Here is an 85,282-nt window from a genome sequence, read left to right as displayed (position 1 = left end):
TGGTATGCTCGCTATCGAAAATCCAAAATATGAAGCTTCTCCAAGCGCATCATTGGCTGTTGCTATGGCGAAAATGCTAAAGATTAGGGAATAAATAGTGGTGCGACCATAGCGCGCAGTTATCTCATTTTCAATTTCGCAAAGATTTTCAATATATTGATCGTTAACAAAATAAGGATTATTGTTAACCTCTGCATAAAAACCAAAAACTGCGCGACCCAGAACTGTCTTCCATATGTGACGAGGCGAAGACTCATGTTCCAAGCCTTTAGGTGGCGTGAGTTGTTCATTTTGGCCATTCATGGCATTTACCTCCCCCTCCTCTTCACATTCCCCCCACGCTGCCCCGCACGTCCCCCTGTGGAGCGGCCTCTTTTTCCCGCGGCATCCTCGCTCGCCTTCTCCACGGCCTGCTGGCGGGCCAGCGGGTCGTCGTGGACGGCGAGGTCCACCGCTTCCAGCCGCTTGACCTCGTCGCGCAGGCGCGCGGCTTCCTCGAACTCGAGGTTCTCGGCCGCCTTGCGCATGTCCTCGCGCAGCCCGTCGAGATGGGCCTGGAGGTTCGCGCCCGCCATCGGCTTTTCCACGGTCGCCGTGACCCGGTTCATGTCCACGTCGCCCTGGTAGAGGCCGGCAAGGATGTCCTCCACATTCTTCTTCACCGTGGCGGGGGTGATGCCGTGTTCCTCGTTGTAGGCGATCTGCTTGGCGCGGCGGCGCTCGGTCTCGGCCATGGCGCGCTCCATGCTGCCGGTCACGCGGTCGGCATACATGATGACGCGCCCGTCGACGTTGCGCGCCGCGCGCCCGACGGTCTGGATGAGCGAGGTCTCCGAGCGTAGGAAGCCCTCCTTGTCGGCGTCGAGGATCGCCACCAGCCCGCATTCGGGGATGTCGAGGCCCTCGCGCAGCAGGTTGATGCCCACCAGGACATCAAACGCCCCGAGCCGCAGGTCGCGCAAGATCTCGATCCGCTCGATCGTGTCGATGTCGGAATGCATGTAGCGCACGCGGATGCCCTGCTCGTGCAGGTATTCGGTGAGGTCCTCGGCCATGCGCTTGGTGAGCGTGGTGCAGAGCGTCCGGTAGCCCTTCGCCGCCACCTTGCGCACCTCGTCCAGAAGATCGTCCACCTGCATCTCGACAGGACGGATCTCGATCTGCGGGTCCAGAAGGCCGGTGGGCCGGATCACCTGCTCGGTGAAGATGCCGCCGGTCTGCTCCAGCTCCCACGGCCCGGGCGTCGCGCTCACGAAGACCGACTGGGGGCGCATGGCGTCCCATTCCTCGAACTTGAGCGGGCGGTTGTCCATGCAGGAGGGCAGGCGGAAGCCGTGCTCGGCCAGCGTGAACTTGCGCCGATAGTCGCCGCGATACATGCCCCCGATCTGGGGCACGGAGACGTGGCTTTCGTCGGCGAAGACGATGGCGTTGTCGGGGATGAACTCGAAGAGGGTGGGGGGCGGCTCGCCGGGCGCGCGCCCGGTCAGGTAGCGTGAGTAGTTCTCGATCCCGTTGCACACGCCCGTGGCTTCCAGCATCTCGAGATCGAAATTGGTGCGCTGCTCGAGCCGCTGCGCCTCCAGCAGCTTGCCATCGTTCACCAGCTGGTCGAGCCGCTGGCGCAACTCCTTGCGGATGCTCTGGATCGCCTGCTGAAGCGTGGGCTTCGGGGTGACGTAGTGCGAGTTGGCATAGATCCGCACCCGCTCGAAGCTGCCCGTGCGCGCGCCGGTCAGGGGGTCGAACTCGGTGATGCCTTCGAGTTCCTCGCCGAAGAAGGACAGCCGCCAGGCCCGGTCCTCCAGGTGCGCGGGCCAGACTTCCAGGACGTCGCCGCGCACCCGGAACGCGCCGCGCTGGAAGGCCTGATCGTTGCGGCGGTACTGCTGCGCGACGAGGTCCGCGATCACGGCGCGCTGATCGTAGCTTTCGCCGGCTTGCAGATCCTGGGTCATCGCGCCGTAGGTCTCGACCGAGCCGATGCCGTAGATGCAGGACACCGAGGCGATGATGATGACATCGTCGCGTTCCAGAAGCGCCCGTGTGGCCGAGTGGCGCATCCGGTCGATCTGTTCGTTGATCTGGCTTTCCTTCTCGATATAGGTGTCCGAGCGGGGCACATAGGCCTCGGGCTGGTAGTAATCGTAGTAGCTGACGAAATACTCTACCGCGTTGTCCGGGAAGAAGCCCTTGAATTCTCCGTAAAGCTGGGCGGCCAGCGTCTTGTTGGGCGCGAGGATGATCGCCGGGCGCTGGGTGCGTTCGATCACCTTGGCCATGGTGAAGGTCTTGCCCGTGCCCGTGGCGCCAAGCAGCACCTGGTCGCGCTCGCCCGACAACACGCCTTCGCTGAGTTCGGCGATGGCGGTGGGCTGGTCGCCCGCGGCCGCGAAGTCTGACTTCATCTCGAACGGCCTGCCGCCCTCGAGCTTCGGGCGCGCGCGCACGTCCGCCGCCGCGGCGTGCAGGATCGTGGCGGAGTTTTCGGGCGGGGACTTGTCGGAATGGGCGTAGGGCATGAGGCGTCTCCTTCCCCTTCAAGATCGCGCTTCCCCGCCCGGGTTCAACCCCGGCGGACGATCGCGCCGCCCGCCGATTGTGATTGCGAAAAGGGACATTCGTGACATATCATTTAACGGCAAGCAGCGCCTTGGCCTTTCGGCCGATCGCACATACCCACCCCTCGCTCCCCGCGAAAGTCCGGATGGTCAAGGTCTGCCTGCACCGCGGTCCGCGAGGGATCTTGTCGCCGGCTGCGGCATCCTTCATAACCGTCGCAAGACACGGAGGAAGTCATGCGCGCGCGCATCTACAAACCGTCCCGATCCGCGACCTCGTCTGGCACCGCGAAGACCCGGCAATGGGTGCTCGAATACGCGCCGGCGAGCCCGCGGGAGATCGATCCGCTGATGGGCTGGACCTCCTCGGCAGACATGGAATCGCAAGTCCGTCTGCGCTTTCCCACCAAGAAAGCCGCGCTGGCCTACGCCCGCGAACACGGGATCGAGGCGATCGTGTTCGAGCCCCACAAGCGCCGCACCAACATCCGCGCGCGCGGCTACGGCGAGAATTTCGCGACCGACCGGCGCGGCTCCTGGACGCACTGACGCGCTTGCGCATTTCCGCCCGATGGCCGAAAACGGCGCGAGCGGTCCCGTAGCTCAACTGGATAGAGCAGCCGACTTCTAATCGGCAGGCTGAGGGTTCGAGTCCTTCCGGGACCGCCAGACCGACCGAGGAGGCCGCGGCCCTGACCGAGCACCCTCCACGCCTTCGCCTGCGCGTCGTGGTCGGCGCCGACGCCATGCTGGGCCCAGGCAAGGCGGACCTGCTCGAACTGATCGAGCAGACCGGGTCCATCGCGGCGGCGGGCCGCGCCATGCGGATGAGCTACAAGCGCGCCTGGAGCCTCGTGGAGGAAATGAACGCCGCGTTCCGGGCACCGCTCGTGGCGCGCAGCCGAGGCGGCGCCCCTGGCGGCGGCGCGCATCTGACCGAGACGGGAGCGACGGTGCTGGCGCATTACCGCGCGCTCGAACGACGGGCGACCGACGCCGGAGAGGCGGAGATCGCTGCGCTGCGCGCCCTGCTCGCGGAGGCGGGCGCGTCCGACATGTCCGGCGGGAAATAACGCTTGCCATTGGCGGGGGTGCCGGGCGATATGTTTCGTGAAACATATCAACAGGAGAGAGACGCCCCGGTGTTCAAGCCAGCTTGCATTCGAGCGGCCGCCCGCACGACAGCGGCTGCGCTGGTCATCGCCATGTGCGTCCCCGTGCAGGCCAGCGCGGACCGGATCACGGTGTTCGCCGCGGCCAGCATGAGCGACGCGATGGCGGAGATCGAGCAGGGTTTCGAGGCCGCCACCGGCCACGACGTCGTTGTCTCCCTCGCCGGATCCTCCGCGCTCGCCCGCCAGATCCAGCAGGGCGCGCCGGCGGATGTCTTCATCTCCGCCAACCCGGGCTGGATGGACATGCTCGAGGCCGACGGCCTTGTCGAAGCGGCCACGCGCTTCGATCTCCTTGCGAATTCCCTCGTGCTGGTCGCGGCGGGTGGCGCCGCCGCGCCGGTCGAGATCGGTCCCGGAATGGACCTCGCGGGCCTCTTGGGCGACGGGCGGCTGGCCATGGCGCTGGTCGACGCGGTGCCCGCGGGCATCTACGGCAAGGCGGCGCTGGAAAGCCTCGGGCAGTGGGACAAGGTCGCGGCGCAAGTGGCGCAGGCCGACAATGTCCGTGCCGCGCTCGCCTTCGTGGCGACGGGCGAGGCGCCTTACGGCATCGTCTACGCCACCGACGCGGTGGCCGAGGATGATGTGACGGTCGCCGGCACCTTTCCCGCCGCGACCCATCCGCCCATCGTCTATCCGGCCGCCGCCCTCGCCGAGAGCCAGAGCGCCCTCAGCCGGACCTTCCTCGACTTCCTCCGCGGCCCGGACTCGCGCAAGGCGTTCGAGCGTCAGGGCTTCGTGGTCCTCGCCGAATAGCGCATGTTGGACTGGCTCGGCCCTGATGAATGGCGGGCGGTGGCGCTGTCGCTGCGCGTCTCCCTCTGGGCGACGCTGGTCAGCTTGCCGCTGGGTATCCTCACGGCTTATGCGCTGGCCCGCTGGTCCTTTCCCGGCAAGCAGCTTCTGAACGGCATCGTGCACCTGCCGCTCATCCTGCCGCCGGTGGTGACGGGCTACCTGTTGTTGCTGACGTTCGGCACGCGCGGGCCTGTCGGCAGCGTCCTGGCCGATTGGGGCATCGTCCTCGCCTTTCGCTGGACAGGCGCTGCGCTCGCGGCGGGCGTCATGGCCTTTCCGCTGATGGTGCGCGCGATCCGCCTGTCGATCGAGGCGGTGGACCCGAAGCTCGAGCAGGCGAGCGCGACGCTCGGCGCGCCGCCGCTCTGGGTCTTCCTGACGGTGACGTTGCCGATGGCACTGCCGGGCATCGTGGCGGGCGCCATCCTCGCCTTCGCCAAGGCGATGGGCGAGTTCGGCGCGACGATCACGTTTGTGTCGAACATCCCCGGTGAGACTCGCACGATATCGTCCGCCATCTACGCGTTCCTGCAGATCCCCGGCGGCGAAGGCCCGGCGATGAAGCTGGTGATCGTCTCGGTGGTCGTGGCGATGGGGGCGCTCTTATTGTCGGAAGTCGTGGGCCGCCGCGTCGCCGCGCGCGTCGGCGGCGCCTGATGCTCGAGGTCGAGGTCAGCCACGCGTTCCCGGGCTTCGAACTCGATGCACGCTTCGAGGCGCCGCCGGGTGTCACCGCGCTTTTCGGGCGCTCCGGGTCGGGAAAGACCACCGTGGTGAACGCGGTGGCGGGGCTTCTGCGCCCGGACAAGGGCCGGGTCGCGGTCAACGGGGAGGCGCTTTTCGATATCGAGGCCGGGCTCTGGACGCCGCCTCACCGCCGACGGGTCGGCTACGTGTTCCAGGAGGGGCGGCTCTTTCCCCATCTCACGGTGCGGCAGAACCTGCTTTACGGCCGATGGATGGCGCGTGCCGCTCGGGATGCGGCGGCCTTCGACCGGATCGTTGGGATGCTTGGATTGGAGCCGCTCCTGCCGCGCCGCCCGGGGGGCCTGTCGGGCGGCGAAAAGCAGCGCGTCGCGGTCGGGCGCGCGCTTCTCGCCGCGCCGCGCCTCATCCTGATGGACGAGCCGCTCGCCGCGCTCGACGAGGCGCGCAAGGCCGAGATACTGCCCTATCTCGAGCGTCTCCGCGACGAAACGGAAACGCCCGTCCTCTACGTCAGCCACTCGGTCGCGGAGGTGGCGCGGCTCGCCACTACGGTGGTCGCGCTGAAGGAGGGCCGCGTGCTGCGCGCGGGGCCTGCGGCCGAGGTCATGTCCGATCCGGCGGCTGTGCCCGCCTTCGGGCCGCGCGCGGCGGGCAGCGTGATCACCGCCCGCGTGGTCGCGCATCACCCCGACGGCCTGACCGAACTCGCCGCGCCGGGCGGGCGGCTTTTCCTGCCGCGCGTCGCCGCGTCGGAGGGCGCACCGCTGCGCGTGCGCGTGTCGGCTCAGGACGTGATGATTTCCACGACGCGTCCCGACGGCCTTTCGGCACTGAACCTTCTGGAGGGCCGGATCGCCGCGCTCCGTCCGGGCGAGGGGCCGGGCCTGCTGGTGCGGATCGATCTCGGGGCAGGGGAGATCCTGGCACGAATCACCCGCCGCTCGGCCAAGGCGTTGGCGCTTGCCGAGGGGCAGCAGGTGGTCGCGGTGGTCAAGGCGGTGTCGGTGGCGCCGGGCGACGTCGGCGGCGGCTGAGCCCCGCCGCGTCAGACGCTTTCGATCCGAAGCGCCACCACCTCGCCGGCCAGAACGCCGGTGCCCGGCATGGCCTCCAGCGCCGCATCGAGCGCGTCGCGCGCCGTCTTGTGGGTCACGATCAGCACCGGGGCGGTGTCGGCGGCGTGCTTGTACTGGCGCATCCGGTCGATGGAGATACCGGCCTCGCCCAGAACGGTGGCGATCTGCGCGAGCGCCCCGGGGCGATCCTTCAGTTCCATGCGCAGGTAGTAGGGCGCGGGCGTCGCCGTGCGCGCGGGCGTGGCGTGGGCCAGCCTTGCGGCGGGCACCCCGAAGGTGGAGACGCGCGTGCCCCGCGCGATGTCGAGCACGTCGGACATCACCGCGCTGGCCGTCGGGCCCTCGCCGGCCCCCGCGCCCCGCAGCACGATCTGGCCCACCGCGTCGCCTTCCAGGACGCACATGTTCGTGGGGCCCTCGAGCTGGCCTATGGGCGAGCTTGCCGGCACGAGGCAGGGCGACATGCGGGTTTCCAGCCCCCGCCCCGTCATCTGCGCTACGCCCAGAAGCTTGATGCGGAAGCCGAGGTCGCGCGCCCGGCGGATGTCGTCGATGGAGATGCGCTCGATTCCCTCGATCTCGACCCCGTCGAAATCCACCCGCGTGCCGAAGGCGATCGCGGCCAGCAGCGCGAGCTTGTGGGCCGCGTCGATGCCGCCCACGTCGAGGGTGGGGTCGGCCTCCAGGTAGCCAAGCTGGTTCGCCTCGTCGAAGACCGTGTCGTAGGACAGACCGGCGCTTTCCATCCGGGTCAGGATGTAGTTGCAGGTGCCGTTCATCACGCCCATCACGCGGGTCAGGTCGTTGCCGGCCAGCCCCTCGGTCAGCGACTTGATGACCGGGATGCCGCCGGCCACCGCCGCCTCGAAGCGCAGCACGCGCCCCGCGGCCTCGGCCGCCTCGGCAAGCGCCTGGCCGTGGATGGCGAGCATCGCCTTGTTGGCGGTGACCACGTCCTTGCCCGCGGCGAGCGCGGCCTCGGTCGCGGCCTTGGCGGGGCCGTCCGAGCCGCCCATCAGCTCCACGAACACGTCCACGTCGCCGCGCGTGGCCAGCGCGACGGGATCGTCCTCCCAGCTGTAGTCGGCAAGGCTCACGCCGCGGTCCTTGTCGCGGGTGCGCGCGGAGACGGCGGAGATCGTCACCGGCCGCCCGGTCCGCGCCTCCAGCAGTTCGGCCTTGCGGCGCACGATCTTGACGACGCCGGCGCCCACCGTGCCGAGACCGGCGATGCCGAGACGCAGGGGATCGGACATGGGCTGGCTCCTTTCGGGTGGGGACGTTCCTGGTAGGCTTCCGGCGCGATCTATCCCGATCGCCGCGGGCGTGCAACGCCAAGCCGCCGCGCGGCGCTTACGCCTACTCCGCGCGAAGCGCGCCGGCCCGCAGGCGCAGCGCGTCCGCCCGCGCCGAGAGCGCCGCGGCCTCGCTGCCCGTGGCGGTGCGCGCCCGGGCCTGCAACGCCGCCGCCTGCAGCGACAGACGCTCCGCCGCCTCCGGCGTGGCGCGGGGCGGGCGGTCCGGGCCGAGCACCTCCTCGATGGGCAGAAGCCGGGGGTAGGGCGCGTTCGCCACGTCCGGCGCGACCGCCGCGTCGAGGTCCGGGAACTGCGTGCAGGCGGCGAGCGCGGTCAGGGCGAGCATGAAGAGGCGGGGGCGCATCGGGCGGCTTTCCGGCTGGGTCTGTCACCCTCTTGCCTCAGGGCGCGCGGGGCTGGCAAGCGCGGCGGTTGATCTGAACGGGCGTTCAGTAAATCCTGCCGCCCATGGCACGCACGGCAGGATCGCATGCGGGGGTGACCGGCCCGAGGATGCGCGAGGCCGCGTTGAAGCTTTTCGCGCGCCACGGCTACGCGGCGGTCTCGATGCGCCGGATCGCCGCCGAGGTGGGTGTTCAGGCCGGGGCGCTCTACAGCTACACGCCCGACAAGCAGACGCTGCTCTTCTCGCTTCTCGAAAATCACATGGAAGAGTTGCTGGCGGCGCGCATGGCGCTGCCCGCCTCGGGCCCGGCGCTCGCGCGGCTCGAGGCGTTCACCCGGTTTCACATCCGGTTCCACCTCGAGCGCCCCAAGGCGGTCTTTATCTCCTACATGGAGCTTCGCAATCTCGAGCCGGAGAATTTCGCCGTGATCGAGAGGCTACGGCGGGATTACGAGACCTTTCTGGAAACCATTCTGCGCGATGGCGATGCCGAGGGCGTTTTCGCGGTGCCCGACACCAAGATCGCCGCGCTCGCCCTCATCGCCATGCTGAACGGCGTGAACACCTGGTATCGCGCGGGCGGCCGGCTCTCGCTCGCCGAGGTGGAGGCGATCCACTGGGACATGGTGCGCAAGGCGGTCGCGCCGGCCTGACCGATCCGGGGCCGGGCCGCGCCCCGGCCCGCTCCCGGCGCGCGGTCAGTCGGCCCGGATGAAGGTGCCGTTCCGCAACTCGGTCACGGCCTGCAGGATCTCCTCGCGGGTGTTCATCACGATCGGCCCATGCCAGGCGACGGGTTCGCGGATCGGCGCGCCCGAGATCAGCAGGAAGCGGATGCCCTCCGGCCCGGCCTGCACCGTCACCTCGTCGCCGGTGCCGAAGCGCACGAGAGTGCGGTCGCCCGACAGGTCGCGGATGTTCACTTCCTGGCCGGCGATCTCCTTCTCGAGCAGCACGCCCGCGGGCTGGCTCGCGTCGGCGAAGACGCCCGCGCCGTGGAACACGTAGGCGAAGGCGCGGCGGTAGGTGTCGATGCGGAAGGTCTTCTTCACGCCCGCGGGCACGAAGATGTCGAGATATTGCGGCTCCGCCGCGATGCCGTCCACCGGGCCGGTCCTGCCCCAGAACTCGCCCACGATCACCTTCACGCGCGTGCCGTCATCGTCGATCACCTCGGGAATGTCGGTGCCTTTCACGTCCTGATAGCGGGGCGCGGTCATCTTCAGCGACGACGGCAGGTTCGCCCAGAGCTGGAAGCCGTGCATCTGACCCGCCGCGTTTCCCTTCGGCATCTCCTGGTGCAGGATGCCCGACCCGGCGGTCATCCACTGCACGTCGCCCGCGCCGAGCGAGCCGACATTGCCGAGGCTGTCGCCGTGATCGACCGTGCCCTCGAGCACATAGGTGATCGTCTCGATGCCGCGGTGCGGGTGCCAGGGAAAGCCGCGCTGATAGTGCTCGGGCACGTCGTTGCGGAAGTCGTCGAAAAGCAGGAACGGGTCGAGCTCCGAGGGATCCTGGAAACCGAAGGCGCGGTGCAGGTGCACGCCCGCGCCTTCAAGCGTCGGCTGCGCGCGGCGGGTCTCGACGGTCGGTCTGAGTGACATGGCGCTCTCTCCGGATTCATGTGACATCACGGCAGATAAGGGGCGTCGCGTCCGCGAGCAACGCGGGGGGCGAGAGGGCAGGTGTGCGGCACCGCACAGTCGCCGGCCCCTCGCCATCGCCGCGTGCCCGCGCTAGAGCAGGCGTCGAACCAGCGGACGGGGCAGGCATGAGCGAGCGGGATGAGCGGCACGACAGTGTGGAGGTGCGGCTTGCGCCCTCGCCCGGGCGGCGATGGTTCGGGCTGGGCGTGACCTACGCTCTCGGCGCGCTTCTGCTTTACCTCGCGCTCGCGGCGCCGCCCGCGCCGGCCTGGCAGGTCTTTCTCGTCCTCGCGGCGGGAGCCGCGCTCTGGACCGGCGAGAAGATGCGCCGCGCGACGTCGGGCGCGGTGGAACTGACCGCCCAGGGGTTGCGTGATACGGACGGCACGCTGATCGCCCGCCTGGACGAGATCGAGGGACTGGATCGCGGGATGTTCGCCTTCAAGCCGTCCGGCGGCTTTCTTCTGCGCCTTGCCACGCCGCGAAGCCCCCGGGTCTGGCGCCCGGGCCTGTGGTGGCGCACCGGCCGCCGGGTCGGCGTGGGCGGCATGACCTCACGCGCAGAGGCCCGCGCGATGGCGGACCTCATTTCGCTCAGGCTGGCAAAGCGGGATCGCTGAGCCTGCTCAGCTGTCCGACCAAACGAGTTGCGGCGCGAAACGCGGGCGCGTGAAGACGAAGGTCTCGAACTGCTGCTGGCCGATACCGACCCTGAAGAGCGGATTGTAGTCGGCCCAGGTCTGCACCAGGATGATCTGCTCTTCATCGCCCATCGACGGCAGGACGCCGTCCCAATCCGCGACCTGATCCGGCGTCAGTTCGCCGGCCCCGCCGCGCGATTGGGACCAGCGCAGGTCGTAGCTTTGGGTGTCCTCGTCCCAGCGCACGACCGAGACGCGGACGCCCGGGTTTTCGAGCTCCCCGTCGGTCAGCATGTCGAAAAGCGTCAGCGTGTTGTCGAGGTAGGTCGGCGTGATCTCCAGCGTCTCGCGCGAGAGCATGTCGCCGATCGTGAAGGCGGCCTTGTGGGTGACGCTGTTCTGACGGAACATGTCGAAGAAGACGTAGGTGGCCGAGAATGCCCAGAGAATGATGGGCATCAGGATCACCGCTTCCACGGTCAGGCTGCCCCGCGTCTCGTCGAGGAAGCAGCGAAGGCGATCGCGCCAAAGTGTCATCATCCCGCCATACTCCTCAGGGTTCCTGCACGAAGGCAGAGCTCACGACGAGCGCGACATCGCCCGATGCGTCGGACGCCATGTTCTGGCCGAGCCAGCTTGCGGGTGTGAGCGGCGCGAATTTCAGGCAGGCGCGCAGCAGCATCAGCTCGTTCGACTTGCCGGGCGTCCACTCGCGCAGCGGGTTCACCTCTTCCGACCGGTCCACGCAGTCGGGCTTGTCGGGCAGGGATTGCCAGGCGCGCATGTCGTTGGGCACCATCTCGAGCTTCAGCGCGTTGGTGCAGTCCGGAATGATCGCCGCGTTGTCGCAGATGCTCTGCCGAAGATCCGAGTATTGCGGCGGCGCACCGGTGCTCAGCCGCAGATCGCGCACCGCCATGTCGAGACCGCGCTCGAGCATGGCGTGGCGCATCGTGATGATCCCCAGCTCGATCGTCGCGTAGAGGATCATCATGAACAGCGGCATCCAGATCGCGAACTCGATGGTCATGAACCCATCCTCGCGCCCGAGCCATCGCGCCAGCCGGGACTTGCCGCGTCTCATTGGGTAAGCCTCAGCTGGTTGATCTGGCTCGCGATCGCGACGAAGGCGTCGGAGATCTCAAGGCCGTCGACGTCGAAGTAGTGGCTGGGCGAGGAGGCGCAGTTCCGCATCTCCGTTCGGGCGTTGCTCGGCGCCTCGAACGAGATCGTGTAGACCGTCACGCCGTTGTCCTTGGCGAAGTTGCAGAGCGCGTAGAACCGCGAGAGGTTCGTCGAGCGCGAGGACAGTTGTTCGCGCTTGGAACTGGACTGGTTCTGAAGTTCGACGGTGGCGTTGTCGGGGTTCATCGGCTCGGTCGGGCGGTACTGGTCGGTGATCTGACCGTCGGTCATGAGGACGATCACCTTGCGCCAGCCTTCCGCGTTCCAGTCGGACGGACGATCCGTGAAGTCGGCCGGCACCTGCCCGTGGCCCGCGAGATGCGTGAAGGCCGGGCGCGTGGCCGGGTCGAGCAGCGAGAGACCCCACTTCAACGCATAGTGGGTCCCCGTGCCGTCATGCATCCGGATGTCCCGGATGAAGCCACGCAGAGAGCTCTCGTCGTTCTGCGCATACTGGATGCGGGTATCGTCCTCGGGGCACCAGCCCCAGTCCATCACGTTCGCGGCGATGTCCCAGTACATGAAGTGCGGCACCTGGCCCAGGCCGGTCTGCGGCAGGCCCGAATGCGTGAAGTCCGCCGATTCAAGTTCCAGGCAGGAGGAGACGTTCGGGAACTGGTTGGCGAAGAAGTCCGAGTAGCTGAGTTCTAGGTCCACGTCGCGGAAATCGGTCGGGCCGCTGTCGGGCGCGGCCGTGCCGCCCTCCTCGTAGGCGTAGTACTCGGTGGCCTGACGTCCGCCCTTGATAGAAACGCCGACGGTCATGCGGCTTTGATCCAGGTCCGGCGCCTGCGAGGCGATGTAGGACCGCGCGAGGTGGAAGAAATCGTCGAGGTCGTTGCTGATATGCGTTCCGGTGCCGCTGTCCGGGAAACCGTCGATCTTCACCGCGAAGTCGTCCTCGTCGACCGTTCCGAACGGCTCTTCCGTGTCGTAGTAGAACACGACGTTCGAGATGTCCTGCGCCCATTCCGGGAAGTGGTCCGCCCCGGTTTCGTGGTAACGGACGCCGTTCAGGTAATCGAACATCACCGGGCCGGGGTTCGTCTGCCCGGCATAGGGAACGACGTTGACCGAGGTCGTGTCCGCCGCGTTACCGCGCAGCACTGTGCTGATGAACTCCTCCGCCGCCGGCTTGAGGTTGTTCATGCGATTGTTGTAGCGCATGGAGCCCGAGATATCGAGAATGAGCGAGATCTCGATGTTGGGGATCTCCTCCTCCGCGGTGCCCACGGCCGGGGCGCTGAGGTAGTCGATGCCGAGCATGTCGATGAAGAGCGTCCTGGTCTGGCTCGACGCGTCTGCCGATACGGAGCGGAAATTCAGGCCATCCGTCACCGCAGTCTCGGCGAGGAAGTCGCCCATTCCGGACTTGTCGAAATAGCTTTGCACGACGCCCTTGGGCGAGAGCGTCTGATCGAGGTCGGCCGCGGCCAGCACGGCCCGGTCGAGCGTGGCCTGAAGGCGCGTGCGCTTCATCTCGTTGAGCATGAAGTCGACGCCGATCCCCGCGACCATGAGCATCATGAGGAACATGTAGATCGACCAGATCGCCATCCCGCCGCGTTCGTCCCGGCCGAAGCGGCCGAAGCACCGCGCGATCGCTGTTTCACTCTTGGACGACGCCTTGCGGCACGCGTCCAGGAAACGCTGCCCTCGTGCCAATTCCACCATGATCGCTACCCTTGCCAAGCCCCCAGCCCAGCGCGCAGACCTTTTTATTACTCTGAAAAGTGGCGGAAATTGGACGACACCGCGCCACTTCGGGCGTCATTGCGCTGCAATTGCGCTGCAAAGGTTAACAAATCCGGCGTTCCCGCTGGAAACTCCGGAGTGCGGAAACGATCCCGCCGGGCGACACCCGAATCGTTTCTGCCGGTCCGCGGGGCGAAGGCCGGCAAAAAATCCCTCGCATCTGGACGCGCGGGCATCCTACGGTCGGCGGAAAAGAGCGGCACGACTCGGGCGCGTTGCGCGGGGACTGCCAGGAACCGCCAGGGGAGGACAGTGAAAATGACGGCGCCGATTCGCGAACCGAGCTTCCGCGAGAGCGTGGACCTGATGTTCAACCGGGCGGTGGCGCTCATGGACCTGCCGCCCGGTCTCGAGGAGAAGATCCGCGTCTGCAACGCCACCTATACCGTGCGCTTCGGCGTGCGCCTGCGCGGGCAGATCCAGACCTTCACCGGGTACCGGTCGGTGCATTCGGAGCACATGGAGCCCGTGAAGGGCGGCATCCGCTATTCCCTGGCGGTGAACCAGGACGAGGTCGAGGCGCTGGCCGCGCTGATGACCTACAAATGCGCGCTGGTGGAGGCGCCGTTCGGCGGCTCGAAGGGCGGGCTCTGCATCGATCCGCGCGAATACGAGGAGGACGAGCTAGAGCGGATCACCCGCCGCTTCGCCTACGAACTCATCAAGCGCGACCTGATCAATCCCGCGCAGAACGTGCCGGCACCCGACATGGGAACCAGCGAGCGCGAGATGTCCTGGATCGCGGACCAGTACAACCGGATGAACACCACCGACATCAACGCGCGCGCCTGCGTCACCGGCAAGCCGCTCGACGGCGGGGGAATCGCCGGCCGGGTGGAGGCCACCGGACGCGGCGTGCAATACGCGCTGCGCGAGTTCTTCCGCCATCCCGAGGACGTCGCCGAGGCCGGTCTCGAGGGCGGGCTGGACGGCAAGCGCGTGATCGTGCAGGGCCTCGGCAACGTTGGCTACCACGCCGCCAGCTTCCTGTCCGGCGAGGACGGCTGCCGCATCACCGGGATCGTCGAGCGGGACGGCGCGCTCTACAATCCCGCCGGGCTCGACGTGGACGCGGTGCGGGCGTGGATCCTCAAGCATGGCGGCGTCACGGGGTTCCCGGACGCCACGCACACCGCCGAGGGCGCGACGCTGCTCGAGACGGAGTGCGACATCCTGATCCCCGCGGCGCTCGAGGGCGTGATCAACATGGGCAACGCCGAGCGGATCAAGGCACCGCTCATCATCGAGGCGGCGAACGGTCCCGTGACGGCGGGCGCGGACGACATCCTGCGCCAGAAGGGCTGCGTCATCATCCCCGACATGTACGCCAATGCCGGCGGCGTCACGGTCAGCTATTTCGAGTGGGTCAAGAACCTCAGCCACATCCGCTTCGGCCGGATGCAGCGCAGGCAGGAAGAGGCGCGTCACGAACTCATCGTGCGCGAGCTCGAGCGGCTCGACCACATGCTGGGCGACGCCTGGAACCTGTCGCCCGATTTCAAGAAACGGTATCTGCGCGGTGCCGACGAGCAGGAACTCGTCCGCTCGGGGCTCGACGACACGATGCGCACCGCCTACCAGAAGATGCGCGAGGTCTGGCACGCACGCGAGGACGTGCAGGACCTGCGGACCGCCGCCTACCTGGTGTCGATCGACCGCGTGGCCGCGAGCTATCGCGCCAAGGGGCTCTAGGCCGGCGGCGCGTCAGCCGGTCATGGTGTCGCAGAACGTGGCGATCTCGGTGGCTGCGGAACTCTTTCCGACGCGGCCCTCGGGAAGGTGAAGCGTCGCGGCCGGCCGCCGCCGGGCCTCGGCCGCCATTTGCCTGAAGGCGCCATCGGGGCGCTTCGCAGCACCGCTGGTGATCACGAGGCCGATCCGGTCGGGCAGGGCGGGCCGGGTGTCGAGCCAGCGCGACATTGGCAGCGCGGGCTTTCCGACCCAGAGCGGGGCCGCCAGCACGGCCCAGTCCGCGCTGCCGGGGTCGAGCGCGTCGGGCGCTTCCACGGGCGTGGCCGTTCCGAAGACGGTGCGCATGCTCCAGACCACGAAGGCCAGCGGGCCGGGCCCCGGTCCCGGCGCCGCAAGCTGGTGCAGCGGCGCTCCGGTGAGCTCCGCGATCCGCTCGCAGACCTTCCGCGTCGTCCCGCCAAGCGAGTAGCACACGACGATACCGCCCATGATCCCCCCGTCCCGGTTGCGATCCTGCCCAGAATGCAGGCACGAGACGGCGTGTGCATTGATGTCGCGCAACGCGCAGTCGCGGATCGGCCCCGATTTGTCGAAAAGCGATTGGGCAGACCTGTTGCCCCATTGCTATCACGGGGCCGAATTGGTTCAGTCGGGCCGGCCGGCGGTGCGGCGCGCGAAGGAGCGGATGATGCGGTTTTCGGGGTTCCGGGTTTTCCGGGAGGGCCTTGCAGGCAATCGGGGCGGGGCGCCGCACTGGCGCGACCCCGAACCGAAGCCGGAATACGATATCGTCATCGTCGGCGGGGGCGGCCATGGCCTGGCCACCGCGTACTACCTGGCCAAGGAGCATGGCCTGACCAACGTGGCGGTGCTCGAGAAGGGCTACATCGGCGGCGGGAACGTGGGCCGGAACACGACCATCGTGCGCGCCAACTACTTCCTGCCGGGAAACTCGGAATTCTACTCGCATTCCCTCAAGCTCTGGGAAGGGCTGGAGGACGAGTTGAACTACAACGTGATGCACTCGCAGCGCGGGCTCATCAATCTCTTCCACTCGGACGGCCAGCGCGCCGCCTTCGCCCGCCGCGGCAACGCGATGATCAACCAGGGCGACGACGCGATCCTGCTCGACCGCGAAGGCGTGCGCAAACACCTGCCCTACCTTGATTTCGACAACACCCGCTTTCCGATCTACGGCGGCCTGCTGCACCCGCGCGGCGGCACCGCGCGTCACGCCGCCGTGGCGTGGGGCTACGCCCGCGGCGCGGACCGGCGCGGTGTGGACCTGATCCAGAACTGCGAGGTGACGGGCATCGACATCGAGGGCGACCGCGTGACGGGCGTTCAGACCACCCGCGGGGCGATCCGCGCCAAGAAGCTGGGCATCGTCGTCGCCGGACGCTCGAGCCAGGTCGCCGCGATGGCCGGGCTGCGCCTGCCGATCGAAAGCCACATCCTGCAGGCCTTCGTCACCGAGGGGCTGAAGCCCGTGATCGACCACGTCGTGAGCTTCGGCATGGGGCACTTCTACATCAGCCAGTCCGACAAGGGCGGGCTGGTGTTCGGCGGCGACCTCGACTTCTACGCCTCCTACGCGGCGCGGGGGAACCTGCCCATGGTGGAGCACGTGATGGAGGCGGGCATGACGCTGATGCCGATGATCGGCAAGGCGCGGGTTCTGCGCAGCTGGGGCGGCATCATGGACATGACGCCCGACGGCTCGCCGATCATCGACAAGGCGCCGGTGGAGGGGCTCTACCTCAATTGCGGCTGGTGCTACGGCGGCTTCAAGGCGGTGCCGGGCTCGGGCTTCTCCTTCGCGCACCTGATGGCCACCGACCGGCACCACGCGCCGGCGGCGGGCTACCGCCTCGACCGGTTCCGGACCGGGCAGGGGCTGATGGACGAAGAGGGCACGGGCTCTCAGCACAATCTGCACTGAGGGGCGGACGATGCGGCATGCTGCGGGCGCGAGAGTTGCGGTGACGGGCGGGCGGACGGCGGTGCGGCCCGCGAACGGCGAAGGGATGACGGGCCGATGCGCATAGACTGCCCCCTCTGCGGCGCGCGCGACCTGCGCGAGTTCACCTACAAGGGCGCGGCGGTGGCGCTTGACCGGCCCGCGCCGGACGCGGGCGCGGAGGCATGGGACGACTACCTGCACAACCGCGAGAACCCGGCCGGGCGCACCCGCGACCTCTGGTATCACGAGGCGGGCTGCGCCGCGTGGCTCGTGGTCGAGCGGGACACGCGCACGCACGAGGTTTTCTCCGCCGCGCTCGCCCGCGACGTGACCGCCGGGGAGGGCGCGGCATGAGGGTCGCCGGGGCAGGACGCAACGCGGAGGCGCCCACGGTCTCCTTCCGCTTCGACGGGGTGGACTATCGCGGCCGCGCGGGCGAGCCGCTGTCGGCCGCGCTGCTCGGGAACGGGATCCGCCTGATCGGGCGCAGCTTCAAGTATCACCGCCCGCGCGGCGTGCTGACCGCCGGCTCGGAGGAGCCCAACGCGCTGGTGACGATCGGCCGGGGCGCCGCGGAGGAGCCCAACATCCGCGCCACCATGCAGGAGCTCTACGAGGGGCTCGAGGCGCGCAGCCAGAACCGCTGGCCGTCGCTTTCGTGGGATCTGCTGAGCGTCAACGACCTCTTCGCGCCCTTCCTGGGCGCGGGGTTCTACTACAAGACCTTCATGTGGCCCCGCAGCTTCTGGGAGAAGCTCTACGAGCCCGCGATCCGCCGCGCGGCCGGACTCGGCGCGCTCTCGCGCGCGCACAATCCCGACCGCTACGAGAAGGCCTTCGCGTTCTGCGATCTGCTGGTGATCGGGGCGGGGCCGGCAGGGCTGATGGCGGCGCTTGCCGCGGGGCGCGCGGGCGCGGACGTGATCCTCGCCGACGAGAACGCAGAGATGGGCGGCCGCCTTCTCGCCGAGACCGAAGAGGTCGGCGGCCAGCCTGCCCACGGCTGGGCGCGCGAGGTCCTGGCCGAGCTTGCCGGGATGGATAATGTGCGGCTGATGCCGCGCACCACCGTGACGGGCGCCTACGACCAGGGCACCTACGGCGCGCTCGAACGGCTGGCGAGCCACCGCGCCGACCCGCCCGCAACGCTGCCGCAGGAGTGTTTCTGGCGGATCGTGGCAAAGCGCGCGATCCTCGCGGCGGGCGCGCTCGAACGTCCGGTCGCCTTCGCGAACAACGACCGCCCCGGCATCATGACCGCCTCGGCGGTGCGCGCCTACCTCAACCGCTGGGGCGTCGCGGCGGGCCGCTCCGTCGTCGTCTTCGGCAACAACGACGACGCCCACCGAACCGTGCGCGACCTGCAGGCCGCGGGTGTGCACGTGGCCGCGCTGGTGGACAGCCGCACCGACGCGCGCGGCCCCGAGGGCGTGCGCGTCTTTCGCGGCGCGGTGGTCTGCGGCACCGAAGGCGACCGGGACGGGCTCGAGTCCGTCACGATCCGGCTGGAGAACGGCCGCATCGAGCGCATCCGGACGCAGTGCCTGGCCATGTCGGGGGGCTGGAACCCGTCGGTTCACCTGACCTGCCACATGAACGGCCGCCCGGCCTGGCGCGAGGACATCGCCGCCTTCGTGCCGGCCGAGGGCGCGGTGCCGGGGCTGATTCCCGCGGGCGCCTGCGCGGGCGATTTCTCCACCCACGGCTGTCTCGCGGGCGGGCTGCGGACTGCGGCCGGCGCGCTTGCCGATCTCGGACGGCAGCTTCCCGACATCCCGCTGCCCGAGGCCGAGGACGCGCCGTACCGGCTGCGGCCGCTCTGGGCGGTGCCGGGCAAGGGGCGCGCCTGGCTCGATTTCCAGAACGACGTGACGGTGAAGGACGTGAAGCTCGCGGCGCAGGAGAACTACCGCTCCGTCGAGCACATGAAGCGCTACACCACCCAGGGCATGGCGCCCGACCAGGGCAAGAACTCCAACGTCGCCGCGCTGGCCGTCCTTGCCGACGCGACCGGGCGCGGCATCCCCGAGACCGGCACCACGACGTTCCGCCCGCCCTTCGTGCCCGTCTCCATCGCCGCGATGGGCGCGGGCGCCCAGGGCAAGGGCTTCGCGCCCGAGCGGTTCACCACGAGCCACCGCGCGAGCCTCGAGCGCGGCGCCCCGATGATCGAGGCGGGTCTCTGGTACCGGCCGAGCTATTTCCCGCAGCCGGGCGAGACCGGCTGGCAGCCCGCCTGCGCGCGCGAGGTGACGATGGTGCGCGAGGCGGTGGGCGTGGCGGACGTCTCCACCCTGGGCAAGATCGACATCCAGGGGTCCGACGCCGCGGCCTTCCTCGACTTCGTCTACGCCAACACCTTCTCGACGCTGAAGGAGGGGCGGGTCCGCTACGGGCTCATGCTGCGCGAGGACGGCCACGTCATGGACGACGGTACCACCGCGCGGCTCGGAGAAACGCACTACCTGATGACCACCACCACCGCGGCGGCGGGGGAGGTGATGCGCCACCTCGAATTCGTGCACCAGGGTCTGCGGCCCGAGCTCGACGTGCGCTTCGTCTCGGTGACGGAGCAGTGGGCGCAGTTCGCCGTGGCCGGCCCGCGGGCGGCGGAACTCCTCGACGGGATCGTCGATGGCGGCCTCGACAGCGACGCCTTCCCCTTCATGGGATGCGGGCCGGTCTCCGTGCTGGGCGCGGCGGGGCGGCTCTTCCGCATCTCCTTCTCGGGCGAGCAGGGCTACGAGGTCGCGGGGCCCGCGCGATACGGCGACGCGCTCTTCCGCACGCTGGTGGCCCGTGCAGAGGCGCTGGGCGGCGGGCCCTACGGGATGGAGGCGCTCAACGTGCTCCGGATCGAGAAGGGCTTCATCACCCATGCCGAGATCCACGGGCGCACCACCGCCTTCGACATCGGCATGACGCGGATGGTGAGCGCGAAGAAGGACTGCGTGGGCAAGGCCGCCTCCGAGCGGCCGGGCCTCGTCGGCGATCACCGCGAACAACTCGTCGGGCTGCGCCCGCTCGACGCGGCGCGCCCGCTCGGGGCCGGTGCGCATCTTTTCGAGGAGGGCGCGGCGCCCGTGCGCGAGAATTCCCAAGGCTACGTCACCTCCGTGGGGCCGTCGCCCACCTTCGGCTGCTGGCTGGGGCTCGGCTTCCTGCGCAACGGCCGCGCGCGGCATGGCGAGACGGTGATGATGGTGGACCACCTGCGCGGGCGGCGCGTGGCCTGCCGGGTGCAGGACCCCGTCCAGTTCGACCCGGAAGGAGAGCGGATCCGTGGCTGAATTGCCTCCCCTCACGCCCTGCGACGGGCTTCTGCCGGTGGAAACGGGCGGCCTGCGGCTCACCGAGGTGACGCCGGGGCACCTCACCTCGCTCATGCCCGGGCCGGACGGCGCGGCGGCGCTGGGCAAAGCGCTCGAGACGGCGCATGGTCTCGGCTGGCCCGATCCGGGCCGCGCCGTTCTGGGGGCGGACGCCGCCGTGGTCTGGACGGGCCACGACCAGGCGATGCTCATGGGCCCTGTGCCCGACGCGTCGCTTGCCGAGCACGCCGCGCTCACCGACCAGTCCGACGCCTGGGCTGTGGTGACACTTTCCGGGGCGGACGGGCCGGAGGCGCTCGCGCGGCTCGTGCCGGTCGACCTGCGGCCCTCCGCCTTCCCGGAGGGCTTTGCCGCGCGCACGCTTCTCGGCCACATGAACGTGAGCCTCGTGCGGACCGGGCCCGAGGCGATCCGGATCATGGCGTTCCGCTCCATGGCGCAGACGCTCGTTCACGAGCTTCGCCAGGCGATGGAAGGCATCGCGGCCCGCCGCGCCGGGTGACAGGCGGGCGCCCGCGCGTTATGTCCTGACGGGACGCATCCCGAGGAGGTTCCATGACCCGCCTGACCCTGACTGTCGCCGCCGCGCTTTTCACCCCCCTGGCCGCCGCCGCGCAAACCGGTCCGGAGGACTGTGCCGCACAGGCGAGCATCGTCGCCGCGGCGGTGGAGCAGCGAAGCGCGGGAGAGGCGCCCGAGGCCGCCACGCAGGCCGTGGCCGGCGCGCTCGAAGGCCGGGCCGAGGCCTATGCAGAGGCGGTGCCGCTCATCGTGGAATGGGTCTGGTCGCTTCCCGAGGGGCAGCTCGGCGCCGACGTGGCCGACACCTACGAGGCCGCCTGCCTGAACCAGTGACCCCGACCGGCCGCGGCGCTGCCTGATCCTTTCACGGGCGACGCTGGACAGAGGCGCCCGTGCGGCCGATATTCGGGCCATGAGCCTGCCCCCCGGATTCCTCGACGAATTGCGCCCCCGCACCAGCCTCGCGCAGGTCGTGGGCCGCAAGGTTCTGTGGGACAACCGGAAATCGAACCAGGCCAAGGGCGACATGTGGGCGCCGTGCCCGTTCCACCAGGAAAAGACGGCCAGTTTCCACGTCGACGACCGCAAGGGCTTCTACTATTGCTTCGGCTGTCACGCGAAGGGCGATGCCATCTCCTTCGTCCGCGAGACGGAAAACGTCGATTTCATGGAGGCCGTCGAGATCCTCGCCCGCGAGGCGGGCTTGCCGATGCCCGCCCGTGACCCGCAGGCGAAGGAGAAGGCCGACCGCAACGCCGAGCTCGCCGACGTGATGGAGCAGGCGGTGCGGCATTTCCGGCTCCAGCTCTCCACCGGCGCGGCGGCCGAGGCGCGGGCCTATCTCGCCCGCCGCGGCCTCGACGACGCGGCGCTGTCGCGTTTCGAGATCGGCTTCGCGCCGGACGCGCGCCAAGGGCTTTACCGTCATCTCCGGGATAAGGGGGTGGCGGACGACCTGATCGTGGAGGCCGGGCTTTGCGCCAAGCCCGACGATGGCGGCGCGCCCTACGATCGCTTCCGCGACCGCATCGTCTTTCCGATCCGCGATCCGCGGGGACGTGCCATCGCCCTGGGCGGGCGGGCGATGTCCCCGCAAGCCCGCGCGAAATACCTCAACTCTCCCGCGACGCCCCTCTTCGACAAGTCGCGCAACCTCTACAACCACGCCCCCGCGCGCGAGGCGGCGGGCAAGGGGCAGCCGCTCGTCGTGGCCGAGGGCTACATGGACGTGATCGCACTCGTCACCCACGGGTTAGAGGCGGCGGTGGCGCCGCTCGGAACGGCGATCACGGAAACCCAGCTGGGGCTTTTGTGGCGGATCGCGGACGAACCGGTGGTCGCGCTCGACGGCGACCGCGCCGGGCTTCAGGCCGCCTATCGCCTGATCGATCTCGCGCTGCCGCTTCTGGAGGCGGGCAAGGGGCTGCGCTTCGCGTTGATGCCGCCGGGGCAGGATCCGGACGATCTGCTGCGCGCGCAGGGGCCGGCCGCGCTGCGCAAGCTCCTCGACGAGGCGCTGCCGATGGTGCGCCTGCTCTGGCGGCGCGAGACCGAGGGCCGCTCGCTCGACAGCCCCGAGCGCAGGGCCGCGCTCGACAAGGCGCTGCGCGCCGCGGTGGGCCGCATCCGGGATCCGTCGATCCGCACGCATTACGGCGAGGCCTTCCGGTCCCTGCGTTGGGAGCTTTTCCGCCCGGCGCGGCAAGGATTCGGCGGGCGCGTACGCCCTGGCAGCGGCCAGCGATCCCTGTCGCCGATGTCCAGCACGCGGCAGTCGCTGCTGGTCTCGGCCGGGGACGAGGTGACGGGGCATCTGCGCGAGGCGGTGATTCTGGCCACGCTGCTGGCCCATCCCGCGCTGATCGAGGAGGTGGCCGCACCGCTCGAGGCGCTGGAGTGCCGAGACCCCGATCACGACGCGCTGCGCACGGCGCTGCTTGCCCGCCCTGATGCCGACGCGGCGGAGTTGCGCGCGGCGATCGAGGCGACGCTCGGGACAGAGCCCCTTGAAAGGCTGGCCGCCACGGACCATGTGGCGGTAACGCCGTGTCTGCGCCGGCCGGGGGATGTGGAGCTGGCGCGCCAGACACTGTCGGAGGAGTTCGCAAAGCTCGACGCGATTCGCGGGCTGCAGATGGAGATCCGGGAAGCGGAAGAGGATCTGGCGCAGGTGGCCGACGAGACGCTGACATGGCGTCTTGGCCAGGCAGCAGAGGCCAACCACCGCGCCACGCGCATTGGACATGAGGACAAGGTCGAGTATGAAACTGGCCCAAACGGCGCCCGCGTCAGCCGAGCCGAACGAGACACGCTTCGGGCGCTGCTCGACAGTATTGCGGACAGCAAGGGCCGCAAGTGAGGTCGGGCCACGACAGCCCGCGAAAAACCGACCTGCGCGGGGTGTCCGAATCGCCGCGCCGCGCTATTGATTCGCGTTAACCGAATCGACCCTGTCAGCCGGGAGATCTGAATGGCCGCCAAGGATACCGACGACCGCAAGCCCGAGGACCAGGATCAGGAGGCCGCCCTGACGCTCGACATGAGCCAGGCAGCGGTCAAGAAGATGATCGGCGAGGCGCGCGAGCGCGGCTACATCACTTACGACCAGCTCAACCAGGTTCTGCCGCCCGACCAGGTCTCGTCCGAGCAGATCGAGGACGTGATGTCGATGCTCTCTGAGATGGGCATCAACATCATCGAGGAGGAAGAGGTCGAGGACGACGACGACAAGGGTTCGACCGATCTGGTCCAGGCGTCGACCTCCAAGGACGTGGCCGTGGCCGGGTCCGAAAGCGAGAAGCTCGATCGCACCGACGACCCGGTGCGCATGTATCTGCGCGAGATGGGGTCGGTCGAACTCCTGTCGCGCGAGGGCGAGATCGCCATCGCCAAGCGGATCGAGGCCGGCCGCAACACGATGATCGCGGGGCTGTGCGAGAGCCCGCTGACCTTCCAGGCCATCACGATCTGGCGGGACGAGCTTCTGTCCGAGGACATTCTGCTTCGCGACGTCATCGACCTCGAGACGACCTTCGGAAACCAGCTCGGTGACGAGGAGGCGGACGCCCCCGTGGTCGACAGCGGGACCGTGGCGGCCCAGCCTCAACCCCAGGCGCAGCGCGCGCAATCCGAGGAGCAGCCCGAACTCGACGCCGACGGCAACCCGATCGCGCGCGAGGACGAGGACGACGAGGAAGAGCAGGCCAACATGTCGCTGGCCGCGATGGAGGCGGCGCTGAAGCCCCGCGTGCTCGAGACGCTCGACCGCATCGCCGAGGATTTCGAGAAGCTGCGTCACATGCAGGACGCGCGCATCTCGGCGACGCTGAACGAGGACGGCGCCTTCAGCGACACCGAAGAGAGCGCCTATCAGACCCTTCGCGCCGAGATCGTGCAGCTGGTCAACTCGCTGCACCTGCACAACAACCGCATCGAGGCGCTGGTCGACCAGCTTTACGGCATCAACCGCCGGATCATGTCCATCGACAGCGCGATGGTGAAACTCGCCGACCAGGCGCGGATCAACCGGCGCGACTTCATCGACGCCTATCGCGGCTACGAACTCGATCCCACCTGGCTCGAGCGTATCTCTCAGAAACCCGGCCGTGGCTGGCAGTCCTTCCTCGAGCGCTCCGCCGACAAGGCGGCCGAGTTGCGCGCCGACATGGCGCAGGTGGGCCAGTATGTCGGCCTCGACATCTCGGAATTCCGCCGCATCGTGGCGCAGGTCCAGAAAGGCGAGAAGGAGGCCCGGCAGGCCAAGAAGGAGATGGTGGAGGCGAACCTGCGTCTCGTGATCTCCATCGCCAAGAAATACACCAACCGCGGCCTGCAGTTCCTCGACCTGATCCAGGAAGGCAACATCGGCCTGATGAAGGCCGTGGACAAGTTCGAATATCGCCGCGGCTACAAGTTCTCGACCTACGCGACCTGGTGGATCCGTCAGGCGATCACCCGCTCGATCGCGGACCAGGCACGCACCATCCGCATCCCCGTGCACATGATCGAGACGATCAACAAGCTGGTGCGCACCTCGCGCCAGATGCTGCACGAGATCGGCCGCGAGCCCACGCCGGAGGAGCTGGCGGAAAAGCTCCAGATGCCGCTCGAGAAGGTCCGCAAGGTGATGAAGATCGCCAAGGAGCCGATCTCCCTCGAAACGCCCATCGGCGACGAGGAGGACAGCCAGCTCGGCGATTTCATCGAGGACAAGAACGCGGTCCTGCCCCTCGACGCCGCGATTCAGGACAATCTCCGTGAGACGACGACGCGGGTGCTCTCCTCGCTCACCCCGCGCGAGGAACGGGTGCTGCGTATGCGCTTCGGCATCGGGATGAACACCGACCACACGCTCGAGGAGGTGGGCCAGCAGTTCTCGGTCACCCGAGAGCGCATCCGCCAGATCGAGGCCAAGGCGCTGCGCAAGCTCAAGCATCCGAGCCGCTCGCGCAAGCTGCGCTCGTTCCTCGATCAGTAGCATGTCCATCCTGTCGCGTCTCTTCGGCGGCGGCGGCGCGCCCGAGCCCCGGCCCGAAGCCGGGCCCGAGCCGGTGGAGCATGACGGCTTCCGCATCTTCGCGGATCCAGTGCGCGACGGCGCCGGGTGGCGCGTCGGCGCGCGCATCGAGACAGAGGTGGACGGCGCGGTGAAGGTGCACCGGATGATCCGGGCCGACACCATCGAGAACGAGGCCACCGCGCGCGACGCCTCGCTTCGTAAGGCCCGGCTGTTGATCGACCAGCAGGGCATGCGCATCTTCGACAGCTGAGACCGGCCCGCGCCGCCTCGTCTGAGCGAACGCCCGAACGGCGGATCTCCGCGCGTTGCGCCTCCTTGCGGCGGGCGGCGCACCGCCCTTCGATGTCACCGGCAAGGAGTTTCGCGGGCCCGCGGTGCCGTCATGTCCGGGCCGGCCCTGCTGTCCTCGCGCGCCAGATCGACGACGTGAACCGCGGGCGAGGCTTTGCGCGGCCGGTAACCCCGCGAAATCGTCAAAGGGCCGCGGGGCGTCCGGCGTGCGCTCGCCCCTGACGGCGGCGAAAAAGGTCGTGCGCTCGTGGGCGTCGCATGGCGGGACGCCGCCGGGAAAGGCCGCGCGCGACGTCGGCCCCGCGCCGGAGGGGCGCGATTGCAACGGCCCGGAAAGGAGATATGGCGCGTCCTGTTTTGGGCTACCCGCGATCTGGCGGCCTGCCTATAGTGATAGTGTCGAACTGGGGGAAACACCCCAGAGGCAGAGGCAGAGACAACCGAGGGGGATGGCCCATGCGCTGCCCGTTTTGTGGAAACATCGACACGCAGGTGAAGGACTCGCGGCCCGCGGAGGATCACGTCTCGATCCGGCGGCGACGGTTCTGCCCGGCCTGCGGGGGTCGGTTCACTACCTATGAGCGGGTGCAGCTTCGCGACCTGGTGGTCATCAAGTCGAACGGGCGGCGCGAGGATTTCGACCGCGACAAGCTCGAACGCTCGATCCGCATCGCCCTGCAGAAACGCCCGATCGATCCCGAGCGCGTGGACCAGATGATCAGCGGGATCGTCCGCCGCCTGGAGAGCATGGGCGAGACGGACATCCCCTCCAAGGTGATCGGTGAGATCGTGATGGAAACGCTGGCGCGGATCGACACCGTGGCCTATGTGCGCTTCGCTTCCGTCTACAAGAACTTCCAGGCGGTCGAGGACTTCGAGGACTTCATGTCCGAGCTGCGTCCGAAGATGGGCGCGGAGGTCGAAGACAAGTCATGACCGGGGGCGACGCCCGCTGGATGCGCGTGGCGCTCACGCTCGGGCGGCGCGGTCAGGGGCGCGTCTGGCCGAACCCGGCGGTGGGGTGCATCATCGTCCGAAACGGCCGCGTGGTGGGGCGCGGCTGGACCCGGCCCGGCGGCCGCCCCCATGCCGAGACCGAGGCGCTGGCAGAGGCCGGGGCCGCGGCGCAGGGTGCCACGGCCTACGTCACGCTGGAGCCTTGCGCCCATGAGGGCCGCACGCCGCCTTGCGCGCTTGCCCTTGCCGACGCGGGGGTGGCGCGCGTGGTCGCGCCCCTGACGGATCCCGATCCGCGCGTCGCGGGGCAGGGGTTCGAGGCGTTGCGCCGCCGCGGCGTGGAGGTCACGACGGGTGTCCTGGCCGAGGCCGCGGGCGCCGATCATGCGGGTTTCTTCCGCCGGGTGGAGCAGGGGCGCCCCCTCGTCACGCTGAAACTCGCCGCGTCCTTCGACGGGCGCATCGCCACCGCGACGGGCGAGAGCCGCTGGATCACCGGTGCCGCTGCGCGGCGCTGGGTGCACGGGATGCGCGCCCGCCACGACGCGGTGATGGTGGGGGCGGGCACGGCGCGGGCCGACGATCCCGCGCTGACGGTCCGGGGGCTTGGCGTCGCCCATCAGCCGGTGCGGGTCGTGGTGTCGCGCCGGCTCGATCTGCCGCTCATGGGCCAGCTTGCGCAGACCGCGCGGGACGTGCCGGTCTGGGTCTGTCATGGCGCGGATGCGGACGCCCAGCTCGTGCGCGCCTGGGGCGGGTTGGGCGCGCGGCTGCTGCCTTGCGCGGTGTCGGGCGGGCAGCTCGACCCCCAGGCCGTGCTGCAGGCCCTGGGGCGCGAGGGGATCACGCGCGTCTTCTGCGAAGGCGGCGGCGCGCTCGCGGCCTCGCTGCTCGCGGCCGATCTGGTGGACGTGCTGGCCGGGGTGACAGCGGGCGTCGCGCTCGGCGCGGAGGGTCAGCCGGTCTTCGGCGCACTGGGCGTGGAGCGGCTGGAGGACGCGCCGCGCTTTCGCCTCATGGAGACGCGCGCCCTCGGCGCCGATGTCCTGCATGTCTGGCAGAAACCCTGAGCCCGACGCCGCCGCCGCCGTCGGCCCGCCTGGCTAACCGCGCCAGAGGCGGGCCTGCCCCGCGAAGAGCCCCTGCAGCTTCGAGAGGGTCCGCAGGGCGGGGCCGGGACGCGGACCGGGCCCCCCGGACAGGCGGTCGAGCGCCACCTCCGGCGGGCAGGGCCGTCCGGTGACGGGATCGTGGTATCGCGGGTAGGCGATGAGCGCGGCGTGCACCAGCCCGTCGAGGGACACGCGCGCACGCCGCCGCGGCGGCACGGGCCCGAGATCCCGGGTCAGCCCCCAGCCCGCGTAGAACGGCGCGCCCAGCGTCACGACAGGCACGCGCCGCAGCAGCGCCTCGAATCCCAGGCCGGAGGTGAGCGTCCAGACCTCGTCCACCCCGGCCAGAAGCGCGGCGGGGTCGGCGTGCTCCAGCACCGCGTCGGCGATCTCGTGCACCGCCTCCGGCGCCAGCTCGCCCGGCCGAAGGCCCGCCTCCACGTCCGGGTGCGGCTTGTAGAGCAGGACCGCGTCCGGGTTCGCCTCCCGCGTGGCGCGAAGCAGCTCGAGGTTGGTGCACAGCGCTCCGGCCCCGGCCCTGACGGAGGCGTCGTCCTCGACCTGCCCGGGCACGAGGATGCGCCGGCCGTCCGGCAGCGCGGGGCGCGCCCCGCCGAGATTGTATTTCGTAAGGCCCGCGGCCACCAGCCGCCTGCGCAAGCGCTCGGCCCGGGCAAGCTCGTCGGGGCGAAGATCGGCCGAGGCCGCGATCAGCCGTTCGAGCCGGCTTTCGCGGCCGGGATCGTAGTAGATCCCCAGATCGTCGGTGACGAGCGACAGCGGCGGCACCAGCTCGGCCCCGAGCCCGCGCGAGCGCAGGAACCCGTCTTCCACCTGTACCGCATCTTCGGGAAGCACGTCCGCCCGGCTCGCCCACACCATGAGGCGGCGGCCGTCCTGTCGGGCCCGCGGCGCGGCGCGGCCCGGGTCGTCCTCGAAGACGACGCCGCGCGGCTCGCCGAAGAAGGCGCTCACCGCGGGACGTTTCCAAAGGCGGATGCCCGAGGCGACCCAGCCCCTGTGGTCCTCGCGCCACGCGCGCGCCGCCGCCTCGAACGCGTCGAGCGCCTCTTCGGGCGTCGCGCGGCGGTCGCGGAAGGGATCGAACCAGACCGGGTAGAGAACGAGCGCCGCCGCGGCGAGTTGGGCGCGGGTGAGCCTGCGCTCCCGGCGGGGTACCGGACGGTCGTCCTCGGTCAGGCCCCAGCCCGCGTAGAAGGGCTGTCCGAAGACGCGCGGGCGGTGGCCGGCGAAGATCGCCTCGAACCCCAGCTGCGAGGAGACCGTGTAGACCCCGACCGCGCCCTCCAGAAGGACCCAGGGCGAGATCGGTTCGTCGTGAAGCGTCACGCGCCCGCGCGCATCCTCGTCGAAGAAGTGGCCCGGCCGTCGTCCCTCCCGCGTTTCGGGATGGGTCTTGACGATCACCCGCGCGCCCGGGTGCTCTTCCTGCGCGAAGGCGAGCATCTCGAGGAACCGCCCGCGATCGGCCCCGCTTGCCCGCCCGGACGCGTCGCCGGCAACCTGGTCCACGACGAGCACGTAGCCGGGCGGGGGTGGCGCGATGCCGGGATCGACGGCGGCATATTTCGTGAGATGCGCGCCGCGCAGGCGGGCCACGATGTCCCGCGCCCGTGACAGAAGCGCCGCATCGTCCAGCGGATGCGTGGCGAGCAGCGTCTCGAGGTCGGACGGCACGGACGGGTCGAAATGCACGCCCGAACGGTCGAGCAGCAGCCCCAGCGGCGCCTCGCCGCCCGAGCGCCCCGGATGGAGCGAGCGCAGGAACGCGTCCTCGATCCGAAGAAGCCCCGCGCCCCGCCGCCGCGCCACGGCCTCGCCGCGCCGCGCGGTGGGGCTTTGCCCCCAGACGGCCACCAGATCGTCCGGCCCGGGAAGGCCCGTGGTGACGCGGTACCCGGCCGCCGCCAGGATGCGCCGGAGCGCGGGCCGGCGCAGGAAGCCGCCGTTATAAACGAAAAGGTGCCGGGGAGCAGTCTCCCCGGCGCCGGGCGTGTGCGCCTGCGGCATGTCGCCCGTCAATTTCCGGAGAAGGTCGACGCGGCGGTGTCCACTGTGTTCACCACGCCCAGCGATCCGGTGATCGCGGAGATCACCTTGCTCCACTGGGTGAAGGGAGCTTCCGTGACGTAGAGCGTATCGCCGTCGCGGATCAGGAAGTCGCGCGCCTCGAAGATGCCGTTGGGTTCCGCCAGGTCGAGGACGTAGACGAAGCGCTGGGCGCCGACGAGGTCGTCGCGGCCCAGCACGGCGTTCGCGATCTCGGCAGGCTCGTTTCGGAACACGAAGACGCCCGTGGGATCGGCCGAGTTGGTGGCCAGCCCGCCGACCCGGGCGAGCGCCTCAAGCGCCGAGAGCGTTTCGCTCTCGACCGTCACGCGCGCCTGCGAGCCGGAGGCGCCGAGCACGCTGAAGGATCGCGTGTCCCGTTCCACGAGGATGCGGTCGCCGTCGCGCAGGGCGATGTCGAACTCGGGGGTATCGTAGAGATCCTCGAACCAGACGGTTCCGCGGTGCCCGCCGCGGATCACGCTGATCAGCGCGACCTCGGGCGGGATCGCGATTCCGCCCGCCGCCGAGATCATCGCCGAGAGGGTGCGCGTTGGCCGCTCGATCGGGTAGATGCCCTGCGCGCCCACGGCCCCCGCCAGCGAGACCGCCGCCCCGTTTCCGGCGAGGCGGCGCACCTGGACCTGGGGGTCGGGGGTCTGGTCGGCCAGCTGGCGGGTGATGATCCGGCGCACGGCCTCGGGCGTGTTTCCGGCGGCCCGGATCCGCCCGGCATAGGGCACGAAGACGAACCCTTCGGCATCCACCTGCACTTCCTCGAGAACGGTGGAATTGCCCGTCTCGCCGGCCAGCAGCCCGTCCTCCACGTTCTCCCAGATGGTCAGGCCGAGCGTGTCGCCCGGCCGGATCACGTCCGAGCCGATGATGCCCGCGTTCACGAACCCTTGCTGGAATGCCAGCGCGGGCATTACAGAGGTCGCTCGCGTCACGCGATCGTTCACTTCGATCACGAAGGCGTCGCCCTGCCGCTGTTCGGAGCCGGCGAATATCTCGTTCTTGCTGGGGCCGGAGCGCGGCAATCCGCAGCCCGCCGCCAGCGACACGACGAGAAGCAGGGCGATGGCGCGCGCCCAGCGGAACGATGTCGATGTCACTGCCTCGTCTCCGGTTCTTCTGCCTTCTGCTTGTCCCGCGAAGCTACCGGCAACCGGGCGAAACGGCCAGCCTGCCCTCAGGCGGGATCAGATCACCGCGCGCAACTGTTGCCTCGGGGCCGCGGTGCCGCGTTCCAGCGCGTCGTAGGGATCCTCTGCCGCGAGCATCATGTCCACGACATGCCGCAGGAGCTGCCGTCGGCTCGCCGAGGCATAGAAGCCGCCCGGCACCTGGCTCGTTTCCAGAAGGTAGCGGCGATACTCCCGGTAGGCGCGCGTGTCGGGCCGGCGGGCCGACGCGAAGAAGGCGGCGAGCGGCTGATCCGACACGAATTCGGGCTTTGCGTAGACCGCCCGCCCGAAGGCTTTCACCGGAACGCCGCGCCAGAGCGCCTGCTGTCCGGCGGTGGAATTGACGGTGACGGCGCTGCGCGCCTCGGCCAGGAGCCGGGCAAGCTTGCCGCCGCGGACATAGTGCACCCGGTCGGCCACGCCATGCGCCGCGGCCGCGCGCGCGAGCGCGGCGCGAACGGCCGCGCGGCCGTCTTCGAGCGGGTGCGCCTTGACCACCAGGTGATGGTGGCGCGGGGCGCCCCGCGCGAAATCGCGCACGCAGAGCTCCACGAACTCGGTCAGGCTGGCGAAGGGCGAATGCGCCCGGAAGGAGCTGTCATGCTCGAGCTGAAGCAGCACGAGGTGATAGGGGAATGCGTCGCGCCGGATCCGCCATGTCGCCAGCGCACGTTCCAGCGCGTGGGCCGGCATCCAGAGAAGCCGCCGGAGATAGAGACGGAACTCCCGCGTCACCGGAAGATCGCGGTGGGGCCGGAAATGGCGGTAGCCGCCGTTCCGAAGCATGACGTGGGCATGGTAGAGCGCGCCGTAGAAGATGTGCTGGCGCATGTCGCCCCAGCGCGCGGGTGCCTGCGGTTGCTCCAGCTCGCCATGCGCGAGCGCCGCCCGCATCCGGGCGACCGTCATGTCCATCAGCCGCGAGTTGCCGTTCGACCCTCCGCGCTCGTAGGTCACCCAGTAGGGGCGAAGATAGCCCTCCTCGAAGACATGGACGCGCAGCCCCCGCTCCCGCGCCTGCGCCACCGCGACGGCGTGGACGGGTCGCGTGTCGCCGTAGAGCACGATGTCGGTGATCCCCTTTTCGGCCACGAGACGTTCGAGCGCCGCGGGCCATGCCTCGACGGGAGACCGGAACGGGATGTAGGAGGCGCGGTCGCGCCAGAACGCCCGGTCGCCCGCGTTGAAGCCGACGCGCCAGACGATGCCCCCCGCCTGGCGCAGCATCGCGCCGAGCGCGTCGAAGAACGGCCCGTGCGGTCCCTGCAAGAAGAGGAACACGCGCGAGGATGGCGGTGTCGCGATGGTGGTCATCCGGCCTCGAGCCCGCTAGATCGACGGCAGGCTACACCAGCTTTGGGACGGAAATAAGGTCCGTCGTGGCAGAAGGAGATGCGCGATGTTTACGGGGATCGTCACGGATGTGGGCACACTGCGCGCGCTGGAGCGGCGCGGCGATCTGCGCGCGCGGATCGCCACGGGATACGACACCTCCGGCATCGAGATCGGCGCCTCGATCGCCTGCGACGGTGTCTGCCTGACCGTCGTGTCGCTGGGCGAGGACTGGTTCGAGGTCGATGTGAGCGCCGAGACCGTGTCGAAGACCGGTCTGGGGAACTGGGCGCCGGGACGCCGCGTCAACCTGGAGCGCGCGCTCTGCGTGGGCGACGAGCTTGGCGGGCACATCGTGTCGGGCCATGTGGACGGCGTGGCCGAGGTGGTCGCGGTGTCCGACGACGGCGACAGCACCCGGGTGCGCCTGCGCGCGCCAGAGACGCTGGCCCGTTTCATCGCGCCGAAGGGATCGGTCGCCCTCAACGGGACATCGCTGACCGTGAACGAGGTGGAGGGGGCCGAGTTCGGCATCAACTTCATTCCCCACACCAAGGAGGTCACCACCTGGGGCGATGTGCGGGTGGGCGATCTGGTGAACCTCGAGGTCGACATGCTGGCGCGCTATGTCGCGCGACTGGCCGAGGCGGGGTAGGGCGCCCTTGCCGTAGCGCCGCGGGTCGCGGCGGTGTAGCCTAGCGGCGTCGCGTCTATGCCGGAGACCGTCCATGACGCCCAGAGCTTCCGCCGCGCCCTACCGTATCGCGGGCGTCGTCTACCTCGTCCTGATCGCGGCGGGCCTCTCCTCCGAGGCCGTGTTCCGTGCACCGCTCTCCGGGCTCGCCGACCTCTCGGCGCTGCCGGGCGGCGCGGATGGGGCGGTGGCCGCGTTGCGCGCCGCGCTTCTCCTCGACACGCTGATGGCGCTTTCGGACGTGGTGCTGGGCGCGCTTCTTCTCGTGATCCTGCGCCCGGCGGGCGAGGCGCTCGCGCTCATGGCGTTCAGCCTGCGCCTCGTGCAGGCGGCAGTTCTGGGCGCGGGGCTCGTGCTGCATCATGGTGCGGCGCTTGCGCTCGACGGGGGCGCGGCGGCCGGCCTCGCGCCCTTCCTTCTTTCGCTCCATGCCCATGCCTACGACATGGGGCTTGTCTTCTTCGGGGGGAGTTGCCTTGCGACGGGCGTGCTGCTCCTGCGGCATCCCGCCTTTCCGGCGGCGCTCGGCTGGGGGATCGGCGCGGCGGGGATCGTCTATCTGTCGGGGAGCGCGCTGCGCTTCCTCGCGCCGGGCCTCTCGGCGGGTTTCGCCCCGGCCTACATGGTGCCGCTGGTGGCCGAACTTGCGCTCGCGCTCTGGCTTGTCTTCGGGGCGCGGGGCCGGGTCGCGCGTGCGCGCCCGGCCGCCGCTTGATGCTTCAGAAGGACCAGACGGCGGCGCCGTCGTCCAGAAGCGCATCGGCCATCGCCGGGGGCTGCGCCACGCCGACGCCGTCCATCAGCACCTCGGGGCCTTCGCCGCGACCCGGCAGGTAGATCGCGCACACCTCTGCGGTGGCGCCGTTCGAGATCGCGGCCTTCAGCAGGCCCTGCGGGCTCATGTCTTTCGGCGGCTGGCCGGCGGTCGCGGTGTCGGGCGCCTCGTCGAGCGCGATGTCGCCGCCCGGGCCGCAAAGCAGGATGCGCACCTCCGCACCCTTTTGCAGCGCCTGCATGGTCAGCACCATGCTCATCAGCTGGGTCTGCGGGTTCTCCGAGGTGACGACGGTGACGAGTTTCTCTTCCATCTCGGCCCCTGCGGGGCCGGCGATGAAAGCGGCCGCGGTGGCGGCCTTCAAGCCTGTCTTGAGCATGAGGGTCCTCTCGGGACGTTGAAGTGCGTTTCCAGTCCCGACGGTAAAGATATATAATAAAAACGGAATACGATATTCTGTCGCAGGGGGCGTTGTGGACGCAGCCGGGGGCTCACTCGGCCGGCTGGAAGCCCTCGATGAGTGGGCGCAGCCCGAGCGCCGCGCCGGCCAGGATCGAAAGCAGCGTCACGGGCGCGCTGACCGCGAGAACCGAAAACGCCGAGACGCCCTGACCGACAGAGCAGCCCATGGCGACCACGGCGCCTCCGCCCATCAGCATCGCCCCGAAGATCTGGCGGCGAAGCTCACGCGGATCCTCGCAGGCTTCCCAGCGGAAATGTCCCTTGACGAGGGAGCCGATGAAAGCGCCGGCCCACACCCCGGCGATGGAACCAACCGCGAAGCTGACCGGCCGCGCGCTGCCGGTCATGGCGAAGAGGATCGATTCGCCGACCGGCGCGGAGAAGGAATGCGACTGGACCGGCAGCGCCTCGAAGCCCGTGGTGGCCACCCAGGTCGTGCCCGCCCAGCCCGCGACCACCGCCACGCCCACCATGCCAGCCCAGAAGACCGCAGAGGCGTCGCCGCGCAACTCCCGCGATGCGAGCGCCAGGGCGCAAAGCGCCAGCCCCGCGCCAAGTCCGATCGCCACGGCCGGAACCCCCGTCCACGCCTCGGCAAGCGCGGGGAGCGCGGGCGCGACGCCTGTCACGTCGCGTTGCGGGAAGAGCAGGTCACGCAACGGTGCGAGAGGGCCCATCAGCACCGCATAGGCTGAGACGCCCATCACCAGCACGATGACGAAGCTGCGAAGGTCGCCGCCGCCCAGCCGCGCGATGGCGCCGTAGCCGCAATTCCCGGCGAGTGCCATGCCATAGCCGAAGGCCAGGCCGCCCAGGATGGAGGCGAGCGGCATCCATTCGATCGCGTAGTAGAAGCTGAGCTCGGGGCGCACGATGCCCGCCGCCGTCAGCGCGAAAGTGCCGGTCACGGCCACGCCGATGGCGAGAAGCCACATGTGCATGCGTCGCGCGCTGCCGCCGTAGAGCAGATCCTCGATCGCGCCCAGCGTGCAAAAGCGTCCAAGTCGCGCCGCGAGGCCCAGAAGTATCCCGCCGCCCGCGCCGATCAGCGCGACCGCCCAGCTTTCGGGGATCATCTCAAGCATCCGCATCCTCCCGTCGGGGCAGTATGCAGGCGTGAAGACCGGCGCGCAACGGTCCGGCGGCCGGCCCGGCGCGCCGGGTCAGTCGCCGTCGGCGCAGAAGAGATCGTAGACCGTCTCCAGCATCTTGCGGGGACGGTCGTCGGCGAGACGGTAGTAGATCGCCTTTCCCTCCCGCCGCGGAACGACCAGGCCTTCGAGGCGCAGGCGCGACAGCTGCTGCGACACGGCCGCCTGCCGCGCCGACAGCAATGCCTCCAGCTCGGTCACCGACTTCTCGCCGGTGACCAGATGGCACAGGATCATCAGGCGGCCCTCATGGCTGATCGCCTTGAGGAACGTCGAGGCCGTCTCCGCCTTCTCGACGATGCGGTCGAGCTCGGCCTCGGACATGTCGGACTTGAGAACCGGAAGAGACAACGGGACCTCCTCGACCCTGGCGCGGTCGGCGCGTGGCGCTTTGTCAGAAAGCGATGTCCATCTCGATGGCCGCAATCCCGGCTTCGGCGCATTCGTCGTCGAGCGCGGGCGTCGGAGCGCCGGACACGCCGATGGCGGCCACCATGTCACCTTCGCCCGCGACCACCGTCAGCCCGCCCCCGAGGGCGAGCGCCTCGCTCAGCTGGCGGATGCCGAAGGTGGCCTCGCCGGGCTGGGTCACTTCGGACAGCTCCGTCGTGGGCGTCCCGAAACTCGCCGCCGTCCACGCCTTGCGGTAGGAGGTCTCGTGCACGTGGGCGCCGGCGAACCGGTCGCGCACGAAGACCTGGGGCACGCCGAAGCGGTCGGTCACGGTGACGCCGACCTGGAACCCTTCCGCGCGGCAGTGTTCCAGCGCGGCCGTCGCCATGCGCATGGCGAGTTCGGGCGTGATCGCGCGGAATTCGACGAATGCATCCTGCGCGGCGGCGGGCAGCCCCGTCCCCGCGGCGAGCGCGAGCGCGCATACCGTTCTTTTCATTGTCCGTCTCCTCCCTCGTTGAAATCCGTGTGATCTTCCAGCATCCGGCCGAGAAGCCCCCAGAAGAAATCCTCTCCCGGATAGCCCTCGATCCGGGCGAGCTCCTCGCCGTCTTCCACCAGGATGAAGGTCGGGGTGAAGACGGCGGGCCGGTCGAACGTCACGCCCTCCGGCGCGCCCTCGCGCAGTTGCACGCGCACCAGGGGCGCAAAACGGCCCTCGGCGGTCTTGGGATACTCCGGCGCGACCTGGTCATGCCACGCCTCGCAATAGCTGCATCCCGGCTGTTCGACCATGACAAGCTCTGCCGCGCGGCCGCCGTCGAAGCCGGGAAGGCAGGCGAGGGCCGCCGCAATGAGAAATCGCTGTACGCGCATGTATACCGTAGATTGACGCCAAGCTGTCACTCAACGTATTCTGAATATGTGAATGGATCAAGGAGCGGCGATGCTCGAGATTTCCTTTGCAGGCGCTGCGCTCGCCGGTCTGCTTTCGTTCTTCACGCCCTGCATCCTGCCCATGGTGCCGTTCTACCTGAGTTACATGGCGGGCATCTCCATGACCGAACTGCGCGGGAACGACGAGATCCCGCCGGGCGCGCAGCGGCGGCTCGTCCTCAGCGCCGTGATGTTCGCGCTGGGCGTCACGACCATCTTCGTGCTGCTGGGCATGGGCGCCACCGCGGTGGGAGAGGCGTTCGCGCAGTGGCGCCAGCCGCTTTCCTACGTGGCGGCGGCGATCCTGGCGGTGTTCGGCCTGCATTTCCTCGGCGTCATCCGAATCGGGTTTCTCTATCGCGAGGCGCGCCTGGAAAGTGGCGCGGAGCCCTCGACCATGCTGGGCGCCTATCTGATGGGTCTGGCCTTCGGCTTCGGCTGGACGCCCTGCGTGGGCCCGGCGCTCGCCTCGATCCTGATGATCGCGAGCGGCATGGGCGACATCTTCCGCGGCGGGCTGCTGCTTCTGGTCTACGGCCTTGCCATGACCGCGCCCTTCATCGTCGCGGCGCTTTTCGCGCGGCCCTTTCTCGCCTGGGTTCAGCGGCACAGGAACAAGATGCAATATGTCGAGAAGGCGATGGGCGGCATGCTGATCGTTTTCGCGGTACTCATCGCCACGAACACGGTAAACTGGATCGCGAACTGGATGATCGAGGCCTTTCCCGGCTTCACGAGCCTCGGGTGAGGTCCGCAGCGACGTCAACGATGACAGGGAGGAGATGCGGATGACGGGACTTGCGACACGGGCGATGGGTGCGCTGGCGGGGGTGCTGCTGGCGCTGCCGGCGGCGGCGGCCAATGTCGGCGACGACGGGCTGCACAAGACGGCGTGGATGCGCGACACCTTCAAGGACCTGCGCGAGGATCTGGAGGAGGCCAACGCCGAGGGCAAGCGCTTCGCGATCATCTTCGAGCAGCGTGGCTGCATCTACTGCACCAAGATGCACGAGGACGTCTTTCCGCGTCCCGAGATCGCCGAGTACATCGACGAGAACTTCTTCGTCGTGCAGCTCAACCTGCATGGCGCGGTCGAGGTGACCGACTTCGACGGCGAGACGCGGACGGAGCGCGAGATGGCGCGCAAGTGGGGGATTCTCTTCACGCCCACGCTGATGTTCCTGCCCGAGGAGGTTCCCGAGGACGCCACCGCCCCCGAAGCGGCGGTCGTCACCATGCCGGGGGCCTTCGCGGCGGGAACCACGCTCGACATGCTCACATGGGTCAACGAGAAGCGCTACGAGCTTGACGGGGATGAAGATTTTCAACGCTATCACGCGCGCCGCATCCAGGAACGCAACGACGGGAGCGCCGACTGACCGCGAACGTTGTTCCGAATAATTCACTTCTGTGAATTTGATATTGCGTCACAGGGTCGCGGTGGCCTACGGTATACAGTGCTATCGGCGTGACGCTGACGGGATAGCCATGGGAGGGAATATGAAACTTACGCAGAACTTGATGGCTGGGGTCGCTTTCGCCGCGCTTGCCGGGGCCGCCTCGGCGGCAGACGTCGTTGCGCCCGGGGAAGTGACTTTCGGCGAATACGGCGCGGTGGAAACTTCGCTGACGGGCACGAAGGGCGATCCCGCGCGCGGTGCCGAGATCATGGTCACCAAGTCGCAGGGCAACTGCATCTCCTGCCACATGGTCACGGCGCTGAATGAAGCGCCCTTCCATGGCGAGGTGGGCCCGCCGCTCGACGGCGTCGGCGACCGCTGGGGGCCGGCGGAGCTTCGCGGCCTGCTCGTGGATGCGAAGAAGACCTACGAGGGCACAATCATGCCGGGCTACTACAAGACGACCGGCTTCACCCGTCCGGGCCAGGGCTTCACCAAGAAGCCCGCCGAGGAACCGCTTCCGCCGCTCCTGAGCGCGCAGGAAGTCGAGGACGTGGTCGCATTCCTGTCGACGCTCAAGTACGAGTGATCGGGGCGACCGGGAACCATCAGAGGAGAATTAGGATGGACTTCACCAGACGTGAAACCCTGGCGCTCGGGGCGGGGGCCGCGGCCCTCACCGTGCTGCCGGCCAGCGCCTTCGCGGCGACCGTGGACGAGCTCATCGCGGAGTTCACCGGCGGCGCGGATGTCGCCGACGGCGGCGTGACGCTGAACGCCCCCGAGATCGCCGAGAACGGCAACACGGTTCCGATCGAGGTCGCGGCCGACGGTGCGGCATCGATCATGGTGCTGGCCGCGGGCAACCCGACCCCGCCCGTCGCCACCTTCCATTTCGGCCCGCTGGCCGGCGCGAGCCGCGCGAGCACGCGGATCCGCCTTGCGGGCACCCAGGACGTCGTTGCGGTGGCCAAGATGGCTGACGGTTCCTTCGCCCGCACCTCGAAGGAAGTGAAAGTTACCATCGGCGGCTGCGGCGGCTGAGAGATCAGGAGACAAGACAGATGGCAGAAAACGTCAAACCGCGTGTCCGCGTCCCGCGCTCGGCTTCGGCCGGCGAAGTGGCCACGATCAAGACTCTCATCAGCCACAAGATGGAGTCGGGCCAGCGCAAGGACAGCGAGGGCAACACGATCCCGCGCTCGATCATCAATCGCTTCACGTGCGACTTCAACGGCCAGAACGTGATCGACGTCACCATGGAGCCCGCGATCTCGACCAACCCCTATTTCGAGTTCGAGGCGACTATCCCGGAGACGGGCGAGTTCACCTTCACATGGTACGACGACGACGGCTCCGTCTACGAGGACGTGCAGTCCGTCGAGGTCAGCTGAAGCCGAAGTGCGAAAGGCTGCCCCGCGCGCGGCGCGGGGCGGAACCCAAGGGAGGAACAGGGATGAGATACAAGGCACTGACGGCTGCGGCGGCACTCGCGATCGCGTTTCCCACGCTGGGGGCGGCCGATCCCGACGCGAACCTGATCATCAACGGCGAGATTGAAATGGTCACCGAGACGGCCGCGCCGGACCATCTGAAGGGTCATCTGCGCTCGATCCGCTCGGGCTGGACATTCCGGACGGAAGAGACCCAGGCGCTCCAGATGGACGATTTCGACAACCCGGGGATGATCTTCGTCGACCAGGGACGCGACTCGTGGAACGCCGTCGAAGGCGACGCGGGCCAGTCCTGCGCCAGCTGCCACGAAGAGCCGGAATCGCTCCGCGGGCTTCGCGCATCGTTGCCGAAATGGAACGAGGAAAAGGGCAAGGTCTACACGGCCGAGATGTACATCAACGACTGCCGGACCGAGCGCATGGGCGCGGAAGCCTGGGGTTGGGACAGTCAGCCGATGAAGAACATGACAGCGCTGATCGCGTCGGTGTCCCGCGGCATGACGGTCGACGTCGCCATCGACGGGCCCGTCGAGGACACGTGGGAGCGTGGCAAGGAGATCTACTACACCCGCTACGGCCAGCTCGAACTTGCCTGCGCGAACTGCCACGAGGACAACTACGACAACTACATCCGCGCCGACCACCTCAGCCAGGGGCAGACCAACGGCTTCCCGGTCTACCGGCTGAAGCAGGCCAACCTCGTGTCGCAGCACAACCGTTTCAACGGCTGCATCCGCGACACGCGCGGCGTGCCCTACGACGTTGGCAGCGACGATTTCGTCGCACTGCAGCTATACGTCGCCTCGCGCGGCAACGGCCTTTCGGTCGAGGGACCGTCGGTCCGCAACTAAGCGTAAGCGGCAAGGCTTGAAAAACGCATATCCCCTCCCGTGCGCGGGAGGGGGCATGTCACCCTTTATCCCCGAGAACACCAACGGAGCGTCACCCAGATGATTTCCCGCCGCGACTTCCTGCAGGCCAGCATGGCCGCCTCGGCCCTTGTCGGCGCGTCCGGTTTCGGCAACTGGTCCAGGCTCGCCGCGCAGCAGGCGCTGACGCAGGACCAGCTGCTGGACTTCGACACGTTCGGAAACGTGACGCTGATCCACGTCACCGACATCCACGCCCAGCTCAAGCCGATCTATTTCCGCGAACCGGAGGTCAACATCGGCGTTGGCCCCAACAAGGGAGAGGTGCCGCACATCACCGGCGCCGAGTTCCGCAGGCTTTACGGCATCGAGGATGGCAGCCCGTCGCACTACGCGCTGACCTACGACGATTTCGTTTCGCTCGCGCGCAGCTATGGCCGGATGGGCGGCATGGACCGCGTGTCCACGGTGGTGAACGCGATCCGGGGCGACCGGCCGGAGGCGCTTCTGCTCGACGGCGGCGACACCTGGCATGGCAGCTACACCTGCTATCACACCGAAGGCCAGGACATGGTCAACGTGATGAACGCGCTGCGGCCCGACGCGATGACCTTCCACTGGGAGTTCACGCTCGGCCAGGAGCGCGTGCGCGACCTGGTCGAGGGGCTGCCCTTCGCGGCGCTTGGCCAGAACATCTTCGACGCGATGTGGGACGAGCCGGCGGCGGAATTCGCGCCCTACCAGATGTTCGAGCGCGGCGGCGTGAACATCGCGGTGATCGGCCAGGCGTTCCCCTACATGCCGATCGCCAACCCGGGCTGGATGTTCCCCGACTACAGTTTCGGCATCCGCGACCAGCACATGCAGGAGATGGTGGACGAGGTCCGCGCCCAGGGGGCGGAGCTTGTCGTGGTTCTCAGCCACAATGGCTTCGACGTGGACAAGAAGATGGCCGGCCAGGTGTCCGGCATCGACGTGATCCTGACCGGCCACACGCATGATGCGCTGCCCGAGCCCGTGCTCGTGGGCGACACGATCCTGATCGCCTCCGGCTCCAACGGGAAGTTCGTCAGCCGGGTCGATCTCGACGTGCGCGACGGGCAGATGATGGGTTTCCGCCACAAGCTCATTCCCATCTTCTCCGACGTGATCCAGCCCGACCCGGAGATGACCGCGCTGGTGGACGAACAGCGCGCGCCCTTCGAGACGCAGCTCTCCGAGGTGATCGGCCAGACCGAAAGCCTGCTCTACCGGCGCGGCAACTTCAACGGCACCTGGGACGACCTGATCTGCGAGGCGCTGCTCGAACAGCGCGACGCGGAGATCGCCATGTCGCCCGGCGTGCGCTGGGGGCCGTCGCTGATCCCGGGCCAGGATATCACCCGCGAGGATAGCTGGAACGTGACCTCGATGACCTACCCGAACGCCTACCGCACCGAGATGACCGGCGAATTCCTCAAGGTCGTGCTGGAGGACGTGGGCGACAACCTGTTCAACCCCGACCCCTACTACCAGCAGGGCGGGGACATGGTGCGCCTCGGCGGCCTCGGCTACCGCATCGACGTCTCCAAGCCGCAGGGCGAGCGCATCTCCGAGATGACGCTGCTCAAGACCGGCGAGCCGATCGATCCGGCGCGGTCCTATGTCGTCGCGGGCTGGGCGAGCGTCAACGAGGGGACAGAGGGCCCGCCGATCTGGGATGTCGTGGAAGATCACGTTCGCCAGAAGGGGACCGTGAAGGTAGAGCCCAACACCTCCGTCACGGTGACCGGCACCTGACGGTGCCGGCCCGTCGACGGTACAAGAATTTGCCTGTCGAATTCACAAAAGCGAATTCGATGATCTGAGAGGAGCAATGGAGAGATGACGACCAGCTTCAAGGGACCGAAGCCATCGCGCCGGCAGTTCCTGACCGGCGCCGCGGCGGCCGGGGCAGGGGCCGTGGCGGCGAAGGCCGGACATGCCGCCAGCCCCAACCCGCTCATCACCGACGTGCAGCCCTGGGCGTCGGGCTGGGGCGATCCGGTAGACGCCACGCCCTACGGGATGCCGATCAAGTTCGAGGATCACGTGATCCGCCGCAACGTGGAGTGGCTGACCGCCGACACGATCAGCTCGATCAACTTCACGCCGATCCACGCGCTCGACGGCACGATCACGCCGCAGGGCTGTGCGTTCGAGCGGCACCATTCGGGCGCGATCGAGCTGGCCAAGCCGGATTACCGGCTGATGATCAACGGCCTCGTGGATACGCCGCTTGTCTTCTCCTACGAGGATCTCGAGCGCTTCCCGCGCGAGAATCATGTCTATTTCTGCGAATGCGCGGCCAACACGGGCATGGAGTGGGCCGGCGCGCAGCTTAACGGCGCGCAGTACACCCACGGCATGATCCACAACATGGAATATACCGGCGTGCCGCTGCGCACGCTGCTGCAGGAGGCCGGTCTCGACGCCGCGGGCGATCTGTCCGACAAGTGGGTCTTCGTCGAGGGCGCTGACGCCTCCTCGAACGGCCGCTCCATCCCGATGGACAAGGCGCTGGACGACGTTCTCGTGGCCTTCAAGGCCAACGGCGAGGCGCTCAGGAAGGAGCACGGCTACCCCGTGCGCCTCGTGGTGCCGGGCTGGGAAGGCAACATGTGGGTGAAGTGGCTGCGCCGCGTGGAGGTCATGGACGGCCCCGTGGAAAGCCGCGAGGAGACGTCGAAATACACCGACGTTCTCGAGGACGGGACCGCGCGCAAGTGGACCTGGGTGATGGACGCGAAATCGGTCATCACCTCGCCGAGCCCGCAGATGCCGATCACGCACGGCGCCGGGCCGCTCGTCATCACCGGCATGGCGTGGTCGGGTCACGGCCGCATCACCCGCGTCGACGTCTCGAAGGATGGCGGCAAGACGTGGGAGACCGCGCGGCTCGCCAAGCAGGGCGATCCGAAGGCGCTGACCCGCTTCTACCTCGACACCAACTGGGACGGCGAGGAGATGCTGCTCCAGTCCCGCGCAATGGACGAGACGGGCTACGTCCAGCCCACCAAGGCGCAGCTGCGCGAGGTGCGCGGGCTGAACTCGATCTACCACAACAACTGTATCCAGACCTGGCACGTGAAGCCGAACGGGGAGGCCGAAAATGTCGAAGTCTCTTAAGCTTACCGGAACGGCGCTCGCGGGCACCGCGGTCGTGCTCATCGCGGCCCACAACTTCGCGGACCGGTTCGTGAGCCCGATGCCCACCGACGCGCCGCGTCTTTCGGCCGGGCCGTCGAATCCGGATCTTGGCTTCATGGTTGCCGCCGCACAGGCGGACGAGGCGGCCCATGACGGCAGGTACGGGATCGGGCGCCCCGCCGCGCCCGAGGAACTGGCGGCATGGGACGTCGACGTGCGTCCCGACGGCCAGGGCCTTCCGCCGGGCTCCGGCTCGGTCATGGAAGGCGAGGAGGCTTACCTGACCAATTGCGCGGCCTGCCACGGCGACTTCGCCGAGGGGCTTGGCAACTGGCCGCCGCTTTCGGGTGGCGAGGGCACGCTGGCGAACGAGGATCCGGTCAAGACCATCGGCAGCTACTGGCCGTATCTCTCGACCGTGTGGGACTACGTCCACCGGTCCATGCCCTACGGCAACGCCCAGTCGCTCAGCACCGACGAGGTCTACGCGATCACGGCGTACCTGCTCTACTCGAACTTCCTCGTGGAAGACGACTTCGTGCTCACGAACGAGAACTTCGCCGAGATCGAGATGCCGAACGCAGACGGGTTCATCATCGATGACAGGCCGGAGACCGAGTACACGATCTGGCGGACCGAGCCTTGCATGGAAAACTGCAAGGACGAGGCCGAGATCACGTTGCGGGCCACGGATCTTGGCGTGACGCCCGTGGATCCCGAGCAGGAGGAAGCCGCGGCCCAGACCGGGACGGGATCTTCGGGTGAAGAAACAGTGGACACGGCGGCCGTCGCCGAGGACACTGGGGACATGACCGAGACCGCACCGGAGGCAGAGACCGCCGCGATGGAGATCGACATGGCCCTCGCCGAGGACGGGGAAAGCGTGTTCCGCCAATGCCAGGCCTGCCACCAGGTGGGCGAGGACGCGCAGAACCGCACAGGTCCGCATCTCAACGACCTCTTCGGGCGCGAGATGGGCGGCATCGATGGCTTCCGCTACTCCAACACCCTGCTCGAGATGGGCGAAGAGGGCGGCGTCTGGAACGAGGAGACGCTGGCGAAGTTCCTGGCCAATCCGCGAGAGTACGTCCAGCGCACCAAGATGGCCTTCGCGGGCCTCAGGAACGACGAGGACATCGCTGCCGTCACCGAGTATCTCAAGACCTATTCGGAGAATTGATGACGCAAGGGCCGCTTCTTTCGATAACGCTTTTCGCCGCGACGCTTCTTGCGACCGGTGTCCATGCGGAGGAAGAAACGCGCCCGATCGGCGATGCAGACAGTGGCGCCACGCTTTTCGCGCGCCACTGCGCAAGTTGTCATCAGGTCGGGGCCGGTGCGGAGAACCGCATCGGCCCCCATCTCAACAACATCTTCGGCCGCAAGGCCGGAGAGATCGCGGATTACCGCTATTCCGAGGGGCTGGCGCGCATGGGGGCCGACGGGCTCGTGTGGACGTTCGACACCCTCGATCCGTATCTGGAAAATCCCCGCGCGCTCGTGTCCCGGACGCGCATGAACTTCGCCGGGCTGGATGCGCCGGAGGACCGCGCGGATGTGCTCGCCTATCTGCGGGTCTATTCCGCGGATCCGGCCAACATCCCCGAGGCCGAACCCACCGCGCTGCCGCGCGAAGTGGACCTGCCGCCGGAAACCCTCGAGATTGTCGGCGATCCGGCCTACGGAGAATATCTGTCATCCGAGTGTACGACCTGTCACCGGCGCGACGGGGCCGACGAAGGCATCCCCGCGATCACCGGCTGGCCGGAAGAGGATTTCGTCGTGGCGATGCACGCCTACAAGCGCAAGATCCGGCCGCATCCGGTGATGCAGATGATGGCCGGGCGCTTGTCCGACGAGGAGATCGCGGCACTTGCCGCGTATTTCGCCGAGGCGGAGTGAACCGCCCGGCGACACGCCAAGGGAGGAGACCTCATGACACTCAACAGACGTGCCTTCATCGGCACCGGCGCCGCGGCCGCGGCGTCGCTCTACGCGCCGGCCGTGCTGGGACAGGGCAAGCCCCGTGTGCTCGTGGTGGGCGGCGGCGCGGGCGGCGCCACGGCCGCGCGCTACATCGCCAAGGACAGCGACGGCGCGATCGATGTGACGCTGATCGAGCCTGCGCGCAGCTACTACACCTGCTTCTTCTCGAACCTCTACATCGGCGGGTTCCGCGAGTATGACAGCCTCGCGCACTCCTACGACAAGCTCGCCAGCGACTATGGCATCAACGTCGTGCACGACTGGGCCGTGGGCGTGGACCGCGACGCCAAGACCGTCGCGCTCGCGAGCGGCGCGTCGCTGCCTTACGACAAGCTGATCCTGAGCCCCGGCATCGATTTTGTCGATGGCTCCGTCCCGGGCTGGAGCATCGACGACCAGGACACGATGCCCCATGCCTACAAGGGCGGCACCCAGGCCGCGCTGCTGAAATCCCAGGTGGAGGCCATGCCCGAGGGCGGGCTCTACGCCATGGTGGCGCCGCCCAACCCCTACCGCTGCCCGCCCGGCCCCTATGAGCGGGTCTCGATGGTGGCGCATCTGCTGAAGGCACAGAACCCGACGGCCAAGATCCTGATCGTGGACCCGAAGGCGAACTTCTCCAAGCAGGCGCTCTTCGAGGAGGGCTGGCAGAAGCACTATCCCGGCATGATCTCGCGGATCGGGCCCGATTTCGGCGGCGACAACGTCGAGGTGAACCCCGCCGAGATGACGGGCAACATCGACGGCATGGTGGAGCAGGTCGACGCGGGCAACGTCATCCCCGCGCAGCAGGCCGGCCGGATCTGCCACGAGGCGGGCCTGACCGAAGGGAACTGGGCGCCGGTCTCGGGCCACACGATGGTCTCGCGCCTCGACGAGGACGTGCATATCCTCGGCGATGCGACCGACCAGGGCGACATGCCGAAATCGGGCTACTCGGCCAACAGCCAGGCCAAGGTGGCGGCGATGGCGATCCGCGGCGCGCTCACCGGGGCGACCGTGTTCCCCGCCAAGTTCTCCAACACCTGCTGGTCGCTCATCGACACCGACGACGGCGTGAAGGTGGGCGCGACCTACGAGGCGACGGACGAGAAGATCGCCAAGGTCGACGGCTTCATCAGTGACACGGGCGAACCCGCCGATCTGCGCCGCCAGACCTACGAGGAAAGCCTCGGCTGGTATTCCGGCATCACGACCGACATGTTCGGCTGAACCGCCTTGTGCGGCATGCGGGGGCCGTCCTTCGGGGCGGCCCCTCGTCGTTTCAGGCCGCGGGTCGGCCGATCCCGTCCAGCAGCGAAGGGATGCGCGCCCTGAAGCTGGAGAAGCCCTGCGTGGCATGGGGCCAAGCCGCGGCGTCGTAGGGGCGCAGGATGCGGATCACGTCCCGCCCTGCCAGCGCATCGGCGGCGGGTCCCACGGGCGGGTAGGGCGTGACGACCTGCTCTATCCCGTTCGCGGCCGCCCATTCCGCGATGTCGTCGGCGCAGGAAAGACGCGTCACCGGGCCGAGCCTTGCCGCCCACCGCGCGGTGGCGTCGTCGATCGCGCCCTCCACGAAGGCAAGCAGATGGGGCGCGACGGCGAGCGGCGAAAGCCCGTCGACCGAACTGAGCACCGCCGTCGCCCGCGGCGCGAGCCCCGCCTCGAAAAGGGAGCCGGGCGCAAGGTCTTCCTCGGTAAGCAGAAGCCCCGTGGCCCGGCCCGGATCCCAGCGGCCGCTTTCGGGCACGGGGCGCGGCGGCGGGGCCGGCGGACCCTCGAGCGCAGGCGCCGCGGCGGCGAGCCCTTCGGGCCGGAAGCGGCCGCCGGTGCATTTCTCGATGTTCCCGGGACGCGCGAGATACGTCCTGCCCGGCGTCTGGAGCCCTGCGACCCACCGCCATCCAAGCGTGTTGGAGGCCGGGTCGCCGTCGAGCAGGTGGCGCAGGAAGACATCGGCGCCAAGCTCCCACGGAAGGCGCAGCGTGAAGATCCAGATCGAGGCGAACCACATCCGCGCGTGATTGTGCAGATAGCCCGTCGTGGCGAGCTCCCGCGCCCAGGCGTCGAAGCAGTCGATGCCGGTTGCGCCGCGGCAGGCGGCCGCCCAGTCCTGGCGAAGGCCCGCCTCGGTCTGCACGCGGTCGAGTGCACGCAAGAGGCCCGCGCGGTAGCTCGTCCAGACCGCCGGGCGCCTTTCCAGCCAGCCTTTCCAGTACGCGCGCCAGAACACCTCCTCCACGAATTTGCGGGCCGCGACCGGCGAATGCCGCCCGAGCACGGAGGCAAGCAGTTCCTCCTCGGTCACGAGCCTGCGGCGCAGCCACGGCGACAACCCCGAGACATGGTCGTGCCCGCCGGGGCCCAGATCCAGATTGCGCCGCCGCGCATAGTCCGTGCCAGCGCGCGGGACGAAGCGCGCGAGCCGCGCGAGGCCGGCCGCCCGGGCTGGTGGAAACAGGGTGAGTGCCTGCATGATCGGACCCTCCACGACCGGCAGAGAGCTAATGCCCGGGCCGCGCGGATCAAACGCCCGTGCCGGAGCCGTGCCGCCCCTTGCAGCCCCCCCGGTGCAACACTAAGACTCCCACAGACCGACGACGCCACGACGTCCCAGCACACAAGGCAGGCAGGCCCAGATGACCGATCCCTTCGAGACATACATGAATACCCTGGTTCCGATGGTGGTCGAGCAGACCAGCCGGGGCGAGCGCGCATACGATATCTTCTCGCGGCTCCTGAAGGAGCGCATCATCTTCGTTTCCGGGCCCGTGCATGACGGGATGTCCAGCCTCATCGTGGCGCAGCTGCTCCACCTCGAGGCGGAAAACCCGTCCAAGGAAATCTCGATGTACATCAACAGCCCGGGCGGCGTGGTGACCTCGGGGCTCTCGATCTACGACACCATGCAGTACATCAAGCCCAAGGTGTCCACGCTGGTGATCGGGCAGGCGGCCTCGATGGGCTCGCTCCTGCTTGCCGCGGGCGCGCCCGGCATGCGCTTCTCGCTGCCAAACAGCCGGATCATGGTGCATCAGCCCTCGGGCGGCTATCAAGGCCAGGCGACGGACATCATGATCCACGCCGAGGAAACGCTGAAGCTCAAGCGCCGGCTGAACGACATCTATGTCCACCACACCGGGCAGACGCTCAAGAAGATCGAAACCGCCCTCGAGCGCGACTATTTCATGTCGCCCGAGGACGCGAAGGAATGGGGCATCATCGACGAGATCGTTCAGAAGCGCGCCGAGACCGAGACGGACGCCTGATCGTTAACCGTCTCTGTTCCGAAGGCGAACCGGCCGGAAATTTGGCGTTGTGGCCGGTGGGTGGCTGACCTAAGCTGCTCCGACAGGAAGGCCGAAGCCGCGGCCCGCCGCGGCGCCCGAAAAAGACACAGCGGCCCGAAAGGTGTGATATGGCGACGAACTCCGGCGGCGACAGCAAGAACACGCTATACTGCTCGTTCTGCGGCAAGAGCCAGCACGAGGTGCGCAAACTGATCGCGGGGCCGACGGTGTTCATCTGCGATGAATGCGTCGAACTCTGCATGGACATCATCCGCGAGGAGACGAAGGGCGGCGGGCTGAAAAGCACCGACGGCGTTCCGACCCCGCGCGAGATTTCCGACGTGCTCGATGATTACGTGATCGGCCAGGCCATGGCCAAGCGCGTGCTCGCCGTGGCGGTGCACAACCACTACAAGCGCCTCGACCACGCGGCCAAATCCGGCGACATTGAACTCAGCAAGTCCAACATCCTGCTGATCGGCCCCACCGGCTGCGGCAAGACGCTGCTTGCCCAGACGCTCGCCCGCATCCTCGACGTGCCGTTCACCATGGCCGACGCCACCACGCTCACCGAGGCGGGCTATGTCGGCGAGGACGTCGAGAACATCATTCTGAAACTCCTTCAGGCCAGCGAGTACAACGTCGAGCGGGCGCAGCGCGGCATCGTCTACATCGACGAGGTGGACAAGATCACGCGCAAGTCGGAAAACCCCTCGATCACGCGCGACGTGTCGGGCGAGGGCGTGCAACAGGCCTTGCTGAAGCTCATGGAAGGCACGGTGGCGTCCGTGCCGCCGCAGGGCGGGCGCAAGCATCCGCAGCAGGAATTTCTGCAGGTGGACACGACGAACATCCTGTTCATCTGCGGCGGGGCCTTCGCGGGGCTCGACAAGATCATCGCACAGCGCGGCAAGGGCTCGGCGATGGGCTTCGGGGCCGATGTGCGCGCCCCGGACGAGCGCGGCGTGGGAGAGATCTTCACGGCGCTCGAGCCCGAGGATCTGCTGAAATTCGGCCTGATCCCCGAATTCGTCGGCCGTCTGCCGGTCATCGCCACGCTCGAGGATCTGGACGAGGATGCGCTGGTGACGATCTTGACCCAGCCGAAGAACGCGCTCGTCAAGCAGTATCAGCGGCTCTTCGAGCTCGAGGACGTGCAACTCACCTTCACGGACGAGGCGCTCCAGGCGATCGCCAAGCGCGCGATCCGCCGCAAGACGGGGGCGCGGGGTCTGCGGTCCATCCTCGAGGACATCCTGCTCGACACCATGTTCGAGCTCCCCGGCATGGACTCCGTCACCGAGGTCGTGGGCAACGAAGAGGCGGCGACCTCCGACGCCAAACCGCTGATGATCTACGCCGACCAGAAGAAGGAAGGCGCGAGCGCCGGCTGAGGCCGGGAGAACGCGCAGACCGGATCCAAGATCGGAACGGCCATCGACCGCGGTGGCGTGCGCATGGCGCTTTCAGCGATATGCGGTGCCTGTGTCGGATGCTCCGGCCCCTCTTCGCGGCGGCCGAAGCGGTTCGGCGCGGCGATCCTGTGGCGCCGCGGCACGTGGCTTTTGCCGGCATCGTGAATGCCGCGCGGCGCACCACTGGACCTTGCCTGCGCGCTGGTCCATATGGAACGGGTGATATCCGGAGGCGTCGATGGGCATCCTTAGTTTCCTGAACCGATCGGTCACCTGGTGGAATGGCCAGACGCTTGGCACGCAGTTCTTCACCTGGCGTCATGGCGAGCGGGTGGGCGAGGATACGCAGGGCAACGCGTTCTACCGCAACCGCGACGACAGCCGCCGCTGGGTGGTGTTCAACGGCGAAGCCGAGGCAAGCCGCGTGGACCCGGACTGGCATGGATGGTTGCACCGCACATGGGACGAGCCGCCGACCGACCGGCCGCTGCCTCACAAGCCGTGGGAAAAACCCCATCAGGAGAATCTCACCGGCACGCCGCTTGCCTATGCGCCGCCAGGCTCGATCCGCCGCGTCGCGCCGGACGAGCAGCGCGACTACGAGCCCTGGACCCCGGAGTAGACGCGATGTCTGACCACCGGGCGGAAAGTCTCGTGGGCGGCGTGGTCCTTGCGGCGGCCATCGGTTTCGTCGTCTACGCGGCCCAGATCACCGGCTTTTCCCGCGACGGCGGGTCCTATCCGCTGACCGCGAGTTTCCGCTCGCTCGAAGGCGTGGGCGTGGGTACCGACGTGCGCCTTGCCGGCGTGAAGATCGGGACCGTGACGGATATCAGCCTCAATCCCGAAACCTACCGGGCCGACACGGTCTTCACCGTGCGCGAGGGCGTGCAGATCCCCGACGACAGCGCGATCCTCGTCGCCTCGGAGGGCCTCCTCGGCGGCAACTACGTCGAGATTTCGCCGGGCGGGTCGCTGTTCTACCTGGAACCGGGGGAAGAGATCACCGACACCCAGAGCTCCGTGAGCCTCGTGACGCTTCTCCTGAAGTTCTTCACAGAGGGCGACGAGTGATCCGCAGGACGGCTTTCATGCTGGCGCTCGCCGGGCTTCCCGCCGCCTCCGCGGCGCAGGAAGCGGCCGAACGCGGCACCGGCGCCGTGCTGCGCGGGCTCGACAAGATCAGCGGCACGGTCGAGGATGTGACCCTCGTGAACGGGGCGCGGGTCACGCTCGGGCGGCTCGAGATCTCTCTTCGCGAGTGCCGCTACCCGGAGGGCGATCCTTCCGGCGATGCCTGGGCGTATGTCGTCATCCGGGAGGACGGCAAGGCGGAGCCCGTCTTCGCCGGCTGGATGACAGCGGCCTCGCCCGCGCTCAACGCGCTCGATCACGCGCGCTACGACGTCTGGGTATTGCGCTGCACCACGTCCTGAGGCGTGGCCGGCAGCGACTGCGCTGTGAAATCGGCCGTTTCCTCGAGGGCCGCGCGCAAGCGGCGATGATACTCTGCGCGAGAGATCTCCACCGCGCCGAGCGAGGCGAGATGCGGCGTCAGGAACTGGGTGTCGAACAGCAGGAATCCTGCAAGCCGCAGCCGGTCCACAAGGTAGGCGAGCGCGATCTTGGAGGCGTCGGTCCGACGCGAGAACATGCTTTCGCCGAAAAAGGCCGCCCCCAGGGTTACCCCGTAAACCCCGCCAGCAAGCGCGCCATCCATCCAGATTTCCAGCGAATGAGCGTGGCCCAGGCGGTGCAGGGCGACGTAAAGGCGCCGGATCTCGTCGTTGATCCATGTCTCGGAGCGGTCGGCACAGCGGTCCATGACCGCCTCGAAAGCGGTATCGACGGTCACCGAGAAGCCGCCGCGCCGCATCCGCCGGGCCAGGCTTCGGGAGATGTGGAAGCGATCGAGTTCGAAGACGCCCCGGCGTCTCGGGTCCACCCAGAAGACGGTGTCGTCCTCCCGGTTCTCGGCCATGGGGAAAAGCCCCATCGCGTAGGCGTGCAGGACGAGTTCGGGCGTCAGCGCGACGTCCTGCCGGGCGGGTGGCGGGCCGGTCATGGCACGCCCTGCGCTAGGCGTCGAGGGTCGTCTCCAGCCATGTCTCCAGCCAGTGGATTGTGTAATCGCCCGATTGCACGGCCGGCGCGTCGAGCAGGCGTCGGAAAAGCGGGATCGTGGTGTCCACGCCGTCCACGATAAGCTCCCCGAGGGCGCGGTTCAGCCGCGCCATCGCCTCTGCCCGGTCACGCCCGTGCACGATGAGCTTGCCGATCAGGCTGTCGTAGAAGGGGGGGATCACGTAGCCGTCGTAAAGCGCGGAATCCATCCGGACGCCCAGCCCGCCCGGCGCGTGATACTGGGTGATGCGCCCCGGGGACGGGGCGAAATCGGGCAGGCGCTCCGCGTTGATGCGCACCTCGATGGCGTGGCCGTTGATGGCGAGGTCGTCCTGCATGAAGGACAGCGGGTAGCCTTCGGCCACGCGGATCTGCTCTCGCACGAGATCGACGCCGTAGATCGCTTCGGTCACGGGGTGTTCGACCTGAAGGCGCGTGTTCATCTCGATGAAATAGAATTCGCCCGCCTCGTAGAGAAACTCGATGGTGCCCGCGCCGGAATAGCCGATCCGGGCCACGGCGTCCGCGCAGACCTTGCCGATATGCGCGCGCTCCTCGGGGCTGATGCAGGGGCCCGGCGCCTCCTCGAAGACCTTCTGGTGGCGCCGCTGGAGCGAACAGTCGCGCTCGCCCAGATGCACGGCGTGGCCCTTGCCGTCGCCGAAGACCTGAACCTCGATGTGGCGCGGGGTGGTCAGGTATTTCTCGATATAGACCTCGTCGTTGCCGAACGCGGCCTTGCCCTCGGCGCGGGCGGTGCGAAACGCGCGCTCCATCTCCTCGGACGAGCGGGCGACCTTCATGCCGCGTCCTCCGCCGCCCGCGGTCGCCTTCACGATCACCGGATAGCCGATCTCCGCGCCGAGCGCGCGCGCCTCCTCGAGCGAGGTGACACCCCCCTCCGAGCCGGGCACGCAAGGCACGCCGAGCGCCTTCATCGTGTCCTTGGCGGTGATCTTGTCGCCCATGACGCGGATGTGTTCGGCCGACGGGCCGATGAAGGTGAGGCCGTGATCCTCGACGATCTGGACGAACTGCGCATTCTCGGACAGGAAACCGTAGCCCGGATGGATCGCCTGCGCGCCCGTGACCTCGCAGGCGGAGATGATCGCCGGCACCGACAGGTAGCTCAGCGTCGCGGAGGGCGGACCGATGCAGACGCTTTCGTCCGCCATGCGCACATGCATCGCGTCGGCGTCGGCCGTGGAATGGACCGCGACGCTGGCGATACCCATCTCGCGGCAGGCACGGATCACGCGAAGCGCGATTTCGCCCCGGTTTGCGATGAGGACCTTGTCGAACATGGCGCGGCTCACTCGATGATCACGAGGGGTGCGCCGTATTCCACCGCCGAGCCGTCCTCGACGAGGATACGCTTGACCGTGCCCGCGCGCGGCGCGGGGATGTGGTTCATGGTCTTCATCGCCTCGACGATGAGCAGGGTATCACCTTCGGAGACGCCGGTGCCGACGCTCACGAAAGGCGGGGCGCCGGGCTCGGGCTGCATGTAGACCGTGCCCACCATGGGCGAGGTCACGGCGCCCGGGTGGCTGGCAAGGTCGTCGGGCGTGGCGGCCTCGGCGGGCGCGGCGGCGTCCCGCGCGGGGGCCGGCGACGGCGCGGGGGCCGGGGCAGGGGCCTGCACGAGCTGGGGCTGCGCCTGTGTTGCGCGGCTGACCACGACGCTCAGCGTGTCCGCCTCGCCGTAGGCCCGGTCCACCTGGATCTCGGTGAGATCGGTTTCCCGCAGCAGTTCGGCCAGCGCGCGAATGAAGGCCACGTCGTCGTCGTGCGTGTGTGTCGTCATGTCGTCCTCGGCCATTGCCCCGGGGCGTGCCCGCCCGGCGCCGCCCCCTCCTGATTTGGCCGTGTATAGGGCATGGCCCGGGGCGAGGAAAGCGGCGTGATCGCCGGCTCAGACCCCCTTCCGCGGGGCGCCGGGGGCGTCGGTCGGGGTCACGGCCGGCGGCGGGGCGGGGCGAGCGGCCCCTGCGCCTTCGCGGTCCTCGGCCGGCGTTTCGGTGCCTGCCCCGACGGCCAAGTCGGGGCGCAGGGCCGCCGCGTCGGTCCGCTGCGACGGATTTCGCGCGGCAGCCTCAGCTGCTTCGTCCGCACGCCGTTCGGCCTGTTCGCGAAGCAGGCTGTCGATTTTCATCTGCAGGATCGAGGGCGGCGCGCTGTGGCCGTCGCGGCGGGCGCGTTGGGGCGCGCCGTAACGGCGCAGGTCGTGATCGAGACCGGCGCCGTCGCCACCTCGTGTGGGAGCCACGCGGGTGTCGGTGGCCTGCGGCGCAGGGGCCGCGGGAAGCGAGAGCGGGTAGGTGGCGGCGTGCGGCGCGGCTTGAAAGATGGAAGACCCCAGAAAGGACATCGGGACACGCTTTCGTTCCGTTCGAACCCCCGCACCCCTTGTCGCAGGCGCGCCTTGACGAAACCTTAACGCGTCCCGGATTTCAGCAGGGGGCCACGCGGTAGCCGCCGCCGCGCGTGGCGTAGGCGCACCGACCGGTGTCGCGGTTGCGGGCGATGAGCGCGCCGGCGGCCGCGCCGGTCAGCGTGCCGATGATGACCCAGTCATCGTCGTCGGTCAGTTCCCGCGCGGTGATGAGCCCGACCGCCGCGCCGGTCAGTCCGCCCACGACAACCCTCTCCTCTCGGGTGAGGTTCTCGCATGCCGAAACGGCCAGCATCGCGGTGCAGGTGAAGGCGAGGGACAGTCGTCGCATCGGGGATCTCCTTTCGATCGGTCGCAAGGGTGCGCCTAAAGCCACCCTCGCGCAATGACCGCGATCAAGCGGCGCATACTCTGGGCGCGCGCCGTGCGGGATCACTCCCGGTTCATCCGGTTGTCGATCAGATCGTCCACCACGCCGGGGTCCGCGAGGGTCGAGGTGTCGCCAAGGCTGCCGTAATCGTTCTCGGCGATCTTGCGCAGGATGCGGCGCATGATCTTGCCAGAGCGCGTCTTGGGCAGGCCCGGCGACCACTGGATGAGGTCGGGAGACGCGATCGGCCCGATCTCCTGGCGGACCCAGTCGCGCAGTTCCTTGCGCAGCTCGTCCGAGGGCTCGACATCGTTCATGAGCGTCACGTAGCAATAGATCCCCTGACCCTTGATCGCGTGCGGGTATCCGACGACGGCGGCCTCGGCCACCTTGGCGTGCGCCACGAGTGCGGATTCGACCTCCGCGGTGCCCATGCGGTGGCCCGAGACGTTGATGACGTCGTCCACGCGCCCGGTGATCCAGTAGTCGCCATCCGCATCGCGCCGGCAGCCGTCACCGGTGAAATAGTGGCCCTTGTATTGCTGGAAGTAGGTCGCCTCGAACCGGCTGTGATCGCCCCAGACGGTGCGCATCTGGCCGGGCCAGCTGTCCTTCAGCGCCAGCACGCCCTCGGCGGGCAAATCATCGATTTCCTCACCCGACTGCGGATCCAGAACCACGGGCTGGACGCCGAAGAAGGGCCGCATGGCCGAGCCGGGCTTCGTGGCATGGGCGCCGGGCAGCGGCGTGATGAGATGGCCGCCTGTCTCGGTCTGCCACCAGGTGTCCACGATCGGGCAATTCCCCTTGCCGACGACGGTGTTGTACCAGTTCCACGCCTCGGGGTTGATGGGCTCGCCCACGGTCCCGAGAATGCGCAGCGACGACAGATCGCATTTCGTGACGAACTCGTCGCCCTGGCCCATCAGCGCGCGGATCGCGGTGGGCGCGGTGTAGAACTGGTTGACCTTGTGCTTTTCGCAGACCTGCCAGAAGCGGCTCGCGTCGGGGTAGGTGGGCACGCCCTCGAACATCCGCGTCGTGGCGCCGTTCGCCAGCGGCCCGTAGACGATGTAGCTGTGCCCCGTCACCCAGCCCACGTCCGCGGTGCACCAGAAGATGTCGCCGTCGTGGTAGTCGAAGGTGATCTGCTGCGTGATCGCGGCATGGAGGAGATAGCCGCCCGAACTGTGCACGACCCCCTTGGGCTGGCCGGTCGACCCGCTGGTGTAGAGGATGAAGAGCGGATCCTCCGCGTTCATTTCCGCGGGCGGGCAGTCGTCGTCGACCTTCTCGGCCTCCTCGTGCCACCAGTAATCGCCCGTGGAGCGCCAGGCCACCTGGTCGCCGGTGCGCCGCACGACGAGGCATTTGACCTCGTCGAAGTCGCGCAGCAGCGCCTGGTTCACGTTGTCCTTGAGCTTGGTCTTGCGCCCGCCGCGCGGTGCGCTGTCCGCGGTGATGACCAGCTTCGCGTCGCATCCGTTGACGCGGGCCGACAGCGCGTCGGGCGAGAAGCCCGCGAAGACCACCGAATGGATCGCGCCGATGCGCGCGCAGGCGAGCATGGCGTAAGCCGCCTCGGGGATCATCGGCAGGTAGATCACGACGCGGTCGCCCTTGCCGATGCCGAGCGACCTGAGCACGTTCGCCATCCTGCAGACCTGCCCGTGCAGTTCCCGGTAGGTGATGTGCTGCGCGTCATCGTCGGGCTCGTCGGGCTCCCATATGATCGCGGTCTGGTCGCCGCGCGTCTCGAGGTGCCGGTCGATGCAGTTGGCCGCCACGTTCAGCGTGCCGTCCTCGAACCACTTGATGTGAACGTTGCCGAAATCGAAGCTGACGTCCTTCACCTTTGTGAAGGGCGTCATCCAGTCGACCCGCTCCATCGCCTCGCGCTTCCAGAACCCCTCGGGGTCCGAAACGCTTTCGGCATACATCTTCTCGTAGGTTTCTGCGGTGACATGCGCGCGCGAAATGGTTTCCGCGGAAGGCGGATAGGTGTCGGTCATTGCTCCTCCCCTCGTCCTTTTTCCCGCCCGTTCCCGCGTCCAGCCGGCCAGGGGCGGTCGATCCGGCTCAGATCGCCAGATATTCGGCGCGGAGTTCCTCGTTCTCGAGGACCTCCGTCGCGGCACCGTCAAACACGATGGAGCCCGTGTCAAGAATGACGGCCCGGTCGGCCAGTTGCAGCGCGCGCACCGCGTTCTGCTCCACCAGGATCGTCGTCATCCCCTGCTCCTTCACGGTGTGAAGCGTGCGCTCGATCTCGTCCACGATCACCGGGGCGAGACCCTCGTAGGGCTCGTCCAGAAGCAGCAGCTTGATGTCGCGGGCGAGCGCGCGGGCGATCGCCAGCATCTGCTGCTCGCCCCCCGACAGCGTCACGCCTTCCTGCTTGCGGCGCTCCCCGAGACGCGGAAAAAGATCGTAGATCCGCTCGAGCGACCAGCCGACAGGCGGCGCGATCTGCGCCAGCTGCAGGTTTTCCTCGACCGTCAGGCCAGCGATGACTCGCCGATCCTCCGGCACCAGGCCCAGCCCGCCGATGGTCGAGGCCTCGTGGGCCTTCATCCTGTGCAGAGGCTGGTGGTCGAGCCAGAGCTCCCCGTGGGTCACCTGCGGGTTGTCGAGCCGCGCTAGCGAACGCAGGGTGGTGGTCTTGCCCGCGCCGTTGCGGCCGAGAAGCGCGAGGATCTCGCCCTCGTGGACGTTGAAGCTGATGCCCTGCACGATGTAGCTTTCGCCGTAATAGGCGTGCATGTCCCAGACCGAGAGGAAGGCGGGCGCCGTCTCGGCCATGTTGGCGTTCTTGGAGAAGTCGGGTTTGACGTTCATGACAGAGTCTCCTTACGCGGCTTCGCCGAGATAGGCTTCCTGCACCTTCGGATGGCCCTTGATGTTCTCGGGCGTGTCCTCGACCAGCGGCGTGCCCTGGGCGAGCACGGTGATCCGCTCGGCGAGGCTGAAGACGACGTGCATGTCGTGCTCGATGATCGCCATGGTGATGTCGCGCTTCTCCTTGATCTCCTTCAGGAGGTCGATCGTGTTGTTGGTGTCGGCGCGGCTCATGCCCGCGGTGGGCTCGTCCAGAAGCAGGAGGCGTGGCTCCTGCACCAGGCACATCGCCATCTCCAGCCGGCGCTTGTCCCCCCGCGACAGCGATGCGGAGTGCATGTTGCGCTTGTCCAGCATGTTGACGTCGTGCAGCATTTCCTCTGCCTTGGCGACAAGGTCGTGCTCGTCCAGCATGTGTTCGTAGGCGTGCATCCGGAACATCCCGTCACGCTTGGCGAAACACGGGATCATGACATTCTCGAGCACGGTGAGATCGCCGAAGATCTCGGGCGTCTGGAACACCCGCGAGATGCCCATCTGGTTGATCTCGTAGGGCTTGCGCCCCAGCACCGACTGGCCGTCGAACATCACCGAGCCGGTGTCGGGGATCAGCTTGCCCACGAGGCAGTTCAGCAGCGTGGACTTGCCCGCGCCGTTCGGTCCGATGATGGCGTGAACGGTGTTCTCCCGGACCGAGAGATTGACTTCGGAAAGCGCCTTCAGGCCGCCGAAGCGCTTGTTGACGTCCTTGACTTCGAGGATTCCCATGATGCGTATTCCTCACTCGGCCACGTGCGGCTGGGGCTTGGGGTGATGCTCCGGGTCGTCGCCGGAGCCCGCGGTCTTCTTCTTCTTGCGGCGGAAGAGCCGCGCGATGCGCTGCCCGCCCTCCACGAGGCCGCCCGGCAGGAAGATCACGACGAGCATGAACATGATGCCGAGGGTGAGGTGCCAGCCCTTGCCCACGAAGGGGTAGATGATGGTCACCATGATGTCGGAGAGCCCGTCGGGCATGAAGGCGAACCACTGCTCCAGCACGCCCTTGTTGATCTTCGACAGGATGTTCTCGAGATACTTGATCAGCCCGGCGCCGAGCACCGGCCCGATCAGCGTGCCCGCGCCGCCGAGGATGGTCATCAGCACCACCTCGCCAGAGGCGGTCCAGATCATGCGCTCGGCCCCCGCAAGCGGGTCCATCGCCACCATCAGCCCGCCCGCGAGGCCGGCATACATGCCGGAGATCACGAAGGCGGCCAGGGTATAGGGCTTGGAGTTGAGACCGGTATAGTTCATCCGCTGCTGGTTCGACTTCACCGCGCGCAGCATCATCCCGAAGGGCGAGCGGAACAGCCGGATCGCGAGGTAGAACGCGACCAGCATGAGCAGCGCCGCGAAGTAGTAGCCGACGGAGAAGGTGAACACCCACTCGCCCATGGCGAGCTGCGTGTTGTCGTTCATTTCCAGCCCGAAGAGGTGCGGGACGGGGATGTTGCCATCCGGCGTCGCGCTCGCCCCGATGACGCGCGGATCGTCGAGGCTGAGTTGCAGCCCCGTCTCGCCGCCCGTGACGGGCGTGAGCACCGAGTAGGCCAGCGCGTAGCACATCTGCGCGAAGGCCAGCGTCAGGATGGCGAAGTAGATCCCCGACCGGCGCAGCGAGATCCAGCCGATGATCAGCGAGAGCAAGCCCGCGAACACGACGGAGATGAGGATCGCCGGGATCACGTTCATGGTCAGCAGCTTCATCATCCAGACCCCGGCGTAGGAGCCCACGCCGAGGAAGGCCGCGTGACCGAAGGAAAGATATCCGGTGAGCCCGAACAGGATGTTGAAGCCGATCGCGAAGATCCCGAAGATCACGAAGCGCTGCATCAGGTCCGGGTAGCCGGCGTTGAATTGCGCCAGGCCGGATTCCGTCGGGAAGGGGTTCAGCAGGAAGGGCGCGAAAAGCACCAGGGCGAAGACGACGAGGAAAAGCGTCGCATCCTTGCGGTTGAGTCCGAGCATTGGATTATTCCTCCATCACGCCCTTGCGGCCCATGAGGCCACGCGGACGGCTCAGCAGAACGATGATGGCGACGAGGTAGATGATGATCTGGTTGATGCCCGGCAGCACCGAGATCACCTCCGACATCGACGCGAAGCTTTGCAGGATGCCCAGAAGGAAGCCCGCGAGCACCGCGCCCGGCAGGCTTCCCATGCCGCCCACGACCACGACCACGAAGCTCAGCACCAGGAAATCCATGCCCATGTGGTAGTTGGGCGAAAGGATTGGCGTGTACATCACCCCGGCAAGGCCGGCCACGATCGCGGCGATCGCGAACATGACGGTGAAGCGCTTGTCGATGTCGATGCCCAGCAGGCCCACCGTCTCGCGGTCGGCCATGCCTGCCCGCACGACCATGCCGAAGGTGGTGAATTGCAGGAAGGCGAAGACGGCCGCGATCACGATCATGGCGAAGCCGAAATAGACCAGCCGCCAGTACGGGTAGAGGATCGTGTTCGGATCGAAGCCAAGCAGCACGCCGAAATCGAACGATCCCTTGAACGCGTCGGGCGCGGGCGTCGGAATGGGGTTCGCGCCGTAATAGAACTTGATGATCTCCTGCAGCACGATCGCAAGTCCGAAGGTCACGAGGATCTGGTCCGCGTGCGGGCGCTTGTAGAAGTAGCGGATGAGGCCGCGCTCCATCGCGTAGCCCACGAAGGCCATGATCGGGATCGCGACGAGGATGGAGATGGGCACCGACCAGTCGATGATGGCGCCGCCGAGCTGGGGCCCGAACCACTCTTCGACGTAGGTGTTCTGGACCTTGAGCGGATTGCCGAGGAAGTCGACCCGCTCGGGATCGACCGTCTCGAAGGAGAGACCGAGCACGTAGGACACGGTCACGGCGACGAAGGCGCCGATCATGAACAGCGCGCCGTGCGCGAAATTGACCACGCCGAGCGTGCCGAAGATCAGCGTCAGACCGAGCGCGATCAGCGCGTAAGCCGAGCCCTTGTCGAGCCCGTTGAGGATTTGCAGGATTATCGCGTCCATGGCCCCCGCCTCTCATGTTGTCGGGACGCGCCGCGCGCGGCGGCGGCGCGGGAAGGGGCGGGCGCCGTGGCGCCCGCGCCCCGCGGTTGGATCAGGCGCCGTTGTTGCAGCTGCCGAGCGAGCCGCCCGCGAACTGCGGGTGATCCGGGGCGTAGGTGACCTGGTCCACAGGCGTGATCTCGACGATCTCCAGCAGGTCGAACTCGGATTGCGGGTTCTCCTTGCCCTTCACCACGAGCACGTCCTTGAAGCACTGGTGATCCTCGGCCCGGTAGAGGGTCGGACCGTTGCCGAGCCCGTCGAACTCGAAGCCCTCGAGCGCCTCGACCACGGCACAGGGCTGGAAGCTGCCGGCCCGAGCGACTGCGTCCGCGTAAAGCAGCGTCTGGACATAGCAGGTGTGCGCGGCCTGGCTCGGCGGGAAGCCGTATTTCTCGCCGAAGGAGCGCACGAAGGCCTGGCTGCCCTCGTCGGGCAGGGACCAGTGCCAGTTGGTCGAGCCGAAGATGCCCTTGATGTTCTCGCCCGCGCCCCGCGCCATGAGGCGCGAGAAGAGCGGCACGACGATCTGGAAGTCCTTGCCGTTGGCCTGCGCCTCGCGAAGGCCGAACTGCACGGCGTTGGTGAGCGAGTTCACCATGTCGCCGCCGTAGTGGTTCAGCACGAGGACGTCGGCGCCCGATTGCAGCACCGGCGTGATGTAGGACGAGAAATCGCCGGCGCCCAGCGGCGTCTTCACCGCGTTCACCGTCTCCCAGCCCATCGCCTCGGTGCTTTCCTTGATGGCCTGCTCGGTGGTGTAGCCCCAGTTGTAGTCGGCGGTCAGGTGATAGGCCTTGCGGTCGGTGCCGTAGGCGTTCGCCAGCACCGGCGCGAGGGCCGCGCCCGACATGTAGGAGTTGAAGAAGTGGCGGAAGCCGTTCGCGCGCTTGTCCTTGCCGGTGGTGTCGTTGGCGTGCGTGAGGCCGGCCATGAAGATCACGCCCGCCTCCTGGCAGAGCGCCTGCACGGCCACGGCCACGCCCGAGGACGAGCCGCCGGTGATCATGATGGCGCCGTCCTTCTCGATCATCGAGCGGGCCGATGCGCGCGCGGCGTCCGACTTGGTCTGGGTGTCGCCGGTGACGAATTCCACCTTCTTGCCGAGGATGCCGTTGCCTTCCAGCGCCTTGGAGCTGAAGGTGCGGAGCATTCCGCCATCCCCCTCGCCGTTGAGGTGTTCGACGGCCAGTTCGTAGGCGCGCAGCTCGTCGGCGCCCTCGTCGGCGTAGGGCCCGCTCTGGGGCACGTTGAAGCCGAGCGTGACCGTGCTGCCCGTGGGCTCGTTCGTGAAGGCGTGAGCCGAGCTCGCCGTGAAGATCGTCGGCAGCGCGAGGCCCGCGCCCGCGCCGGCACCCGTCTTCAGCACGCCGCGGCGCGTGAGGTTGGTCTTGGACATGTCATCCTCCCAGTACATGAGTGCGCCCGGGACTCCTCTCTTCCCCGGCGCGAGCACTTCTGTGCAAAGCCAGTATCACGCAATAAAAGAAAACGTCGCAACAACTGTCTTGAAAGAATGAACTTTTTTGTAAATATCTACACAGGCTGACGTTGCGGACTGTAAAGATATTATTCGGCAGTGCAGAAAGCCTTTGAATTGCGGAGGATTTGGCGATGACGCCCGAGGCCCTCACCGGCACCCGTATCCGGGAGCGGCGCGTGATGGCCGGGCTGAAGCAGGCCGAACTGGCCCGCCTTGCCGGGATCTCGCCCAGCTACCTGAACCTGATCGAGCACAACCGCCGGAGAATCGGCGGCAAGCTGCTGCTGTCCATCGCCGAGGCGCTTGGCGTGCAATCCTCCCTTCTGAGCGAGGGCGCGGAGGCCGCGCTCGTGGCCGGGCTGCGCGAAGCCGCCGCACGGCGCGGAGGTCACAGCGCCGAGCTCGACCGCGCGGAGGAATTCGCCGGACGCTTCCCCGGCTGGGCGGAACTGCTCGTGGATGCGCGACGGCGCATCGACGCGCTCGAGCGCACGGTCGAGTCGTTGTCGGACCGCCTGACCCATGATCCGCACCTCGCGGCGTCCATGCACGAGGTGCTGTCGACCGTGACGGCGATCCGGTCCACCGCGGCGATCCTGGCCGAGACCGGAGAGCTGGAGCCCGAGTGGCAGGACCGCTTCCACCGCAACCTCAACGAGGATAGCCGCCGCCTGGCGGGGGCGGTGCAGGGGCTGGTGAATTTCCTCGACGCGGCGGGCGAGGACGGCGCGAACCTCACATCGCCGCAGGAAGAGCTTGAGGCGTTTTTCGGCGGGCGTGCCTACCACTTCGGCGAGCTGGAGGGGCCGTCGGCCGATATCGACGCGCTGCTGGACGGTGATGCGGCGCCGGTTTCGACCGCCGCGCGCGCCACGGCGCGGCGGCTTCTGGAGCGGTATCGGGCCGACGCGGTCGCGATGCCGCTTTCCAGGGTGGCGCGGGTGGTAGCGCGCGACGGCCCGGATCCGGCGGCGCTTGCACGGGCAAGCGGCACCGATCTTGCCGCCGCCATGCGACGCCTCGCCCAGCTGCCCGCGGATCTCGTGCCCGCGCCGCTTGGCCTGGTGATCTGCGACGGGGCAGGCACGCTCACCTTCCGCAAGCCGCTCGACGATTTCGCGCTGCCGCGGTTCGGGGCGGGCTGCCCCTACTGGCCGCTTTTCGAGGCGCTGTCGCGGCCGGCGCAGCCGGTGGCGCGCCTGATGGCGCCGGCGGGCGCCGGCCCGCGCCTGTTCCGCGGGCTTGCCGTGGCCCAGCCCGCGTCCCCGGCCGGTTTCGACCGTCCCGGCCTTTTCGAGGCGACCATGCTGATCGTGCCCGTCGCGCCCTCCGCCGCGGAAGACGCTCCGGCCCTGCCGGTGGGCGTGAGCTGCCGGATCTGCCCGCAGCCCGCCTGTCCCGGCCGGCGCGAGCCCTCGATCCTGGCAGAGGGTTTTTGACTTGCGCCGAAGGAGTGGTGTTTACTCGACCGAAAACGCGAGACCGCGGCAATCGCGGCGTGGGAGGAGAGGATAGGATGGGAAAGCGTGTCCTCGTCATCGAGGATGAGCCGAACATCATCGAGGCGATCAGCTTCATCCTGTCGCGCGACGGGTGGCGCGTGCACACGCACGCCAACGGGCATGACGCGCTCGACGTGATCCGCGCGCAGCGGCCCGACCTGCTGATCCTGGACGTGATGCTGCCCGGCCGCTCCGGCTACGACATCCTGCGCGACCTGCGCGAGGCCGAGGGGCTCGACGACCTGCCCGTGCTCATGCTGACCGCGCGAGGCCAGGCGAAGGACCGCGAGATGGCCGAGCGGGCCGGCGCGTCGCGGTTCATGACGAAACCCTTCTCGAACACCGAGGTTCTCGACGCGGTGCGCGCGATGGTGCCGTCGTGACGGATCGGTCGCCACCGGTGTTCCTTCAGCGCGAGCTTTACCGCGCGCGGCGGCTTGCCGACGCGGCACGGCTGCTGCCGATCCTGGGTGCGTGCCTCTTCGCGCTGCCGCTGCTCTGGCGCGGGGAGGGCGGCGAGGTCTCGACCTCGCGGGCGATGCTTTATCTCTTCGCGGTCTGGGCGCTGCTGATCCTCGCCGCTGCCCTGCTGTCGCGGCGGCTGGGCGACATCCGCGAGCGCCACGGGGACGGCGCGGAGCCGGACTGATGCCGTCGCTGAACCTGCTGGTCGCGGTCTGCCTCGGCTACGTCGCGTTCCTCTTTCTCGTCGCCGCCGCGGCGGAGCGCGCCGCGTGGCGCGGCCGCGTCGGCTGGCTGCGCGGGCCCTGGGTCTACACGCTCTCGCTGTCGATCTATTGCACGGCGTGGACCTTCTACGGCGCGGTCGGCTACGCCGCGCGGTCGGGGCTGGAATACCTCACCATCTACCTCGGTCCCACGCTGATCATGCTCGGCTGGTGGTGGGGGTTGCGCAAGCTGGTGCGCATCGGGCGGGCGCAGCGCATCACCTCGGTCGCCGACCTGATCAGCTCGCGCTACGGCAAGTCGACCGTGCTCGCCGTGGCGGTGACGCTTCTCGCGGTGGTGGGCACCACGCCCTACATCGCGCTCCAGCTGCAATCCGTGACGCTGTCCTTCGCGGCCTTCGCCCATCCCGATCCGACCGGCCCGCCGTCAGCGGATGCCGACGCGACGGCGCTCTGGGTCGCGGCGGGCCTCGCGCTCTTCACGGTGATCTTCGGCACCCGCAACCTCGACGTGAACGAACGCCACCACGGCGTGGTCATGGCCATCGCGGTGGAGGCGGTGGTCAAGCTCTGCGCGCTGCTCGCCGTGGGCGTCTTCGTCGTCTGGGGCCTCGGCGGGGGGCCGTCGTCCATGCTCGACCGGATCGACGCGAGCCCCGAGCTCGCCCGCTGGCAGATCGACGGTGCGCGCTGGGCGGGGCTGACCTTCCTCTCCGCGGCGGCCTTCCTGTGCCTGCCGCGCATGTTCCACGTCATGGTGGTGGAGAACGAGGACGAGGGCCATCTGCGCACCGCCGCATGGGCCTTTCCGGCCTATGTGCTGCTGATGAGCCTTTTCGTGGTGCCGATCGCCGTCGTCGGGCTCGACCTCATGCCGGCGGGCGCGAACCCGGATCTCTTCGTCCTGACCGTTCCGCTGGCCTCCGGGCAGGAGACGCTCGCCATGCTGTCCTTCCTGGGGGGCTTTTCCTCGGCGACCTCCATGGTGATCGTCGCGGCGATCGCGCTCTCCACCATGGTGTCCAACCACATCGTGATGCCGATCTGGCTGCGCGCGGCAGGGGGCGGGGCGACGCGGTCGGGCGATGTGCGCCACGTGGTGCTCCTGGCCAGGCGGGTCTCCATCGTGGGGGTCGTGTTCCTGGGCTACCTCTATTACCGGCTCTCGGGCGGGGGCACCGCGCTCGCGGCCATCGGGCTCGTCGCGTTCGCGGGGCTCGCGCAGGTCCTGCCGGCCATGGTGGGCGGCCTTTTCTGGCGCGGCGCCACCCGCGCGGGCGCGCTGGCGGGGCTTCTGACGGGCTTCGCGGTCTGGCTCTACACGAGCTTCCTGCCGAGTTTCGGGCCCGGTGTGGTGCTGAGCGCGGGCGTCATGGCCGACGGGATCCTGGGGCAGGGGTGGCTCGTGCCGCATGCGCTTTTCGGCATCGACGGGATGGACCCGCTCATCCATTCCGTGCTGTGGAGCCTCGCGCTCAACACGGCGGTGTTCCTGGCGGTCTCGCTTCTGAGCTTCCCGCAACCGCTCGAGCGGCTGCAGGGCGCGCAGTTCGTCAGCGCGCTCAACGCGGCGGGCAGCCCGCGCGGCTGGCGCGGCGGCGCGGCGCAGACCGAGGACCTCATGGTGATGGCCCAGCGCATCCTCGGGGCCGCGGAGGCACAGGCCCTTTTCCGGCGCGAGGCGGGGCGGCAGGGGCTGCGCGGCTACCTGCCCGAGCCCACGCCCGAGTTCCTCGAGGTGCTGGAACGCGAACTTGCGGGCTCGGTGGGCGCGGCGACCGCCCACGCCATGGTGGGGCAGATCGTCGGCGGGCTGACCGTCTCGGTCGAGGAGCTGATGGCGGTGGCCGACGAGACCGCGCAGATGATGGAGTATTCCGCCAAGCTCGAGTCCCAGCGCCGCGAACTCGCGCGCACCGCCCGCCAGCTTCGCGAGGCCAACGAGAAGCTCACGCGGCTTTCCGTCCAGAAGGACGCCTTCCTCAGCCAGATCAGCCATGAGCTCCGAACGCCGATGACCTCCATCCGCGCCTTCTCGGAAATCCTGCGCGACGCGGGCGGGCTCGAGCAGCGGGACCAGGCGAAATACGCCTCGATCATCCACGACGAGGCGTTGCGGCTGACCCGGCTTCTGGACGATCTGCTGGATCTCAGCGTGCTCGAGAACGGGCAGGTCAGCCTCAACATCCGCGAGGGCGGGCTGGCCGACCTTCTGGATCATGCGGTGGCCACCGCCCTTGCCGGAGAGGCCGCCGGCGCGCGTCTGGAGGTCCGCCGCGACCGCGATGCGGAGGATCTGCGCCTCGTCACCGACCTCGACCGGCTGAGCCAGGTGTTCATCAACCTCGTGGCGAACGCGCGCAAGTACTGCGACGCCGACGCGCCGAAGCTTTCGATCCGCGTCGCGGAACGCGACGGGCTTCTGATCGTCGATTTCATCGACAATGGCTCCGGTATACCTGTGGACGCGCAGGACGTGATCTTCGAGAAGTTCGCCCGGGTCGGCGATCAGAAGGCGGGGGGCGCCGGGCTGGGCCTCGCGATCTGCCGCGAGATCATGGGTCGTCTCGGCGGGACGATCACCTACCTGCCCGGCCAGGGCGGCGCGGCCTTCCGGCTCGGCCTGCCCGCCCGCGCGGCGATGGCCGCGCAATGAGCCCGGTCAACCGGTCGGTAACGAAGCGCTTCTAGGCTCGCTTTGGGAAGGACTCGCGTGGGCGGGTGAACGGATCATGGCCGAGACAGTAGAGAACGCAGCATTACGCCGGAAGGCGCGGGCCGGCCGCCGCCAGGCGGAGGCGCGCGCGATGTCGCCCGCGCGGGCGCTTCGCCTCGCCATGGCGCGCGTGGCAGAACGCCGCCTGGGCCTCGATCTCGTGGTCACCGATGTCGCGCAGGAAGGTCTCGACCAGGAGGCTCTCGTCGACGGGCTCGACGACGACGCGCTCCTGGTGCTGGTCGAGGGGCCGGAGGGCGCGGCCGGCGTCCTGACGCTCGACCGTTCGGCGCTCGCCGCCCTGATCGAACAGCAGACGACCGGCCGGGTGACCGACCGGGCCGCGGAAGAACGCGCTTTCACCGCCACCGACGCGGCGCTCGCGCAACCCCTGATCGACGGCCTCTTCGAACGCGCGGCGACGGATCTTTCCGGCAGCGCGGAGGCCGCCTGGGTCAAGGGCATGCGGTTCGGGGCCTGGCTTCCCGATCTGCGAACGCTGACGCGCGCGCTCCAGGCGCCGGATTACCGGCAGTTCCGTTTCTCGCTGGAACTGGGCGGCGGCGCGCGGACGGGCACGTTGACGCTGGCGCTGCCGCAGCCCGAAGATCCGCCCGCCCCGGCGAGGCGCGACGCGGAGCCGCCGCGCCTCGCGGAGGCGGCGCTTCGCGCGACGGCGGAGTTGCGCGTGGTGCTGCATCGCCTGCAAATTCCGATCGCGCGCGTGGGGCGGCTGGCGCCGGGCGAGCGCTTCGCCATTCCCGGCGGCGCGCTCGAGTCGGCGGAGATGGAGGCCCCGGACGGCCGCGTGCTTTGCAAGGTGCGGCTCGGCCGGGTGGAGGGGATGCGCGCGGTGCGCCTGCCGGGGCGGCCCAAGGGGCTGCCGGATGTGCAGGACGCCGCCGACACGCCGGAAGAGACCCCCACGGACGAGAGCGGGACGGACCGCCCGCAGGACCCGTCCCCGCCGGAGGTGGCGCTGCCACCCATCGAGGAGGCCGAGCCGCCGGCCAGGACGCAGCCATCTGCGCCCGAAAGCGACCCCTTCGACTTGCCGGACCTGCCCCCGCTCGACTTCGAGCCCGTGCAGGCAAGCGCCTTCACGGACGGCGACAGGGCGCCCTTCGACATGGACGCCCTCGCATCTGACGACACGGACACAGGGGCCGGGAACGCCTAGCCCGCGTGCGGCGGCGCCTCAGCCGCGCCCGGCAAGCGCGTCGAGCGTGGGCCGAAGCCCGTCGATGCGGTATCCCGCCTGCGCCGCGGCGGAAAGGATCTCTTCGGGAGACTGTCGCCTCGCCTGCCCGAGGGCCCAGACCACCGTGCAGCGTGTGCCGGACGCGCAGTAGGCCAGCACCTTTCCGGGCGCCGTGTCCACGAGCGCGGCCTGCCGGGCCACGTTCTCGGGCGACATCGTCTCATGGGTGAGCGGCAAGACCTCGAATTCGAGGCCCGCGGCCCGCACCGCCTCGCCGATCGCCTCCGCCTGGTGGCTCGGCGGCACCTCGGCGTCGGGCCGGTTGCAGATCACCCGGGTGAAGCCCGCCTCGGCGAGCGCCTCGGCGTCCTCGGCCGCGATCTGGGGCGAGACGTGATAGCGCGCGTCGATCTGGCGAATGTCCATGCTCGTTCTCCTCATTCCGCCGCCACGGGGCGCTCCAGCGCGCCCCGCAGGACCGGCCACACCATCATGCCCGCGATCATCGCCGCGAAAAAGACCCAGTGGCCGACGCCACCATAGCTCAGCGATGCCACGGCCGGTCCGGGGCAGAGGCCGGCAAGCCCCCAGCCCATGCCGAACATGACGGAGCCCGCGGCGAGGCGCCGGTCGAGACGCACGGGGGGCGGGGGCGGGAACGTCCCGCCCAGGACCGGTGTCCGGCGGCGTCCGGCCAGCCGCCAGGCGATCGCCATGGGAATGATCGCGCCGCCCATCACGAAGGCGAGCGTCGGATCCCAGTCGCCGAAGATGTCGAGCCAACCCTGCACCTTGGCTGTGTCGGTCATGCCCGAAACAAAAAGCCCGGCCCCGAAGAGCCCGCCTGCGAGAAAGGCGAAGACGTGTCGCATCAGATGATCCCCCAGACATGGCGGAAAAGCAGCACCGTGACGCCGCCGGCAAGGATGTAGCCCACGGTCGAGGCGATCCCGCGCAGGCTGAACCGGGAGATCCCGCAGACGCCGTGGCCCGAGGTGCAGCCGTTGGCGATGCGGGTGCCGAGGCCCACCAGCAGGCCGGCGGCGATCAGCACCGCCCAGTTCGACGTCACGTTCGTCTCGACCGCGCCGTAGAGCGGGTAGAGCAGCACCGGCAGCAGCACCACGCCCGCGAGGAAGGCAAGGCGCTCCCACGCGTCGCTGCGTCCCGAGCCATCCACGAGCCCCCCGAGGATGCCGCTTGCGCCCATGATCCGGCCGTTGGCCAGAAGATAGACGGCACCCCCCGAGCCGATCAGCAGCCCGCCGATCAGGCCCCAAATCCAGTCCTGTTCCATCGTCGCGTTTCCCTTATGTCCCTGTCAGGCAATCGCAGCCCCGGCGCGGGATCGCGCGTCCCGCGCCGGGGCCAAATCATGCGCCGGTCAGATCTTGTTGACCGGCACCTTGAGGAAGACGTCGCCCTGATCGTCCGCCGGCGGCATCTGCCCGGCGCGCATGTTCACCTGGAGCGACGGGATGATGAGCTTGGGCATGTTCAGCGTCGCGTCACGCTCGTCGCGCATGCGCACGAAGTCGTCCTTCGACTTGCCGCCGCCCACGTGGACGTTCTTCGCCTTCTGCTCGCCCACGGTCGTCTCCCAGGCGTAATCCTCGCGGCCCGGCGCCTTGTAGTCGTGGCCGACGAAGATGCGCGTCTCGTCGGGAAGGGCGAGGATCTTCTGCACCGAGTCGTACATCGTCTCGGACGAGCCGCCCGGGAAGTCGCAGCGCGCGGTACCGAAATCGGGCATGAAGAGCGTGTCGCCCACGAAGGCCGCGTCGCCGATGACGTAGGTCAGGCAGGCCGGCGTATGGCCCGGCGTGTGCAGCACGTCGCCGCGCAGCTGGCCGATGTGGAAGCTGTCGCCCTCCTTGAAAAGCCGGTCGAACTGGCTGCCGTCCCGCTGGAACTCGGTGCCCTCGTTGAAAATCTTGCCGAAGGTGTCCTGCACGATACGGATGTTCTCGCCGATCCCGATCCGGCCGCCCAGCTTCTCCTGCAGGTAGGGTGCGGCGGAGAGGTGGTCGGCGTGGACGTGCGTCTCGAGGATCCAGACGGGATCGAGGTCCTCGGCCCTGACATGCTCGATGATCGCGTCGGCCGAGCGCGTGTCGGTGCGCCCGGAAGCGTAATCGAAGTCCAGCACGCTGTCGATGATCGCGGCGGCCTTGCCGTGGGGCTCGCGCACGACGTAGGAAATCGTGTTGGTCGCTTCGTCGAAGAAGGCTTTGACTTCTGGTTTCATGGGGCGTCTCCCTTCGTTGCGCTGCAACATATACAATTTCGGGAATGTGTATCAAGGGCCACGCGGCTCGGCAATCGTCTTGACCTGCGTCAAGGCAAGCGGGCACCTTGACCGACATGCTGCCCGAAGTTCATCCGAGGAGAGAGACTGAATGGCCACCCTTGAAGACCACCGCGCGACCTTGCTGGCGCGCCTCGGCGAACTGGATGCGAGGCTGCATTCCATCGAGGCCGAGCTCGACGAGCCGCATTCCCGCGACTGGGAGGAAGACGCGGTCGAACGCGAGGGGGACGAGGTGCTCGAGGCGCTGGGCGAGGCCGGACAGGAAGAGGTCCGCCGCATTCGTGCCGCGCTTCAGCGCATCCGCGAGGGAGAATACGGCCACTGCGTCAAGTGCGGGAAAGAGATCAACCCCGCACGCCTCGATGTGCTGCCGGCCACGCCGTTCTGTGCGGATTGCGCGGCATCTTTGAACACATGACCCGAGGGGGAAGCGCCATGGCGGACGAAACGTCTGAGACGACCGGGCTCGAAGCCGAGATCGCGGATATCGAGAAGCGCCTGCCCGAGGCCGACGAGACGCTGCGCGAGGACTTGCTCCTGCGTCTGGAGGACTTGGTCGCGCGGCTCAAGGCGCGCGAATTCCGCGCGGCGGACGAGGAGGAGCCCGACGACCTGATCGAGGACAGGTTCGACAACCTGCCGGTCTGAGCGCGCGCCGTCAGGCGAGCGCCACGCCCACGATCACGGCCATGAGCCCGATCACCGAGAGGCCGAGCGAGGCGAGGTTGCGCGGCAGCGCCTTTTGCAGGACCGCGCGCATCTCGTCGTCGTCGAGCTTCGCGCGCTTGGCGCCGGCCACCGTCGCGATGCTCCAGACGAGGCCCGCCAATCCCAGGAGCGCGAGGGCCGCACCGCTCCAGATCAAGATGTCCATGCGCCTTCTCCTCGCCGCGCCATGCCGGGCGAGCTAGTGGATCGGGGCGCCCCCGGCAACCCCTTGCGAGGGGGCCGGCAGGGCGCTAGCAAGTAGCTTCCCCACAAAGCACGGAGGCAGGGTGCCATGCAGGATTTCGCCGAGCGGGACGGCGCGGGCGGCACGGCTGACGCCTATGGCGTCGCCGCGAACGAGTTGCGCCAGTTCATCGAGCGGTTCGAGCGGCTCGAGACCGAGAAGAAGGAAATCGCCGATCAGCAGAAGGAGGTCATGGCCGAGGCGAAGGCGCGCGGCTACGACACCAAGGTGATGCGCAAGGTGATCGCGCTGCGCAAGCGCGAGCCCGACGACATCGCCGAGGAGGAGGCGGTGCTGGAGATGTACAAATCCGCGCTGGGCATGGCCTGAACGGCACCCGCGCGCTGACCGGGGCGGAGGTTTTCGACGGCACGCGGACGCGTCGCGGGCACGCCGTCCTTCTTGAGGACGGGGACATCGCCGCCGTGCTGCCCGAAAGCGATCTGCCCCGGCAGGTCGCGGTGGAGCGTCTGGCGGGCGGCCTGCTGGCCCCGGGTTTCGTCGATCTGCAGGTGAACGGCGGCGGCGGCGCCATGCTGGGCGAGGCGCTCTCGGCCGACGGGGTCGCCGGCATCGCCCGCGCCCATGCGCGGCTCGGCGCGACGACCATCCTGCCCACGCTCGTCAGCGACACGCCCGAGGCGACGCGGGCCGCCATCTCGGCCGTGGTGGGCGCGGGGTGGCCGGGCGTCGCGGGGCTTCATCTCGAGGGGCCGCATCTCGCCCGGCCGGGCGCGCACGCCCCGGCGCGGCTGCGCCCGATGACGCAGGACGATCTCGATCTCTATCTGGACGCGGCGCGGCGGCTTTCCCTGCTGATGCTGACGGTGGCGCCCGAGGCGGTCACGCCCGCCCAGGTCGCCGCGCTCGCCCGGGCCGGGGTGCTGGTCTCGCTGGGGCATACGGATGCGCCGGCCGAGGCGTGCGCCGCGCTCTTCGCGGCGGGCGCGCGCGCCGTCACGCATCTCTTCAACGCGATGTCGCAGCTCACGGCGCGGGCGCCGGGTCTCGTCGGGGCGGCGCTCGAGGCGGGTACGGTCGATGCGGGGCTGATCGCGGACGGGGTCCACGTCGATCCCTCGGCGATCCGCGTGGCGTTGCGCGCCAAGGCCGGGCCCGGACGGCTTTTCCTTGTGACCGACGCGATGGCCGTGGCGGGAACGGACGCGGCGCGCTTTCATCTTGGCGGACGAGAGATCCGTCGCGCGGGCGGGCGTCTGACGCTGGAGGACGGCACGCTTGCGGGCGCCGATCTCGACATGGCTGGCGCGCTTTCGGTGATGACCGGGCCGGTGGGCCTCGACCGCGACAGCGCGCTCGCCATGGCTACCTCCATCCCGGCGCGGGTCGCCGGGCTGCGCGCGGGGCGCCTTGCGCCCGGGCTCAGGGCGGACATGGTGCTTCTGGACGAGGCTCTCTCGCTCGCCCGCGTCTGGCAGGGAGGGGCCGAGATCAGGGCCGGATGAAGCGGACCTGGGGCATCGCCGCGATGCGCGCGACGTCCGCGTCGTAGGCGGCGCTGAGCCGCTCCAGCTTCGCCGCGTCCCATCCCGGCAGGTCGATCTCTTCCTCCACCTTGCCGGGGTCCGCGTAGCGGTCGAGGAAGGCGGCCATCACCCGCCGGCGCTGCGCCGGCTTCATCGGGGGGGCCTCCTTGAGGTATCCCCTGAGCCGCGCGGCGCCCAGGTCGGTCAGGATCGCCGAGGCCACGTCGAAATCCCCGGCCAGGTCGGTCTCGGAGGGCAGCCCGGCCACAGCGCGCAGAACGTCGGCCCAGACGAAGGCCGTGTCCTCGTTGCACCAGAGAAGCATCTGCAGTCCCGGCAGCGCGTCGCGGATGCGGATGACGAGGTCCGACCAGCGCAGCGTTTCCGGATCGGCGCCGTCGAGCATCTCGTCGAAATCGGTATGCTTGGAGCTTTCGAAGAGCGCGGGCAGGAAGCTTGCCGGGTCGCGCAGCCCCATGGCCATCACGAGTTCGTCCTCGTGCAGCAGTTCGGCGAGGTAGGCCAGCCGTTCCTCCGCCAGCGGGTAGAGCGTCCCGCCCGCGAGCGCCAGCCGCGGGGCCGCGAAGAAGCTGTCGTTCGAGAGCACCAGCCGGCGCACAGCGTCCGGGTCCTCGTCGAGGATCGCGTCGAGGATCACCTCGCGGGCGTCTTCGGCGGGCGCGGTCTTGCGCATCGAGGTCAGTGTGTCGCGCAGAAGCTTCCGGTAGCGCCCCGGTCCGGGCACCGCCACACCGGCCCCGCGCAGCGTGTCGGCGTTGCGCAGAAGGCTTTTGAGCAGCCGGTCTTCGTCGGTGCAGTGTGCGCCGGTGTGGATGATGACCTTCATGCCGCTCCTCCGTCAGCGCCGCAGCTATACCCGCGCCCGCAGTTGCGTCAAACCGGGCGTCCTTTGCTGGACAGACGACGCGCGATCGTCTAACGCAGCCCTCGGGCCGGTATAGCTCAGCTGGTAGAGCACCTGACTTGTAATCAGGGGGTCCCGGGTTCGATCCCTGGTGCCGGCACCATCCCGCAAGTCAGCCGAAGCGGCCCCGGTTCTTCTGCCCGGGAACGACCGTCACGTCATCGTCCGGTCTGCGCGTCGCAGGGCTGCGGCGTTCGGTGCCTCAGGCATCGGCGGGGACGTGAACGAGATGGCCGGACTTCACCCAGACGCGCGCGCCATCGGCGCCGGCCTTGGCCTTGGTCGCCGTTCCGGGCGGCAGGCGCAGCCAGTCCCACCGGCGCAGCGTGTCGCCGGCCTCGGCGAAGTCGCCCTCGAGCACGAAGACCTCCATCCCGCCCGGGGCGTCGATCGATACCTCGGCGCCCGGCGCCCAGCGTTCGATCGCCACATCCTCGCGGCTGTCCGAAAAGAGCGGCAGGCGCGGGGCGTCCCGCGCCGCGGTGTCCACGTGAACCTCAGTGCGGTCGGCCGGGTCGAACTGGTGCAGCTTCACGAGGATGGTCGCGCCGTCGGGCGCCGAGGGCGTATGGCGGGAGGTCGGCGGGTTGCGGACGTAGCTGCCCACCGGAAAGGCGCCGTGCTCGTCGCAGAACGTGCCGTCGAGCACGAGATACTCCTCGCCGCCGTCATGGGTATGCGCCGAGAAGGCGCTGCCCGGCGCGTAGCGCACGATGCTGGTGGCGCGCGCGACCTCGGCGCCGATGCGATCCAGCATCTTGCGCTCCACGCCCGGCATCGGCGAGGGCACCCAGTCGCTGGCGTCGAAGCTGACCACGACGCGCCTGGAGAAATCGGCGTTGATCCTCATCGAAACGGTCCTTTCGGGCTGGCGCGGCCCCACGGGGCTGCACGCGGGTGCTTGCTGTCGTGCCAGACATAGGGCGAACCGGCCCGGCGCAACACCCGCTTCGCGCCCGAAGGCCGCCCGCGGCGCGCGGGCCCCCGCCGGGGGGCTGCCCCCGGGTCGCCCGAAGCTGCCTGTTGCCCGTCCCGCCCGTTGCGTTATCCTCGCGCCACCATCCGCCCCGGCGCAACGGGGCGGCCATGACCGACAGGGAGACAGACATGAAACGCACGACAGCCCTTCTGGCGACCACCCTTCTCGTGACGACCGCCGCGGGCGCGTCCGCCGAGACGCTGCGCTGGGCGCGGGCGGGCGACTCGCTCACGCTCGACCCGCCCGCCCAGAACGAGGGACCGACCCATACCCTCGCCCACCAGATCTACGAGCCGCTCATCATCCGGGACATGGACGGCCAGTTCCAGGCGGCGCTCGCCACCGACTGGGCGCCGTCCGCGGACGACCCGAACGTCTGGGTGTTCAACCTGCGCCAGGGCGTGAAATATCACGACGGCTCGGAGTTCACCGCCGAGGACGTGGTGTTCTCGATCAACCGGGCGAAGTCGGAAAAGTCCAACATGAAGGAGTTGCTCTCCTCCGTGGTCGAGGTGCGCGCGGTCGACGATCACACCGTCGAATTCGTGACCGACGGTCCGAACCCGATCCTGCCGGCGAACCTCACCAACCTCTTCATGATGGACAAGGGCTGGGCCGAGGCCAACGGCGCGGTCGAGGTGCAGGACGTCGAGAGCGGCGAGACGACCTTCGCCGCCACCAACGCGATGGGCACCGGTGCCTACACGCTCGTCAGCCGCGAGCCCGACGTGCGGACGGTCCTGACCCAGAACGAGAACTACTGGGGCAAGGACATGTTCCCGCTCGAGGTGACCGAGATCGTCTACACCCCGATCCAGAACGCCGCCACCCGCGTCGCCGCGCTCCTGTCGGGCGAGGTGGACTTCATCCAGGACGTGCCGGTGCAGGACCTGGGCCGCGTGGGCGAGACCGAGGGCCTTGTCGTCAAGACCGCCCCGCAGAACCGCACGATCTTCTTCGGGCTGAACCTCGGGGCGGACGACATCGCCAATGACGACGTGGTCGGCGCGAACCCGCTGGCGGACGTGAACGTGCGCAAGGCGATGAATCTGGCGATCAATCGCGAGGCGATCCAGCAGGTCGTGATGCGCGGCCAGTCCGCACCCGCAGGCATGATCGCGCCGCCCTTCGTCAACGGCTGGACTGCCGAGATGGACCAGATCTCGACCGATGTCGACGCCGCGAAGGCGCTGATGGAGGAAGCGGGCTATGCCGACGGCTTCTCGATCCAGCTCGACTGCCCTAACGACCGCTACGTCAACGACGAGGCGATCTGCCAGGCGGTCGTGGGGATGATGGCCCAGATCGGCATCACGGTGAACCTCGACGCCAAGCCCAAGGCGCAGCACTTCCCGCTGATCACCAACGGCGAGACCGATTTCTACATGCTGGGCTGGGGCGTGCCGACCTACGATTCGGAATACATCTTCAACTTCCTCGTCCACACCCGCGGATCCGAGCGCGGCAGCTGGAACAACACCGGCTTCTCGACCTCCGAGATCGACGAGATGATCGAGATGCTCGCCTCCGAAACCGATCTCGAGGCGCGCAACGAGATGATCGCCACGATCTGGGAAGTCGTGCAGGAAGAGACGCTCTACCTGCCGGTCCACCACCAGGTGCTCAACTGGGGCATGACGGACCGCGTGGGTATCGAGGTGAGCCCCGAGGACGATCCCAAGATGAAGTTCTTCGAAATGAACTGAGCCGATCCGGCAAGGAACGGCGAAAGGGCGGTCTGAGGGCCGCCCTTTCCTTTTCGAACCGCCTTCCCGGCCATCTTGTGGTCGTGCGTTCGACCGCCGGGGCATAGAGCGGGCGGCCGGCAGAACGCCGCGACGGGGCGTGCACGCGGCCACGCGGCGGCAGTCGTCACGTCAGCCATGCGCCCGCGTTCTTGACGCCCCAGCCGTTTGCGGACAGTTTGCCGGGATGCTCGCCTATGTCATCCGCCGCGTGTTCCAGTCCCTGCTGGTCCTGCTTGTCGTGGGGCTTGTCGCCTTCTCCATGTTCCGCTTCGTCGGCGACCCGGTGGACAACATGCTCGGCCAGGAGCGCACCCAGGCGGATGTCGAACGGCTGCGCATGGAGCTTGGGCTCGACCAGCCTTTCCCCGTGCAGTACTGGCGTTTCCTCGAACAGGCGGCGCAGGGCAATTTCGGAATATCCTACCGCCAGGGCCGCGAGGTGTCGGAGATCCTGGTCGAACGGCTTCCGGCCACGCTGGAACTTGCCTTCATGTCGGGCCTTTTCGCGCTGGTGGCGGGGATCGGCCTCGGCGTCTTCACGGCGATCCGAAGGCGGGGCATCGCGGCCAACACGATCATGACCCTCTCGCTCGTCGGGGTGTCGCTGCCGACCTTCCTGATCGGGATCCTGCTGATCTATCTCTTCTCGGTCGAACTCGGCTGGCTGCCGTCCTTCGGGCGGGGCGAGGTCACGCGGGTCGGCAGCTGGTGGACGACCGGGTTCCTGACCGAAAGCGGGCTCAAGGCGCTTATCCTGCCGGCGATCACGCTCGGGCTTTACCAGATGACGCTCATCATGCGGCTGGTGCGCACGGAAATGCTCGAGGTGCTGCGGCAGGACTACATCCGCTTCGCCCGTGCCCGCGGCCTGCGCGAGCGGGCGATCAACTTCCGCCATGCGCTCAAGAACACGATGGTGCCCGTCATCACGATCACCGGGCTTCAGCTCGGCTCCATCATCGCCTTCGCGATCATCACCGAGACGGTGTTCCAGTGGCCGGGGGTGGGGCTTCTCTTCATCAACGCGATCCAGTTCGTCGACATCCCCGTGATGGCCGCCTACCTGATGATGATCTCGGTCATGTTCGTCGGCATCAACCTGATCGTCGACCTGCTCTATTTCGCGATCGACCCGCGCCTGCGCGTCGATCGCACCGGAGGAAAGCCGGCATGACAGACGCACCGCTCAGCCCCGTCCGCGAGGCCCGCGCCATGCGCCGCCTCAAGCGCGCCTGGGACAGCGATTTCGCCTACTCCTTCCGCCGCTCCCCGGTCGCGATGGCCAGCTTCGCCGTGGTTCTTGTCCTGATCCTCGGCGCGATCCTGGCACCCCTGATCGCGCCGCACGATCCGTTCGACCCGGCGACGCTCAACCTGATGAACGGCTTCACCCCGCCCGGCACGGCGAACCAGTTCACCGGCGACTACTTCATCCTCGGCACCGACGATCAGGGCCGCGACGTCTTCTCCACCATCCTCTTCGGCATGCGGATCTCTCTCTTCGTGGGGTTCTGCGCCGTGCTGCTGGCCATGGTGCTGGGCGTGACGCTGGGACTGATCGCGGCCTATGTGGGCGGCTGGACCGAGACGATCATCATGCGCGTGGCGGACGTGCAGCTCACCTTCCCCGCGATCCTCGTCGCCATGCTGATCTTCGGGATCGCCAAGGGCATCACGCCGCCCGAATACCGCAACGAAATGGCCATCTGGGTGCTGATCCTGGCCATCGGGCTCAGCGACTGGGTGCAGTTCGCCCGCGTCGTGCGCGGCGCGACCATGGTGGAGAAGAACAAGGAGTACGTGCAGGCCGCGCGGCTCATCGGCCGCACGGGCCCCGCGATCATGCTGCGCCACATCCTGCCCAACGTGCTGAATCCGGTGCTGGTGATCGCCACGATCAGCCTCGCGCTCGCGATCATCGCCGAGGCCACGCTTTCCTTCCTGGGCGTCGGCGCACCGCCGACACAGCCGTCGCTCGGCACGCTGATCCGGATCGGACAGGAATTCATGTTCTCGGGCGAGTGGTGGATCCTCTTCTTCCCGGCGCTTGCCCTGCTCGCGCTCGCGCTGTCGATCAACCTCCTGGGCGACTGGCTGCGCGACGCGCTCAACCCGAGGCTCAGATGACGGACACGACCCCGACCCCGGGGCGGGACGGCGCGAACGCCCCGCCCGTGCTTTCCGTCCGCGACCTGGTCGTAGAGATCCCCACCCGCGCGGGCACGCTGCGCCCGACCGACGGGGTCAGCTACGACATCCGCGCGGGCGAGATCCTCGGCGTGGTGGGCGAATCCGGCGCCGGCAAGTCGATGACCGGCAACGCGGTCATCGGCCTCCTCGATCCCCCGGCGCGCATCACGGGGGGCGAGATCCTGCTCAACGGCGAGCGGATCGACAACCTGCCCCGCGACCGGCTGCGCAAGCTGCGGGGCAACAAGATCGGCATGATCTTCCAGGATCCGCTGACCTCGCTCAACCCGCTGCTGACCATCGGCGATCAGCTGGCCGAGACGATCCTCGAGCATCTGCCGGTAAGCCAGGCGGAGGCGCGCCGGCGCGCGGTGGCGGCGCTGGAAGAGGTGGGCATCCCCGCCGCCGCGGCCCGGATCGGCAGCTACCCGCACGAGTTCTCGGGCGGCATGCGCCAGCGCGTGGTGATCGCGCTTGCCCTCTGCGCCGAGCCCGACCTCGTGATCGCCGACGAGCCCACCACGGCGCTCGACGTGTCGGTGCAGGCGCAGATCATCGCGCTGCTGAAGCGGCTCTGCCGCGAGAAGGGCGTGGCCGTGATGCTCGTCACCCACGACATGGGCGTGATCGCCGAGGCGGCAGACCGCGTGGCGGTCATGTATGCCGGCCGGCTCGTGGAACTCGGCCCGGTGCGCGAGGTGCTGACGCGCGCGCGCCACCCCTATACCGCGGGCCTCATGGCCTCGACGCCGCTCGCCTCTCTCGGGCGGCAGCGGCTGCGCCAGATCCCCGGCGCGATGCCGCGGCTCAACGCCCTGCCGGCGGGCTGCCCGTTCAACCCGCGCTGCGATCGGGCCGAGGACAAGTGCCGGCAGGATCCGCCGCCCACGCTGGCCGCCTGCGAGGGGCGCGCGGCCTGCTGGTTCCCGCTGACCCCGGACGCGGAGGAAAGCGCCGCATGAGTTCGCTGATTTCGGTGCGTCGTCTGACGCGCGTCTTCGACGTGTCCAAGCCTTGGCTCAACCGCGTGCTCGAGCGGCGGCCCCGGGCCTTTCTCACCGCCGTCTCCGACGTCTCCTTCGAGGTCGAGGCAAAGTCGGTCTACGCGCTGGTGGGCGAGTCGGGCTCCGGCAAGTCCACCATCGGCAAGAGCGTGGTGGGCCTGGTGCCGCCTGCCGAGGGCGCGGTCGAGATCGAGGGCGTGGACCTCTCGCGCGCGGCGGATGCGGCCGAGGTCGATCGCATCCGCTCCGACGTGCAGATGATCTTTCAGGATCCCTTCGCCTCGCTCAACCCGCGTTGGCGGGTGCGCGACATCATCGCCGAGCCGGTGAAGGCACGGGGCGGCGAGACGGCGGGGCTGGCGGAGCGGCTTCTGGAACAGGTGGGGCTGTCGGCGCAGGACGTCTCCAAGTTCCCGCACGAGTTCTCGGGCGGGCAGCGCCAGCGCATCTGCATCGCCCGCGCGCTGGCGTCCAACCCGCGGGTGATCGTCTGCGACGAGCCGACCTCGGCGCTCGACGTCTCCGTGCAGGCGCAGGTGCTGAACCTGATGAGCGATCTGCGGGAGGAGCTGGGGCTCACCTATCTCTTCATCAGCCACGACCTCCCCGTTGTGCAGCACATGGCCGACGTGATCGGCGTGCTTTACCTCGGACGGCTCGTGGAAGAGGCGCCGCGCGACCGGCTCTTCGAGGAGCCGAAGCACCCCTACACGCAGATGCTCTTCGATGCCGCGCCGCGCATGGACGATTTCGGGCGCGAGGTCGCGCCTCCGAAGGGCGAGATCCCCGACGCGATCAACCCGCCGCCGGGCTGTGCCTTCCATCCGCGATGCCCGATCGCGGTGGAGCGTTGTGCGAAGGAACGGCCCGAAATGCGGCAGATCGGCCGGACGCGCGTCGCCTGCCACCTGGCGGAGTAGCGGCAGACCGGGGGGCGGCGCGTCAGTCCGCCGGGGTCGGCTCCAGGTAGGTTGCGCGTGCCTTGGCGAGTTCGCGGGCCCACCACGCCTCCTCGTCCTCGCCGGATTTCGGACCCCGGCCGAGGCGCGCGGCCTCGTCGAAGAACCCGCGCCCGGGCTTCTGGCCGCGCATCCGGCTCACGACGAGCGCGGCCAGGAAGGGCCGGCCGGCGGCGGCATCCTCCGCCATGGTGGCTTCGAGCGCGCGGGTGACACGGCGCACGGCGCCGGGCATGTACATGCCGAGCGCGCGGGCGAGCGCGCCGTATGTCATCGGCAGGTCGCCCGGCGGTGCGCCCGCGACCTGACTGCGAATCTTCTGGCGCAGGGCCGCGTCGTCGTCGCTTGCGCCGCGCGGCGGCGGGACCTCGCGCGCGGAGCCGTCAGGCGCGATCTCGGCCGACCAGGCGCGCGTCTTGTGGCGCACCGTGACACGGGTCATGCCCCGGTCGGGGCCCGTGCCTTCCTCGACGCGCGCGGTGGCCTCGCCCGCGCGGAGCGCCTGCCGCAGGTCCTCGGCCGTGAGGCCGAGCTTCGGGCCGAGATATTCCGGCGCTACCATGAACTGCCCGTTCTCGTGGCTGATCGCGCCCTCGGGCACGGGCCGGTTGAGGAGCGGCGTCGCGCCGGAGGGTGCGGCGGGGGCGTCGGAATAATAGGGATTGGTGCCCGCCGAGTGGTCGGTCACGTCCACGATCTCGCGCACCTCCGGCACGGCGGTGCGGATCATCTGCTCGACACCGTGGCGCAGCGTCGCGGCGGAGGCGGCGCAGCCCTGGCAGCCGCCCGACATCCGCAGGCTCACGGTCCCGTCCTTCACGTCGGTGACGGCCACATGCCCGCCATGGGCGGCGATGGCCGGGTTGGCCTGCGCGTCGAGAACATGCTGCACGGCGCGCAGCACCTCTGCGTCGGACCGTGCCGCGCCGGGGGCTTTCGCGCCGGCGCCGAGGGGGGCGTCGGTCGTCGCCAGCACCTCCCGGATGGCGGCAGCGACCGAGGGCTTCAGCGCCTCCCAATCGGCCGTAGGCGCCTTCGTCACGGTGACTGCCGGCCCCGAGACATGAAGCGTCCGCACGCCGTCGAGGCCGAGAATGGCGCGGGGCAGGGGGGCATCGCCCGCGTCCTCCCCGTCCGCCGAACAGCTCGCGCCCTCCTGCACCGCGCGCTCCAGCACGAAGCGCATGGTGTCCGGGTCGCTCGCGGCGCGTTCGGCGCGGATACGCAGCCTCTCAGACATCTTCCACCTCCGCAGGCTGCATGGCGCGCAGGGTCGAGAAGGGGTAGATCCCGCTCTGGTGGCCGTCGCTGAAGGCGATGCCGATGGCGTAGTTGCCCAGCGACCAGATGCGGCGCGGTTCGATGTCGAGCGGCACGCTCGCCGGATCGAGAAGCGCCCGGCCGCTCATCTCGTCGACGCATTGCGCGCAGCGGCAGGCCAGACGCAGGTCGCGCACGTCGTGGCGGCTGCGATGGCCGTCGGCCCAGACGATCCCCAGCGTCCGCGCATCCAGGCTTTCCACCGCGACGGGCCGTTCGGGCGTGCCGCCGGGCCGCGCGGCCTCGGGCGCGCCGCGCGGCTTGCCCTCGCCGCTCTGCCAGTCCCAGTCGAAGGGAAGGGCAAGACCGCCGCCGCCCTCGACCTCTCCGGCCACCTCGTGGGCGATCCGGCGGTAGGCTTCGGCGGCGGGCGTGTCCGGGTAGGCCACCACGAGCGGCTTGCCCGCGTCGCCGCAATCGACCACGGCCGGGTCGAGCGGCACGGCGCCGAGGAAGGGCACGCCCAGATCCGCGGCGATCCGCTCGCCGCCGCCGCGGTGGAAGATGTGGGTGACCGAGCCGCAGTCGGGACAGGTGAACCCGCTCATGTTCTCGACGATGCCGAGGATCGGCACCTTCACCTGCTCCATCATGCGCAGGCCGCGCCGCGCGATCTTCAGGCTCACGTCCTGCGGCGTCGTCACGATGACCGCGCCCGAGAGCGGGAAGGCCTGCGCCAGCGTAAGCTGCACGTCGCCCGTGCCGGGCGGCAGGTCGAGCAGCAGCACGTCGAGCTCTCCCCACGCAACCTCTGTGACGAACATGCGCAGATACTTGGCCACCATCGGGCCGCGCAGGATCGCGGGCTTGTCGTCGCCGGTGAGCATCCCCATCGAGATCACCTTCACCCCGTGCGCGTCGGCCGGGATGACCTTTCGCGCCGCGTCGAGCAGGGGCGGCTCATGTGTGGGCACGCCGAGCATCCCCGGGATCGAGGGGCCGTAAAGATCGGCGTCCACCACACCCACGCGCAACCCGCGCCCGGCCAGCGCCAGCGCGAGATTGGTGGTCACGGTGGACTTGCCGACGCCCCCCTTGCCGCTCGCCACGGCGATGATGCGGCCAAGGTGGGACAGGCCGTTCGAGGGCTCGGGGGCCTCTCGTCGGCCGAGATCGGGGGGTGTGGAGGTCACGTCGTCTCCTCTGGATCCGTGGTGTGGGTGGTATCGGCGGCGAAATTCGCGCAGAGCTGTCCGATTTCGGCGGGCGTGAGTTCGGCCGCGACGCAGGCGCAGTATCCGCCGCCGTCGCGCCCGGCGAAATGCCGGCAGTCGCCGCAGGTGCCGAAGGCGCTCGCGCCGCGCATCGTCGCGAGGTCCGTCGCGACGGCCGGAAGCGCCGCGGACAGCGCCGCCCGCTGCCGGTCCGGCAGGCGCTCGATCGCGTGGGCCAGATGACGCAGCGGATCGGCGCGAAGCATCGTGCGGCCATGGTTCGTCAACTCGAACCTCACGGAGCGGCGATCCTCGTCCGAGCGGCTGCGGGTGAGCAGCCCTTTCTGTTCGAGCGATTTCACGGTTTGCGACGCGGTCCCCCGCGTCGTGGCGTGAAAGCTGGCGAAGGCGGATGGTGTGCGCGAGGCGCGGTTGGCGCGGGCGAAAAACCGAAGGCCGGTCCACTGCGCGGGCGTCAGCCGCGCGGCGGCATCCTCGCCGCGCGCCGCGCGTCCGAGATGGACCAGCATCTCGGCGATCTCGTCAGGCGTGTGGCTTGGGTCGGCGCTGCGCGATGTCATGGACCGAAAGTAGCGTTCCGATACCATATTGACAAGCCGCCGCGCAGGAACATAGTTTCGTTTCGAAACGATTGCGCCCTTGAAGGCGTCCCTGCTGCTCGGATCCCGATGAACAAGCCATTCACCCCGTCCCGCTCCCGAAGCAAGCTCGACCGTCCGGCGGAATTCCTCGACGCCGAGACGGAGTTGGCGCTCGCGCGGGCCTGGCGCGACGAGGGCGACACCGACGCGCGCAACCGCCTGGTGACGGCCCATCGCGCGCTGGCGGTTTCGGTGGCGCGGCGCGCCGGCGGGGCAGGACGCGCGCCCGACGAGGATATCGTCCAGCAAGCCAATATCGGCCTTCTCAAGGCCGCGGAGCGGTTCGACCCGGACCGTGGTTTCCGGTTTTCGACCTACGCGGCCTGGTGGATCCGCGCCGAGATCCAGGATTACCGCCTGCGCAGCTGGTCTCTGGTGCGTCTGGGCAATTCGCCCGCTCTACGGCGCCTCTTCTTCAACCTGCGCCGGGTCGAGGCGCGGCTCGCCTTCTCCGGGGAGGTGCGCCCCGAGGAGCTGGACGCCGCGATCGCCCGCGAGCTCGAGGTCGACGAGACGACCGTCGCGGCGATGCGCCAGCGGCTGGCGGCGCGGGACGGCTCGCTCAACCGGCCTGCGGCAGGCGAGGACGGCAGCGACATCCAGGATCTGATCGAGGATCCGTCGGGCGATTCGGAGGCGCTGGTGGGCGCGCGCCTCGATCGGCGCGCCTTCTGGCGGCAGATGGCGGGACACATGTCGGCGCTGCCCGACCGCGAGCGCGAGATCGTCATCGCGAGCTACGTGCAGGACCCGCCCCAGACCCTGGCGGACCTCGGCGAGACCTACGGCATCTCCCGGGAGCGCGTGCGCCAATTGCGCGAGCGCGGGCTGGAGCGGTTGCGCGAGGCCTTCGCGCGGGCGGCCGCGGCGGCCTAGCACTCCTGAGGAGCAGACCCGCGACCAAGAGCGTCGAAGTTTTCCACAGGAATGTGTCGGTTTCACGAAAAAAGGGCTTGCGGAGGTGTGTTGTGATCCGTAAATACGCCT

The 85,282-nt window shown here is 68.7% G+C and carries 90 protein-coding genes and 2 tRNA genes; 53 read left to right on the top strand and 39 right to left on the bottom strand.

The window, feature by feature from the left end:
• Both AB6A65_RS15080 and uvrB read right to left on the bottom strand, forming a co-directional pair.
• On the bottom strand, window positions 1–303 hold a 303-nt coding region (locus AB6A65_RS15080; RefSeq protein WP_371039220.1), incomplete at its 3' end, for a hypothetical protein.
• A 5-nt stretch (window positions 304–308) separates the two neighbouring features.
• Window positions 309–2,522: an excinuclease ABC subunit UvrB gene (uvrB, locus tag AB6A65_RS15075; protein ID WP_371039219.1), complete on the bottom strand. Its 2,214-nt coding sequence runs from the start codon at window positions 2,520–2,522 to the stop codon at window positions 309–311.
• A gap of 276 nt (window positions 2,523–2,798) precedes the next feature.
• Between uvrB and AB6A65_RS15070 the strand changes: the two genes are divergently transcribed.
• The 6 genes from AB6A65_RS15070 (at window position 2,799) to modC (ending at window position 6,276) form a co-directional block, all read left to right on the top strand.
• Window positions 2,799–3,110, top strand: coding sequence for an ETC complex I subunit (locus tag AB6A65_RS15070; RefSeq protein WP_371039218.1), 312 nt, complete (start codon window positions 2,799–2,801; stop codon window positions 3,108–3,110).
• A gap of 43 nt (window positions 3,111–3,153) precedes the next feature.
• Window positions 3,154–3,230: transfer RNA gene (locus AB6A65_RS15065), tRNA-Arg, on the top strand.
• A 77-nt stretch (window positions 3,231–3,307) separates the two neighbouring features.
• On the top strand, window positions 3,308–3,634 hold the full coding sequence (locus AB6A65_RS15060; protein WP_371039216.1) for a winged helix-turn-helix domain-containing protein: 327 nt from the start codon (window positions 3,308–3,310) through the stop codon (window positions 3,632–3,634).
• A gap of 132 nt (window positions 3,635–3,766) precedes the next feature.
• On the top strand, window positions 3,767–4,492 hold the full coding sequence (gene modA, locus AB6A65_RS15055; protein WP_371039215.1) for a molybdate ABC transporter substrate-binding protein: 726 nt from the start codon (window positions 3,767–3,769) through the stop codon (window positions 4,490–4,492).
• Between the two features lie 3 nt (window positions 4,493–4,495).
• Window positions 4,496–5,191, top strand: a complete 696-nt coding sequence (modB, locus tag AB6A65_RS15050) for a molybdate ABC transporter permease subunit (RefSeq protein ID WP_371039214.1) — start codon at window positions 4,496–4,498, stop codon at window positions 5,189–5,191.
• The gene (gene modC / locus AB6A65_RS15045; protein WP_371039213.1) at window positions 5,191–6,276 is read left to right on the top strand and encodes a molybdenum ABC transporter ATP-binding protein; all 1,086 of its coding nucleotides are present in this window, start codon (window positions 5,191–5,193) and stop codon (window positions 6,274–6,276) included. Before modB ends, modC begins: the two co-directional genes overlap by 1 nt.
• An 11-nt stretch (window positions 6,277–6,287) precedes the next feature.
• On the opposite strand, the gene AB6A65_RS15040 is transcribed toward modC, so the two are convergent.
• Together AB6A65_RS15040 and AB6A65_RS15035 are read right to left on the bottom strand one after the other, a co-directional pair.
• Entirely contained in the window at window positions 6,288–7,574 is a 1,287-nt protein-coding gene (locus AB6A65_RS15040; RefSeq protein WP_371039212.1) for a homoserine dehydrogenase, read from the bottom strand.
• Window positions 7,575–7,677: 103 nt separating this feature from the next.
• Window positions 7,678–7,980 (bottom strand): hypothetical protein, encoded by a 303-nt coding sequence (locus tag AB6A65_RS15035; RefSeq protein ID WP_371039211.1) that lies wholly within the window; start codon window positions 7,978–7,980, stop codon window positions 7,678–7,680.
• 104 nt (window positions 7,981–8,084) lie between these two features.
• Here AB6A65_RS15035 and AB6A65_RS15030 point away from each other — a divergent pair, with 104 nt between their 5' ends.
• Complete coding sequence (locus tag AB6A65_RS15030) at window positions 8,085–8,675, top strand: TetR/AcrR family transcriptional regulator (protein ID WP_371039210.1); 591 nt, start codon at window positions 8,085–8,087, stop codon at window positions 8,673–8,675.
• Window positions 8,676–8,720: 45 nt separating this feature from the next.
• Here AB6A65_RS15030 and AB6A65_RS15025 read toward each other — a convergent pair whose 3' ends face one another.
• Window positions 8,721–9,629 carry a pirin family protein gene (locus AB6A65_RS15025; RefSeq protein ID WP_371039209.1) on the bottom strand — a complete coding sequence of 303 codons (909 nt, stop codon included), beginning with the start codon at window positions 9,627–9,629 and terminating at the stop codon, window positions 8,721–8,723.
• Window positions 9,630–9,796: 167 nt separating this feature from the next.
• Between AB6A65_RS15025 and AB6A65_RS15020 the strand changes: the two genes are divergently transcribed.
• On the top strand, window positions 9,797–10,291 hold the full coding sequence (locus tag AB6A65_RS15020) for a hypothetical protein (RefSeq protein ID WP_371039208.1): 495 nt from the start codon (window positions 9,797–9,799) through the stop codon (window positions 10,289–10,291).
• Window positions 10,292–10,297: 6 nt separating this feature from the next.
• Here AB6A65_RS15020 and AB6A65_RS15015 read toward each other — a convergent pair whose 3' ends face one another.
• From AB6A65_RS15015 to AB6A65_RS15005, 3 genes are read right to left on the bottom strand one after another with little or no spacing between them, the layout of a single operon-like run.
• The gene (locus AB6A65_RS15015; RefSeq protein ID WP_371039207.1) at window positions 10,298–10,852 is read right to left on the bottom strand and encodes a TadE/TadG family type IV pilus assembly protein; all 555 of its coding nucleotides are present in this window, start codon (window positions 10,850–10,852) and stop codon (window positions 10,298–10,300) included.
• A 13-nt stretch (window positions 10,853–10,865) separates the two neighbouring features.
• Window positions 10,866–11,342: a TadE/TadG family type IV pilus assembly protein gene (locus tag AB6A65_RS15010; protein ID WP_371039206.1), complete on the bottom strand. Its 477-nt coding sequence runs from the start codon at window positions 11,340–11,342 to the stop codon at window positions 10,866–10,868.
• Window positions 11,343–11,392: 50 nt separating this feature from the next.
• Complete coding sequence (locus AB6A65_RS15005) at window positions 11,393–13,054, bottom strand: pilus assembly protein TadG-related protein (protein ID WP_371039205.1); 1,662 nt, start codon at window positions 13,052–13,054, stop codon at window positions 11,393–11,395.
• Window positions 13,055–13,510: 456 nt separating this feature from the next.
• Between AB6A65_RS15005 and AB6A65_RS15000 the strand changes: the two genes are divergently transcribed.
• A complete protein-coding gene (locus tag AB6A65_RS15000; protein WP_371039204.1) occupies window positions 13,511–14,944 on the top strand; it encodes a Glu/Leu/Phe/Val dehydrogenase in 1,434 nt (477 codons plus the stop codon).
• Window positions 14,945–14,956: 12 nt separating this feature from the next.
• Here AB6A65_RS15000 and AB6A65_RS14995 read toward each other — a convergent pair whose 3' ends face one another.
• Complete coding sequence (locus AB6A65_RS14995; protein WP_371039203.1) at window positions 14,957–15,433, bottom strand: hypothetical protein; 477 nt, start codon at window positions 15,431–15,433, stop codon at window positions 14,957–14,959.
• Window positions 15,434–15,632: 199 nt separating this feature from the next.
• Here AB6A65_RS14995 and AB6A65_RS14990 point away from each other — a divergent pair, with 199 nt between their 5' ends.
• From AB6A65_RS14990 to ribD, 10 genes are all read left to right on the top strand, one after another.
• Window positions 15,633–16,886 carry a sarcosine oxidase subunit beta family protein gene (locus AB6A65_RS14990; protein ID WP_371039202.1) on the top strand — a complete coding sequence of 418 codons (1,254 nt, stop codon included), beginning with the start codon at window positions 15,633–15,635 and terminating at the stop codon, window positions 16,884–16,886.
• Window positions 16,887–16,982: 96 nt separating this feature from the next.
• Window positions 16,983–17,261, top strand: coding sequence for a sarcosine oxidase subunit delta (locus AB6A65_RS14985; RefSeq protein WP_371039201.1), 279 nt, complete (start codon window positions 16,983–16,985; stop codon window positions 17,259–17,261).
• The gene (locus AB6A65_RS14980) at window positions 17,258–20,197 is read left to right on the top strand and encodes a sarcosine oxidase subunit alpha family protein (protein ID WP_371039200.1); all 2,940 of its coding nucleotides are present in this window, start codon (window positions 17,258–17,260) and stop codon (window positions 20,195–20,197) included. Before AB6A65_RS14985 ends, AB6A65_RS14980 begins: the two co-directional genes overlap by 4 nt.
• The gene (locus AB6A65_RS14975) at window positions 20,190–20,741 is read left to right on the top strand and encodes a sarcosine oxidase subunit gamma (RefSeq protein WP_371039199.1); all 552 of its coding nucleotides are present in this window, start codon (window positions 20,190–20,192) and stop codon (window positions 20,739–20,741) included. Before AB6A65_RS14980 ends, AB6A65_RS14975 begins: the two co-directional genes overlap by 8 nt.
• A gap of 53 nt (window positions 20,742–20,794) precedes the next feature.
• Window positions 20,795–21,094: a hypothetical protein gene (locus tag AB6A65_RS14970; protein WP_371039198.1), complete on the top strand. Its 300-nt coding sequence runs from the start codon at window positions 20,795–20,797 to the stop codon at window positions 21,092–21,094.
• Window positions 21,095–21,173: 79 nt separating this feature from the next.
• Window positions 21,174–23,120, top strand: coding sequence for a DNA primase (gene dnaG, locus AB6A65_RS14965; protein WP_371039197.1), 1,947 nt, complete (start codon window positions 21,174–21,176; stop codon window positions 23,118–23,120).
• Between the two features lie 111 nt (window positions 23,121–23,231).
• Window positions 23,232–25,238, top strand: coding sequence for an RNA polymerase sigma factor RpoD (gene rpoD, locus AB6A65_RS14960; RefSeq protein ID WP_371039196.1), 2,007 nt, complete (start codon window positions 23,232–23,234; stop codon window positions 25,236–25,238).
• A gap of 1 nt (window position 25,239) precedes the next feature.
• Window positions 25,240–25,530, top strand: coding sequence for an HlyU family transcriptional regulator (locus tag AB6A65_RS14955; RefSeq protein WP_371039195.1), 291 nt, complete (start codon window positions 25,240–25,242; stop codon window positions 25,528–25,530).
• Between the two features lie 497 nt (window positions 25,531–26,027).
• Window positions 26,028–26,507 carry a transcriptional regulator NrdR gene (gene nrdR / locus AB6A65_RS14950; protein ID WP_371039194.1) on the top strand — a complete coding sequence of 160 codons (480 nt, stop codon included), beginning with the start codon at window positions 26,028–26,030 and terminating at the stop codon, window positions 26,505–26,507.
• The gene (gene ribD, locus AB6A65_RS14945) at window positions 26,504–27,598 is read left to right on the top strand and encodes a bifunctional diaminohydroxyphosphoribosylaminopyrimidine deaminase/5-amino-6-(5-phosphoribosylamino)uracil reductase RibD (RefSeq protein WP_371039193.1); all 1,095 of its coding nucleotides are present in this window, start codon (window positions 26,504–26,506) and stop codon (window positions 27,596–27,598) included. The genes nrdR and ribD overlap by 4 nt, the downstream gene beginning before the upstream one ends.
• A 33-nt stretch (window positions 27,599–27,631) precedes the next feature.
• Here the strand turns inward: ribD and AB6A65_RS14940 are convergent, their stop codons facing one another.
• The 3 genes from AB6A65_RS14940 to AB6A65_RS14930 form a co-directional block, all read right to left on the bottom strand.
• Window positions 27,632–29,671 (bottom strand): capsular polysaccharide biosynthesis protein, encoded by a 2,040-nt coding sequence (locus AB6A65_RS14940; protein ID WP_371039192.1) that lies wholly within the window; start codon window positions 29,669–29,671, stop codon window positions 27,632–27,634.
• A gap of 8 nt (window positions 29,672–29,679) precedes the next feature.
• Window positions 29,680–30,825, bottom strand: coding sequence for a polysaccharide biosynthesis/export family protein (locus AB6A65_RS14935; protein ID WP_371039191.1), 1,146 nt, complete (start codon window positions 30,823–30,825; stop codon window positions 29,680–29,682).
• A gap of 87 nt (window positions 30,826–30,912) precedes the next feature.
• Window positions 30,913–32,211, bottom strand: a complete 1,299-nt coding sequence (locus tag AB6A65_RS14930) for a capsule biosynthesis protein (RefSeq protein ID WP_371039190.1) — start codon at window positions 32,209–32,211, stop codon at window positions 30,913–30,915.
• 85 nt (window positions 32,212–32,296) lie between these two features.
• Between AB6A65_RS14930 and AB6A65_RS14925 the strand changes: the two genes are divergently transcribed.
• Both AB6A65_RS14925 and AB6A65_RS14920 read left to right on the top strand, forming a co-directional pair.
• Window positions 32,297–32,884: a riboflavin synthase gene (locus AB6A65_RS14925; protein WP_371039189.1), complete on the top strand. Its 588-nt coding sequence runs from the start codon at window positions 32,297–32,299 to the stop codon at window positions 32,882–32,884.
• Between the two features lie 73 nt (window positions 32,885–32,957).
• Window positions 32,958–33,638: a DUF4386 domain-containing protein gene (locus AB6A65_RS14920; RefSeq protein ID WP_371039188.1), complete on the top strand. Its 681-nt coding sequence runs from the start codon at window positions 32,958–32,960 to the stop codon at window positions 33,636–33,638.
• A 4-nt stretch (window positions 33,639–33,642) separates the two neighbouring features.
• Here AB6A65_RS14920 and AB6A65_RS14915 read toward each other — a convergent pair whose 3' ends face one another.
• From AB6A65_RS14915 to AB6A65_RS14895, 5 genes are all read right to left on the bottom strand, one after another.
• Complete coding sequence (locus AB6A65_RS14915; protein ID WP_371039187.1) at window positions 33,643–34,077, bottom strand: hypothetical protein; 435 nt, start codon at window positions 34,075–34,077, stop codon at window positions 33,643–33,645.
• Window positions 34,078–34,189: 112 nt separating this feature from the next.
• On the bottom strand, window positions 34,190–35,245 hold the full coding sequence (locus tag AB6A65_RS14910) for a YeeE/YedE family protein (RefSeq protein WP_371039186.1): 1,056 nt from the start codon (window positions 35,243–35,245) through the stop codon (window positions 34,190–34,192).
• Between the two features lie 78 nt (window positions 35,246–35,323).
• A complete protein-coding gene (locus tag AB6A65_RS14905; protein WP_371039223.1) occupies window positions 35,324–35,635 on the bottom strand; it encodes an ArsR/SmtB family transcription factor in 312 nt (103 codons plus the stop codon).
• A 70-nt stretch (window positions 35,636–35,705) separates the two neighbouring features.
• On the bottom strand, window positions 35,706–36,203 hold the full coding sequence (locus AB6A65_RS14900; RefSeq protein ID WP_371039185.1) for a heme-binding protein: 498 nt from the start codon (window positions 36,201–36,203) through the stop codon (window positions 35,706–35,708).
• A complete protein-coding gene (locus AB6A65_RS14895) occupies window positions 36,200–36,580 on the bottom strand; it encodes a thioredoxin family protein (RefSeq protein WP_371039184.1) in 381 nt (126 codons plus the stop codon). The genes AB6A65_RS14900 and AB6A65_RS14895 overlap by 4 nt, the downstream gene beginning before the upstream one ends.
• A gap of 70 nt (window positions 36,581–36,650) precedes the next feature.
• Between AB6A65_RS14895 and AB6A65_RS14890 the strand changes: the two genes are divergently transcribed.
• From AB6A65_RS14890 to AB6A65_RS14840, 11 genes are all read left to right on the top strand, one after another.
• Complete coding sequence (locus AB6A65_RS14890; RefSeq protein ID WP_371039183.1) at window positions 36,651–37,388, top strand: cytochrome c biogenesis CcdA family protein; 738 nt, start codon at window positions 36,651–36,653, stop codon at window positions 37,386–37,388.
• A 64-nt stretch (window positions 37,389–37,452) separates the two neighbouring features.
• Window positions 37,453–38,019, top strand: coding sequence for a thioredoxin family protein (locus tag AB6A65_RS14885; protein ID WP_371039222.1), 567 nt, complete (start codon window positions 37,453–37,455; stop codon window positions 38,017–38,019).
• A 142-nt stretch (window positions 38,020–38,161) separates the two neighbouring features.
• A complete protein-coding gene (gene soxX, locus AB6A65_RS14880) occupies window positions 38,162–38,629 on the top strand; it encodes a sulfur oxidation c-type cytochrome SoxX (RefSeq protein ID WP_371039182.1) in 468 nt (155 codons plus the stop codon).
• A gap of 35 nt (window positions 38,630–38,664) precedes the next feature.
• A complete protein-coding gene (gene soxY / locus AB6A65_RS14875) occupies window positions 38,665–39,084 on the top strand; it encodes a thiosulfate oxidation carrier protein SoxY (RefSeq protein WP_371039181.1) in 420 nt (139 codons plus the stop codon).
• A gap of 20 nt (window positions 39,085–39,104) precedes the next feature.
• Window positions 39,105–39,434 carry a thiosulfate oxidation carrier complex protein SoxZ gene (soxZ, locus tag AB6A65_RS14870; protein WP_371039180.1) on the top strand — a complete coding sequence of 110 codons (330 nt, stop codon included), beginning with the start codon at window positions 39,105–39,107 and terminating at the stop codon, window positions 39,432–39,434.
• A gap of 62 nt (window positions 39,435–39,496) precedes the next feature.
• Complete coding sequence (gene soxA / locus AB6A65_RS14865) at window positions 39,497–40,345, top strand: sulfur oxidation c-type cytochrome SoxA (protein WP_371039179.1); 849 nt, start codon at window positions 39,497–39,499, stop codon at window positions 40,343–40,345.
• Between the two features lie 99 nt (window positions 40,346–40,444).
• Window positions 40,445–42,142, top strand: coding sequence for a thiosulfohydrolase SoxB (soxB, locus tag AB6A65_RS14860; RefSeq protein ID WP_371039178.1), 1,698 nt, complete (start codon window positions 40,445–40,447; stop codon window positions 42,140–42,142).
• Between the two features lie 84 nt (window positions 42,143–42,226).
• Complete coding sequence (gene soxC / locus AB6A65_RS14855; protein ID WP_371039177.1) at window positions 42,227–43,510, top strand: sulfite dehydrogenase; 1,284 nt, start codon at window positions 42,227–42,229, stop codon at window positions 43,508–43,510.
• Window positions 43,494–44,711 (top strand): c-type cytochrome, encoded by a 1,218-nt coding sequence (locus AB6A65_RS14850; RefSeq protein ID WP_371039176.1) that lies wholly within the window; start codon window positions 43,494–43,496, stop codon window positions 44,709–44,711. Before soxC ends, AB6A65_RS14850 begins: the two co-directional genes overlap by 17 nt.
• Window positions 44,711–45,433, top strand: coding sequence for a c-type cytochrome (locus AB6A65_RS14845; RefSeq protein WP_371039175.1), 723 nt, complete (start codon window positions 44,711–44,713; stop codon window positions 45,431–45,433). Before AB6A65_RS14850 ends, AB6A65_RS14845 begins: the two co-directional genes overlap by 1 nt.
• Before the next feature lie 33 nt (window positions 45,434–45,466).
• A complete protein-coding gene (locus AB6A65_RS14840) occupies window positions 45,467–46,729 on the top strand; it encodes an FCSD flavin-binding domain-containing protein (RefSeq protein ID WP_371039174.1) in 1,263 nt (420 codons plus the stop codon).
• Window positions 46,730–46,781: 52 nt separating this feature from the next.
• Here the strand turns inward: AB6A65_RS14840 and AB6A65_RS14835 are convergent, their stop codons facing one another.
• Window positions 46,782–47,975: an FAD-binding domain-containing protein gene (locus AB6A65_RS14835; protein ID WP_371039173.1), complete on the bottom strand. Its 1,194-nt coding sequence runs from the start codon at window positions 47,973–47,975 to the stop codon at window positions 46,782–46,784.
• A 163-nt stretch (window positions 47,976–48,138) separates the two neighbouring features.
• On the opposite strand from AB6A65_RS14835, the gene AB6A65_RS14830 reads away from it, so the two are divergent.
• The 5 genes from AB6A65_RS14830 to AB6A65_RS14810 all read left to right on the top strand — a co-directional run bounded on the left by AB6A65_RS14830 (window position 48,139) and on the right by AB6A65_RS14810 (window position 51,640).
• Entirely contained in the window at window positions 48,139–48,768 is a 630-nt protein-coding gene (locus AB6A65_RS14830; RefSeq protein ID WP_371039172.1) for an ATP-dependent Clp protease proteolytic subunit, read from the top strand.
• A gap of 149 nt (window positions 48,769–48,917) precedes the next feature.
• The gene (gene clpX / locus AB6A65_RS14825; protein WP_371039171.1) at window positions 48,918–50,183 is read left to right on the top strand and encodes an ATP-dependent Clp protease ATP-binding subunit ClpX; all 1,266 of its coding nucleotides are present in this window, start codon (window positions 48,918–48,920) and stop codon (window positions 50,181–50,183) included.
• Window positions 50,184–50,442: 259 nt separating this feature from the next.
• Window positions 50,443–50,826, top strand: coding sequence for an NADH:ubiquinone oxidoreductase subunit NDUFA12 (locus AB6A65_RS14820; RefSeq protein WP_371039170.1), 384 nt, complete (start codon window positions 50,443–50,445; stop codon window positions 50,824–50,826).
• Window positions 50,827–50,831: 5 nt separating this feature from the next.
• Entirely contained in the window at window positions 50,832–51,278 is a 447-nt protein-coding gene (gene mlaD / locus AB6A65_RS14815) for an outer membrane lipid asymmetry maintenance protein MlaD (RefSeq protein WP_371039169.1), read from the top strand.
• 17 nt (window positions 51,279–51,295) lie between these two features.
• A complete protein-coding gene (locus tag AB6A65_RS14810) occupies window positions 51,296–51,640 on the top strand; it encodes a DUF2155 domain-containing protein (protein WP_371039168.1) in 345 nt (114 codons plus the stop codon).
• On the opposite strand, the gene aat is transcribed toward AB6A65_RS14810, so the two are convergent.
• From aat to AB6A65_RS14755, 11 genes are all read right to left on the bottom strand, one after another.
• Window positions 51,604–52,269: a leucyl/phenylalanyl-tRNA--protein transferase gene (gene aat, locus AB6A65_RS14805; protein WP_371039167.1), complete on the bottom strand. Its 666-nt coding sequence runs from the start codon at window positions 52,267–52,269 to the stop codon at window positions 51,604–51,606. The genes AB6A65_RS14810 and aat overlap by 37 nt on opposite strands.
• Window positions 52,270–52,282: 13 nt before the next feature.
• Entirely contained in the window at window positions 52,283–53,632 is a 1,350-nt protein-coding gene (accC, locus tag AB6A65_RS14800) for an acetyl-CoA carboxylase biotin carboxylase subunit (protein WP_371039166.1), read from the bottom strand.
• Window positions 53,633–53,640: 8 nt separating this feature from the next.
• Window positions 53,641–54,135 carry an acetyl-CoA carboxylase biotin carboxyl carrier protein gene (gene accB, locus AB6A65_RS14795; RefSeq protein WP_371039165.1) on the bottom strand — a complete coding sequence of 165 codons (495 nt, stop codon included), beginning with the start codon at window positions 54,133–54,135 and terminating at the stop codon, window positions 53,641–53,643.
• A 108-nt stretch (window positions 54,136–54,243) separates the two neighbouring features.
• Window positions 54,244–54,699 (bottom strand): hypothetical protein, encoded by a 456-nt coding sequence (locus tag AB6A65_RS14790; protein ID WP_371039164.1) that lies wholly within the window; start codon window positions 54,697–54,699, stop codon window positions 54,244–54,246.
• Between the two features lie 82 nt (window positions 54,700–54,781).
• Complete coding sequence (locus AB6A65_RS14785; RefSeq protein ID WP_371039163.1) at window positions 54,782–55,054, bottom strand: glycine zipper 2TM domain-containing protein; 273 nt, start codon at window positions 55,052–55,054, stop codon at window positions 54,782–54,784.
• A gap of 101 nt (window positions 55,055–55,155) precedes the next feature.
• Window positions 55,156–57,105, bottom strand: coding sequence for an acetate--CoA ligase (gene acs / locus AB6A65_RS14780; protein ID WP_371039162.1), 1,950 nt, complete (start codon window positions 57,103–57,105; stop codon window positions 55,156–55,158).
• Window positions 57,106–57,172: 67 nt separating this feature from the next.
• On the bottom strand, window positions 57,173–57,931 hold the full coding sequence (locus AB6A65_RS14775; protein WP_371039161.1) for an ABC transporter ATP-binding protein: 759 nt from the start codon (window positions 57,929–57,931) through the stop codon (window positions 57,173–57,175).
• Window positions 57,932–57,943: 12 nt separating this feature from the next.
• Window positions 57,944–58,699: an ABC transporter ATP-binding protein gene (locus AB6A65_RS14770; protein ID WP_371039160.1), complete on the bottom strand. Its 756-nt coding sequence runs from the start codon at window positions 58,697–58,699 to the stop codon at window positions 57,944–57,946.
• 12 nt (window positions 58,700–58,711) lie between these two features.
• On the bottom strand, window positions 58,712–59,938 hold the full coding sequence (locus AB6A65_RS14765; protein WP_371039159.1) for a branched-chain amino acid ABC transporter permease: 1,227 nt from the start codon (window positions 59,936–59,938) through the stop codon (window positions 58,712–58,714).
• A 4-nt stretch (window positions 59,939–59,942) separates the two neighbouring features.
• Window positions 59,943–60,974 (bottom strand): branched-chain amino acid ABC transporter permease, encoded by a 1,032-nt coding sequence (locus AB6A65_RS14760; protein ID WP_371039158.1) that lies wholly within the window; start codon window positions 60,972–60,974, stop codon window positions 59,943–59,945.
• Between the two features lie 91 nt (window positions 60,975–61,065).
• Window positions 61,066–62,412, bottom strand: a complete 1,347-nt coding sequence (locus tag AB6A65_RS14755; RefSeq protein ID WP_371039157.1) for a substrate-binding protein — start codon at window positions 62,410–62,412, stop codon at window positions 61,066–61,068.
• A 215-nt stretch (window positions 62,413–62,627) separates the two neighbouring features.
• On the opposite strand from AB6A65_RS14755, the gene AB6A65_RS14750 reads away from it, so the two are divergent.
• From AB6A65_RS14750 to AB6A65_RS14730, 5 genes are all read left to right on the top strand, one after another.
• The gene (locus tag AB6A65_RS14750) at window positions 62,628–63,935 is read left to right on the top strand and encodes a helix-turn-helix domain-containing protein (protein WP_371039156.1); all 1,308 of its coding nucleotides are present in this window, start codon (window positions 62,628–62,630) and stop codon (window positions 63,933–63,935) included.
• A gap of 77 nt (window positions 63,936–64,012) precedes the next feature.
• On the top strand, window positions 64,013–64,381 hold the full coding sequence (locus AB6A65_RS14745) for a response regulator transcription factor (RefSeq protein WP_371039155.1): 369 nt from the start codon (window positions 64,013–64,015) through the stop codon (window positions 64,379–64,381).
• On the top strand, window positions 64,378–64,647 hold the full coding sequence (locus AB6A65_RS14740; protein ID WP_371039154.1) for a hypothetical protein: 270 nt from the start codon (window positions 64,378–64,380) through the stop codon (window positions 64,645–64,647). The genes AB6A65_RS14745 and AB6A65_RS14740 overlap by 4 nt, the downstream gene beginning before the upstream one ends.
• Window positions 64,647–67,343 carry an ATP-binding protein gene (locus AB6A65_RS14735; RefSeq protein ID WP_371039153.1) on the top strand — a complete coding sequence of 899 codons (2,697 nt, stop codon included), beginning with the start codon at window positions 64,647–64,649 and terminating at the stop codon, window positions 67,341–67,343. The genes AB6A65_RS14740 and AB6A65_RS14735 overlap by 1 nt, the downstream gene beginning before the upstream one ends.
• Before the next feature lie 76 nt (window positions 67,344–67,419).
• On the top strand, window positions 67,420–68,583 hold the full coding sequence (locus AB6A65_RS14730; protein WP_371039152.1) for a hypothetical protein: 1,164 nt from the start codon (window positions 67,420–67,422) through the stop codon (window positions 68,581–68,583).
• A gap of 18 nt (window positions 68,584–68,601) precedes the next feature.
• On the opposite strand, the gene AB6A65_RS14725 is transcribed toward AB6A65_RS14730, so the two are convergent.
• The 4 genes from AB6A65_RS14725 to AB6A65_RS14710 form a co-directional block, all read right to left on the bottom strand.
• Window positions 68,602–69,030, bottom strand: coding sequence for a TIGR01244 family sulfur transferase (locus AB6A65_RS14725; RefSeq protein WP_371039151.1), 429 nt, complete (start codon window positions 69,028–69,030; stop codon window positions 68,602–68,604).
• An 11-nt stretch (window positions 69,031–69,041) separates the two neighbouring features.
• Window positions 69,042–69,476 carry a DUF6691 family protein gene (locus AB6A65_RS14720; protein ID WP_371039150.1) on the bottom strand — a complete coding sequence of 145 codons (435 nt, stop codon included), beginning with the start codon at window positions 69,474–69,476 and terminating at the stop codon, window positions 69,042–69,044.
• Window positions 69,476–69,901 (bottom strand): YeeE/YedE family protein, encoded by a 426-nt coding sequence (locus tag AB6A65_RS14715; RefSeq protein WP_371039149.1) that lies wholly within the window; start codon window positions 69,899–69,901, stop codon window positions 69,476–69,478. Before AB6A65_RS14715 ends, AB6A65_RS14720 begins: the two co-directional genes overlap by 1 nt.
• An 87-nt stretch (window positions 69,902–69,988) precedes the next feature.
• On the bottom strand, window positions 69,989–70,852 hold the full coding sequence (locus tag AB6A65_RS14710; RefSeq protein WP_371039148.1) for an MBL fold metallo-hydrolase: 864 nt from the start codon (window positions 70,850–70,852) through the stop codon (window positions 69,989–69,991).
• A 151-nt stretch (window positions 70,853–71,003) separates the two neighbouring features.
• On the opposite strand from AB6A65_RS14710, the gene AB6A65_RS14705 reads away from it, so the two are divergent.
• A complete protein-coding gene (locus AB6A65_RS14705) occupies window positions 71,004–71,333 on the top strand; it encodes a TraR/DksA family transcriptional regulator (protein ID WP_371039147.1) in 330 nt (109 codons plus the stop codon).
• A 17-nt stretch (window positions 71,334–71,350) separates the two neighbouring features.
• Window positions 71,351–71,563 (top strand): hypothetical protein, encoded by a 213-nt coding sequence (locus AB6A65_RS14700; protein WP_371039146.1) that lies wholly within the window; start codon window positions 71,351–71,353, stop codon window positions 71,561–71,563.
• A 10-nt stretch (window positions 71,564–71,573) separates the two neighbouring features.
• Here the strand turns inward: AB6A65_RS14700 and AB6A65_RS14695 are convergent, their stop codons facing one another.
• Window positions 71,574–71,789 carry a hypothetical protein gene (locus AB6A65_RS14695; protein WP_371039145.1) on the bottom strand — a complete coding sequence of 72 codons (216 nt, stop codon included), beginning with the start codon at window positions 71,787–71,789 and terminating at the stop codon, window positions 71,574–71,576.
• A 126-nt stretch (window positions 71,790–71,915) separates the two neighbouring features.
• Between AB6A65_RS14695 and AB6A65_RS14690 the strand changes: the two genes are divergently transcribed.
• Window positions 71,916–72,197, top strand: a complete 282-nt coding sequence (locus tag AB6A65_RS14690) for a DUF2312 domain-containing protein (RefSeq protein ID WP_371039144.1) — start codon at window positions 71,916–71,918, stop codon at window positions 72,195–72,197.
• Window positions 72,176–73,333: an N-acetylglucosamine-6-phosphate deacetylase gene (nagA, locus tag AB6A65_RS14685; RefSeq protein WP_371039221.1), complete on the top strand. Its 1,158-nt coding sequence runs from the start codon at window positions 72,176–72,178 to the stop codon at window positions 73,331–73,333. Before AB6A65_RS14690 ends, nagA begins: the two co-directional genes overlap by 22 nt.
• On the opposite strand, the gene AB6A65_RS14680 is transcribed toward nagA, so the two are convergent.
• Window positions 73,320–74,201 (bottom strand): hypothetical protein, encoded by an 882-nt coding sequence (locus tag AB6A65_RS14680; RefSeq protein WP_371039143.1) that lies wholly within the window; start codon window positions 74,199–74,201, stop codon window positions 73,320–73,322. The genes nagA and AB6A65_RS14680 overlap by 14 nt on opposite strands.
• 105 nt (window positions 74,202–74,306) lie before the next feature.
• Between AB6A65_RS14680 and AB6A65_RS14675 the strand changes: the two genes are divergently transcribed.
• Window positions 74,307–74,382, top strand: a tRNA-Thr gene (locus tag AB6A65_RS14675).
• A gap of 99 nt (window positions 74,383–74,481) precedes the next feature.
• Here AB6A65_RS14675 and AB6A65_RS14670 read toward each other — a convergent pair.
• A complete protein-coding gene (locus tag AB6A65_RS14670; RefSeq protein WP_371039142.1) occupies window positions 74,482–75,129 on the bottom strand; it encodes a cupin domain-containing protein in 648 nt (215 codons plus the stop codon).
• A gap of 257 nt (window positions 75,130–75,386) precedes the next feature.
• On the opposite strand from AB6A65_RS14670, the gene AB6A65_RS14665 reads away from it, so the two are divergent.
• The 5 genes from AB6A65_RS14665 to AB6A65_RS14645 all read left to right on the top strand — a co-directional run bounded on the left by AB6A65_RS14665 (window position 75,387) and on the right by AB6A65_RS14645 (window position 81,120).
• Complete coding sequence (locus AB6A65_RS14665; protein ID WP_371039141.1) at window positions 75,387–76,964, top strand: ABC transporter substrate-binding protein; 1,578 nt, start codon at window positions 75,387–75,389, stop codon at window positions 76,962–76,964.
• A gap of 226 nt (window positions 76,965–77,190) precedes the next feature.
• A complete protein-coding gene (locus tag AB6A65_RS14660) occupies window positions 77,191–78,180 on the top strand; it encodes an ABC transporter permease (protein ID WP_371039140.1) in 990 nt (329 codons plus the stop codon).
• Window positions 78,177–79,133 carry an ABC transporter permease gene (locus AB6A65_RS14655; protein WP_371039139.1) on the top strand — a complete coding sequence of 319 codons (957 nt, stop codon included), beginning with the start codon at window positions 78,177–78,179 and terminating at the stop codon, window positions 79,131–79,133. The genes AB6A65_RS14660 and AB6A65_RS14655 overlap by 4 nt, the downstream gene beginning before the upstream one ends.
• Window positions 79,130–80,158 (top strand): ABC transporter ATP-binding protein, encoded by a 1,029-nt coding sequence (locus AB6A65_RS14650; protein WP_371039138.1) that lies wholly within the window; start codon window positions 79,130–79,132, stop codon window positions 80,156–80,158. Before AB6A65_RS14655 ends, AB6A65_RS14650 begins: the two co-directional genes overlap by 4 nt.
• Window positions 80,155–81,120 (top strand): ABC transporter ATP-binding protein, encoded by a 966-nt coding sequence (locus AB6A65_RS14645; protein ID WP_371039137.1) that lies wholly within the window; start codon window positions 80,155–80,157, stop codon window positions 81,118–81,120. Before AB6A65_RS14650 ends, AB6A65_RS14645 begins: the two co-directional genes overlap by 4 nt.
• Before the next feature lie 22 nt (window positions 81,121–81,142).
• Here AB6A65_RS14645 and AB6A65_RS14640 read toward each other — a convergent pair whose 3' ends face one another.
• The 3 genes from AB6A65_RS14640 to AB6A65_RS14630 are packed head-to-tail and all read right to left on the bottom strand — an operon-like array spanning window position 81,143 to window position 84,214.
• Window positions 81,143–82,399, bottom strand: coding sequence for a DUF6522 family protein (locus AB6A65_RS14640; protein WP_371039136.1), 1,257 nt, complete (start codon window positions 82,397–82,399; stop codon window positions 81,143–81,145).
• Complete coding sequence (locus AB6A65_RS14635; protein ID WP_371039135.1) at window positions 82,392–83,612, bottom strand: P-loop NTPase; 1,221 nt, start codon at window positions 83,610–83,612, stop codon at window positions 82,392–82,394. Before AB6A65_RS14635 ends, AB6A65_RS14640 begins: the two co-directional genes overlap by 8 nt.
• On the bottom strand, window positions 83,609–84,214 hold the full coding sequence (locus tag AB6A65_RS14630) for a MarR family winged helix-turn-helix transcriptional regulator (protein ID WP_371039134.1): 606 nt from the start codon (window positions 84,212–84,214) through the stop codon (window positions 83,609–83,611). The genes AB6A65_RS14635 and AB6A65_RS14630 overlap by 4 nt, the downstream gene beginning before the upstream one ends.
• A 108-nt stretch (window positions 84,215–84,322) precedes the next feature.
• On the opposite strand from AB6A65_RS14630, the gene AB6A65_RS14625 reads away from it, so the two are divergent.
• Window positions 84,323–85,171, top strand: coding sequence for a sigma-70 family RNA polymerase sigma factor (locus AB6A65_RS14625; RefSeq protein WP_371039133.1), 849 nt, complete (start codon window positions 84,323–84,325; stop codon window positions 85,169–85,171).
• Window positions 85,172–85,282: the final 111 nt, after the last annotated feature.

The sequence above is a fragment of the Rhodosalinus sp. FB01 genome (assembly GCF_041365715.1).
Classification (GTDB): Bacteria; Pseudomonadota; Alphaproteobacteria; order Rhodobacterales; family Rhodobacteraceae; genus Rhodosalinus.
This window is presented reverse-complemented; position numbering and strand designations above follow the sequence as displayed.

What these genes read in the sequence shown, in the direction of transcription:
- AB6A65_RS14680 (WP_371039143.1), bottom strand. Translation starts at nt 74,201, where the DNA reads ATGAAGGTCATCATCCACACCGGCGCACACTGCACCGACGAAGACCGG.
- AB6A65_RS14885 (WP_371039222.1), top strand. Translation starts at nt 37,453, where the DNA reads ATGGGTGCGCTGGCGGGGGTGCTGCTGGCGCTGCCGGCGGCGGCGGCC.
- modB (WP_371039214.1), top strand. Translation starts at nt 4,496, where the DNA reads ATGTTGGACTGGCTCGGCCCTGATGAATGGCGGGCGGTGGCGCTGTCG.
- AB6A65_RS14940 (WP_371039192.1), bottom strand. Translation starts at nt 29,671, where the DNA reads ATGCCGCAGGCGCACACGCCCGGCGCCGGGGAGACTGCTCCCCGGCAC.
- AB6A65_RS14705 (WP_371039147.1), top strand. Translation starts at nt 71,004, where the DNA reads ATGGCCACCCTTGAAGACCACCGCGCGACCTTGCTGGCGCGCCTCGGC.
- rpoD (WP_371039196.1), top strand. Translation starts at nt 23,232, where the DNA reads ATGGCCGCCAAGGATACCGACGACCGCAAGCCCGAGGACCAGGATCAG.
- soxZ (WP_371039180.1), top strand. Translation starts at nt 39,105, where the DNA reads ATGGCAGAAAACGTCAAACCGCGTGTCCGCGTCCCGCGCTCGGCTTCG.
- modC (WP_371039213.1), top strand. Translation starts at nt 5,191, where the DNA reads ATGCTCGAGGTCGAGGTCAGCCACGCGTTCCCGGGCTTCGAACTCGAT.
- AB6A65_RS14995 (WP_371039203.1), bottom strand. Translation starts at nt 15,433, where the DNA reads ATGGGCGGTATCGTCGTGTGCTACTCGCTTGGCGGGACGACGCGGAAG.
- AB6A65_RS14630 (WP_371039134.1), bottom strand. Translation starts at nt 84,214, where the DNA reads ATGACATCGCGCAGCGCCGACCCAAGCCACACGCCTGACGAGATCGCC.
- AB6A65_RS15015 (WP_371039207.1), bottom strand. Translation starts at nt 10,852, where the DNA reads ATGATGACACTTTGGCGCGATCGCCTTCGCTGCTTCCTCGACGAGACG.
- AB6A65_RS14890 (WP_371039183.1), top strand. Translation starts at nt 36,651, where the DNA reads ATGCTCGAGATTTCCTTTGCAGGCGCTGCGCTCGCCGGTCTGCTTTCG.
- AB6A65_RS14755 (WP_371039157.1), bottom strand. Translation starts at nt 62,412, where the DNA reads ATGTCCAAGACCAACCTCACGCGCCGCGGCGTGCTGAAGACGGGTGCC.
- AB6A65_RS14735 (WP_371039153.1), top strand. Translation starts at nt 64,647, where the DNA reads ATGCCGTCGCTGAACCTGCTGGTCGCGGTCTGCCTCGGCTACGTCGCG.
- soxB (WP_371039178.1), top strand. Translation starts at nt 40,445, where the DNA reads ATGATTTCCCGCCGCGACTTCCTGCAGGCCAGCATGGCCGCCTCGGCC.
- uvrB (WP_371039219.1), bottom strand. Translation starts at nt 2,522, where the DNA reads ATGCCCTACGCCCATTCCGACAAGTCCCCGCCCGAAAACTCCGCCACG.
- mlaD (WP_371039169.1), top strand. Translation starts at nt 50,832, where the DNA reads ATGTCTGACCACCGGGCGGAAAGTCTCGTGGGCGGCGTGGTCCTTGCG.
- AB6A65_RS14625 (WP_371039133.1), top strand. Translation starts at nt 84,323, where the DNA reads ATGAACAAGCCATTCACCCCGTCCCGCTCCCGAAGCAAGCTCGACCGT.
- AB6A65_RS14990 (WP_371039202.1), top strand. Translation starts at nt 15,633, where the DNA reads ATGCGGTTTTCGGGGTTCCGGGTTTTCCGGGAGGGCCTTGCAGGCAAT.
- AB6A65_RS14970 (WP_371039198.1), top strand. Translation starts at nt 20,795, where the DNA reads ATGACCCGCCTGACCCTGACTGTCGCCGCCGCGCTTTTCACCCCCCTG.
- AB6A65_RS14650 (WP_371039138.1), top strand. Translation starts at nt 79,130, where the DNA reads ATGACGGACACGACCCCGACCCCGGGGCGGGACGGCGCGAACGCCCCG.
- AB6A65_RS14720 (WP_371039150.1), bottom strand. Translation starts at nt 69,476, where the DNA reads ATGCGACACGTCTTCGCCTTTCTCGCAGGCGGGCTCTTCGGGGCCGGG.
- AB6A65_RS14775 (WP_371039161.1), bottom strand. Translation starts at nt 57,931, where the DNA reads ATGAACGTCAAACCCGACTTCTCCAAGAACGCCAACATGGCCGAGACG.
- soxC (WP_371039177.1), top strand. Translation starts at nt 42,227, where the DNA reads ATGACGACCAGCTTCAAGGGACCGAAGCCATCGCGCCGGCAGTTCCTG.
- AB6A65_RS15000 (WP_371039204.1), top strand. Translation starts at nt 13,511, where the DNA reads ATGACGGCGCCGATTCGCGAACCGAGCTTCCGCGAGAGCGTGGACCTG.
- AB6A65_RS14820 (WP_371039170.1), top strand. Translation starts at nt 50,443, where the DNA reads ATGGGCATCCTTAGTTTCCTGAACCGATCGGTCACCTGGTGGAATGGC.
- AB6A65_RS14980 (WP_371039200.1), top strand. Translation starts at nt 17,258, where the DNA reads ATGAGGGTCGCCGGGGCAGGACGCAACGCGGAGGCGCCCACGGTCTCC.
- AB6A65_RS14655 (WP_371039139.1), top strand. Translation starts at nt 78,177, where the DNA reads ATGACAGACGCACCGCTCAGCCCCGTCCGCGAGGCCCGCGCCATGCGC.
- dnaG (WP_371039197.1), top strand. Translation starts at nt 21,174, where the DNA reads ATGAGCCTGCCCCCCGGATTCCTCGACGAATTGCGCCCCCGCACCAGC.
- AB6A65_RS14760 (WP_371039158.1), bottom strand. Translation starts at nt 60,974, where the DNA reads ATGGACGCGATAATCCTGCAAATCCTCAACGGGCTCGACAAGGGCTCG.
- AB6A65_RS14955 (WP_371039195.1), top strand. Translation starts at nt 25,240, where the DNA reads ATGTCCATCCTGTCGCGTCTCTTCGGCGGCGGCGGCGCGCCCGAGCCC.
- AB6A65_RS14665 (WP_371039141.1), top strand. Translation starts at nt 75,387, where the DNA reads ATGAAACGCACGACAGCCCTTCTGGCGACCACCCTTCTCGTGACGACC.
- AB6A65_RS15020 (WP_371039208.1), top strand. Translation starts at nt 9,797, where the DNA reads ATGAGCGAGCGGGATGAGCGGCACGACAGTGTGGAGGTGCGGCTTGCG.
- AB6A65_RS15005 (WP_371039205.1), bottom strand. Translation starts at nt 13,054, where the DNA reads ATGGCGATCTGGTCGATCTACATGTTCCTCATGATGCTCATGGTCGCG.
- AB6A65_RS15030 (WP_371039210.1), top strand. Translation starts at nt 8,085, where the DNA reads ATGGCACGCACGGCAGGATCGCATGCGGGGGTGACCGGCCCGAGGATG.
- modA (WP_371039215.1), top strand. Translation starts at nt 3,767, where the DNA reads ATGTGCGTCCCCGTGCAGGCCAGCGCGGACCGGATCACGGTGTTCGCC.
- nrdR (WP_371039194.1), top strand. Translation starts at nt 26,028, where the DNA reads ATGCGCTGCCCGTTTTGTGGAAACATCGACACGCAGGTGAAGGACTCG.
- AB6A65_RS14715 (WP_371039149.1), bottom strand. Translation starts at nt 69,901, where the DNA reads ATGGAACAGGACTGGATTTGGGGCCTGATCGGCGGGCTGCTGATCGGC.
- AB6A65_RS14895 (WP_371039184.1), bottom strand. Translation starts at nt 36,580, where the DNA reads ATGCGCGTACAGCGATTTCTCATTGCGGCGGCCCTCGCCTGCCTTCCC.
- AB6A65_RS14845 (WP_371039175.1), top strand. Translation starts at nt 44,711, where the DNA reads ATGACGCAAGGGCCGCTTCTTTCGATAACGCTTTTCGCCGCGACGCTT.
- AB6A65_RS14830 (WP_371039172.1), top strand. Translation starts at nt 48,139, where the DNA reads ATGACCGATCCCTTCGAGACATACATGAATACCCTGGTTCCGATGGTG.
- AB6A65_RS14765 (WP_371039159.1), bottom strand. Translation starts at nt 59,938, where the DNA reads ATGCTCGGACTCAACCGCAAGGATGCGACGCTTTTCCTCGTCGTCTTC.
- soxY (WP_371039181.1), top strand. Translation starts at nt 38,665, where the DNA reads ATGGACTTCACCAGACGTGAAACCCTGGCGCTCGGGGCGGGGGCCGCG.
- AB6A65_RS14910 (WP_371039186.1), bottom strand. Translation starts at nt 35,245, where the DNA reads ATGCTTGAGATGATCCCCGAAAGCTGGGCGGTCGCGCTGATCGGCGCG.
- AB6A65_RS15025 (WP_371039209.1), bottom strand. Translation starts at nt 9,629, where the DNA reads ATGTCACTCAGACCGACCGTCGAGACCCGCCGCGCGCAGCCGACGCTT.
- AB6A65_RS14690 (WP_371039144.1), top strand. Translation starts at nt 71,916, where the DNA reads ATGCAGGATTTCGCCGAGCGGGACGGCGCGGGCGGCACGGCTGACGCC.
- AB6A65_RS15010 (WP_371039206.1), bottom strand. Translation starts at nt 11,342, where the DNA reads ATGACCATCGAGTTCGCGATCTGGATGCCGCTGTTCATGATGATCCTC.
- AB6A65_RS14840 (WP_371039174.1), top strand. Translation starts at nt 45,467, where the DNA reads ATGACACTCAACAGACGTGCCTTCATCGGCACCGGCGCCGCGGCCGCG.
- AB6A65_RS14770 (WP_371039160.1), bottom strand. Translation starts at nt 58,699, where the DNA reads ATGGGAATCCTCGAAGTCAAGGACGTCAACAAGCGCTTCGGCGGCCTG.
- AB6A65_RS14710 (WP_371039148.1), bottom strand. Translation starts at nt 70,852, where the DNA reads ATGAAACCAGAAGTCAAAGCCTTCTTCGACGAAGCGACCAACACGATT.
- AB6A65_RS14925 (WP_371039189.1), top strand. Translation starts at nt 32,297, where the DNA reads ATGTTTACGGGGATCGTCACGGATGTGGGCACACTGCGCGCGCTGGAG.
- AB6A65_RS14645 (WP_371039137.1), top strand. Translation starts at nt 80,155, where the DNA reads ATGAGTTCGCTGATTTCGGTGCGTCGTCTGACGCGCGTCTTCGACGTG.
- AB6A65_RS14850 (WP_371039176.1), top strand. Translation starts at nt 43,494, where the DNA reads ATGTCGAAGTCTCTTAAGCTTACCGGAACGGCGCTCGCGGGCACCGCG.
- soxA (WP_371039179.1), top strand. Translation starts at nt 39,497, where the DNA reads ATGAGATACAAGGCACTGACGGCTGCGGCGGCACTCGCGATCGCGTTT.
- AB6A65_RS14985 (WP_371039201.1), top strand. Translation starts at nt 16,983, where the DNA reads ATGCGCATAGACTGCCCCCTCTGCGGCGCGCGCGACCTGCGCGAGTTC.
- clpX (WP_371039171.1), top strand. Translation starts at nt 48,918, where the DNA reads ATGGCGACGAACTCCGGCGGCGACAGCAAGAACACGCTATACTGCTCG.
- AB6A65_RS15035 (WP_371039211.1), bottom strand. Translation starts at nt 7,980, where the DNA reads ATGCGCCCCCGCCTCTTCATGCTCGCCCTGACCGCGCTCGCCGCCTGC.
- AB6A65_RS14730 (WP_371039152.1), top strand. Translation starts at nt 67,420, where the DNA reads ATGGCCGAGACAGTAGAGAACGCAGCATTACGCCGGAAGGCGCGGGCC.
- AB6A65_RS15070 (WP_371039218.1), top strand. Translation starts at nt 2,799, where the DNA reads ATGCGCGCGCGCATCTACAAACCGTCCCGATCCGCGACCTCGTCTGGC.
- AB6A65_RS15040 (WP_371039212.1), bottom strand. Translation starts at nt 7,574, where the DNA reads ATGTCCGATCCCCTGCGTCTCGGCATCGCCGGTCTCGGCACGGTGGGC.
- AB6A65_RS14785 (WP_371039163.1), bottom strand. Translation starts at nt 55,054, where the DNA reads ATGCGACGACTGTCCCTCGCCTTCACCTGCACCGCGATGCTGGCCGTT.
- AB6A65_RS14905 (WP_371039223.1), bottom strand. Translation starts at nt 35,635, where the DNA reads ATGTCCGAGGCCGAGCTCGACCGCATCGTCGAGAAGGCGGAGACGGCC.
- AB6A65_RS15060 (WP_371039216.1), top strand. Translation starts at nt 3,308, where the DNA reads ATGCTGGGCCCAGGCAAGGCGGACCTGCTCGAACTGATCGAGCAGACC.
- AB6A65_RS14695 (WP_371039145.1), bottom strand. Translation starts at nt 71,789, where the DNA reads ATGGACATCTTGATCTGGAGCGGTGCGGCCCTCGCGCTCCTGGGATTG.
- AB6A65_RS14700 (WP_371039146.1), top strand. Translation starts at nt 71,351, where the DNA reads ATGGCGGACGAAACGTCTGAGACGACCGGGCTCGAAGCCGAGATCGCG.
- aat (WP_371039167.1), bottom strand. Translation starts at nt 52,269, where the DNA reads ATGACCGGCCCGCCACCCGCCCGGCAGGACGTCGCGCTGACGCCCGAA.
- AB6A65_RS14745 (WP_371039155.1), top strand. Translation starts at nt 64,013, where the DNA reads ATGGGAAAGCGTGTCCTCGTCATCGAGGATGAGCCGAACATCATCGAG.
- accC (WP_371039166.1), bottom strand. Translation starts at nt 53,632, where the DNA reads ATGTTCGACAAGGTCCTCATCGCAAACCGGGGCGAAATCGCGCTTCGC.
- acs (WP_371039162.1), bottom strand. Translation starts at nt 57,105, where the DNA reads ATGACCGACACCTATCCGCCTTCCGCGGAAACCATTTCGCGCGCGCAT.
- accB (WP_371039165.1), bottom strand. Translation starts at nt 54,135, where the DNA reads ATGACGACACACACGCACGACGACGACGTGGCCTTCATTCGCGCGCTG.
- AB6A65_RS14670 (WP_371039142.1), bottom strand. Translation starts at nt 75,129, where the DNA reads ATGAGGATCAACGCCGATTTCTCCAGGCGCGTCGTGGTCAGCTTCGAC.
- AB6A65_RS14725 (WP_371039151.1), bottom strand. Translation starts at nt 69,030, where the DNA reads ATGGACATTCGCCAGATCGACGCGCGCTATCACGTCTCGCCCCAGATC.
- AB6A65_RS14835 (WP_371039173.1), bottom strand. Translation starts at nt 47,975, where the DNA reads ATGCAGGCACTCACCCTGTTTCCACCAGCCCGGGCGGCCGGCCTCGCG.
- AB6A65_RS14790 (WP_371039164.1), bottom strand. Translation starts at nt 54,699, where the DNA reads ATGTCCTTTCTGGGGTCTTCCATCTTTCAAGCCGCGCCGCACGCCGCC.
- AB6A65_RS14930 (WP_371039190.1), bottom strand. Translation starts at nt 32,211, where the DNA reads ATGACCACCATCGCGACACCGCCATCCTCGCGCGTGTTCCTCTTCTTG.
- AB6A65_RS14920 (WP_371039188.1), top strand. Translation starts at nt 32,958, where the DNA reads ATGACGCCCAGAGCTTCCGCCGCGCCCTACCGTATCGCGGGCGTCGTC.
- AB6A65_RS14915 (WP_371039187.1), bottom strand. Translation starts at nt 34,077, where the DNA reads ATGCTCAAGACAGGCTTGAAGGCCGCCACCGCGGCCGCTTTCATCGCC.
- AB6A65_RS14660 (WP_371039140.1), top strand. Translation starts at nt 77,191, where the DNA reads ATGCTCGCCTATGTCATCCGCCGCGTGTTCCAGTCCCTGCTGGTCCTG.
- ribD (WP_371039193.1), top strand. Translation starts at nt 26,504, where the DNA reads ATGACCGGGGGCGACGCCCGCTGGATGCGCGTGGCGCTCACGCTCGGG.
- AB6A65_RS14900 (WP_371039185.1), bottom strand. Translation starts at nt 36,203, where the DNA reads ATGAAAAGAACGGTATGCGCGCTCGCGCTCGCCGCGGGGACGGGGCTG.
- AB6A65_RS14640 (WP_371039136.1), bottom strand. Translation starts at nt 82,399, where the DNA reads ATGTCTGAGAGGCTGCGTATCCGCGCCGAACGCGCCGCGAGCGACCCG.
- AB6A65_RS14810 (WP_371039168.1), top strand. Translation starts at nt 51,296, where the DNA reads ATGCTGGCGCTCGCCGGGCTTCCCGCCGCCTCCGCGGCGCAGGAAGCG.
- soxX (WP_371039182.1), top strand. Translation starts at nt 38,162, where the DNA reads ATGGCTGGGGTCGCTTTCGCCGCGCTTGCCGGGGCCGCCTCGGCGGCA.
- AB6A65_RS14750 (WP_371039156.1), top strand. Translation starts at nt 62,628, where the DNA reads ATGACGCCCGAGGCCCTCACCGGCACCCGTATCCGGGAGCGGCGCGTG.